Annotated in this window: 102 protein-coding genes and 15 tRNA genes (2 of these 117 only partly in view); 56 read left to right on the forward strand and 61 right to left on the reverse strand. The window is 44.8% G+C overall.

The features are described 5' to 3' along the window. The 3 genes in view from EP13_RS06860 to bioD are tightly spaced (each overlapping or abutting the next) and all read left to right on the forward strand, a layout consistent with a single transcriptional unit that may run on beyond the window. Window positions 1–85, forward strand: the 3' portion of a protein-coding gene (locus EP13_RS06860; RefSeq protein WP_044056654.1) for an aminotransferase class I/II-fold pyridoxal phosphate-dependent enzyme. The gene continues 1,145 nt to the left of window position 1, outside the view; 85 of the gene's 1,230 nt are visible here — the last part of the coding sequence; its start codon lies off the left edge, out of view; the stop codon is at window positions 83–85. Further along, the gene (locus tag EP13_RS06865) at window positions 82–927 is read left to right on the forward strand and encodes a methyltransferase domain-containing protein (protein WP_052364315.1); all 846 of its coding nucleotides are present in this window, start codon (window positions 82–84) and stop codon (window positions 925–927) included. The genes EP13_RS06860 and EP13_RS06865 overlap by 4 nt, the downstream gene beginning before the upstream one ends. Then, on the forward strand, window positions 924–1,595 hold the full coding sequence (bioD, locus tag EP13_RS06870; RefSeq protein WP_044056655.1) for a dethiobiotin synthase: 672 nt from the start codon (window positions 924–926) through the stop codon (window positions 1,593–1,595). Before EP13_RS06865 ends, bioD begins: the two co-directional genes overlap by 4 nt. On the opposite strand, the gene pepE is transcribed toward bioD, so the two are convergent. Beyond that, on the reverse strand, window positions 1,566–2,288 hold the full coding sequence (pepE, locus tag EP13_RS06875) for a dipeptidase PepE (RefSeq protein ID WP_044056656.1): 723 nt from the start codon (window positions 2,286–2,288) through the stop codon (window positions 1,566–1,568). The genes bioD and pepE overlap by 30 nt on opposite strands. Before the next feature lie 94 nt (window positions 2,289–2,382). On the opposite strand from pepE, the gene EP13_RS06880 reads away from it, so the two are divergent. Both EP13_RS06880 and EP13_RS06885 read left to right on the forward strand, forming a co-directional pair. Further along, window positions 2,383–2,853, forward strand: coding sequence for a low molecular weight protein-tyrosine-phosphatase (locus EP13_RS06880; protein ID WP_044056657.1), 471 nt, complete (start codon window positions 2,383–2,385; stop codon window positions 2,851–2,853). Between the two features lie 110 nt (window positions 2,854–2,963). After that, entirely contained in the window at window positions 2,964–4,307 is a 1,344-nt protein-coding gene (locus tag EP13_RS06885; RefSeq protein ID WP_044056658.1) for a class II 3-deoxy-7-phosphoheptulonate synthase, read from the forward strand. Between the two features lie 49 nt (window positions 4,308–4,356). On the opposite strand, the gene EP13_RS06890 is transcribed toward EP13_RS06885, so the two are convergent. Beyond that, window positions 4,357–7,566: a M1 family aminopeptidase gene (locus EP13_RS06890; RefSeq protein WP_044056659.1), complete on the reverse strand. Its 3,210-nt coding sequence runs from the start codon at window positions 7,564–7,566 to the stop codon at window positions 4,357–4,359. Continuing rightward, entirely contained in the window at window positions 7,566–8,414 is an 849-nt protein-coding gene (locus EP13_RS06895) for an ABC transporter ATP-binding protein (protein WP_044058810.1), read from the reverse strand. Before EP13_RS06895 ends, EP13_RS06890 begins: the two co-directional genes overlap by 1 nt. Before the next feature lie 218 nt (window positions 8,415–8,632). Here EP13_RS06895 and EP13_RS06900 point away from each other — a divergent pair, with 218 nt between their 5' ends. Together EP13_RS06900 and EP13_RS06905 are read left to right on the forward strand one after the other, a co-directional pair. Next, the gene (locus tag EP13_RS06900; RefSeq protein WP_052364316.1) at window positions 8,633–10,249 is read left to right on the forward strand and encodes a sensor histidine kinase; all 1,617 of its coding nucleotides are present in this window, start codon (window positions 8,633–8,635) and stop codon (window positions 10,247–10,249) included. After that, window positions 10,243–10,923, forward strand: a complete 681-nt coding sequence (locus tag EP13_RS06905; protein ID WP_044056660.1) for a LytR/AlgR family response regulator transcription factor — start codon at window positions 10,243–10,245, stop codon at window positions 10,921–10,923. Before EP13_RS06900 ends, EP13_RS06905 begins: the two co-directional genes overlap by 7 nt. Window positions 10,924–10,996: 73 nt before the next feature. On the opposite strand, the gene EP13_RS06910 is transcribed toward EP13_RS06905, so the two are convergent. Beyond that, window positions 10,997–11,212, reverse strand: a complete 216-nt coding sequence (locus EP13_RS06910) for a DUF3820 family protein (RefSeq protein ID WP_044056661.1) — start codon at window positions 11,210–11,212, stop codon at window positions 10,997–10,999. Between the two features lie 50 nt (window positions 11,213–11,262). After that, window positions 11,263–13,062 (reverse strand): ABCB family ABC transporter ATP-binding protein/permease, encoded by a 1,800-nt coding sequence (locus EP13_RS06915; protein WP_044056662.1) that lies wholly within the window; start codon window positions 13,060–13,062, stop codon window positions 11,263–11,265. Window positions 13,063–13,397: 335 nt separating this feature from the next. Between EP13_RS06915 and moaA the strand changes: the two genes are divergently transcribed. Continuing rightward, on the forward strand, window positions 13,398–14,366 hold the full coding sequence (gene moaA / locus EP13_RS06920; RefSeq protein WP_044056663.1) for a GTP 3',8-cyclase MoaA: 969 nt from the start codon (window positions 13,398–13,400) through the stop codon (window positions 14,364–14,366). A gap of 119 nt (window positions 14,367–14,485) precedes the next feature. Continuing rightward, complete coding sequence (locus EP13_RS06925) at window positions 14,486–15,013, forward strand: GNAT family N-acetyltransferase (protein ID WP_044056664.1); 528 nt, start codon at window positions 14,486–14,488, stop codon at window positions 15,011–15,013. Here the strand turns inward: EP13_RS06925 and EP13_RS06930 are convergent. The 4 genes from EP13_RS06930 to EP13_RS06945 all read right to left on the reverse strand — a co-directional run bounded on the left by EP13_RS06930 (window position 15,001) and on the right by EP13_RS06945 (window position 17,142). Then, window positions 15,001–16,623, reverse strand: a complete 1,623-nt coding sequence (locus EP13_RS06930) for a response regulator (RefSeq protein WP_044056665.1) — start codon at window positions 16,621–16,623, stop codon at window positions 15,001–15,003. The genes EP13_RS06925 and EP13_RS06930 overlap by 13 nt on opposite strands. 219 nt (window positions 16,624–16,842) lie before the next feature. Next, window positions 16,843–16,918: transfer RNA gene (locus EP13_RS06935), tRNA-Val, on the reverse strand. A 32-nt stretch (window positions 16,919–16,950) separates the two neighbouring features. After that, window positions 16,951–17,026 (reverse strand) — tRNA-Val (locus EP13_RS06940). 40 nt (window positions 17,027–17,066) lie between these two features. Then, window positions 17,067–17,142, reverse strand: a tRNA-Val gene (locus EP13_RS06945). A gap of 402 nt (window positions 17,143–17,544) precedes the next feature. On the opposite strand from EP13_RS06945, the gene gltX reads away from it, so the two are divergent. The 11 genes from gltX to EP13_RS06995 all read left to right on the forward strand — a co-directional run bounded on the left by gltX (window position 17,545) and on the right by EP13_RS06995 (window position 25,558). Further along, window positions 17,545–18,954, forward strand: coding sequence for a glutamate--tRNA ligase (gene gltX / locus EP13_RS06950; protein ID WP_044056666.1), 1,410 nt, complete (start codon window positions 17,545–17,547; stop codon window positions 18,952–18,954). Between the two features lie 85 nt (window positions 18,955–19,039). After that, a tRNA-Ala gene (locus EP13_RS06955) sits at window positions 19,040–19,115 on the forward strand. A gap of 144 nt (window positions 19,116–19,259) precedes the next feature. Further along, window positions 19,260–19,335, forward strand: a tRNA-Glu gene (locus EP13_RS06960). A 155-nt stretch (window positions 19,336–19,490) separates the two neighbouring features. Continuing rightward, a tRNA-Glu gene (locus tag EP13_RS06965) sits at window positions 19,491–19,566 on the forward strand. 155 nt (window positions 19,567–19,721) lie between these two features. After that, window positions 19,722–19,797: transfer RNA gene (locus EP13_RS06970), tRNA-Glu, on the forward strand. A 316-nt stretch (window positions 19,798–20,113) separates the two neighbouring features. Continuing rightward, window positions 20,114–21,019, forward strand: a complete 906-nt coding sequence (locus tag EP13_RS06975) for a M14 family metallopeptidase (protein ID WP_044056667.1) — start codon at window positions 20,114–20,116, stop codon at window positions 21,017–21,019. A 59-nt stretch (window positions 21,020–21,078) separates the two neighbouring features. Beyond that, a complete protein-coding gene (locus EP13_RS06980) occupies window positions 21,079–21,291 on the forward strand; it encodes a hypothetical protein (protein WP_044056668.1) in 213 nt (70 codons plus the stop codon). A gap of 3 nt (window positions 21,292–21,294) precedes the next feature. Next, window positions 21,295–21,471 (forward strand): DUF1289 domain-containing protein, encoded by a 177-nt coding sequence (locus EP13_RS19065; RefSeq protein WP_081869465.1) that lies wholly within the window; start codon window positions 21,295–21,297, stop codon window positions 21,469–21,471. Window positions 21,472–21,802: 331 nt separating this feature from the next. Further along, complete coding sequence (gene dusC, locus EP13_RS06985) at window positions 21,803–22,747, forward strand: tRNA dihydrouridine(16) synthase DusC (protein ID WP_044056669.1); 945 nt, start codon at window positions 21,803–21,805, stop codon at window positions 22,745–22,747. 103 nt (window positions 22,748–22,850) lie between these two features. Beyond that, the gene (locus tag EP13_RS06990) at window positions 22,851–24,287 is read left to right on the forward strand and encodes an amidohydrolase (RefSeq protein ID WP_044058812.1); all 1,437 of its coding nucleotides are present in this window, start codon (window positions 22,851–22,853) and stop codon (window positions 24,285–24,287) included. Next, a complete protein-coding gene (locus EP13_RS06995; protein ID WP_044056670.1) occupies window positions 24,284–25,558 on the forward strand; it encodes an amidohydrolase family protein in 1,275 nt (424 codons plus the stop codon). The genes EP13_RS06990 and EP13_RS06995 overlap by 4 nt, the downstream gene beginning before the upstream one ends. 293 nt (window positions 25,559–25,851) lie before the next feature. Here EP13_RS06995 and EP13_RS07000 read toward each other — a convergent pair whose 3' ends face one another. The 3 genes from EP13_RS07000 to EP13_RS07010 form a co-directional block, all read right to left on the reverse strand. Then, window positions 25,852–26,835: a hypothetical protein gene (locus EP13_RS07000; RefSeq protein WP_044056671.1), complete on the reverse strand. Its 984-nt coding sequence runs from the start codon at window positions 26,833–26,835 to the stop codon at window positions 25,852–25,854. Between the two features lie 76 nt (window positions 26,836–26,911). After that, on the reverse strand, window positions 26,912–27,097 hold the full coding sequence (locus EP13_RS07005; protein WP_044056672.1) for a hypothetical protein: 186 nt from the start codon (window positions 27,095–27,097) through the stop codon (window positions 26,912–26,914). Between the two features lie 67 nt (window positions 27,098–27,164). Then, window positions 27,165–27,812 carry an arylesterase gene (locus EP13_RS07010; protein ID WP_044056673.1) on the reverse strand — a complete coding sequence of 216 codons (648 nt, stop codon included), beginning with the start codon at window positions 27,810–27,812 and terminating at the stop codon, window positions 27,165–27,167. 15 nt (window positions 27,813–27,827) lie between these two features. Between EP13_RS07010 and EP13_RS07015 the strand changes: the two genes are divergently transcribed. Both EP13_RS07015 and EP13_RS07020 read left to right on the forward strand, forming a co-directional pair. Next, window positions 27,828–28,526: an ABC transporter ATP-binding protein gene (locus EP13_RS07015; RefSeq protein ID WP_044056674.1), complete on the forward strand. Its 699-nt coding sequence runs from the start codon at window positions 27,828–27,830 to the stop codon at window positions 28,524–28,526. After that, the gene (locus EP13_RS07020) at window positions 28,527–31,049 is read left to right on the forward strand and encodes an ABC transporter permease (RefSeq protein WP_044056675.1); all 2,523 of its coding nucleotides are present in this window, start codon (window positions 28,527–28,529) and stop codon (window positions 31,047–31,049) included. Window positions 31,050–31,246: 197 nt separating this feature from the next. Here the strand turns inward: EP13_RS07020 and EP13_RS07025 are convergent, their stop codons facing one another. Continuing rightward, the gene (locus EP13_RS07025; RefSeq protein ID WP_044056676.1) at window positions 31,247–32,161 is read right to left on the reverse strand and encodes a TIGR01777 family oxidoreductase; all 915 of its coding nucleotides are present in this window, start codon (window positions 32,159–32,161) and stop codon (window positions 31,247–31,249) included. Between the two features lie 23 nt (window positions 32,162–32,184). Beyond that, the gene (gene folX / locus EP13_RS07030) at window positions 32,185–32,553 is read right to left on the reverse strand and encodes a dihydroneopterin triphosphate 2'-epimerase (protein ID WP_044056677.1); all 369 of its coding nucleotides are present in this window, start codon (window positions 32,551–32,553) and stop codon (window positions 32,185–32,187) included. A 73-nt stretch (window positions 32,554–32,626) separates the two neighbouring features. Here folX and EP13_RS07035 point away from each other — a divergent pair, with 73 nt between their 5' ends. Continuing rightward, window positions 32,627–33,670, forward strand: coding sequence for an AI-2E family transporter (locus EP13_RS07035; protein WP_044056678.1), 1,044 nt, complete (start codon window positions 32,627–32,629; stop codon window positions 33,668–33,670). Here EP13_RS07035 and EP13_RS07040 read toward each other — a convergent pair. From EP13_RS07040 to EP13_RS07050, 3 genes are read right to left on the reverse strand one after another with little or no spacing between them, the layout of a single operon-like run. Then, the gene (locus tag EP13_RS07040; RefSeq protein WP_044056679.1) at window positions 33,667–34,995 is read right to left on the reverse strand and encodes an ATP-binding protein; all 1,329 of its coding nucleotides are present in this window, start codon (window positions 34,993–34,995) and stop codon (window positions 33,667–33,669) included. The genes EP13_RS07035 and EP13_RS07040 overlap by 4 nt on opposite strands. Continuing rightward, window positions 34,992–35,666, reverse strand: coding sequence for a response regulator transcription factor (locus EP13_RS07045; RefSeq protein WP_044056680.1), 675 nt, complete (start codon window positions 35,664–35,666; stop codon window positions 34,992–34,994). Before EP13_RS07045 ends, EP13_RS07040 begins: the two co-directional genes overlap by 4 nt. Continuing rightward, window positions 35,666–35,944 (reverse strand): PepSY domain-containing protein, encoded by a 279-nt coding sequence (locus tag EP13_RS07050; protein ID WP_044056681.1) that lies wholly within the window; start codon window positions 35,942–35,944, stop codon window positions 35,666–35,668. The genes EP13_RS07045 and EP13_RS07050 overlap by 1 nt, the downstream gene beginning before the upstream one ends. 554 nt (window positions 35,945–36,498) lie before the next feature. Between EP13_RS07050 and EP13_RS07055 the strand changes: the two genes are divergently transcribed. Beyond that, complete coding sequence (locus EP13_RS07055) at window positions 36,499–36,963, forward strand: pyridoxamine 5'-phosphate oxidase family protein (RefSeq protein ID WP_044056682.1); 465 nt, start codon at window positions 36,499–36,501, stop codon at window positions 36,961–36,963. Between the two features lie 110 nt (window positions 36,964–37,073). On the opposite strand, the gene EP13_RS07060 is transcribed toward EP13_RS07055, so the two are convergent. From EP13_RS07060 to EP13_RS07090, 7 genes are read right to left on the reverse strand one after another with little or no spacing between them, the layout of a single operon-like run. Beyond that, complete coding sequence (locus tag EP13_RS07060) at window positions 37,074–37,373, reverse strand: YciI family protein (protein WP_044056683.1); 300 nt, start codon at window positions 37,371–37,373, stop codon at window positions 37,074–37,076. A 4-nt stretch (window positions 37,374–37,377) separates the two neighbouring features. Next, on the reverse strand, window positions 37,378–38,187 hold the full coding sequence (gene trpA / locus EP13_RS07065; protein ID WP_044056684.1) for a tryptophan synthase subunit alpha: 810 nt from the start codon (window positions 38,185–38,187) through the stop codon (window positions 37,378–37,380). Beyond that, complete coding sequence (gene trpB, locus EP13_RS07070; protein WP_044056685.1) at window positions 38,187–39,368, reverse strand: tryptophan synthase subunit beta; 1,182 nt, start codon at window positions 39,366–39,368, stop codon at window positions 38,187–38,189. Before trpB ends, trpA begins: the two co-directional genes overlap by 1 nt. 21 nt (window positions 39,369–39,389) lie before the next feature. After that, complete coding sequence (trpCF, locus tag EP13_RS07075; RefSeq protein WP_044056686.1) at window positions 39,390–40,787, reverse strand: bifunctional indole-3-glycerol-phosphate synthase TrpC/phosphoribosylanthranilate isomerase TrpF; 1,398 nt, start codon at window positions 40,785–40,787, stop codon at window positions 39,390–39,392. After that, window positions 40,780–41,811, reverse strand: a complete 1,032-nt coding sequence (trpD, locus tag EP13_RS07080) for an anthranilate phosphoribosyltransferase (RefSeq protein WP_044056687.1) — start codon at window positions 41,809–41,811, stop codon at window positions 40,780–40,782. Before trpD ends, trpCF begins: the two co-directional genes overlap by 8 nt. 4 nt (window positions 41,812–41,815) lie before the next feature. Continuing rightward, window positions 41,816–42,433 (reverse strand): aminodeoxychorismate/anthranilate synthase component II, encoded by a 618-nt coding sequence (locus EP13_RS07085; protein WP_044056688.1) that lies wholly within the window; start codon window positions 42,431–42,433, stop codon window positions 41,816–41,818. Next, entirely contained in the window at window positions 42,430–44,034 is a 1,605-nt protein-coding gene (locus EP13_RS07090) for an anthranilate synthase component 1 (protein ID WP_044056689.1), read from the reverse strand. Before EP13_RS07090 ends, EP13_RS07085 begins: the two co-directional genes overlap by 4 nt. A gap of 300 nt (window positions 44,035–44,334) precedes the next feature. Between EP13_RS07090 and EP13_RS07095 the strand changes: the two genes are divergently transcribed. The 6 genes from EP13_RS07095 to dkgB all read left to right on the forward strand — a co-directional run bounded on the left by EP13_RS07095 (window position 44,335) and on the right by dkgB (window position 49,267). Then, the gene (locus EP13_RS07095; protein ID WP_044056690.1) at window positions 44,335–45,204 is read left to right on the forward strand and encodes a PHP domain-containing protein; all 870 of its coding nucleotides are present in this window, start codon (window positions 44,335–44,337) and stop codon (window positions 45,202–45,204) included. Window positions 45,205–45,218: 14 nt separating this feature from the next. Continuing rightward, complete coding sequence (locus tag EP13_RS07100) at window positions 45,219–45,839, forward strand: L-threonylcarbamoyladenylate synthase (protein ID WP_044056691.1); 621 nt, start codon at window positions 45,219–45,221, stop codon at window positions 45,837–45,839. A gap of 56 nt (window positions 45,840–45,895) precedes the next feature. Further along, window positions 45,896–46,732, forward strand: a complete 837-nt coding sequence (locus EP13_RS07105; RefSeq protein WP_044056692.1) for a segregation and condensation protein A — start codon at window positions 45,896–45,898, stop codon at window positions 46,730–46,732. Further along, complete coding sequence (gene scpB, locus EP13_RS07110; RefSeq protein ID WP_044056693.1) at window positions 46,719–47,315, forward strand: SMC-Scp complex subunit ScpB; 597 nt, start codon at window positions 46,719–46,721, stop codon at window positions 47,313–47,315. The genes EP13_RS07105 and scpB overlap by 14 nt, the downstream gene beginning before the upstream one ends. A 42-nt stretch (window positions 47,316–47,357) precedes the next feature. Continuing rightward, entirely contained in the window at window positions 47,358–48,260 is a 903-nt protein-coding gene (gene rluB / locus EP13_RS07115) for a 23S rRNA pseudouridine(2605) synthase RluB (protein ID WP_044056694.1), read from the forward strand. A 203-nt stretch (window positions 48,261–48,463) separates the two neighbouring features. Further along, complete coding sequence (dkgB, locus tag EP13_RS07120) at window positions 48,464–49,267, forward strand: 2,5-didehydrogluconate reductase DkgB (protein WP_044056695.1); 804 nt, start codon at window positions 48,464–48,466, stop codon at window positions 49,265–49,267. Between the two features lie 67 nt (window positions 49,268–49,334). On the opposite strand, the gene EP13_RS07125 is transcribed toward dkgB, so the two are convergent. Continuing rightward, the gene (locus EP13_RS07125) at window positions 49,335–49,901 is read right to left on the reverse strand and encodes a sugar O-acetyltransferase (RefSeq protein ID WP_044056696.1); all 567 of its coding nucleotides are present in this window, start codon (window positions 49,899–49,901) and stop codon (window positions 49,335–49,337) included. Window positions 49,902–49,934: 33 nt separating this feature from the next. Beyond that, a complete protein-coding gene (locus EP13_RS07130; protein WP_044056697.1) occupies window positions 49,935–50,603 on the reverse strand; it encodes a DUF4097 family beta strand repeat-containing protein in 669 nt (222 codons plus the stop codon). 558 nt (window positions 50,604–51,161) lie between these two features. Here EP13_RS07130 and EP13_RS07135 point away from each other — a divergent pair. Both EP13_RS07135 and EP13_RS07140 read left to right on the forward strand, forming a co-directional pair. After that, window positions 51,162–51,638, forward strand: a complete 477-nt coding sequence (locus EP13_RS07135; protein ID WP_044056698.1) for an arsenate reductase family protein — start codon at window positions 51,162–51,164, stop codon at window positions 51,636–51,638. Window positions 51,639–51,664: 26 nt separating this feature from the next. Beyond that, window positions 51,665–52,951 carry a DUF445 domain-containing protein gene (locus EP13_RS07140; RefSeq protein WP_044056699.1) on the forward strand — a complete coding sequence of 429 codons (1,287 nt, stop codon included), beginning with the start codon at window positions 51,665–51,667 and terminating at the stop codon, window positions 52,949–52,951. On the opposite strand, the gene tmpT is transcribed toward EP13_RS07140, so the two are convergent. From tmpT to EP13_RS07190, 10 genes are all read right to left on the reverse strand, one after another. Beyond that, the gene (gene tmpT / locus EP13_RS07145; RefSeq protein WP_044056700.1) at window positions 52,919–53,584 is read right to left on the reverse strand and encodes a thiopurine S-methyltransferase; all 666 of its coding nucleotides are present in this window, start codon (window positions 53,582–53,584) and stop codon (window positions 52,919–52,921) included. The two genes, EP13_RS07140 and tmpT, sit on opposite strands and share 33 nt — an antisense overlap. A gap of 76 nt (window positions 53,585–53,660) precedes the next feature. Beyond that, complete coding sequence (locus EP13_RS07150; protein ID WP_044056701.1) at window positions 53,661–54,017, reverse strand: outer membrane protein assembly factor BamE; 357 nt, start codon at window positions 54,015–54,017, stop codon at window positions 53,661–53,663. Window positions 54,018–54,141: 124 nt separating this feature from the next. After that, window positions 54,142–55,827, reverse strand: coding sequence for a DNA repair protein RecN (gene recN, locus EP13_RS07155; RefSeq protein WP_044056702.1), 1,686 nt, complete (start codon window positions 55,825–55,827; stop codon window positions 54,142–54,144). Between the two features lie 208 nt (window positions 55,828–56,035). Beyond that, the gene (locus EP13_RS07160) at window positions 56,036–56,686 is read right to left on the reverse strand and encodes a hypothetical protein (RefSeq protein WP_044056703.1); all 651 of its coding nucleotides are present in this window, start codon (window positions 56,684–56,686) and stop codon (window positions 56,036–56,038) included. 200 nt (window positions 56,687–56,886) lie between these two features. Beyond that, window positions 56,887–57,396, reverse strand: a complete 510-nt coding sequence (dps, locus tag EP13_RS07165) for a DNA starvation/stationary phase protection protein Dps (RefSeq protein ID WP_044056704.1) — start codon at window positions 57,394–57,396, stop codon at window positions 56,887–56,889. A gap of 354 nt (window positions 57,397–57,750) precedes the next feature. Further along, the gene (gene nadK / locus EP13_RS07170) at window positions 57,751–58,626 is read right to left on the reverse strand and encodes an NAD(+) kinase (protein WP_044056705.1); all 876 of its coding nucleotides are present in this window, start codon (window positions 58,624–58,626) and stop codon (window positions 57,751–57,753) included. A gap of 67 nt (window positions 58,627–58,693) precedes the next feature. Beyond that, complete coding sequence (locus tag EP13_RS07175; RefSeq protein WP_044056706.1) at window positions 58,694–59,485, reverse strand: 3-hydroxybutyrate dehydrogenase; 792 nt, start codon at window positions 59,483–59,485, stop codon at window positions 58,694–58,696. Continuing rightward, window positions 59,478–60,548, reverse strand: a complete 1,071-nt coding sequence (locus EP13_RS07180; protein WP_081869466.1) for an extracellular catalytic domain type 2 short-chain-length polyhydroxyalkanoate depolymerase — start codon at window positions 60,546–60,548, stop codon at window positions 59,478–59,480. Before EP13_RS07180 ends, EP13_RS07175 begins: the two co-directional genes overlap by 8 nt. A gap of 14 nt (window positions 60,549–60,562) precedes the next feature. Next, on the reverse strand, window positions 60,563–61,732 hold the full coding sequence (locus EP13_RS07185) for an E22 family MetX-like putative esterase (protein ID WP_231497954.1): 1,170 nt from the start codon (window positions 61,730–61,732) through the stop codon (window positions 60,563–60,565). A gap of 114 nt (window positions 61,733–61,846) precedes the next feature. After that, a complete protein-coding gene (locus EP13_RS07190; protein ID WP_044056707.1) occupies window positions 61,847–63,142 on the reverse strand; it encodes a GntP family permease in 1,296 nt (431 codons plus the stop codon). A 275-nt stretch (window positions 63,143–63,417) separates the two neighbouring features. Here EP13_RS07190 and EP13_RS07195 point away from each other — a divergent pair, with 275 nt between their 5' ends. From EP13_RS07195 to EP13_RS07205, 3 genes are all read left to right on the forward strand, one after another. Then, window positions 63,418–65,736, forward strand: coding sequence for a TonB-dependent receptor (locus EP13_RS07195; RefSeq protein ID WP_044056708.1), 2,319 nt, complete (start codon window positions 63,418–63,420; stop codon window positions 65,734–65,736). Between the two features lie 150 nt (window positions 65,737–65,886). After that, window positions 65,887–66,525 (forward strand): response regulator transcription factor, encoded by a 639-nt coding sequence (locus EP13_RS07200; RefSeq protein ID WP_044058815.1) that lies wholly within the window; start codon window positions 65,887–65,889, stop codon window positions 66,523–66,525. A 168-nt stretch (window positions 66,526–66,693) separates the two neighbouring features. Then, window positions 66,694–67,596, forward strand: coding sequence for an aspartyl protease family protein (locus tag EP13_RS07205; RefSeq protein ID WP_044056709.1), 903 nt, complete (start codon window positions 66,694–66,696; stop codon window positions 67,594–67,596). Between the two features lie 6 nt (window positions 67,597–67,602). On the opposite strand, the gene EP13_RS07210 is transcribed toward EP13_RS07205, so the two are convergent. Then, complete coding sequence (locus tag EP13_RS07210) at window positions 67,603–71,067, reverse strand: PAS domain-containing hybrid sensor histidine kinase/response regulator (protein ID WP_044056710.1); 3,465 nt, start codon at window positions 71,065–71,067, stop codon at window positions 67,603–67,605. A gap of 275 nt (window positions 71,068–71,342) precedes the next feature. On the opposite strand from EP13_RS07210, the gene grpE reads away from it, so the two are divergent. The 5 genes from grpE to EP13_RS07235 all read left to right on the forward strand — a co-directional run bounded on the left by grpE (window position 71,343) and on the right by EP13_RS07235 (window position 78,990). Next, entirely contained in the window at window positions 71,343–71,972 is a 630-nt protein-coding gene (gene grpE, locus EP13_RS07215) for a nucleotide exchange factor GrpE (protein WP_044056711.1), read from the forward strand. A 119-nt stretch (window positions 71,973–72,091) separates the two neighbouring features. Next, window positions 72,092–74,020: a molecular chaperone DnaK gene (dnaK, locus tag EP13_RS07220; protein ID WP_044056712.1), complete on the forward strand. Its 1,929-nt coding sequence runs from the start codon at window positions 72,092–72,094 to the stop codon at window positions 74,018–74,020. A gap of 203 nt (window positions 74,021–74,223) precedes the next feature. Then, entirely contained in the window at window positions 74,224–75,357 is a 1,134-nt protein-coding gene (gene dnaJ / locus EP13_RS07225) for a molecular chaperone DnaJ (RefSeq protein ID WP_044056713.1), read from the forward strand. Window positions 75,358–75,510: 153 nt separating this feature from the next. Further along, window positions 75,511–75,996: a c-type cytochrome gene (locus tag EP13_RS07230; RefSeq protein ID WP_044058816.1), complete on the forward strand. Its 486-nt coding sequence runs from the start codon at window positions 75,511–75,513 to the stop codon at window positions 75,994–75,996. Between the two features lie 348 nt (window positions 75,997–76,344). Continuing rightward, window positions 76,345–78,990, forward strand: a complete 2,646-nt coding sequence (locus EP13_RS07235; protein WP_044056714.1) for a GGDEF domain-containing phosphodiesterase — start codon at window positions 76,345–76,347, stop codon at window positions 78,988–78,990. Between the two features lie 36 nt (window positions 78,991–79,026). Here the strand turns inward: EP13_RS07235 and EP13_RS07240 are convergent, their stop codons facing one another. Then, complete coding sequence (locus EP13_RS07240) at window positions 79,027–79,707, reverse strand: cytochrome b/b6 domain-containing protein (protein ID WP_044056715.1); 681 nt, start codon at window positions 79,705–79,707, stop codon at window positions 79,027–79,029. A gap of 207 nt (window positions 79,708–79,914) precedes the next feature. Between EP13_RS07240 and dapB the strand changes: the two genes are divergently transcribed. The 6 genes from dapB (at window position 79,915) to EP13_RS07270 (ending at window position 88,980) form a co-directional block, all read left to right on the forward strand. Continuing rightward, on the forward strand, window positions 79,915–80,727 hold the full coding sequence (gene dapB, locus EP13_RS07245; protein WP_044056716.1) for a 4-hydroxy-tetrahydrodipicolinate reductase: 813 nt from the start codon (window positions 79,915–79,917) through the stop codon (window positions 80,725–80,727). A gap of 354 nt (window positions 80,728–81,081) precedes the next feature. Further along, window positions 81,082–82,212: a glutamine-hydrolyzing carbamoyl-phosphate synthase small subunit gene (gene carA / locus EP13_RS07250; RefSeq protein WP_044056717.1), complete on the forward strand. Its 1,131-nt coding sequence runs from the start codon at window positions 81,082–81,084 to the stop codon at window positions 82,210–82,212. A 13-nt stretch (window positions 82,213–82,225) separates the two neighbouring features. Further along, a complete protein-coding gene (carB, locus tag EP13_RS07255; protein WP_044056718.1) occupies window positions 82,226–85,447 on the forward strand; it encodes a carbamoyl-phosphate synthase large subunit in 3,222 nt (1,073 codons plus the stop codon). Between the two features lie 117 nt (window positions 85,448–85,564). Next, window positions 85,565–86,041, forward strand: a complete 477-nt coding sequence (gene greA, locus EP13_RS07260) for a transcription elongation factor GreA (RefSeq protein WP_044056719.1) — start codon at window positions 85,565–85,567, stop codon at window positions 86,039–86,041. A 309-nt stretch (window positions 86,042–86,350) separates the two neighbouring features. Further along, window positions 86,351–88,339: a methyl-accepting chemotaxis protein gene (locus EP13_RS19070; protein WP_081869468.1), complete on the forward strand. Its 1,989-nt coding sequence runs from the start codon at window positions 86,351–86,353 to the stop codon at window positions 88,337–88,339. Between the two features lie 98 nt (window positions 88,340–88,437). Further along, a complete protein-coding gene (locus EP13_RS07270) occupies window positions 88,438–88,980 on the forward strand; it encodes an NUDIX hydrolase (RefSeq protein ID WP_044056720.1) in 543 nt (180 codons plus the stop codon). A 66-nt stretch (window positions 88,981–89,046) separates the two neighbouring features. On the opposite strand, the gene EP13_RS07275 is transcribed toward EP13_RS07270, so the two are convergent. Next, window positions 89,047–89,493 carry an Hsp20 family protein gene (locus EP13_RS07275; RefSeq protein WP_044056721.1) on the reverse strand — a complete coding sequence of 149 codons (447 nt, stop codon included), beginning with the start codon at window positions 89,491–89,493 and terminating at the stop codon, window positions 89,047–89,049. A 348-nt stretch (window positions 89,494–89,841) separates the two neighbouring features. Between EP13_RS07275 and EP13_RS07280 the strand changes: the two genes are divergently transcribed. Together EP13_RS07280 and pta are read left to right on the forward strand one after the other, a co-directional pair. Further along, window positions 89,842–91,023 (forward strand): acetate kinase, encoded by a 1,182-nt coding sequence (locus EP13_RS07280; RefSeq protein ID WP_044056722.1) that lies wholly within the window; start codon window positions 89,842–89,844, stop codon window positions 91,021–91,023. A gap of 16 nt (window positions 91,024–91,039) precedes the next feature. After that, window positions 91,040–93,178: a phosphate acetyltransferase gene (gene pta, locus EP13_RS07285; RefSeq protein ID WP_044056723.1), complete on the forward strand. Its 2,139-nt coding sequence runs from the start codon at window positions 91,040–91,042 to the stop codon at window positions 93,176–93,178. Between the two features lie 105 nt (window positions 93,179–93,283). Here the strand turns inward: pta and lnt are convergent, their stop codons facing one another. From lnt to EP13_RS07300, 3 genes are all read right to left on the reverse strand, one after another. Further along, the gene (gene lnt, locus EP13_RS07290) at window positions 93,284–94,708 is read right to left on the reverse strand and encodes an apolipoprotein N-acyltransferase (protein WP_156026740.1); all 1,425 of its coding nucleotides are present in this window, start codon (window positions 94,706–94,708) and stop codon (window positions 93,284–93,286) included. Window positions 94,709–94,800: 92 nt separating this feature from the next. Continuing rightward, window positions 94,801–95,658, reverse strand: coding sequence for an HlyC/CorC family transporter (locus tag EP13_RS07295; protein WP_044056725.1), 858 nt, complete (start codon window positions 95,656–95,658; stop codon window positions 94,801–94,803). Window positions 95,659–95,871: 213 nt separating this feature from the next. After that, window positions 95,872–97,326, reverse strand: coding sequence for an undecaprenyl-phosphate glucose phosphotransferase (locus tag EP13_RS07300; protein WP_156026741.1), 1,455 nt, complete (start codon window positions 97,324–97,326; stop codon window positions 95,872–95,874). A gap of 262 nt (window positions 97,327–97,588) precedes the next feature. On the opposite strand from EP13_RS07300, the gene EP13_RS07305 reads away from it, so the two are divergent. Then, window positions 97,589–98,605, forward strand: coding sequence for an NAD-dependent epimerase (locus tag EP13_RS07305; protein ID WP_044058819.1), 1,017 nt, complete (start codon window positions 97,589–97,591; stop codon window positions 98,603–98,605). A 25-nt stretch (window positions 98,606–98,630) separates the two neighbouring features. On the opposite strand, the gene EP13_RS07310 is transcribed toward EP13_RS07305, so the two are convergent. The 4 genes from EP13_RS07310 to miaB are packed head-to-tail and all read right to left on the reverse strand — an operon-like array spanning window position 98,631 to window position 102,092. Then, window positions 98,631–99,050, reverse strand: coding sequence for a hypothetical protein (locus EP13_RS07310; RefSeq protein ID WP_044056726.1), 420 nt, complete (start codon window positions 99,048–99,050; stop codon window positions 98,631–98,633). Window positions 99,051–99,088: 38 nt separating this feature from the next. Further along, the gene (gene ybeY, locus EP13_RS07315) at window positions 99,089–99,562 is read right to left on the reverse strand and encodes an rRNA maturation RNase YbeY (protein ID WP_044056727.1); all 474 of its coding nucleotides are present in this window, start codon (window positions 99,560–99,562) and stop codon (window positions 99,089–99,091) included. Beyond that, window positions 99,559–100,629, reverse strand: coding sequence for a PhoH family protein (locus EP13_RS07320; RefSeq protein WP_044056728.1), 1,071 nt, complete (start codon window positions 100,627–100,629; stop codon window positions 99,559–99,561). Before EP13_RS07320 ends, ybeY begins: the two co-directional genes overlap by 4 nt. 29 nt (window positions 100,630–100,658) lie before the next feature. Beyond that, window positions 100,659–102,092 (reverse strand): tRNA (N6-isopentenyl adenosine(37)-C2)-methylthiotransferase MiaB, encoded by a 1,434-nt coding sequence (gene miaB, locus EP13_RS07325; RefSeq protein ID WP_044056729.1) that lies wholly within the window; start codon window positions 102,090–102,092, stop codon window positions 100,659–100,661. 297 nt (window positions 102,093–102,389) lie between these two features. Between miaB and EP13_RS07330 the strand changes: the two genes are divergently transcribed. After that, window positions 102,390–103,583, forward strand: coding sequence for an FAD-dependent monooxygenase (locus EP13_RS07330; protein ID WP_044056730.1), 1,194 nt, complete (start codon window positions 102,390–102,392; stop codon window positions 103,581–103,583). Next, window positions 103,583–103,759, forward strand: coding sequence for a hypothetical protein (locus EP13_RS19300; protein WP_172655506.1), 177 nt, complete (start codon window positions 103,583–103,585; stop codon window positions 103,757–103,759). The genes EP13_RS07330 and EP13_RS19300 overlap by 1 nt, the downstream gene beginning before the upstream one ends. 90 nt (window positions 103,760–103,849) lie before the next feature. On the opposite strand, the gene EP13_RS07335 is transcribed toward EP13_RS19300, so the two are convergent. Continuing rightward, window positions 103,850–104,443 (reverse strand): TetR/AcrR family transcriptional regulator, encoded by a 594-nt coding sequence (locus EP13_RS07335; RefSeq protein ID WP_044056731.1) that lies wholly within the window; start codon window positions 104,441–104,443, stop codon window positions 103,850–103,852. A gap of 155 nt (window positions 104,444–104,598) precedes the next feature. Between EP13_RS07335 and EP13_RS07340 the strand changes: the two genes are divergently transcribed. Next, window positions 104,599–105,150, forward strand: coding sequence for a carboxymuconolactone decarboxylase family protein (locus EP13_RS07340; protein ID WP_044056732.1), 552 nt, complete (start codon window positions 104,599–104,601; stop codon window positions 105,148–105,150). A gap of 194 nt (window positions 105,151–105,344) precedes the next feature. After that, a complete protein-coding gene (locus EP13_RS07345; protein WP_044056733.1) occupies window positions 105,345–105,548 on the forward strand; it encodes a hypothetical protein in 204 nt (67 codons plus the stop codon). A 250-nt stretch (window positions 105,549–105,798) separates the two neighbouring features. Here EP13_RS07345 and EP13_RS07350 read toward each other — a convergent pair whose 3' ends face one another. Further along, a complete protein-coding gene (locus EP13_RS07350) occupies window positions 105,799–106,356 on the reverse strand; it encodes an acyl-CoA thioesterase (RefSeq protein WP_044056734.1) in 558 nt (185 codons plus the stop codon). A gap of 85 nt (window positions 106,357–106,441) precedes the next feature. On the opposite strand from EP13_RS07350, the gene EP13_RS07355 reads away from it, so the two are divergent. Beyond that, window positions 106,442–107,062, forward strand: a complete 621-nt coding sequence (locus EP13_RS07355) for a flavin reductase family protein (RefSeq protein ID WP_081869469.1) — start codon at window positions 106,442–106,444, stop codon at window positions 107,060–107,062. A 109-nt stretch (window positions 107,063–107,171) separates the two neighbouring features. Here the strand turns inward: EP13_RS07355 and EP13_RS07360 are convergent, their stop codons facing one another. The 10 genes from EP13_RS07360 to EP13_RS07405 form a co-directional block, all read right to left on the reverse strand. Next, window positions 107,172–108,578, reverse strand: a complete 1,407-nt coding sequence (locus EP13_RS07360; RefSeq protein ID WP_044056736.1) for an alanine/glycine:cation symporter family protein — start codon at window positions 108,576–108,578, stop codon at window positions 107,172–107,174. Window positions 108,579–108,886: 308 nt separating this feature from the next. Next, window positions 108,887–108,962 (reverse strand) — tRNA-Gln (locus EP13_RS07365). Between the two features lie 2 nt (window positions 108,963–108,964). Continuing rightward, window positions 108,965–109,049, reverse strand: a tRNA-Leu gene (locus EP13_RS07370). A gap of 33 nt (window positions 109,050–109,082) precedes the next feature. Beyond that, window positions 109,083–109,159: transfer RNA gene (locus EP13_RS07375), tRNA-Met, on the reverse strand. Window positions 109,160–109,211: 52 nt separating this feature from the next. Then, window positions 109,212–109,287: transfer RNA gene (locus EP13_RS07380), tRNA-Gln, on the reverse strand. Window positions 109,288–109,289: 2 nt separating this feature from the next. Then, window positions 109,290–109,374: transfer RNA gene (locus EP13_RS07385), tRNA-Leu, on the reverse strand. Between the two features lie 26 nt (window positions 109,375–109,400). Beyond that, window positions 109,401–109,476 (reverse strand) — tRNA-Gln (locus EP13_RS07390). Between the two features lie 4 nt (window positions 109,477–109,480). Next, a tRNA-Leu gene (locus EP13_RS07395) sits at window positions 109,481–109,565 on the reverse strand. A gap of 36 nt (window positions 109,566–109,601) precedes the next feature. Next, window positions 109,602–109,678, reverse strand: a tRNA-Met gene (locus EP13_RS07400). 173 nt (window positions 109,679–109,851) lie between these two features. Then, complete coding sequence (locus tag EP13_RS07405) at window positions 109,852–110,787, reverse strand: peptidylprolyl isomerase (RefSeq protein WP_052364318.1); 936 nt, start codon at window positions 110,785–110,787, stop codon at window positions 109,852–109,854. Window positions 110,788–111,204: 417 nt separating this feature from the next. Here EP13_RS07405 and EP13_RS07410 point away from each other — a divergent pair, with 417 nt between their 5' ends. Both EP13_RS07410 and EP13_RS07415 read left to right on the forward strand, forming a co-directional pair. After that, window positions 111,205–112,002 (forward strand): choice-of-anchor E domain-containing protein, encoded by a 798-nt coding sequence (locus tag EP13_RS07410; protein WP_044056737.1) that lies wholly within the window; start codon window positions 111,205–111,207, stop codon window positions 112,000–112,002. A gap of 379 nt (window positions 112,003–112,381) precedes the next feature. Beyond that, window positions 112,382–113,149 (forward strand): choice-of-anchor E domain-containing protein, encoded by a 768-nt coding sequence (locus tag EP13_RS07415; RefSeq protein ID WP_044056738.1) that lies wholly within the window; start codon window positions 112,382–112,384, stop codon window positions 113,147–113,149. Window positions 113,150–113,268: 119 nt separating this feature from the next. Here the strand turns inward: EP13_RS07415 and ychF are convergent, their stop codons facing one another. The 3 genes in view from ychF to EP13_RS07430 are tightly spaced (at most 38 nt apart) and all read right to left on the reverse strand, a layout consistent with a single transcriptional unit that may run on beyond the window. Further along, window positions 113,269–114,360, reverse strand: coding sequence for a redox-regulated ATPase YchF (gene ychF / locus EP13_RS07420; RefSeq protein ID WP_044056739.1), 1,092 nt, complete (start codon window positions 114,358–114,360; stop codon window positions 113,269–113,271). Window positions 114,361–114,398: 38 nt separating this feature from the next. Further along, on the reverse strand, window positions 114,399–114,980 hold the full coding sequence (gene pth, locus EP13_RS07425; protein ID WP_044056740.1) for an aminoacyl-tRNA hydrolase: 582 nt from the start codon (window positions 114,978–114,980) through the stop codon (window positions 114,399–114,401). A gap of 5 nt (window positions 114,981–114,985) precedes the next feature. Continuing rightward, window positions 114,986–115,343, reverse strand: the 3' portion of a protein-coding gene (locus EP13_RS07430; RefSeq protein WP_044056741.1) for a 50S ribosomal protein L25/general stress protein Ctc. 275 nt of this gene lie beyond the right edge of the window; the window shows 358 of its 633 coding nt (coding positions 276–633); the start codon falls outside the window, past its right edge — the gene reads right to left on this strand; its stop codon occupies window positions 114,986–114,988.

Below are 115,343 nucleotides of genomic sequence, written 5' to 3' on the forward strand. Positions count from 1 at the left end.
AATTACCTTAAGTGCGACGCATAACAAACAAGATATTGATGTGCTTATAGATGCCCTTTCGTTAGCTATCGAGGACAGGTCATGAACCTAATACCGCCACAACCGGTCGCGATTTCTAACGATAAAATCGGCACTGAACCCACAACCAAAACACCATCCGCTCATACCTACACGATAGCGGATAAGTTTAGTCGCGCAGCGACTCAGTATGACAAAAAAGCCAATATCCAGCAGTGTATCGCAACCGCCGCGCTTAACAATTTGCCGGCAAGTATTGCGCACAAGGTTTTAGACGTAGGCTGTGGCACTGGGCGTCACACTCAGTCGCTGTTTGAAAAGGGGGCAGAGGTGACGGGTGTAGATATTGCTGAAGGTATGTTGGCGTTTGCCCGTCAATCCTACCCCCATCTGCATTTCGCCCAAGGCTCTGCGGAACAACTTCCTGTGCTTTCTAGTACCTTCGACTGGGTGTTTTCTTCTATGGCGCTTCAGTGGTGCCCTGCGCCAGAGCAAGTTGCACAAGAGTTTTATCGGGTGTTGAATAAAGGCGGGCAAGCAGAGCTAGCAATCATGCTGGACGGTTCGTTTGCCGAACTCCATAAAGCAAGAGCACTGGCTCGCCTGCATCCCGTCAATATTGCTATGCCCTCAGCGGCCCAGTGGCTCACTGCATTTTTGCACGCGGGATTTCGGGTAAGCCGTTTAATAACAAAAGTTTATGTGGATAAGCACAAGGGCATTATGCCGTTATTAGGGTCGATTAAACATGTGGGGGCGGGCGGCACAGCTAGCCCAGCACAATCGTTGACCAAGCGAGATATTACAAAATTAGATCTTGCGTATCGAAACTTACCGCACGAAGAACAGCAAGAGAATGCCCTTCATCTGTCTTACCATGTCAGTCATTTTAGGTTAGAAAAGTTATGAAGCAGTATTTTGTCACCGGAACCGATACCGAAGTAGGAAAAACCTACGTAACCTGCCAGCTACTGCGCGCTACCCAAGCAATAAGCAAAAGCAGTGTCGGTTACAAGCCTATTGCAGCGGGTTGTGACAAGGTAAACGGTGAGTGGGTAAATGAAGACGCTTTAGCGATACAGCAGGCTAGCAGCCTTAAGTTACCTCTATCTATTATTAACCCCATCTCCCTTGTACCGCCTATTGCCCCTCATATTGCTGCGGCAGAAGCCGGCGTGAGTTTAAGCGAACACACAATTAGCCAAGGTTTGTCGCAACTTCAACAATACAAACCTGACGTACTTTTGATGGAAGGCGCTGGCGGCTGGCGACTTCCTCTAAGTGAAAGCACCTATTTACCGGACGTTGTGGCTAAACTAAATATGGAAGTGATTTTAGTGGTAGGCATGAAACTAGGGTGTCTCAATCATGCTCTTTTAACGGCGGAGGCCATTACCCATGATGGATTTAATATAAAAGGATGGGTTGCCAACGATATTACCGGCGAGATGCCAAGGTATAAAGAAAACCTGGCTACATTAAAGCATGCGCTACCCGCGCCCTTGTTACTCGAGGTGCCTTATCAGGTAGCGCCAAATAGCCAAGAATTAATCAGCGCGGTTCAACAACTCTGTTAAATCTTGTTCCGGTTGAACAGGCGTTTTATTGTTGCCCTGAAAGATAAACCCGCTTTTTTCTCCAACCAGGGTGAGGGTGCTGCCTGATAACAGCAGCGCTGAACCCTCTCGAATACCCACCACAGGTATCTCTGGGTTTAATGTGGTGAATTCCGCCAGTCGCTGATCCCGCGTTTCACCGTTATGCCCAGGCGGGTGATAATCTGTGTAGTGGGGGTTAATTTGAAACGGCACCACTTCTAATGCGTCAAAACTTGGCGGCTCAATAATTGGCATATCATTGGTCGTACGAATACTTTGACCACAAATATTTGAGCCAGCGCTCCAGCCCACGTAGGGCACGCCATTACAAATCGCGTGCTTCAGCGGTACCATCAAGGCAAAGCGGTACAAAGAATGTAAGAGATGAAAGGTATTCCCACCGCCCACAACAATCGCGTGTCCATTTTCTGACGCATTGTGAATGGCGGCCACAGGATCGTCAAAGGTGTGTAAACCCACCACATTGCATTCAGGCAATGCAGAAGCCACAGCGTCTACATAGCTGTCGTAGCTTTGAGTTACCGCGGCATAAGGAATAAACACAAGGTCGCGAATGTCTCCCAAGTGTGCAAGAATACGCGCCTTGGCGTGCGTGAGGTAGGCTTCGTCGCCTTCACGCGAACTACTTAACATGAGTACATGTGCGGTCATATAAGCTCCACATTTTTCAGGACGGCATATCATACGCGAACTTTTATATAAAGTTTAGTCATGGGGCGGCCACACCATTAAAAGGATGTCATTAATGAGCGATAAAATAGCAGTCTTGTTTGTCTGTTTGGGGAACATTTGTCGTTCGCCTACTGCAGAAGCGGTATTTAAGAAAAAAGCCCACGATGCAGGCCTTGATTTGATCATAGATTCTGCTGGCACACATGGCTACCACATTGGTAGCCCGCCTGATAAGCGTTCACAATCGGCAGGCACAGACCGAGGGTACAGCTTTAGCGGCTTGAAGTGCCGCCGAGTCGATGACGACGACTTTGAAAAGTTTGATTACATTTTGGCTATGGATAATAGCAATTTGAAAAACCTGCATGGGATGTCGCCAAGTGAGCATCACCATAAAATTCATCTATTTCTTAGTTTCTGCGATAGCACTGAAGAAGAAGTGCCCGATCCCTATTATGGGGGGAAAGGGGGCTTCGAATTGGTGTTGGATTTGATTGAACACGCCTCAGATGGCTTAATTTCTCATATAAAGGCGCAAAGTTAAGATAACTTTCTATAATTTCAAGTTGAGGTTTTTATTGCAGCCACCATTTTATGGTAAAATGACCCTCTAAAGTGAATAAACACCTTTGCCCTAATATCAGGAGAAACTCATTGAGCAATTGGCAAGTAGATAGCTGGAGACAAAAGCCCATTCTTCAGCAACCTGAATACGATGATAAAGCGCGGTTGAAAGAAGTAGAACACACGCTTAGTACCTACCCGCCATTGGTTTTTGCTGCTGAAGCGCGAGAACTAAGACGCCAACTAGGTGAAGTAAGCTTAGGTAAAGGGTTCTTGTTACAAGGTGGCGATTGCGCTGAGTCGTTCGATGAGTTCAATGCGCCTAAAATTCGCGATACCTTTAAAGTTATCCTGCAAATGGCCATTGTTCTAACGTTCGCAGGACGTTGCCCTGTGACAAAAGTTGCACGTATGGCTGGCCAATATGCGAAGCCTCGTTCGTCAGATTTTGAAACAGTGAATGGGGTAACATTACCGAGCTATCGCGGTGATATTATTAATAACTTTGAGTTTACTGAAGCGGCAAGAAGACCTGATCCAGATAGGCTTTTAGAAGCTTACCATCGAAGCGCTTCTACCCTGAATTTATTACGTGCTTTTGCTCAAGGCGGTTTGGCTGACTTACATGAAGTTAATCGGTGGAATATGGCGTTCGTGGAGAATAACCCACTAAAAGAACGCTACCACGACATGGCTATGCGTATTCAAGACTCGTTAGAGTTTATGGATGTCATTGGGATAAATTCGCAAACCAGTAGCACACTTCATGAAACGTCATTGTTTACGTCTCATGAAGCCTTATTGCTCAACTATGAGCAGGCGTTGACACGTGTAGATACCCTAACAGGTAAGCCTTACGATTGTTCTGCTCACATGGTATGGATTGGTGAGCGTACACGTCAGTTAGATCACGCTCACGTAGAGTTCTTCCGTGGCATACATAACCCTATTGGCGTCAAAGTGGGGCCAAGTATGCAAGAAGATGAACTTATTCGCCTGATTGACGCGTTGAACCCGAATAATGACCCTGGCCGGTTAACCCTTATTACCCGTATGGGCGCAGACAACCTTGCTGACAACTTACCTCGTCTATTACGTAAGGTGAAATCAGAAGGCCGTCATGTGGTATGGAGTTCTGACCCTATGCACGGCAATACGTTTAGTGCCTCTAGCGGTTATAAAACCCGTAACTTCGATGCTATCTTGAAAGAAATAAAGCAATTCTTCCAAGCCCATAGCGATGAAGGTACACATGCGGGCGGAATTCATTTAGAAATGACAGGCCAGCACGTTACAGAATGTACGGGTGGTGCTTACGAAATTGGCGACGAAGATTTAGCCCAAGCGTATAAAACCCAGTGCGATCCGCGTTTAAATGCGGATCAGGTATTGGAAATGGCGTTCCTCGTTGCAGACCATTTACGCCATGCATAAGCCGGTTTAGTGGTCTAACGTATAAAGCTGCGTAAAACGCAGCTTTTTTTTAGCTTTCTTCCAGAAACAGCTGCTGAATACGCTTGTGATGAACCCTATCGGTGCGTGCTAAAAGCAGACGAACAAAGTCGATGGCAGCCACAGGTTTTCCTGTGCTTTTTTGCCGTTCAAATAACGCGCGAATGGTATCCGTAATGGGTTTGTCGCCAACGAGTTGTCTAAGCTCTGCAAATACCAGCGTAGCTCGAGAATAAACATCTGCTGTCTCAGTCCCATTGATGAAAGCCACAGGTGGCGCGGTATTGCCTTGTTGGTAATGGGCATAACGGCGCGCTTCATACTCAACTAGCTTATTCATTGTGCCCCGCGGCTCAAGCATGACTAATTCAATGTATTTGGCTAATGACTCGACTAAGAACGCATAATCTGCGGGTAACCCAAAGCCAATCTGATGACCAAACCATTGGTGAGCCACTTCATGAACTGCTCTTCTGTAGCGCTGATCAAAACCATCTTCCATGGGGGTAGTTCGCATCGCGAGCAAATGATCGAAGATAAGTACCTGAGGCAGCGCATAACCACTTGGACCTAAGTCAGGTGCAAATACGAAAGTAAGCTGGGCATAAGGGTAGGGCGCTATGTGCTGTTCAAACCAAGCCAAAGTTTGGGTGGCGGCGCGCAGATGAACATCTTTTGCCTCCTCATTATCCGCGCCAATCAGGTTTACCTCGACGCTCTTGTCTGCAAGGACAGCCGGCTCGTGAGCGTGGGTAAATTCGGTGGCTATCCACGCTGGAATGGCTCTTATTGGTTCGCGAGTCGCATAAAGCGTAGTCATGGTGTGCTCGTCGCCGTCTTGCTCAGTCCATTGCTTACGCTTTTCGCCAGGAGCAAGAGTGAAATAGCCGACTGGAGCAGTGAGTTGAGACGTTACCATTACGCTTTGCGCTTCTGCGCTGATCTCTGCGTTAGAGGCCGTCAAGGCACTCGCAATGGGATATTGCAAAGCCGGTAGCCCTGCCTCTTCACGAAGTGAACTATCCGTCAATGTGAAATAGCGATTAAAGCCAATGCTGGGAATAAGGGGTACACCACGTAAATAGCTAAAAGGCTTGCGGATAACGTGGTGAGTGGGTGACGTCCACAAGTTTTTATTCGCCACCTGTAAAGCAACATTCAGCTGTTTTGATTGTCCGGGGAGCAATGGGTTAACAAGGTCAAATTCACGTTGCTGTGTATAAACGTCGTAATGGTTTAGGGTTGCCCCTTCAACATCGATGTTCTCTGGTGTGAAATCCGGATGAGCACCCACCAATATTTTATCGATACGGCTGTTACTATGGTTGGTTAAGGTAAGAGAAAGTGCAATATCAGCGATGCCGCGTAGGGGGTAAAATCGCACATTCGCCTGAATATGGGTGACCACGGGTTGCGCCTTGTCTTTCCAGTGAAGGTAACGTTTTTCATAGGCCGCTTTTACGTGGTGGCGCTCACTGGGCATCATTAATGCGCGCTCGTCTTTTAGAGCGCTATGCAATATAAAAGTGCCGCTAAAAAGCATCGCGCAAACAGCCACCTTTAATGGGAAGTGACCGCGGCTAAACAAATGCGTATAACCGGTGCCCCTATGGCTTTTTCGTATGGCAAGAAACAGCAGTAAGGTGGTAAGTAAAGCCCAGTAGCTGAAAAAAGGTAAAAAGGCAGACTGACTCATTTGAAAGCCAACGGGAAGTTTGGCTACTTGAAGAGGCGTGCCTGCAATATCCCATAACGGGTGTGGTATTCCCACCATGCTCATAATGGGTGAAAACTTTATGACAATCATTAACCCACAAATAAGCCCGCCAATGAGAGGGTTTGGTGAAAGATGATGCACAACAAGACAGAGCAAGCCGAATAACAATAGGGGTAAACCGGTTAACAATAGGGTTTCAGCGTATGTCTCGTAAGACAGGGGGCTGTTGCACCATAATTGCGCCGTCATAGTCGCTATGGCGGTTACGCCTAAAAAAACTCCCCACATTAAGGTAAGCGAAAAACACTGTGCGGTGATTAAATGACGACTTCCGGCTGGCGTTGCTGCGACCAGCTCTACCATGTGATATCGCTTATCTTTCCAGCATAGTATCCATGCCCAAATACTCATGAGAATGAAACCGACAAACGGCATAAGATTCCATACCACCCTCGCCAGAGCATCCATACTGGTGATGGTTTTTAGCTGAGAAAAAGGCTCGGCATAACCTATACCTGACAGCACTTCAGAAAATACCATACAGGCATAAATGACATACACCAGGGTAAGCGTCGTGGACAAGGTTAATGAGCGCAAAGTTTGCGGGAAAAGCGCTAAACCGATGTCGCGGCGAGAGAATAAGTGACGTAACACTGAATTTTTTCTGACGAACCCAGATAAAAAAGTGACTGTCCAATTTAGGCGTTTAACGGTTTTGGGCTTGAGTAAAACACGTGTTGGATTACGTGATTGAGCATCAAAGGCACTTCTGACGATGTAAAAAATACCAGCAGCAACTGCCAGCCACAACCCTCTATTTAAAAGGATTTTAAACGTCAGCGACCAGTCAGTATTTTGTTCTAATTGCTGGTACACGGCCGTGAATCCGTAGGGGTCTAGCCACGACATGAGCGCATACCATTGAGGAGAAAGTACACGACTTCCCGCTAAAAGTGGCGACCCATTAATCGATGCTAGCATGACATAACCCGCCCACATGGCACACATGACAACATAGCTCGGTAAGGCGTTATTGAAATAGCGGGCACAGGCGAGCGCCAATGCAGTGAATAACACTAAAATGGGGCAATATAAAAAAAGGGTACTTTTAAGGGCACTTTGCAATAAGCTAGAGCTTTGTGAGGCGGAGGGAGAAATCATTAAAATTTGCCCGACAATACAAAGAAGTGTTAGCAGGCAAAGTAGGGAGAAAAAAGCCCCTCCACGTAATATAAACTGTTGTTTTGCAGAGGTTGGTGTGACGGCTATCAGTGGGTGCATGTGAGAAAGGGTATCGCGCTGCAACAATGCCGGCGTTAACAGCCCCACAATAATTGGCAAGGTAAGCATCATTGCTGCATTGTTTAGCAGGACTAACCGCTTAGTTAACACGTCGCCGTCAACCGATAACCCTTGTGCTAACAAAATGCCAAAGCCAGCATAAATAATAAAGCTTAACCAAACGCTGGGGTGACGGAGATAAAGACGCCATTCGTTTATCCATCCTGAAAAAAATAGAAGCATTAGTATTGCTCCTTATTTAATTCGTAGAAGTATCTGTCCTCTAGGGTGGCGTCTCGGCTTATTGCCTCGCTGCAAGGGGCCTCGTGATGATAAACACGCCATACGTCTTTCCCGAAATGATAGCTCTCAGACACCAGCATTCCACAAGGTGGTTGCAAAGAGGATTCCCAAATTTTTCCTTGTAGAGGCGCAATCAAATTGGGGATTTCGCCGCTATCGACTATTTCACCATGCATGATAATAGCAGCGTGACCACACAGGTTTTCGATATCTTCCACAATGTGAGTAGACAGTAACACAAGTGTTTGCTTGCTGATTTTTACCAGTAAACTATGTAAACGCTGACGTTCAAGCGGGTCGAGACCTGCCGTTGGCTCGTCCAGAATAATTAATTTCGGGTTACCTAACAGTGCCTGTGCAATACCGAAGCGTTGACGCATGCCGCCTGAGAATTGAGTTACCGCTTTATTCGCGACTGCGGTTAAATTTGTTAATGATAGTAGTGAAGATATTTGCGCATCTACTTTATTTTTATCCACCTTTTTTAGCGAGGCTATGTGTTTTAAAAGTTGTCGGCAACTAAGGTGTGGGTATACACCGAAGGATTGAGGTAAGTAACCTAATTGGGATCTTAGGGCATTGGGGTGGGCAACAATATCGATGCCATCGAATAACACCGTGCCTGAGTCGGGTGGCTGTAAGCAGGCTAGGGTTCGCATAAGTGTGGATTTTCCTGCACCATTTGGACCAAGCAGCCCTACCATACCTGTAGGGAATGTGAGGGTAATGTTCTTTAGTGCATGTGTGCCGTCTGTATAGGTTTTATTGAGATTTTTTACAGTAAGCATGTGAGCCTTCATCAGTAAAGGTGAATGATATGTTTGCACTATAAATACAAAATAGCGTTGTGAAACTACAGCGTGACTAAAGGGTATGATGGCGTGACGAGAGGCCAAATAAGGGGGCTTTTTTACTTTCATCAGTAAAAAGCGTATTTTCATCACTTTCTGTGTGCAAATATCTGTTTTTGTTGACAGTCTAGAAGCGAAAAATGAAAGAGAGTGACATGACTATTGCCCTAAAAATGGATAGAGGTTTACTGGCCAGTTTGCTGCCATTAGTTGCCGCTATATTGCTGGCGGCTAATTTATCCTTTGTTAACGAGCAGGCGCAGCATGGCTCACGTTTTATTGTATTGCATTTAAAAGCAATACTTCTATCAGTGCCTTACTTAACGTCAGTGGGGTTGTTGTCATGTTTGCATCGTCCCTGGGGCGCGCTGGTATGGTTTAGCGTATGCCTGCTTTATTCATTGTTTCTCTTTTCAGCGAATCTTCCCAGCGAATTACTTTTGCCTTTTTCCGCGCAGCCACCACAACCAACTGCCGCTGTTATAGCCCCCTCAGCCGACAGCCTCACCAAATTGGACAGTCATACCAAATTGGACAGTCAAATCGTTTGGTTTTTTATAGTGGGCGCCTTACTTGGAGGGCTACATCATTTTCATAAAACACCGTCGAGCGGCAATGTAAAATCGGCATTGTGGGTTCAACGTGTGTTTTCACTCGATGCAATGGTTGCGGCCACGCTTTTTATTTGGGTAATTGGTTGCACCGGCATATTTTTGTATACCCCCGATCCTATGAACAACCAGCCGCTGGCAATGAAAGTAGATCTCAATCAAGTGGTGGGTGAATTTGATCGCTTTGTGGCGTACTTTTTTCAGTTTTTGTGGCTGGCCGCAATACTTTTTTTTATATACTGGGTTAACCGATACTGGTTAATCCGTAGGGTATTATCTTCACAAGGCTTAATCCCTTATGCAGCCACTGCTCTTGTATTTATTCTGCTAGCTACACCCGTGTTGAGTGCAAGTGCACTGCTGTTGCCATTAAATACGCAGTCGTCGTTGACATTACTTCCCTCTGAAAACAGCAATGCGTTTGATTTGGATAATTTCCGTTTTATGTTTGCTTTTTTAGCGGTCACTATGCCCGTTATTTTGGCGTTCGAGCGTAAGTCGTTTGATGCAACACTCGCCCGTGTAGAAAAGGATAAAGTTCGTACTGAATTGCAATTGTTACAGCAACAGATTAACCCGCATTTTCTCTTTAACACGCTAAATAACCTGTATGCACTAACATTAGAAAAGTCGGATAGGGCACCAACAAGCATAGAGCATCTATCTAATTTATTGCGTTATACGGTGTATAAAGGCCAGCAAGAGTGGGTCGCGTTAGAGGATGAACTGGCGTATGTAAATGATTATTTAGCCCTGCAAGGCCTAAGATATCAAAGCGATTGCGAAATTAATGTAAGCTGGCCTACCTGCAATAAAGGGTATCAAATACCCCCTCTTTTATTGATAGTATTGCTGGAAAATGCGTTCAAACATGGCATAGAAAAAGCGGAAAAGCCGAGTGTATTAAATGTGTCGATACGTATTGATGAGTGCGGTGTGCTTCACTTCTCATGCCAAAGCCCATACCTTGCTGAAGGCGCACTGTCTCAACCTGAACACGCCATTTGGTCTGGTTCTCAACAAGCGAGTCAGACAGGTTTGGGGTTAACGAATGTTGCCCGAAGGCTTTCACTGTTGCCAGGTGAACATAATACCCTCGATAATGACGTCATAGAGGGTACCTGGGTAGCGAGTTTAACGTTGGATTTACAGCCATGCTAAAAGCACTGATTGTTGACGATGAACCCTTAGCACACACCGTATTGTTGCATCACTTAAAGCAACATCCGGATATCGCTATAGTGGGGCGGTGTTTTAGTGCTACAGAAACACTGCAGCACTTGGCAAAACACCATGTGGATCTTCTTTTTCTTGATATTAATATGCCGGCGCTAAGCGGCATTGATATGCTTAAAGTCATCGCTCATCCGCCGCAAGTGATTATTGTGAGCGCGTATTCAGAATTTGCCATTGACGGATTTGAACTCGACGTTGCAGATTATTTGCTGAAACCTGTGAACAGCCAACGGCTGTCAAAAGCATTAGATAAAGTTCGAGAACGATGTCAAGTGCACAACCATGCCTCAAAAATACAAGTAAAAGTAGGACGTGAGATACACAGGTTAGACATCGACAGTATTGTGTATCTTGAAGCGTATGGAAACTACGTAAAAGTGTGGACAACACAAACCATGTTGCTGGCAAATAGTACGTTGAAACAACTTCTTGAAGGTTTGCCTAAGGTCGATTTTTTACAAATACACAAATCCTATGTGGTTAATAAAAAGACACTGATGTGTCTGAATACCGACACTGTCACCCTCAGTGGGGGCGTAAATTTAAAGGTGGGGAAATCTTTCAAGCTAGCGTTAAAAAGGCACTTTAGCACATTGTGACGGCATGGATTCCTGATGCCGTTGTTATGTTTCAGGCTAGACTACGTCAGCTCACTTCCATGATTTCGCTGGCTTAGTCATCATCGAGTAGGGGCTCAACAACCGATTCCAAACCGTTGAGTTTTATTTCATACATCAATGCCAATTGTTCGCCTAGCTTGCCTTTAGGAAAGCCTTGTTTGTGAAACCATACAAGGTAAGGTTCGGGTAAATGGAAAAGGCGACGCCCTGCATATTTACCAAAGGGCATAATCTGATTGACGGTGGCTTTTATCAGTTCGGGATCCATAACCTGTGCTTTTTTATAACGATTTATTGGCCGAGAAAGGCGCCTAAATATTAGCGCTTTCGAGTTGACTGCTGCGTGTGCCATAGTTTGGCATATACACCTTGCTTTTGCAGTAGTTGGCTATGTGTGCCTTGTTCGGTAATCATACCTTTGTTCATCACCAGTATATTGTCAGCATCAATAATTGTAGAGAGCCGGTGGGCAATCACTAAACTGGTATGGCCTTTTGCGGCATCCCGTAGCGCAGCTAAAATGGCCTGCTCAGATTCGCTATCTAATGACGATGTGGCTTCATCAAATATCATAATGGGCGCGCCTTTTAGCAGTGCTCTTGCAATTGCTACGCGCTGTTTTTCTCCCCCGGATAACTTAAGGCCACGTTCACCCACTTTTGTGTTTATGCCATCAGGAAGTTGAGCAATGAAGTGGTTTAAATGGGCAAGTGATGCTGCATGCATAATTTCTTCGTCAGTGGCGTTAGGGTTTCCATAGGCGATGTTGTCTTTCAATGTGGTGTTAAAGAGAACGGTGTCTTGGGGCACAATAGCAATATGACTTCGCAAACTGTTTTGGGTGACTTGGCTTATATCCTGACCATTCACGCATACGGTGCCCCTCGTGGGTTCATAAAAGCGAAAAAGTAGCTTCATGATGGTGGACTTGCCTGCGCCACTTTCGCCGACAATGGCCACCTTCTTGCCCGCTTCAACCTGAAAGGTAATGCCATTTAAAATAGGCCGCGCGTCATGATAACTAAAATGTACATTCTCAAATTGGACAGTCGCATTTTCAACACCGCCTTTTAATGTGAGCGCCAGTGAATCAGGTTTATCAGAAATGGCCGGGCGCTGAGCGAGTAGTGAAAATAAATTATCAATGTTAGCCAGTGAACCCCTTATTTCTCGGTATACAAAGCCTAAAAAATTAAGCGGCATAAAAATTTGCATGGTGAAGGCGTTAATGAGCACAAAATCACCAATCGTCATATCGCCGTTCATTACGCCGAATGCGGCATTGGCCATCATTGCTGTCATGGCAGTGGCAATAATACTGGCTTGGCCTGCATTAAGAGCGAAGAGAGATAATCGATTTTTGCGCCTTGCCACTTCCCATTGGGCTAAATCGTTGTCGTATCGGTTCGCCTCAAAGGCTTCATTGTTGAAATATTTAACTGTTTCGAAATTAAGTAGGCTGTCGACTGCACGGGAATTAGTGGTGGAATCGGCTTCGTTCATTTGCTGAACAAATCGAGTGCGCCAGTCGGTGGCTTTCATTGAGAACGCCACATAGCAAATTACACTGGAAATGATGATAAACGCAAATGACCAACCAAATTGAAACAGAAGCAAGCCTACCACAAGCCCAATTTCGAGCAGGGTAGGCACAATGTTAAACACCATAAACCGCATTAAGAAACTAATGCCTGATGTGCCTCGCTCAATGTCTCTTGATAAACCGCCGGTACGCCTGTCGAGATGAAAACCCAAATCGAGGTTATGTAGATGTTTAAATACGTTTAGGCCAATGCGACGCATAGCTCGCTCGGTGACTCTACCAAACAAGGTATCTCTCACTTCCCCTAACAGCACATTGAGTAACCTCAAGGTGCCGTACGCCACAATAAGGCTGATGGGTACTGCCAGGGCAAGGGTGGTTAAATCGCCATTTAAGCTGTCTACCGTGTACTTCAACACATAAGGTAACCCAATGCTGGCGAGTTTTGCGGCCACCAGGCAAAGCAGGGCAAGTACAACTCGCCGTTTAAACTCCAATAAATAAGGGCGCAGTTGTTTCAGCACATGCCACTTTACCGGGGCATTATCGTACACTGTGTTATGGCGTCTTGGCATGAATTGAAATGACTCTTTGTTAAACGGCAAGTAGAAGCGTTAATGTTAACAGGATAGAACCCATTAAGCTGTTACGCCGTAATGAGATAATGCGTTTAAAATATACATAATTTTCGTATGTACAGGCGTAAAGAGGGCTCAGTGCCCCGAACCCCTTAATTAACAAGCGTGTCATGTCCGTACTTGAAAGCCTGGTGGAGAGTTAAAAATAGAAAGAGAACAATTCATTCTTAAATATACATTGCAGATCATTTCAATCTGATGCGCGCACAAGTACACTACAGGGTGTGCGTGAATGAAAACAGACGCGCATAACGCTGAGTGTAGGAGAAAATTTGTTAGAAGATAGCTTTGGAAGACAATTTCATTATTTACGTTTGTCGATAACGGAAGCGTGTAATTTCCGGTGTCAGTATTGTCTGCCTGATGGCTATCAAGGCCCTTCTAGTGATAGCTTTTTATCCGTAAATGAAATTCAAACCTTATTATCTGCCTTTGCGCAGTTAGGCACGTCTAAAGTGCGAATTACCGGTGGAGAGCCTACCCTTCGTCGTGACTTTTTAGATGTATTGCATTTAACGGCGCAAACTCCGGGTATTGAACGTATCGCCATGACAACCCATGGTGCACGAATGTCTGCTCATGCCAAACAGTGGAAAGACGCTGGCTTACATCAAGTTAATGTGAGCATAGACAGCTTAGATCCTCGTCAATTCGCTGCTATTACAGGGCAAGATAAATTAAAAGAGGTACTCGCAGGGCTTGATGCAGCTGCAAATGCGGGCCTTGATGTCAAAGTTAATACGGTATTGCTGAACGACTTCTCTGACGCTCGCCTTCACCGTTTTTTGGCATGGTTAAAAGAGATGCCAGTGACCCTTAGGTTCATAGAGTTAATGGAGACGGGGGACCTTCCACAGTTTTTCAATCAGCAGCATCAAAGTGGCGGGCCCATTAAGCAAACGCTGCTAGCACAAGGTTGGCAACCCATAGTAAAACGAAAAGACGCCGGGCCAGCGCAAGAGTTTTTTCATCCTGATTACGCGGGAAAGATAGGTCTTATCATGCCTTACAGTAAAGATTTCTGTAAAAGCTGTAATCGACTTAGGGTTGCAGCAAATGGCAAACTGCATTTGTGTCTATTCAGTGAGCATGGCATTGATATGCGCCATCTGTTGGCAGATGGCGACGTGGCAGGCCTTAAGCAATTTCTCATAGAATGTTTAGGTCAGAAGCACGAAACCCATTATCTACATGATGGTAATACAGGTGCAACCACGCACCTTGCTATGTTAGGGGGCTAACGGGCTAAAGACGCAACAAAAATAAAGGTTAGGCGCTAACCTTAAATGGCGATCTATAAGGCGTTCGCCACGCCGACAAAAACAACAATAAAAGCTAAATTTGCGATAAAAGGAAGTATATGCATATAGGAAATAGTGCGCGGTTATCTTATCACTACGTTACCGAAAAGGATGTTGAGTTCTTGTGGGAGCTTGACCAAGACGAAGCGGTTATGCGCTACATCAATGGTGGTAAACCTTCCAGCAGAGAAGATATACGCCATATTTTTATACCCCGGGTTCAAGCTTTCTCTAACCCAGCGCTAGGTTGGGGATTATGGCGAGTAGAAGTCACAGAATCTCGGGATAGTATTGGCTGGATTTTAGTTCGTCCGTTTGGCTTTTTCACCCACTCACCAGAAACAGATAATATTGAATTAGGCTGGCGTTTTAAGCGTTCGAGTTGGGGGCAGGGTTTTGCGACAGAAGCCGCGAAAACAGTGAAAGACAGTTTATATTTAACTGGCATCGATAAATTTTCCGCCATTGCTAACCCAGCGAACAAAGCGTCAATCAAAGTTATGAAAAATTTAGGTATGACGTTTAGCCACGAACTAGAATATAAAGACAACCTGTTCCACGAAAACGTCGTGGTTTACGCAACCTGATTAAGGACGGTTTTCATATTGTTATAGCGCTGTGTTTGCTCTTCTGTTAATTCTGAACTTTCAATCGTTGTGCGACAGCGCTTAACCAAACTGACCACTTTGTTTATTCGTGGCTGACCTTGCTTTGCGCGCATCGTTATTGCCTGCAATAAATTTAAGGCGATGGCCGGATTTTTAGGCATCACTTGGTAGGCTTGTAAAAAGGTATTGAATGACTTGGCTAAATCGCCTTGTTGATAATGCAGCACGGCGGCATTGTTCAGGCTTTTGGGGCTTAAGGGTATAGACGCCTTCTCACGTTTTTCTTGTTTTATATAGAATGAAACAAGATTAGGCTCGTCACTGTCACTTAGCTTTTGTTCTAATACTTCAAGTATCTTTAGGGCATTTCCTTGCAGCCCCACTTCGTGAAAGGCTTTTGCTGAATCGATAAGGGCTTCCGTGGGCTTGTCTTCCCAATGCCTGAAATCTAAGGATTCCATCATCGTTTTGGCTTTTTCACTGTCATTTTGTAAATAGCAAATTCTGGCATTAATAACATGAACTTGTTGCGCCACATCTTCTTTGGGGTAGGCGGTTTTCAATTCTCGCAAATAGTCGTTGGTTTGCTGAACAATATGAGAAACCTCTGAAGGGGATGACGTCATGGCAAAATCTACCCCCGCACGGGCAGCAGTTAAATAGTGCTCTGCGCACTCATGAATGGATTGCTTAGCGTAACGGACAATTTTCCTCGCACTATCAAATTGCTCTTGATAATCATGAGTAATACGAGAAAGTTCCATAGCGGTTTGATGCCGTTTTACGTTTCTTGGCGAAACCTCTCGAGCAATATTGATACACTCAAGGGCATCATCAAATGCTTCCTCTCGAATTTTTAATTCTGCAAGTAAATCATAGGAGGCAAGGTTGCTTTCTAAGTTTAGCGCTAGGCTTAATATAGCCCGCTCGGCGTCCTCAAACTCTTTTAAGTTGACCAAGGATTTACAGAGCCCGTATTTTGCCCAGGCAAATTCTTGTACATTAATGATGCCTTGGAAAAATGACTTTGCTTCATCATATCGCTTGCTCAAAAGTAATAGATCGCCTTTTACCTTTAGCGCTAAAGGAAAATACTCAGCATATTTAGGTTCTAAAATAAATGCTTCTACGGCCATCAGAGCACCCTCTAGGTTACCTTCATCCATATACTGATAGATAGGGTTCAATACCATTTTGCGCGCAATAACTTTTGATAGCCGTTTTTCAAGCTGGTTTACTGAAAAAGGTTTCGCAAGAAACTCATCGGGCTGTAGTTCTACAATGGCATGTACTGCTTCTGGGCTGGTGTCAGCGCTTGTGAAAATAAACCCAGTGGTGAGGGGAACTAGGTGCTGCGCTTTTAGGGTTTCGAACAGGCAATAACCGCCATGATCTTCGCGTAAGTCGTAGGCACAAATTACAGCGTCATAATGTTGCTGACTTAACGCATTGAGTGCTTGCGTAGGCTTAACAACATAATCCACATGCTCAAACCCAAGCTCATCAAGGGCATATTTCATATGGCTTTTCGCTAAAGCTTGGTCTTCAGCAACTAGTACCCGTGCTCGTTTCGCAATGTTCGGTTTCATAACCTTTCCGTAGTGGAAAATAGAGCGTATTCGATATAATAAGTTTAGTCGCAGAAGCCGAGCGTTACCAAAAACGATGACATTAAATAGGCGTTCTGAGCGAATAAAGGTATTTTGACTGTCCAATTTGTTTATTGAACACGACTGTGGCTCGCAACAAAGTTGTTGAAACAGTGATTGGCGTTTAACGTTTTAAGGAATTTTAATAATACAGAAGAATGGTGGACGCTACTGGGCTTGAACCAGTGACCCTCGCCTTGTAAGGGCGATGCTCTCCCAACTGAGCTAAGCGTCCATAAAAGAATTCTACTTGAAAACTGTATGAAATGGTGGACGCTACTGGGCTTGAACCAGTGACCCTCGCCTTGTAAGGGCGATGCTCTCCCAACTGAGCTAAGCGTCCATAAAATTTTCAAGTCAAACAAGAATCCGCTCTAGAAGAGTGGTGGACGCTACTGGGCTTGAACCAGTGACCCTCGCCTTGTAAGGGCGATGCTCTCCCAACTGAGCTAAGCGTCCATCTTGTTTGTTTACTTGCCTGGGCAAGTGGGGCGGTATTATAGAGTTGCTTCCGATAGTGTCAACAATAAAATTAAAGAAAAATTACCGTATGCATGAAAAATAATCATTTTGTTGCCATTTTGATTAAATTGATGAAAAGAGCATCATTTTTAGTAACGGTTAAAGCTATAAGGGGCTTTTCTTTTTGCGCGGCAGTAAACTAGGACTCCAATTTATGGCCCGAATATAGGTGTTTGTTAAAGCATCTGGTGGCTCATAAGCGATGTTACTTTCCAAAGATATCAGAATGCCAGTGGCGGAATAATTAGTTGCAACAAGTCAATGATGTGGCTTTTGTCGCAACCGTTACGCTGGTAGAATGCGCCACACTTAGACTTAAATTAAAGATAGAGAGTGATCATGTCGGTTGTAACACGATTTGCACCAAGCCCAACGGGCTATCTACATGTAGGCGGCGCACGTACCGCACTATATTCTTGGCTTTACGCAAAAAGCAAAGGTGGTGAATTTGTTTTGCGTATAGAAGATACAGATATAGAGCGTTCTACAGAAGAAGCAAAACAAGCCATTTTAGATGGCATGTTGTGGCTAGGGTTAACGTGGGACACAGGCCCTATTTATCAGACGGACCGATTCGACCGTTATAAAGAACTCATTCAAACATTGCTTGATGAAGGTAAAGCGTACAAGTGCTTCATGAGCGCAGAAGAATTAGATGCCATTCGTGAAGGGCAAAAAGAGCGTGGCGAGAAGCCCCGCTACCCAGGTACATGGCGCGATAGAACGGATCACCCAGAAGGGCAGCCTTTTGTCATTCGCTTCAAAAACCCGTTAGACGGTAAAGTGGTTATCAACGACCATGTACGTGGCAAAATTGAAATCAGCAATACTGAACTAGACGACTTGATCATTCAACGTACAGATGGCACGCCTACCTATAATTTCTGTGTGGTTGTTGATGATTGGGATATGGGCATTACTCATGTGGTACGTGGTGAAGATCACATCAACAATACCCCGCGCCAAATTAATATTCTTGAAGCATTAGGTGCTCCTGTACCAGAGTATGCTCACGTTTCAATGATTTTGGGTGACGATGGTAAAAAGCTGTCGAAACGTCATGGTGCTGTCAGTGTTATGCAATATCGTGATGACGGTTTTTTACCTCAAGCCGTACTTAATTACCTTGTGCGACTAGGTTGGTCACATGGCGATCAAGAAGTGTTTACGCTTGATGAGATGATTGAGCACTTTAGTTTGGATGGCATAGGGCAATCAGCATCAGCCTTTAATACAGAAAAACTGATTTGGCTAAACCAGCACTATATAAAGACATTGCCAGCGAGTGAAGTGGCAGCACATGCGAAATGGCATTTTGAAACGTTAAATGTAGATTTAACCGCAGGGCCAGCGCTTGAGTCTGTCATTGCTATTCAAGCGGACAGGGTGAAGACATTAAAAGAGCTTGCAGAGATTTCTACCTACTTTTATCAAGATTACGAAGCGTTTGATGCGAACGCGGCGAAAAAGCACCTTCGACCTGTGGCACGGGGTCCGTTAGAGCGCGTTAAAGATAAACTAATGGCGCTGGAAGAATGGAACCCTGAAAGTATCCAGTCGGCGATAAATGCAACCGCTGAAGAACTTGAAGTGGGTATGGGAAAAGTAGGCATGCCGCTACGTGTAGCTGCTACGGGTGGAGGTAACTCGCCTTCTTTAGATGTTACCCTTAATTTGCTTTCAAAAGAGAAAGTTGGCGAGAGAATCGACAAAGCGCTTACTTTTATAGCAAACAGAGAAAATTCATAAAAAAACCGTTGACATGACAGGGGCGGATGCCTAGAATGCGCCCCGCTGTCACGGAACAGTCACACAAAACTGACTGAGACATGATGGGGCCATAGCTCAGCTGGGAGAGCGCCTGCATGGCATGCAGGAGGTCGGCGGTTCGATCCCGCCTGGCTCCACCAATTTTTAAATTGGAGCAAATTTAGGCTGGAGTTGCTAACACAACTTCTGACTGAAAATTTAGTAAGAAAAAGAGCAATTAATTTGTTTGCTTAATCCAACTTTCTAAATACCTCGAATGCAATGTGTTCGAAGAACTATTTTCAGTCCCCTTCGTCTAGAGGCCTAGGACACCGCCCTTTCACGGCGGTAACAGGGGTTCGAATCCCCTAGGGGACGCCATATTTATCGCGTCACAGTCGATTAATACTGTGAAATAGGCTGAAGTTAACGTGTTAGCTTCGGACGGAAATTTCAGTAAAGAGAGTGATTCGTGTTAACGAATTAAGCTAGCTTTACAGAAGTTCAGTGAAGTTTTGCTTCACAGTCAAGTTTCTGTCCCCTTCGTCTAGAGGCCTAGGACACCGCCCTTTCACGGCGGTAACAGGGGTTCGAATCCCCTAGGGGACGCCATATTTATCGCGTCACAGTCGATTAATACTGTGAAATAGGCTGAAGTTAACGTATTAGCTTCGGACGGAAATTTCAGTAAAGATAGTGGTTCGTGTGAACGAACTAACCTAGCTTTACAGAAGTTCAGTGAGGTTTTGCTTCACAGTCAAGTTTCTGTCCCCTTCGTCTAGAGGCCTAGGACACCGCCCTTTCACGGCGGTAACAGGGGTTCGAATCCCCTAGGGGACGCCATATAAAAAAACCAGCCTTTCGGCTGGTTTTTTTTCGTCTTGCTATCATCAAGTTCATTGGTGAGCCACTTACACTTTTCGACTGTCCAATTTCTGTCTTTTTCAAATAAAGTCAAAAAAAGTGACTGTCCAACAAATAAAGTGACTGTCCAAAAACTAGTTTCAAAAAGCTAGTTTAAATCCAATGTAGTGATAATTAGACTGTCCAATTTAGCGTCCGCAGATATAATTTGTGCCATTGTGCTTTCAATTCATCAATGTAAAAACACATCTGTGTGTACGCCTGCTATCATGCAGTCAACTATTAAGAGGTTTCTATGCAAAATTACGCTATCGGTACTCCTGGAAAGCCATGGGGAACCAAAGAAAAAGAGTTATGGCTAGCAGCACAGGTTGTACAACGTAGTTATCATGATGAAGTGGTGCAACAACTTATGGGGATTGTCCCGACAGGGTTTAAGGTGGTGCAATATGGTTCGCTGCCATACGATGAAGAGCGCTATCCTTTGTACGCAATAGTACCTGAGTGCTTCGACAGCGCTAAGCCCTCAGCGCTGGTTACTGGAGGCGTGCACGGGTACGAAACAAGTGGTGTACAAGGAGCGCTTAAATTTATCAGAAATAACCTTTTGAACTATGCAAAAGATATAAACCTAGTTGTGGTTCCTTGTGTGAGCCCTTGGGGGTATGAAACCATTAATAGATGGAATCCTTTGGCTATTGATCCTAATCGTTCCTTTTACACAGACTCCCCAGCGTCCGAATCATCACAATTAATGGCGTTTATTGCTTCACTAGAACAGACCTTTACGCTTCATATCGATTTACATGAAACAACCGATACGGATAATTCAGAATTTAGGCCAGCGCTGGCAGCGCGCGATGGAACGACGCATGATAATTGGAACATACCAGATGGTTTCTATACCGTTGCCAATACGACAAACCCCCAACTCGATTTTCAAAAAGCGGTGATAGATGCTGTAAAAGTCGTCACACATATCGCCCCAGCAGATAGTGATGGCAAGATAATTGGTGCGCAAGTCGTTAGTGAAGGCGTGATTTGTTACGACAAGAAATCGCTTTATTTATGCGGAGGTATGACTGACGCAATGTACGTTACCACTACCGAAGTTTATCCAGATAGCAAGCAGGCGACCCCTGAGAACTGTAACGACGCGCAAGTGGCGGCGGTTTGTGCTTCACTAAACTTCATAAAATAGACGCTTGAACGTTTAGACGTCTAGATGTATATTTAGCCTCCAGTAATAGGAGGCTTTTTGTGTTTACATTTTCTGCTGTGATTTATGATGGGAATAAACAATCTTTAGTTCGTTATGACGGTAATGACGAAGAGGCGTTTGAGCGTTACCTCAATGAAAAGTATGGGTGCTATGTATGCCTCTGGTCGAATAAAGAGCTTAGCGAACGAGCGTTGACTACAATAAAATCCTCTGTTGCACTTAATGAGGCAGCAAAAATTAAGAGTGAGTAAACGGTGCATATACCTTCTCCATGCATTGCACAATGCAAATTAAACGATGATAACGTGTGTATGGGGTGTCATCGAACGATGGAAGAAATCGCTAACTGGGCGGGGCTTTCGTCAAAAGACAAAGCCAATGTGTTAGCACGCCTTCATGCAAATACACAGTTAGAGTCCGACAATCAATAGCCTTGATACAGGAGAGCGATTTACCCCATCTCTCTACATAAACTTACGTCACACTCAAGTTACCTCATTTAAACTTTCCCAAAACAGATTGAAACAGATTGGACAGTCAAAACAAGTTGGACAGTCAAAACAGATTGGACAGTCACTTTTAGGTTGGCAAAGCAAGTTGGACAGTCACTTTTAGGTTGGCGGATAAAGCAGACAACGAAGCTTCTCACACTGCGACGTGAAAACTTTCTTTTAAGTTCGTGATATTCATGGTCACCCACATGCCATTTTGATACACTCTCGCGCCGAAATTTTGACCTTACTACTAGCGAATTAGCACACAATGAAAATTATGTTAGCGCCGATGGAAGGCGTAGTTGATCATCTAATGCGAGATATGCTCACCCGAGTAGGTGGGTATGATCAATGTGTAACTGAATTCGTGAGGGTTGTGGATCAAAAACTGCCTAAGAAAACATTTTATCGCCTGTGCCCTGAATTGCATCATGGTGGAAAAACACCCTCGGGTGTTCCCGTTCGTGTGCAACTGTTAGGGCAGCACCCGCAGTGGCTGGCTGAAAACGCGGAAACTGCCATAGAGTTGGGCTCTCCTGGTGTAGATTTAAACTTTGGGTGCCCTGCTAAAACGGTAAACAAAAGCAAGGGTGGGGCGGTTTTACTTAAAGAAACTCAAGCGCTTTACGATATTGTTAAAGCTGTTCGAGATGCGGTTCCTTCCCATATACCAGTGTCGGCTAAAATTCGATTGGGTTTCGAGGATAAGAGCTTAGCCGTAGATAATGCAATGGCTATTACAGAGGCAGGTGCTTCTGAGCTTGTCGTCCACGCGCGAACCAAAACGGAAGGGTATAAGCCCCCCGCTTATTGGGAGTGGATAGCAAAAATAAAGCAGCACACTTCTATTCCTCTCGTGGCAAACGGCGAAATATGGAGTGCTTCTGATGCTAAACGATGCCAAGACGAATCTCATTGTACGAATTTAATGGTCGGACGAGGGGCCTTGGCATTACCCAATTTAGCTTTGTGTATTAAAAACAATGAAGCGCCCATGGCATGGAAAGATCTGGCCTCACTGCTTATCCAGTATTCCGGTTACGAAATATTTGGAGATAAAGGCAAATACTATCCTAACCGGTTAAAGCAGTGGTGTGGATACCTAAAAAGGCAATATCCTGAAGCCGAATTATTATTTAACGATATTCGCAGGCTCACGCAATCACAAGATATTGTAAAGGTTTTATCAGAGCACGCCGGTATAGCGCTGTAACTGTATCAGTAACTAAACTTGTTTATTTCCCTATATTTAGCATAATCGTTTTCAACGCTAATTTATTTTGCGTTATTAAAAATAACTAAATATGTCTGGGGAAATCATGAACGTCCAACCAAGTAAGCTATTTCTAGCTGCTGCTTGCATGTGTACGATTGCGTTGTTGGGGTGTAATGACGCGCAAAACAAAGAGCAAAAGCCGAAAGATAAAGTCACTATAAATGAAAATCCATATCCGAGTACGTACACGCCTATTGAAGGCAAACCAACGTTAATCACAAATGTCACCATACTTGATGGAATAGGCAATAAAATTGATAAGGGCGCGGTTCTATTTTCTGATGGGAAGATTGTAGGCTTGAGTACAACGCCACTTGGTGAGTCGCTACCTGCACCTGATAATGTGATGGTGATTGATGGAGAAGGGAAGTGGGTAACGCCTGGGATCATCGACAACCATAGCCATTTAGGTGTTTATCCTTCTCCTTCGACAAAGTCTCATTCTGATGGCAATGAAATGACCAGCCCTGTTACCGCGCAAGTATGGGCTGAACATTCAGTGTGGCCACAAGATCCGGGGTTTACTCGCGCGCTAGCGGGAGGGGTAACGACGCTTCAAATTCTTCCAGGTAGTGCAAACTTAGTCGGTGGTCGTTCAGTTGTGTTAAAAAATGTACCAAACCGAACCATGCAATCTATGAAATTCCCAGACGCCCCGTATGGCATGAAAATGGCCTGTGGCGAAAACCCCAAACGTGTTTATGGTCAAAAAGGCGGCCCTATGACCAGAATGGGGAACGTAGCTGGGTATCGTCAAGCATGGGCAGATGCACAGGATTATATACGTAAGTGGGAGCGTTACGAGCGTGATTTCGATGCAGGGAAATCCCCCACGCCACCGAAACGAGACCTAAAGCTAGAAACACTCGCAGGGGTATTAAAAGGTGATATTCTCGTACACATGCATTGCTATCGTGCCGACGAAATGACAGTGATGATGGATGTCATGAAAGAGTTCAATTATAAAATTGGAACATTCCATCACGCCGTGGAAGCCTACAAAATTGCTGATACCCTAAAAGAAAACCAAGTTTGCTCAGCCATGTGGGCCGATTGGTGGGGGTTCAAAATGGAAGCTTACGATGGAATTCGAGAAAATATTCCAGCTGTGCATGCCGCCGGAGCATGCGCCATTGTTCACTCTGACAGTGATTTGGGTATACAAAGGTTGAATCAAGAAGCCGCAAAAGCGTGGTCTGATGGCAAACGAGCCGGGCTAAATATCTCTAAGGAAGAAGCGTGGATATGGTTAGCCGCCAATCCTGCTAAATCATTAGGAATTTTTGATCAAACAGGCTCTTTAGAAGCGGGTAAGCAAGCGGACATCGTTCTCTGGAGTGGGGACCCGTTTTCTACCTATACCAAAGCAGAACGTGTGTTTATTGATGGCGGTTTAGCATACGCTTTAGACGCTCAGCAAGATTGGCCTGTAAGCGATTTTGAAATTGGACAAGTAGGTGAAGGAGACAGCAAATGAAGCGTTTAATTGTAATAGCATTAGCGATGCTATCCATTCATTCTACCTATGCAGAAAAACTCGCATTAGTTGGGGCTAAAATTCATACCATGAGTGAACAGGGAGTGATTGAAAAAGGCAGTGTTCTTGTCAGTGATGGAAATATTGTTTCTGTCATTGAGGGAACAGAAGTTCCTTCAGAATATCGGGTGGTGGATGTTTCTGGAAAAGTTATTTCCCCAGGGTTCATTGGCGCGTTGACGTCGTTAGGGCTCGTTGAGGTTTCCTCTTCATCTGGCGTGGTAGATGCGAGTATCGAAACATCGCCTATTACTAAAACAGGTGCGGCACTCGACGTCAGTTATGGTATTAATCCAGACTCGTCACTATTTGAGATCACACGATTAGAAGGCATGACAGCTGCGGCAACCGGTATGATGGGGGGGCATTTCCTGTTTAACGGACAGGGTGCTGTCATTTCTCTAGACGGTGATGAGCCTGTAATAAAGTCACAAGCTTTTATTTCAGTTGACGTGGGCGGTCAAGGAGCAGAAGTGGCAGGAGGCTCCCGCGCTTCTTTATGGGTAATGTTAGAAAAAGTTATCAACGAAGCGGCGAGTACCAAAAGTAATGTGACATCAACCACGCCATGGTTTGGACTTAGTTCTCGTGAAGATTTACCGGTGATTAAACAGGTTATAGCCGGTGATATTCCACTGTTTATGAAAGCAGACCGTGCTGCTGACATACGCCAGGTTATTGCGTTTAAGAAGCGACACCCAAGCATTAATCTCGTGTTGGTTCATGGAGTAGAAGCTTGGCGTGAAGCAAAGGCGCTTGCAGAAGCGAAAATCCCCGTCATCATTGACCCAGAGTACAATCTACCTGGCGGTTTTGACCAAATGGGTGCAACGTTGGCAAACGCGGCTCGATTAGAACAAGCCGGCGTTGAAGTTGCTATCGGTATGGATACCCATAATATTAGGTTAGCAGCGCAACATGCAGGAAATGCAGTTGCCAATGGCCTTTCTTATGAGGCAGGTCTTGCTAGCCTTACACGGGTTCCAGCTAAAATTCTCGGGTTGGACAGTCAAATAGGTGTACTTGCAAAGGACGCTCGTGCAGATATCGTCGTTTGGAGTGGCGACCCTTTAGAAGTAACGGAAGCGGCTGAAATGGTGATTATCAACGGACAATTTGTGGACATGGAGTCTCGTCAAACAAAATTAAGAGACAGATATCTTTCTCTTATGCAAAGTGACGCTAAAAAGCCTTCCTACTACTATCGATAACTCAGATTGGACAGTCTAATTCAGTAATGACTGTCCAACTAGGAAGCCTAAGGTAAGTGTTTGTAAAAAGGGACAGTCAAACTTTGTTTTGACTGTCCCTTTTTGTTCCTCTTTTTCATCATTCCTATTTCGAATTCAACAAAAAAGCGATCGGCAATTGGAAGACAGAATATTGAAGGGCTAGAAGTAAGCTGATTTAGCGAGGGTGATCAACGGTAGTAGGTGTAAGGGCTATTGAAAATAGCCCTTTTTAGAGAGTAGCGAGGTGTTTAGCTGTTCGACGTGATTCAAGCTCACATCAAATACCGTGTTGCATTGGTAACATTGGGCGTTCTCCCGTACTGGCACTGCTCAGCGAAGTCTACAATAGCAATGGGCGTCCCGATCGGGCCTGAAAACGTGTCTTCCAACTGGCAAGAAATCGTTAACCAGGCCGGCGCCTCCAACTCTAGCCTATCTAATATAGGTTGTAGTGAGGAGCTAATTGTTCCTTTCTTGTCATTTCTTACGTACCTGCCGGTTTCATCAACCAAACTTAAATAGCTATCTAGCGTGATAGGCAGTGCAGAGCGACCTCGTTTATCAATGCAGCCTGAAAAAGGCTTTAAAAATAAGGGCGATTTTCTTGCTCGACGAGCATTGATGCGGTACTTCACGCTGGTGAAGTCTGATTCTTCAGGCGTGGGCGCAAGATTGGCGCGAACAGGGTTTAAATCTGTATATGCCATTGCTGCTATTAGCGCTTTCTCATTCAAAAGCGCCTGAGACCTAAATCTTCGTTCCCAAAAGTAACCTTTGCAGTCGTCTTCTTTATTCGCTTTGCGTGCAATGTACTCGTTTAAAAGACGCATAAACCAGCTGACAGAGCACAATCGGCGGCGATATTCTTCAGCATACTCTAGCAAAATTTTTTCTTCTGCTTCGCTAAATGCTTGATCGTCAATATCATCTAAGTAGCGTTGGACCAATGGAGGGCATTTATAAAAGTTTCGCCATCTATTGAATACTTCTCTCACACTCCAATCTTTGACCCGTTCTCGATTAACGAAAAGGACAACGTGGGTATGATTGTGCATGACTGCATATGCACATAGTTCTATTGAAAATGAGCTGGAAAGCAAATGAAGTCGGTCTTCAATCCACTTTCTTCTATGCTCAAAGTTTCTACCAGTTTCATTATCACAACCACACAAGTATGACTGCCTAACACAACGAGTAGTGCAGTGATAGTATGGGGTGACGTCTACATTAACTTGCTTATACCGAGGTAAGGGCATATCCGTATCTCCAATGCGAATTAAAGATGATTATGCGCCCTTCTTCGGAAGATACTACTGTGCTTCAGTACGGTTTTTATACATAAGTGTCGATTGTTGAACCCACACGAGAATCAGATGAAGGGGCTGAGGCACTTGCTTCAGACGTTGTACGCACCTCTTGTGAAGGCTCCTGTCGGCGTTCTATAGGCTGTCGTGGATCTTGAGTGGTGTTTTGAACCACTGTAGACACGGGTGTCGCGTTGGTAGATGAAACGTCCATAAACCCTCCTCGATGATTGTTACTAAGTTAAATCAAAATCGTCGGTAAGTTTAGCACATAATTCGGGTTAATTATCGAACAGCGGCATTAATTGTCTATGCATAAACTCAGCGATCAAAGCCTGTGCTTCTGCATTTGGATGAATGCCGTCTCGCTGCATCAACGACGTGTCGAGCGCAATATTTTGCAAGAAAAAGGGAATAACCGGCACATTAAGTTCTTCACCAACCCTGTCAAAACTCTCACCAAACATGTTGGTATAGCGTTTGCCGTAATTTGTAGGTATTTGCATATCTTGCAAAAACACCTTGGCGTCAGCGGATTGTGCTATTTTCACGAGCGCAACCAAATTACTTCTAATTTTTTTTACGTTGTGCCCTTGTAGGCCATCGTTCCCCCCGAGTTCAATAAGTACATGGGAGGGCTGGTGTTGGGTTAACAACCTGGGTAGTCTCGCTAATCCGCCATCCGTCGTTTCACCACTTACCGCAGCATTTACAATATCAATCGGAATGTTCTCGTCTCGCCACGTATTTTGTAACAAACTTACCCAACCTTCTTCTTGCCTTAAACCATAGGCAGCCGATAGGCTATCGCCAAGTATCAGTAATTTCGCGTTAGGCTCTTTTTCATCACTATCATGTTGATCTGACTGAGCAAATGTGGGTATTAAAAGTAAAAAGACGAACGCAATGTTGCGCAAACTATAAAACACGAATTGATGACCTCTATGATTAAAACATCTAAAGTAACGAAAGTAGTCTCTACGAGTGAGGGTGAACTTCAGATCCTTAGCCCAATTTCCTTTGAAGTCAAGGCAGGTGAGTCTATTGCAATAATTGGTGCGTCAGGATCAGGAAAATCTACGCTTTTAGGATTGCTTGCCGGCTTGGATGAGTCAACGAATGGAGAAATTTGGTTGAACGGGGCGCCCCTCCACACTATGGGTGAAGAGGAAAGAGCTGTATTTAGAGGGCAGCATGTTGGCTTTATTTTTCAAAGTTTTATGCTGGTACAGAGTTTAACCGCACTTGAAAACGTCATGCTCCCCGCAGAAATAGCGGGCTTGTCTAATGCTAAGCAACGGGCAATGGATATCTTAAGCGACGTAGGATTAAGTCATAGAGCGCACCATTTTCCAAATCAGTTATCCGGAGGAGAGCAACAGCGAGTGGCAATCGCTAGGGCGTTTATCACTTCGCCAAAAATCTTATTTGCTGATGAACCTACTGGTAACCTGGATGCAAAAAACAGTGAAAAAGTTGAAGGCTTGCTGTTCAAAATGAATAGGGAAAAGGGCACGACGCTTGTGTTAGTAACCCATGACAATAATTTGGCAGCGAAATGTGATCGTCAGTTAACCATGACAGCCGGTGAGCTATCTGAGACCAGGCAATCCACTCACCCCGTAGACCGTGAGGTAGTCTAAATGAAGACAACCTCAAGCCTAGCATGGCGCCTTTTTCGTCATGAAGCTCGCCGTGGCGAACTGACTATAATTTTACTCGCTATTATTTTGTCTGTGGGGGCAGTGCTTTCGCTGTCCCTTTTTAGCGAGCGTTTACAAAGCGCCTTAACCTCGCGTTCAGCTGAATTTATTGCTGCTGACGCTCAACTGCGATCTGATAAACCCATTGATGAGGCTTGGTTGAAAGAAGCCCAGACACTTGGTTTAGATACCGCCCAGCAAGTGACGGCGCGTTCTATGGTGTTTTATGACGACGAAATGTTATTGGCCGACTTAAGAGCGGTTAACGAAGCATATCCGCTTAAAGGTAACGTAAACGTTGCTGAGCAGGCATTTGGGGCTAAAAAAATTGCGGATCAATTACCGCAAGCAGGGCAAGCGTGGATCCAATCACGACTATTTCAGTCGCTAGGCATTCAGCTTGGCGATGAGATAGAAATTGGAGATGGAGTATTCACAGTAACCAAAGTACTAGTCGATATTCCCGATGCGGGCTTCAGTGTATTTAATACAGATCCAATTGTGTTAATTAGACTGTCCGATTTAGCAAGTACAGCCATAACTGGGCCGGGAAGTAGAGCGCGATATGTTAGCTACTTTAAAGGCGATGGAGATGCACTGAGCGCCTTTTACGATTGGCTGCAGCCTCAGTTGCAAGATGATTTACACAGTTGGCGGACGGTAGCCGATGATGAATCGGCAATTGGTCGCTCAGTTGCGCGTGCAGGGCGGTATTTTTTGCTGGCTAGCCTGCTGGCCATTGTGCTTGCCGCTGTTTCCATTGCCGTTGCCGCGCAAAGATACAGTCAGCGACATTTCGACCCTGTCGCCATCATGAAAACACTGGGCGCAACAAAACAAACTATCCGCACCATTTATTTACTACAAGTTATTTTTATAACCTTATTAGGCATTGCAATTGGGCTTATCATCGGTTTTATCGGGCAACAAGCCGTAGTGTGGATGCTTGCAGATCAGGTAGATGTCGCTATTGGGATTTGGCATTGGAAACCGGTTATCATTGCAGTAATAACAGGAGCTACCTGCGCGTTACTGTTCTCTCTCTATCCACTAATGCAGCTTTTTGCTATTCCTCCTTTGCGTGTACTTCGGCGGGATATGGCGTCAAATTTACGGTCGCGCAGTATTCAGTTTTTAGCGTCCGGATCGGCTGTGTTTCTACTCATGCTTCTCTATAGTCAGGATTTTACGATAAGTTTAATTCTGTTTTCGTCGGGCGTCGCCCTGGTGGCAGGGTTGCTCATCGCTACCTATAGCTTAATTGCGCTAGGAAGAAAGTTAGGAGCAGGTAAAATGGGCGCCTGGCAACTAGCATGGGCTAGAATTAAACGCAGAGCCATGGATAACAGCGTACAGTTAATCAGTTTTTCAATAACAATCATGTTGCTCTTAGTCGTTCTCGTTATGCGCAATGATATGGTTTCTCAGTGGCGCGCTCAGCTTCCCCAAGGCACACCGAACTACTTTCTAATTAACATCACCGACACGCAGAAAGATAAGTTGGACAGTCACTTTTCTGAAAATGGCGTAAATATTGAAGAATTTTATCCCGTAATAAGAGGGCGGTTCGTTTCGGTAAACGATGAAAGGGTGAATACCGAGGTGACCAAAGAGGACAATGCTGATAATGAACGGCGTAGAGGGTTAGGAAGGGAAGCCAACCTTACTTGGAGTAATACTCTGCAAAAAGAAAATATCATAGTGGAGGGGCAATGGCATGGAGATACCTCAGTTGAGTCAGACACCACGGTCTTCCCCGTTTCCGTAGAAGAGGATGTGGCTGAACGCCTTGATATTAAACTGGGTGATAAATTAACCTTCAACGTGGGCAGTGAAATTGTTGAAACTGAAGTAACCAGTTTACGCAAGGTTGATTGGCAAACAATGCAGCCTAATTTCTTTTTCGTCATTCACCCGGCGGCTATGAAAGCGTTTAGCCCCACCTACATTACGAGCTTCCATTTGCCTACGTCGGAAAAGGCTAAATTGACGGCGCTTTTACAACCTTTCCCATCGCTTACAATGTTTGATGTAGATGCGCGTATAAATCAACTAAGAGACATTGTCGATCAGGTCTCTGTTGCGGTTGAGTTCATTCTTGTTCTTGTTTTATTTGCAGGATCACTGGTTTTGATAGCGCAAGTGCAAGCAAGTATGGATGAGCGAAAGCAGGAAATAGCAATCCTTAGAACCTTAGGCGCAAAAGGAAGCCTGATACGGAAAAGCGTGATTTTCGAGTTTGTTATTATTGGCATTGTCGCAGGCTTTATGGCTGCACTTGCCAACGAATTAAGTTTGTTCCTACTACAAACCTTAGTATTTCAAATGCCAGCAAGCTTACATATGGAATATTGGGTTATTGCGCCATTTGTAGGAGCGTTTGTAGTAGGAACGTTAGGGGCACTTGGTTGCTGGCGACTACTTACTTTAAACACTGCTGCGCTGCTGCGAAAAATGGTTTAGGTATTGGTAAAAAAATTGAAAACAAAATTGGACAGTCACATATACTTTGACTGTCCAATTTCATTTTTCTACTCTCACTTTGCCAATAATGGTTTTTTATCGAACGAATATGACTGTCCAACATGTCGTTTTATAAATTTTACGTGGCCAAGTTGGACAGTCAAAAAGCGTCCAATACCGACGATAAAAGTACCGGTTCATTCTGTGCGGTAGATGTTCGAAAGCGCGTCGTTCAGGGTAGGGTAGTCAAATGTGAATCCCGCGGCAGTTAATTTGGCGGGAATAACGTTTTGACCATTTAGGATCATGGTTGAGCTTTCGCCCATGGCGATTTTCATAACTATAGAGGGCACAGTAAATAGGCAAGGCCGTGATAGGTTACCTGCCAAGGTATGGGAGAAATGCGAATTGGTCACAGGTTCAGGGGCGGTCATATTAAAGGCACCTCGACAATTATCATTGTCTAGCAGAAACCTAATTGCCTTCACCATATCGTCAATATGGATCCAAGAAAGAAACTGTTTGCCATGCCCCAGTTTACCGCCTACCCCTAATTTGAATGGTAGTGCCATTTTAGCTAGCGCTCCGCCATTTTTAGCAAGCACAACTCCCGTTCTTAACGTACAAACTCGGGTGTTGTGGCCGTCTACAGTATTGGCTATCGCTTCCCATTTTGCACAAAGTTCATGTGTAAACTCGCTATGTGGGGGTGTTTCTTCAGTGACCGCTTGGCTTCCTTTATCACCGTAAACGCCAATGGCTGAGCCAGATAAAAATACCCGTGGTGGTGAAGACGCGCTATTGATTTTAGCAACCAGCTGCGCAGTGGTGTCCCACCGGCTATTGCAAATACGTTTCTTTTGGCTGGTGGTCCATCGTTTGTCAGCAATAGGCTCACCAGCTAAATTTATTATCGCATGAAAGCAAGCCATGTCGTCTATAGCATCAATACTATCGATAAACGATACTGGAGAATTTTGACTTAAACTATCAAGTGTCTCTTTAGCTTTAGTGATATCTCGTGTTACTACGGTCAGCCTATGCTCACCTGAGAGGCTTTTTACAAGGGCTTTGCCAATAAGGCCTGTTCCACCGGTAATCAAAATATTCATAGCACGTTGCGCCTATTTAAGAGTTAACCTGTTTTGTTACACGATAAGGTGAGAGAAACGGAGTCTGAAAATCGTAATGCATGTGGTTTATCTACTTCTACTTGAGCGTAACGTACAGATGAATGTTCTGCTGCAATACTTAACACATCGGCGGTGAGTTTTTCGAGAAGAGAAAAGCGATTATCTTCCACTAATTTTATTATCGCTTTCGTGATGGTTTTATAGTTAAGTGCATCGCTCATATTGTCGGTGTTGGTCGCTTTCTCTGCGTCGTAATCTATCTTAACGTTAACAACAACATCCTGTTTGTTTTTAATCTCGTCTTCGTTTATTCCAATGTAAGTACGTAATCTCAAGTTTTTGATTTTTATGGTTGCTAGATTGAAGGTCATAGTTTTCTCTGTTTGTAGTTATTTATAACTCGTTGTAAAGTGGTCGAGTTTTTCTTTAGGAATGTAGCATAAAATGTCCATGGAACTGAGATCGCCGTTTGCAAAAGCGTTATTAGTGTTAGCTTGCCTTGTTGTTTTAATGGCAGGCATTAAAGCTGCCAGCACTATTATGGTGCCGTTTTTTCTTTCTATTTTTATTGCTATTGCATGTAGCCCTATTATCCATTGGACAAGCCGCTTTAGGGTACCAAAGTGGTTATCGATAACATTAGTAATACTCTTAATTGTGGTTTTTGGATTCTTACTCGCCGGTTTAGTTGGACAGTCGCTAACCGAGTTTAGAGAGAATTTACCGCAATATCGTACGCAACTCGATTCTGAGTTTTCTTGGATAGTAGAAAAATTAGCGCAATATAATATTCACATTAATAGAGAGCTGATTGCATCCCATCTAGACCCAGCCACTGCAATGTCGGTAGCTACAAATTTTATCAGTGGTATGGGAGGCGTGCTTTCCAACCTCTTCCTTATTCTATTAACAGTGATTTTTATGCTTTTTGAAGCAGACAGCATTCCTCGACGTTTGCACATCGCTCTTGCCGACCCAGATATGAAACTACAGCATATCGACAGGTTTATACGCTCTGTGAATAGCTACTTGGCTATCAAGACAGTGGTTAGCTTAGGGACAGGGCTTATTATCGGCATTACGTTGTATGCAATGAATATTGATCACTTTATGCTGTGGGCTGTTCTTGCGTTCATGCTTAACTTTATTCCTAACATCGGTTCTATTATTGCCGCACTACCAGCGGTACTTATTGCTTTTGTGCAATACGGCTTGGCGTCTGCTGGTTTCGTAGCATTAGCGTTTGTGCTGGTTAATACCATCATGGGCAATATGGTAGAGCCTCGTCTCATGGGAAGAGGTATGGGCTTGTCTACCTTAGTGGTATTTCTTTCCTTAATCTTTTGGGGATGGTTGCTGGGCACGGTGGGAATGTTGCTTTCGGTACCGCTTACCATGGTGGTAAAAATTGCACTGGAGTCGCGAGATGAAACAAAATGGCTAGCGGTTTTACTTTCTAGCGAAGGCGAGAAAACTACGCCTGCTTAGTGAATAGGAAACTTCATTATAATTCTAGCTCCACCTAGTGGCGCATCATCAATAATGAGTTTTCCTTCGTAAGCGGATATTAAATCGTTAACTAACGCCATCCCTATACCTTGACCTTCTGTATAGGTATCAAGGCGTGCCCCGCGCTCCAACAATGTTTGCTTTTGTTCCGGCGCTATCCCTGGGCCATCATCATCTACGGTGATAGAAAGCCAGTTTTCATCGCGAGCGACAGTCACCAAAATACTGTTTTTCGCAGCTTTACACCCGTTATCGATAAGGTTGCCACACATCTCGAGCAAATCAGTTTCATCCCCTCTAAACCGTGATTGTTCTTCAATATCTAGCGTAATCGATATTTGCTTGTCTCTGTGTACTTTATCCATTGCATTGGCCACTTTTTGCAGTACAGGTTCAATGAGAATCGATGTTTGCCAACCCGTGGCGCCAGCCCCCGCGCGCTTTAATTGTCGCTGAATAATACGGTCGATTTGCCCTAGTGATTCACTCGCTTCCTCTGGCAGGCGAGGGGTACCTAAAGCTACCGCTAACGGAGTTTTTAAGCTGTGAGCTAAATCGCCTAAGCTATTTTTGTACTTTACCCGTTGCGCGGCTTCAGAATGTAATAATTCGTTGATGCTGGCTTTTAGCGAAGTGAATTCCTTAGGATAACGGTTATTTAGCTTCTGCTGCTTGCCTTGCGATGTCAGTGATATTTCATCAATAAGGGATCGTACCGGGCTCAAAATGAGGTTGATACCTATCACAATAAAAACAAGAAGGACTAAGGCCAACATTGCTAACCACTGCCATACAGTGGACATGAAGGTGCCACGCTCTTCTGAGAAGTGTGATTTGTCATTGAAAATATAGAAATGAACAGGCTCAAAATCAGCGCTAGAGGCGAATTCAGCGGTGAAAGCATACGCAAAGTAGTCACCTTGAGTATCGAAATGCGTAGAATAATGCTCGACAAAAGCCTCATTCCCAACTTGGGTGATTAAATCGGGAGGCGATAGGGTATATTCCAACGCGGATGCCGACTGCCAAATTACTTGATCACGGAATACGATAAGCCCAAGATATCCTGAACCTGGTAGGTTCAGTTGCTCTTCGTATAAAATTTCCGGCATGTAGGGTACATCGCCATCTAACTCGAAAGCCGAAAGTAAACCCAAATTCATGAGCCTTAGCTCACTCATTTTCGCTTGGGTTAAGCTATCGGTATAGGCTTCGTCGAGGACAAATACGCTGACAGGGGTAAAAATAGCGAGGATACTGACGGCAAAAAGAAGGCTACGAAGCTTAAGAGAAAGTTGCCTCATAGGTTTCTATTAATCCGATAACCTCGCCCCCGTAAGGTGTCTATGGGCTTTAACACACCTGAAGGATCTATTTTTTTGCGTAGGCGACCTATGAAAACTTCAATTACATTGCTATCTAAATCAAAGTCTTGATCGTAGATGTGTTCTGTCAGTTCCGTTTTCGACACCACCTTCTGCGGGTTAAGCATTAGATATTCCATGACTTTGTATTCATAGGCGGTTAAATCTAGCGGCGCATCGTCTACTCTAATTTCTTCTGCCACAGTGTCTAGCGCAACAGGCCCAAACTGAACAACGGGGTTTGCTTGGCCAGATGCCCGGCGAATTAGGGCTTTAGTCCTGGCCAGTAGCTCTTCATTATGAAAAGGTTTGGTGAGGTAATCGTCGGCGCCAGCATCGAGGCCTTCTACTTTCTCTTGCCATCTATCTCTTGCTGTAAGAATAAGCACTGGGCAGGATACATCTGCCTGTCTGGCCTTTCGAATTACATCAAACCCGTCTAATTTTGGAAGGCCGATGTCAATAATGGCCAAATCGTAAGGGAATTCGTTAAGTTGATAGAGGGCGTGTTCACCGTTATCTGCTAAATCTACGCTATATCCATTTTGTTGGAGTAATGTGTCGAGTTGCGTCAACAAGCGACTGTCGTCTTCGGCAATTAGAATTCTCATTAGTGTTCGCTACTTCCTTTTTGAGAGTCTTTTACTCTACCTGAGCGTTTATCTACATCTACGGACACAACGCGCCCAGATTTTTTTAACATTTTTACACGGTAATTTCTTGAGGTTTGATCAACCCTTAACACACGGCCTTTTTCAACTTGCTTTGCACGTTCTACCGCTTGGCTCTTACTCAGGTCTTTTTCCTTTTCTTGAGCCGCAGCTGTACCTACCGACAATACGCCAGCAACCACTAGTAAAATAGCCTTTGATTTAAGCAATTTGAACATAAAACCTCTCAAAACCCATGTCACTGCTTACTTACCCTAACCATATTAATGATACCAGCTGAATGAACGCTGAATCTTGTATGCTTAGTCTACTCTCAGCCTAATGAAGTGTATATAAAACAGAGCCTCGCACAACTAAACTTTACAACAATAATCATTTAATTGACGAGGGTAGATTAATCGAAATAGAGAAAGTTGTTTAAAACCTGTCCAATCTCAGGCGATACCCGCCAAACTTTATGACTGTCCAATTTAAGTCGTTGCGTCACAAGCTTGGCCTCACCGTGAAAAATTTTCTGGGCGTAGGGAAAATAGGCGCGTTGGGTTGAGGGAGTCGCTTTTAGACAGCGTACTTTTGACTGTCCAATCTGTTTCAATCCGCTTCTTTGACTGTCCAATCCGCATACAAATTAGCTGTTATCCACATTTTTAATGGTTTTGGGGCTTTTTCTCATGGTGTTACAGCAGTTGGCTTAGGCTATGCATTCGTTAGGTATAGGTGGAGCAAAGCGAGTGACTTGCTTAACATTTAGTTGATTTAGAAAGGAGTAGGTATGACGACGGACATGAAAAAAGAAATGTGGGAAGCCATGGCGAGCAGTCCTAATGTTATGGTGAGCTTAGTGGGTAAATATCAGCATGCAGAGCCAATGCGAGCACAACTTGATAAGCACGCTAACGGTGAATTTTGGTTCTATACCAGAAAAGATAACCGTATCGCTGAAGGCGGGGAGGCCATGGTTCATTTTTCTTCCAAAGGCCATGACGTCTTCGCTTGCATTCGCGGCGTATTGGTGAGGGAATTACGACCTGAAATTATTGATAAGTATTGGTCTAACCCGGTTGAAGCTTGGTACGACGAAGGCAAAAATGACCCTAATCTGCGTATGCTAAGGTTTGAGTTAGTAGACGCTGAAATATGGCATGCAGATCCGAGTTTGAAGGGCATGTTTAAAATGATGACGGGGAAAACATTGAATGGCGACGAAATGGGCGAGCACGACAAAGTTTCGCTATAAGTCACAGCAATGAATCTGAATGACGTGTTACAAATGTAGCGGTGATGAAAGTACCGAAAGTGTAAAAGCAGGCAGGTGCAAGGATAATACTTGCACCTGTTTAATCGCTGCTAAGGTAAAACTTTTTTGTAAGGCTTAACCACAACACTCTCATATACGCCAGCGGCAACATATGGGTCGTCATTAGCCCAAGACTGGGCGTCTTCCAAGCTTCCAAATTCGGCTACAACAAGCGACCCGGTAAACCCAGCAGGGCCGGGATCTGGGCTATCTATGGCAGGAAAAGGGCCAGCCAGTATTAAACGGCCTTCATTTTTTAATTGATGCAATCGCTCTAGGTGCGCCGGACGAGCTTGAAGTCGTTTATCCAAGCTGCCTTCAACATCAGTAGCACATATCATGTACAACATTTAATTACCCTTTTACTGTTGCCGCTTTCATAGCTTGAACAAAGCTACCCAGACTCGCTAACATTGCGTCCGTATCGTCCAAATTCGCGGCGATGATATTAACCGTAGCAGAACCCGAAATAGCCCCTGCAGCGCCAGCTTCAATTGCAGATTTTACTTGCTCTGGGGTTGAGATGCCAAACCCTAGAAGTGCCGGAGCTGCATTGTGTTTATTCAGCCGCTCAATAAGTTCTGACGCTGGAATATTGGCTGCGGTTTCGGCACCTGTAACGCCAGCTCTTCCCAATAAATAGGTATAACCTTTTGAAAACTCGCCTATCTTTTCCATTGTTTCTTCAGTTGCGTTGGGCGGCGCAATCAGAATTTGTGATATTTCATTCGCCGTTGCTGCGTTCTGGAAAGGTGCGGCCTCTCGGATTGGAACATCGGCAATTAAAATGGAGTCTACGCCGGCTTGGTGGGCCTTCTCGTAAAAGCCATCAATCCCTTGTGCCATAACAAGGTTGCTATATAGCAATAAACCCATCGGGATCGAAGGGTATTTAGCACGCACGCGGCCAAGTAATGCGAAACAATCTGCGACAGTCACTTTATGGCTGAGTGCTCGAATACTGGCGGCCTGTATGGTGGGGCCATCCGCGATAGGATCTGAATAGGGAATACCTAATTCTAGCGCATCTGCTCCAGCCTCAATTAGCTGGCAAATGATGGCTTCGGACGTTGCTAGGTCGGGGTCGCCAATCATAACGAAAGGAACGAAGGCACCTTCATTTTTGTCGTTAAGGCGCGCAAACATTTCTGAATATCTATCCATTATACTTCATCCCCAAGTATATTGATTACATGTGCTAAATCTTTGTCGCCGCGACCAGAAAGGTTGACAACGATAAGGGTTTCTTCTTCGGCTTCATCTGCCATATTAAGAGCATGAGCAAGTGCATGAGACGACTCAAGCGCAGGAATAATTCCTTCTTTACGCGCGAGCAGTTTAAACGCATTGAGGGCTTCTTCATCGGTAGCCGCAACATATTCTGCGCGACCTATTTCTGAAAGATAGGCATGCTGCGGGCCTACCGCTGGGTAGTCTAGCCCGGCTGACACCGAGTAACTTTCTTCAATCTGGCCTTCTTTATCTTGCATGATAAAGGTATAGGCGCCATGCAATATCCCTTTGGTACCTGTCACTATAGTGGCGCCATGTTCTTTTGTGTGAATGCCTTTTCCTGCAGGCTCTACACCCACTAAGCGCACTGAAGGCTCGTCGATGAAATCTGCAAACATGCCTATGGCATTAGAGCCACCACCCACGCAAGCCACAACCGCATCAGGAAGGCGTCCCTCTTTCTCTAGTATTTGTGCACGGGTTTCTTCACCAATCATACGGTGATACTCTCGAACAATAGTAGGAAAAGGGTGAGGTCCAGCAGCGGTGCCCAATAGGTAATGGGCTTTATCATAGTTGGCTGACCAATCTCTCATTGCTTCGTTAACGGCATCTTTCAGTGTGCCTGAGCCCGCGTTTACGGGAATAACTTCGGCACCCATTAAACGCATGCGAAATACATTTGGCGCTTGACGCTCCACGTCTTTCGCGCCCATATATATACGTGCTTTTAAACCTAACAATGCGCAAGCCAGAGCCGTAGCCACACCATGTTGGCCCGCCCCCGTCTCTGCAATTACCTCAGTTTTGCCCATGCGTTTTGTTAATAAGGCTTGCCCAAGTACCTGATTAGTTTTATGAGCACCACCGTGTAGTAAGTCTTCACGCTTTAAATAGAGCTTTACTTTGGGGTTGCTGACGAGGTTTCTGGTCAGTGTCATGGCCGTTGGGCGGCCAGCATAGTCTTTTAGTAACGCAAGAAACTCTTCGTTAAAACTCGGGTCTTCTTTGGCGTCTAAAAACGCTTTTTCTAGCTGATCGAGTGCAGGAATAAGCAATTCGGGCACATACATGCCGCCGAATTCGCCAAATTTGGTATCAAGTTGATTCATGGAATGTCCTGTATTTCGTCTTTAATAGCGGCGACAAATTGTAAAAAGTGCTGCAAGCTTGTCAGCGCACTTTTCGCCTGGGGCGGTTTCTACCCCTGAATTTACATCTAGCATGCCGCAACCTGTTGAAATGGCGTCGGCAACGTTGTCCGGATTAATACCTCCGGCAATAATTAGCTTTTCTTTCTTGTCGATGTTTTGAAGTAACGACCAATCAAACTGTTTGCCCGTGCCGCCCTTGCTATTTCCCACTTGGCAATCAAGTAATATGCGTTCTACGTGGTTGTCATTCAACAAGGTGTAAACGTTATTCGGGATGTTGTCGGATACCCCAACGGCTTGCCAAATAGTGCAGTGGGAAGGCAGTTTGCTGTTAAGTTGTTCACGGTAGTTCGCATCCTCGCTACCATGCAACTGAACCGCGCGTAGCGACAATTGTGTGGCAGTTGCAACCACCTCATCTATGGGTTTATCGACGAACACACCCACATAGTGGCCAGGCACCTCATTGACTATGGCGAGTGCCGTTTCTGGCGTTACGTAGCGAGGAGATTTTTCTGCAAAGATAAGCCCCCCATAGCTCGCCCCGGCGGCAAACGCGTTGTTAGCGTACTCAGGTGTGGTTAACCCACACACTTTCACACCGCCATACACTAGGCCTTTAACGGCGACATTCAGGTCTTTTTCAGCCATGAGTGCACTGCCCACCAAGAAACCCTGGCATAAGGGTGATAAACGCAATACATCTTGGTGGGTATAAATGCCTGACTCTGAAATAACCACATAATCATGAGTGGCGCTTTCTAGCAGCGGAACTAAGCGTTCGGTGGTGGCCAAATCAGTAGAAAGGTCGCGTAGGTTACGATTGTTAATGCCAATTATTTTGGCTTCCAGCGCGATGGCGCGAGCCATTTCCTCTTCATTACTCACTTCAGTTAGAATATCTAAGGAAAGGGTGTCTGCTACGGCGGCGAGAGATTGATATTCTTCGTCACTCAAAACGCTCAGCATGAGCAGCACAGCATCTGCATTGTAATAACGTGCAAGATATACCTGATAGGTGTCTACAAAGAAATCTTTATTCAAAACCGGCTGCGTGACACGGGCAGTGACATATTCAAGGTATTCGAATTTACCTTGGAAATATTTCTCATCAGTCAGCACTGAGATACCTGCCGCATATGGGCTATAGGCTTCAAGGATTTCATCTAAATCGAAATGCTCTCGAATAAGCCCCTTTGAAGGTGAGGCTTTTTTACATTCGAAGATGTACCCTGCGTTGGGTTGGCTAAGCGCTGCAAACAAGCTTTTTTGAGAAGGCACGAGTTCATCTTTAAATGAAGAGAGTGGAAACGCGCGTTTTCTTTCTTCTATTTCATGGCGCTTATCGACAACAATTTTTTCTAGCACATTAGGCATTTGTGCTAACCTCCTGACTAATTTTAGCAACCTGGGATAACACATTCAGCGGGCGTCCTGCGTGCATGGCTTCCATGGCCATTTCAGCGCCGTCTTTAAACGTGTTGGCGTGTCCCGTAACCTTAAGTAATGCCCCACAGTTCATTGCAATAGCGGCGCGGTGAGCTTCTTCACCTTCACCGGCAAGGGCAGCCTCAATGTATTTTCTGTTTTCTTCTGGTTCTCCCCCTTCAATGGCCACAAGGGGAAAGGATGGTAGCCCAAAGTCTTCTGCGGTAACGGTAAGCTTACGAATATCACCGTGCTCAAGATCGAAAATAGTAGATTCACCGTGCAAGGCTAACTCGTCTAAACCATCACCATGTACAATCATGGCGCGATGTTGGCCTAGCAGCATAAGGGTTTTTGCGTAAGGTTCAAGCAGTTCCGGTGAGTAAACCCCGAATACACCATGGGTTGGGCGGGCAGGGTTTGCCAATGGACCCAATATGTTAAATAAGGTTCGGGTCTTCAGCGCAGCTCTGACGGGGGCTGCATGGCGCATGCCTGCATGATAAACCGGCGCAAATAGAAATGTGAAATTTGCTTCATCTAAGCATTTTCTAGACGTTTCTGGGGAAATGTCGAGTGCTAAGCCAAACTGTTTAAAGAGATCTGCCGAGCCCGATTTACTCGACACACTTCTATTGCCGTGTTTAGCTACTTTTACACCACAAGAAGCGGCGACGACGCCAGCCGCACTGGAAATATTAATCGTGTTATGGCCGTCTCCACCGGTACCGACAATATCAGCAAAGTCGTATTCTGGCGTAGGGAAGGGCAATGCATTCGCTACCATGGCACTGGCGGCACCCGCAATTTCACCCGGCGATTCACCTTTCATTTTTAAGGCAGTAAGCACTGCTGCAATCATAGATTCACTTTGTTCACCATGCATAATACTGTTGAATAGCGAGTAAGCTTCTGTTTGCGACAGCGATGTTTTTGCTATTAAAGCGTCTAATAGAGTTGTTGCGTTTACCATATGCTTATTCCTGCAACGTTAAATAGTCGATGCTTTGCTTAAGCAACATACTACCTTGCGCGGTTAAAATAGATTCAGGGTGAAATTGAAAGCCAAGCATGCCGTCGGCTTTATTTATCACAGCCATAATAGTCTGCGAACCGTCTTCATCTTCACACGTGGCACAAGCCTCCAGTGCGTCAGGTAGGGTGTGAGCTACCAAAGAGTGATAACGGGCAACGTGTAAGGGGTGTGGCAACTTATTGAACATGGCTGTTTGCGTATGAGAAATGGCCGATGATTTACCATGCATAACATAGCTGGCACGCCCAACTTTTCCACCATAGTATTCCACAATGGCCTGATGGCCTAAACATATGCCAATGACCGGGAAAACGCCAGCCACTTGTTTCAGCAATGCTGGCATGCAACCTGCGTCGCTAGGTGCGCCAGGGCCGGGAGATAGCATTAATAATACGGGGCCTTTGGCTGCCTGCTCTTGCATTTTTGCAAAAATAACCTCTGCGGATACGGTGTTTCTATAAACACTAATCGCCAAGTCTAAGGTACGTAGTTCATCCACTAAGTTGTAGGTAAATGAGTCTACGTTATCAAGTAAGAATAAGGTGGTTTGCGCTTTCATGCTTGTTTCTCCATGGCCAGTGCTGATTGCACCGCACTTATCACCGCCTGGGCTTTTGCGCGAGTTTCGTCCGCTTCGGCTTGCGCTACAGAGTCGTAAACTACGCCAGCGCCAGCTTGAATATAAGCGGTGTTATTTTTGACAAACGCAGAACGTATCACAATGCAGGTATCCATATCGCCTTGGCCGTTGATATAGCCTACCGCGCCACCATAACTGCCTCGTCGCTTTTTCTCAGTCTCACGAATTAGGGTGGCAGCACTTACTTTTGGCGCGCCCACCAGGGTTCCCATGTTCATACAGGCTTGATAGGCGTGTAAGGCGTCTAAATCGTCTCTAAGCTGGCCGACTACCCGTGACACTAAATGCATAACGTGAGAGTAGCGGTCTACTTTTAGTAAATCTTTTACGTAGCGCGTGCCCGGACGGCTGACTTTCGCCACATCATTACGGGCAAGATCCACCAACATAATGTGTTCTGCTTTTTCTTTTTCATCTTCCCGTAAGTTTAACTCTATACGACTGTCCAAATCGTGATTTATGCTGCCGTCTTCCCGCTTACCGCGAGGACGTGTACCCGCAATAGGGTAAATCTCAACTTGGTTAGATTCACTGTCGTACTTTAATGCTGACTCGGGTGACGCGCCAAAAATAGAAAAAGCCTCATCCTGCATATAAAACATGTAAGGGCTTGGATTTTGCACTTTAAGTTGGGCGTATGCGAGAAGAGGAGACGGACAAGGAAGTGAAAAGGTACGTGAAGGAACCACTTGGAAGATATCGCCAGCCAAAATGTGCTGTTTTAAGGCGTGTACATCGTGACAAAATTCAGCGTCTGTTTTGTCTACTGAAACGTCGCAGGCGTCTGGCGCATTGGCGTTTTTGTTAACGAATGACGGCGTGGCTGGCATGGTATGCAGTTGCTGGTGCAAGGACTCTAGTCGTTGTGATACCGCAAAATACTGTCGAGCCACATCTTCGCCACTAAACACACTGCCAATGAGGTGGGTTTCACGAGTTTGATGGTCAACGGTTATCAGGGTTTCAGCTAAGTAAAACACAAAGTCAGGACAATCGTTTTCACCTTCACCAACCGCAGGTAAGTTTTCGAAACCGGCTAACATGTCATACGCAAACACCCCCCCTAAAAACAAAGCATGAGGGTGTTGTCTGATAGGTGTGATGCCGTTAATTACAACTCGCAGCGTATCCATTACGCTTGCTGCTTTTAGTCGGCTATCTTCGTCTAAGGATGCATCAGCGCTTTCACACAATAAGGTTAGCGTTGCGTCATCATTTTCGATACAGGTTAGCCCTTGAGGCAAATGCTGACTAAATAGTGGAAGCACAGATGCTCCGTTGTGGCTCAATGCGCTTACCATTACTCGGTTGCCATGGCACTCCATTCGTAATGCCGCGTCAACCATCAGCAAACTTTGCAAGTTGTCTTTCGACTCAATTTCAGCTGACTCAAGCAATAACGCATTTGGCCGCTCTGCACACAGATGTGAAAACGCGGCAAGCGGGTCATCAATATAGTGACCAACCTGCTCAATCGTCTCCACTTTTCCTGGGACAGTTCCCAGTTCCGCTAAACTCATTTTTGCCACTCTCCAACTGCAAAAGAATAAAAAAAAGGCCCGTTAAAACGGGCCTTTTGTGTTTTTTTTACGCACCAAAGCGCACACCACCCGTTAATCGAGGGAGTGCCACCACCAAGTTGCAAGCTTAATTGCTGTTGTGATTGTCATTTGATGCATGAATAATCTCGTGTTTATGTCGAACTTTTTCAAACTTCGATAGGCATCGAGTTTGTTAATCCGTATACTCTACTATATAGAAGAAAACAATTTGGCCTTTGTGTCAACCCATTATTTGCATAAAAGTTTGAAAGTAGACCCTTGAAAATAGATTTACACAGTCATACAAAATATTCAGACGGACACCTTACCCCTAAAGAATTAGTGCTTAGGGCGCATACCATGCAGGTGGACGTTCTTGCCATAACCGATCATGATACGGTGGGGGGATTAGAAGAAGCACACCTTACCCAGGCATCACAGAAACGGCCCCTGCACATTGTGGATGGTGTTGAAATATCAACCAATTGGCATGGTTTTGATATCCATATTGTTGGTTTAAACGTAGATCGAAAACACAGTGCCTTTTTAGCCAATTTAGCCGGCCAAGCTCAAGTGCGACAAGACCGCGCCGAGCGCATTGCAGAAAAACTCAGCAAATGTGGGTTTGAAGGTGTACTTGAACGTGCGCAATCCCTCGCTGGCGTGGGGCAGGTAACCCGTGCGCATTTTGCCAGAGTGCTGGTGAATAATTATGGTGTTGCATCTATGGAGGCGGCGTTTAAAAAGTATCTGGGTAAAGGGAAGCGCGCCGCGGTTAAGGCCGATTGGCCGTCTATTGAAAGTGCAATTGCTTGGATACATCAAGCAGGTGGGCAAGCCATTTTAGCGCATCCAGCTCATTATGATATGACAGCTAAATGGCTGCGCAGATTGGTCGATTTGTTTGCTACCGCAGGGGGGGACGGCATTGAAACCGCGTTTCCAGGTATAAACAAAAGTAAACAAGAACTTATTAATGAACTCGCCAAAAGCCATGGTTTGTTAGCATCGGCAGGGTCTGATTTTCATTTTCCTTCGCGTTGGACAGAACTTGGCAAAAATTTAGGCATTAATAGCGCACTTACTCCGGTTTGGCACGATTGGCCCTATGTATCTGGGGCCGTAAATCAAAGCACGCCCCTCGCGTAAAGGAGAGCATTAGTATGAGCCAGTTTTTTTATATTCATCCAGAAAATCCACAACAAAGATTACTAAATCAAGCCTGCGAATTGATTCGAGCAGGTGCGGTGGTGGTATATCCAACGGATTCGGGCTATGCCATTGGTTGCCAAATGGAAGACAAGCGGGCTTTAGAGCAGCTTTGCCGAATTCGACAAATTGACAAAGATCATAATTTCACCCTGATGTGTCGAGATATGTCTGAGCTTTCTATTTACGCAAAAGTGGATAACACCGCGTTTAGGCAAATCAAAAACAATACACCGGGGTCGTACACCTTTGTGTTGAAAGCCACCCGTGAAGTCCCTAAACGATTACAAAACCCTAAGCGTAAAACCATTGGATTACGTGTGCCAGACAACGCCATAGCGTTAGCATTGCTTGAAACCTTAGGCGAGCCATTAATGTCTACATCGCTAATTTTACCTGGCAATGAAATGGCTGAGTCAGACCCTGATGTTATACGTGATAATCTTGAAAAGCAGGTGGGCGTTATTATTCACGGCGGATACCTTGGTGAGCAACCAACCACGGTGGTAGACCTATCCGACGATGTACCTGTCATTTTGCGTCGAGGTACTGGAGATACAACCCCATTTGAGTAATCGATGGTGGTTTCAAATACGCTTCATTATGAAGGCATTAACGTGAGGATGAACAGGTGAGCGAAGTAACTACCACTGACGATGCAGTGTCTACCCCTGTTCAGCAACCGCTCCCTTTGGCTTTTATCAATGGCGAAGCCTTAATTGAAAAGCCCGAAGATTTGTTTATTCCTCCCGATGCCCTAGAGGTTATTCTAGATACCTTTGAAGGGCCATTAGACTTACTTTTGTATCTTATTCGGAAGCAAAAATTCGATATAACAAGTTTGCCCGTGGCTGTTGTAACCAAGCAGTACATGGAATATGTCGATGCCATGATGGCGTTAAAGCTTGAGCTCGCCGCTGAATATTTGTTAATGGCGGCAATACTGGCTGAGATAAAATCCCGATTGTTGCTCCCAAAACGAGAAAGTGACAGTGACGAGGAAGAAGACCCACGGGCAGAATTGATTCGCCGTTTAAAAGAATATGAGGTGGTGAAGCAGGCCGCGGAAGATTTAGATGAGCAACCCCGACTAGAGCGGGATATTTTTCTTACACAGGTTGATCTTGATGAGGGGATTGCCCCTGTGAGGGTGGATCCAGAGGTAAGTCTTGCCGAGATCGTCTTGGCATTTAGCGCGGCACTAAAAAGAGCCGCGGCGTTTGAACATCACACTATTGAGAAAGAAGCACTGAGCACGCGAGAGCGAATGTCTATGATTTTGAGCATGGTAAATCGAGACGCATTTACGCCCTTAGACACGTTATTCAGTACTGATGAAGGGAAGGCCGGCGTAGTGGTTTCTTTCCTCGCTATTTTAGAGTTAGTAAAAGAACAACTAATAATTTGTATTCAGGCAGGTCCTTATGCGCGAATTCATGTAAAATTAGGCACGAATGAAAAAGATTAATACCACGCAACTTAAACAATTGGTGGAAGCTGCTATTTTTGTGGCCGATAAACCAATAACAAAACAAGAGCTTAAAGAAACTGTTTTAGCTGGATTTTCCGTAGCTGATAGAACCTTAAGCAAAGTTTTGAACGAGCTTAAGCTCGACTATCAGCCTCGTGGCGTACAACTTGTAGAAGTTAGTAGTGGTTTTCGTTTTCAATCGTTAGATGCGCTTAGCCCCTGGTTAAGCAATTTATGGCAAGAAAACGCGCCGCGTTATTCTCGCGCCATGTTGGAAACATTGGCACTTATCGCCTATCGTCAACCTATTACTCGTGGAGAAATTGAGCAAGTAAGAGGGGTAGCGGTAAGTAGCAATATTATGAAAACACTCACAGAACGAGAATGGGTAACCATTGTTGGGCATAAAGAAGTACCAGGGAGACCTGCGTTATATGCCACAACAAAAACCTTTTTAGATTACTTTTCGTTGACGTCACTTTCTGAACTTCCTAGTGCAGAAGCGTTTGAAACGTTAGCTGATAATTTAGATACCCACTCGTCGCTTAAGGTGTTAAATGAGGCACCGTCTGAAAGCTAGACCGTGCGACCGTAAACAAGCAAACAAAGAGTGAAATAACCCATGACTGAAAAGTTGCAAAAAGTGCTGGCCAACCAAGGGCTAGGCTCGCGACGAGAAATGGAACGTTGGATTGAACAAGGCAGAGTATCTGTAAACGGTACGCTTGCTACATTGGGCGACAGAGTCGACGGGTCTGCGCAAATTCGTGTAGATGGCCACCTTTTATCACGACAAACCGAACAGCCAGTATGCCGTGTGCTTATGTACAATAAGCCAGAAGGTGAACTGTGTAGTCGTCATGACCCCGACGGCAGAGATACTGTCTTCGATCGCCTGCCCGCGATTAGATTGGGGCGTTGGATCACCGTAGGGCGGTTGGATATGAACACCAGTGGTTTGTTACTTTTCACCAATGACGGTGAATTGGCAAACCGTTTAATGCACCCGAAATGCGAAGTTGAACGAGAATACGCTGTACGCGTATTTGGCGACGTCACTAACCAAACCCTTACGACGTTGCAAAAAGGCGTTCAGCTGGAAGATGGCGAAGCTAAGTTTTTGTCTATTACAGGTAAAGTGGCCCCTGTAGGGGCGGAAGACGAAAGCATGAATCGCTGGTTTAACGTTACCTTGAAAGAAGGGCGTAATCGCGAAGTCAGACGTCTTTGGGAATCCCAAGGTGTGCAAGTTAGCCGCTTGATAAGGGTAAAGTACGGGCCTCTAGCGTTACAAAAACGTTTACCTCAAGGGGCGTGGGTTGAACTTGGGCTAGAGGACGTCAATGCTTTAAGAGGCATTGTGCAATTACCGGAAGAAACCCAGTCTATGATTAATGTCCGTCAAAATAAATTAGACCATGTTCGCTTAAGCCGTATGCGCCGCTCTGTTAAAAAGCACAAAGTGCGTAAAGAGCAAAAAGAGCAAGGTGTGAAAAAGCGGGTGGGGCGTAACACCAAACGTTAATTATCCACATTTTTTGGCGGTTTATTGTAAATGATAAACTGCCAAATAGTCTCCTAAGTCATTAATCATCTCGCCTTACCATTCTATAAGACCTTAAAACGCCTTCCCGCGCCTACATCTATGATTACTTCGGGCGATCTCCACCTAGGCTTCATTCGTAGCAAACGCAAGATACGAATATTTTCAGCGACAAGGAGAGATTTATGAAAGACATGCCACAGTTAGGAATGGGAACCTTTCGTTTAGAAGGGGATGAGGCGACTTCAGCGGTAACCTCGGCACTTAAGGTTGGATTTCGTCATGTTGATACTGCGCAATTCTATGATAACGAAGAGAACGTTGGAGACGCCATCAAAACAAGTGGTCTAGCCCGCTCTGAACTTTTCGTAACCACAAAGGTGTGGCACGAAAACTTAGGCAAAAATGCGTTTATTCCAAGTGTTCACGAAAGCTTGGCAAAGCTAAAGTTAGAGTATGTTGATTTACTTTTGATCCATTGGCCTTACCCTGGTGATGACTTAACCATGGAAGACTATTTGGGAAGCTTAAAAGAAGTAAAACAGCTTGGCTTAGCCCGCCATATTGGGGTATCTAACTTTACCATAGGCCAATTAGAGCAGGCTGAACGCATTCTAGGTGAAGGTGAAATTTACACTAACCAAATAGAATTACACCCGTTTATGCAAAATAGACAGGTAGTAGAAGCCTGTAGAGAGAAAGGTATAGGGGTAACGGCCTATATGCCGTTTGCCGTTGGTAAAGTCATGAAAGATGAAACCCTTAAAGCGATAGCGCTGGATCATGATGCTAGTCCAGCTCAAATTGTTTTAGCATGGATGGAAAAGCGAAAAATCTCTGCCATTCCTTCGTCTACTAGTGAATCTCATTTGGCACAAAATGTAGATTATAGCCGTGTGGTTTTAACCGCGGATGATTTAAAGCGTATTGACGATTTGGATAATGGCGATCGCATTGTTAACCCTGATTTTGCGCCCAACTGGGATTAAGGGCTTGTCACCCTTAGCCATGCTTTATTAAAACTTAAGCCGCGCCTTTACGTTAAAGGCGCGGTGTTTAAGAGGCGTCAGGATCAATCGTTTTGATGATTCGAGCAGGGTTGCCGCCAATAACTAGGTTACTACCAAAACTTTTCGTTACTACAGCACCAGATGCCACAACCACGTTGTTTCCAAGTGTCACACCAGGGTTGATCACTGCCATGCCGCCTATCCAACAGTTATCGCCAATAGTGATGGGTTTAGCAAACTCGACGCCGGTCGCACGCTGAGTGGGGTTAATGGGATGAGTAGCGGTATAGAGCCCGACTTGGGGGGCAAGCATGCAGTTGTCACCAATAGTGACGGGTGCAGCATCAAGAATGACACAGTTAAAATTGGCGTAAAAGCTCTCGCCAACAAAGATGTTTTCACCATAGTCGCACTTAAACGTAGATTCAATATAAAGACGCTTGCCTGTACCACCAAACAACTTTTTAAGCAGTTGGGTACGGGTTTTATGTTCACTTTGGCAGGTGCGATTTAATACATCGAGTTGTTGGCGACAGGCAACCCTCATCATTGTGAGGGTTTTATCTGAGGGGAAATACATTTCCCCCGAAAGCATTTTTTCTAATTCAGTCATAACTTACGATAACGGTGAAAATAGCCACTGACCTTACTGTTCAACATGGTAACTTTCAACTACTTTCTGGTGATGCGCTGGATTTTCAAAAACCAAGGAGACAGGACGGTTTAATATAATACTGCCATGAATCTTAACGGTTTTATCTATCGTTAATGTTGGTTTGTCATCGGAATCGAACCATTTAGAATCTGGTTTTTTATAGGTGATATCACCGAAGATAACACTCATATCTGAAAGATTAACATCGCCATTTAAGGTTTCAATATCTTCTTTCACCGTTACGCCAACTAAATTTATATCGCCGTTTACAGAAGTAATGCTGTTTTCTATCTGGCTGTTTTTGTGAAGGTTTATGTCACCGTTGACAGTGGCTATTCCTGCGCGCACTTGCAGGTGGTCGCCTGCGTTAATATCACCATTCACAATATCGATTGCGCGTAGATTCACGTGCTGTTCGATATCGAGATCCCCGTTGACGATGCTGACCTGCTCTGCGTGAGCGTGATGGTCTAAAGACACGTTACCGTTAACCGATGAAATTTCACCTGCATGCTCGTGTTCCTCCACATGAATATTGCCAAAGAGGCTGCTTAAGCCGTCTCCATTATTGGCTTTGGCGTCACCAACTTGAATGATACAGCCGGTTAAAAAAGTAGAAGAAATGAGCACTGCGGCCAGTAAGGTACGGTGATGAGACATGATTATTCCTATTTTGTTATTTGTTCACTGAAAAGCACATGATGAGGTATGGCTCCTCGCACAGATGCTAAAACCAAGATGGATATTAGCCAAAGCTGTAAAAAAGTAACCACAAGTTGTGCCAAGTTATATAGTTCATATTATTCAATGTGTTACTGATATTTTTCCTCTTGTGAGAAATGCGGATTAGTCAGGATGATTACGGAGTGGTCATTTTGACTAACTTATTGAGTTTTCAAATAACTCTCCTGTAGCCGTCTCCAGTACAAAAAGACAGATTGGACAGTCATAAGATAAATTGGACAGTCAAAACAGAAGAAGGACAGATTGGACAGTCAAACGGAATTGGACAGTCAAAACTGAAGAAGGACAGATTGGACAGTCAAACGGGATTGGACAGTCAAACGGGATTGGACAGTCAAAACTGAAGAAGAAAAAATGGGTCAGTCAAAAACACATATTGGACAGTCGCATGGGGTACTATTTGATGATTGTCCATATTTTGGTAACAGAGGTAGGATATTGTTATAGCGAATAATTTACGTAAAGGAGATAAGGGTGATTACCATTTACCATAACCCAGAGTGCGGCACTTCTCGCAATGTACTTCAAATAATAAGAGATGCAGGGTACAGCCCGCAGGTTATTGAATATGTAAAAGAAGGTTGGGATGGGGATCAACTCGATTATTTGCTAAGCGCGGCGAAGATAACACCAAGGCAGGCGCTTCGAACCACAAAATCGCCTGCAGGCGCTCTAGGGCTTTTAGATGAATCAGTGACGGATGATGTTCTCTTTGAAGCTATGTTAGCTCACCCCATTTTGGTGAATAGGCCTATGGTTTGCATATCAGTTGATGAATATGAGGTTGAGGCGACGAGAGTGCCAAAACGGCCGTCTCAAGAAGTGGTTGCCTTGTGCAGGCCTAGTGATGCTATTTTGGATATTTTACCTCTATGGCCAACGGGCCCTTACCAAAAAGAAGATGGTACGCTAATTATCGATACGTCAGGGCAGCGAGTTTTACACAAATAAATGAGTAGGTAGGTTAGGAGATCACAGTGCATCAAAAGCAAGTTCAGTTGCGAAAAGCAAAGCAGTTAGCATTGTGGTGTTTAGTGGTAGCCGGGAGTATTTTTGTCGGCACTATTCTGATACCGAAGTTTTTCCCAGAGCTCGCCAGTGCTTGGTGGCTTGGGTTGATAAAAATGGCCAGCGAAGCTGCATTGGTTGGTGGGCTAGCCGATTGGTTCGCGGTCACCGCCTTATTTAAGCCTATTCCTGCTAGATACCCCATTCCCCATACCAATATTGTGGCCAATAATAAGCGAGCAATCGCTGATAACTTATCCCTTTTTGTTAAGGATAAATTTTTTCACGCCACGGCAATTGAGAAGCTGATTAAAGAAAGTGATCCTGCGAAAGGCGCAGGGAGGTGGCTATCTAACGTAAATAACAGTACACGATTAAGTCGCTTCTTGTGTGATGCATTAAGCGGAATATTGCGGGTGATTGACGACAAGCCGGTAAAAGCCTTTATCGCAAAAACGGCACATAAAGGGTTAAAGCAAATCGACTTACGGCAACTCATGGTCACTTCTTTAAATTCGGTAACAAAAGAGCGGCAGCATCAGGTTGTGCTCGATAAGGTTCTTGGCAAACTTGCCAGTTTAATGTCGCAGTCTAGTACGCAAGAGTATATTGCTGAAACCTTAGTGGCATGGCTAAAGACAGAATATAGCCGGGTGGAAAAAATTCTTCCCTCAAGTTGGTTAAGTGAAAAGGGAGCACTTATCGCTGTTAAGGCCGTTTCCAGCATCCTTGACGATATCTATCATGACGCAGAGCACCCAATTCGACACGCTTTTGATGAACAGGTGCATGAATTTCTTTATGAACTTCAGCACAGCCCTTTAATGGAGGAAAAGGTTAACAGGTACAAAGCGCAATTGGTTAACGACCCCGCCCTAAACGGTTATATTCACAAAAGTTGGCAACGTTTTCACGCTTGGCTTCTGGCATCTTTAGAAGCACGTGAGGGGCTGGTAGAAACCAAGGTTTCTCGCTGGCTTCAAGAGTTGGGTATTAGCCTTACTGAAAACAGTGATTTATCACAGGCATTTAATACCCATATCGGCGAGGCGGCAAAATACATGGCACCAGAATTAGCTGACTTCTTAACCCGGCATATTAGAGATACCATCAACAGTTGGGATGAAAGAGAAATGGCCGAGCAAGTTGAACTTAATATCGGGCGAGATCTGCAAAAAGTGCGTATTAATGGCACCCTAGTGGGTGGTTTAATCGGTGCTATATTATTTGCGGTCGAGCGTCTTATTGGGAGTTAACGTGAAAACCAAGTTGTTGGCATTAACTTTACCTTTCAACCCGCCCTCTAGATTAGAGTGCTCTATACATTCAACCTTGTAGTGTTCACGATACAAAGCGGTAACGGTGTCTTCACTTACGCTAAACGGCGGCCCAGGCATGGCATTTTGGTCATATTCAAATGACACTATAAGTTGAGGAGCACATTGGGTGAGTGCCACTATATGTTGAGTATATTGTGCTCTTAAGGCCTCTGGTAGTGCCACTAAGGCAGCCCTATCGTAAACCGCAGATATTGGACCTATGTCGTTTTTCGTTAACGTGAAAATGTCACCCACAAAAACGGTTAACGTATCTTTCTGATAAACTTTGCCATGTGCAAATTCCCGAATGATTGGGATAACGCCCAATTCCTCAAATAGTTGCTGTATAGCAATTTCGCTTAACTCAGCGCCTATCACCTGGCACTGTTGAGATAGTAACCATGCAATGTCTCTTGTTTTACCACAAAGCGGTACAAAAATGCGTGGGGGCAGGGCAGGTGATGTATTCAATATCACATCGGCATATTTAACCAAAAATGGGTTACCTGTGGGTTCATGAAAGCCAATCTCATTATTTTGCCACTTACTGTGCCAGAAATTGTGTTCCATAGAATAACCTCACTGTGATGTAGTAAAACGGTAGAGCACAAAAAAGGCAGTTAAGTTAACTGCCTCATCGTTTATGTTAGTTGTCTAGAGGGACGTTAAATTCTTCAGATAGTTCAAAGTCACCTTCTACGGTATCTACTTTGTTATCGACGAAATTAATGGTCATTTGTTTTTGAAAATCTTCCCCACGCTTTCTCATACCTCTTTTCATGTCATACACATAATACCAAGTGTCATCATCAAAAGAGTCTTTAACCACCGGGTTTCCCAGTACATATTTGACTTGCTCTTTCGTCATGCCTACGCGTAGTTTTTTAACGTCCCGCTCATCAAGGAAGTTCCCTTGAGGGACATCAATGCGATAGATCCAGTTCGTACAAGCGGTAGAGGTTAGGGTAATGCCAAGTATTACTAAAAGATGTTGCAACTTCATGCGTTTTTAAGTCCAGTATTGCCTTTGTTAGTGCCTAAAGGTTTATAAAAATCTAAAACCTAAGCTATTTTATTGCAAGCGCGAAGGCATGCTACATTGACAACTATGACCAATCAACTGCATTTTAGTTCGATGATGCGCTTTTAAGTAGCTCTTTTGCGTTCGCTAAGGCTGATTTGGTGACTTTGTCACCAGCCAATAGGCGAGCCAGTTCGTCTATCCTGTCTTGCTTTGTAAGGGCTAGCATTTGAGTTTCTGTACTTTCACCATCGGTTAACTTGGTGACGAAAAGCTGATTGTGCGCTTGTGCTGCAACTTGAGGTAAATGTGTCACACACATGACCTGGTGAGCCTTTCCTAAGCGTCTTAATAAACCACCTACAATAGACGCCGTGGGGCCGCTAATACCGGTATCCACTTCATCGAAAATCATCGTCGGCGTCGCATGGTTATCACTTGCTATAACCTGAATTGCCAAACCAATGCGTGACAGTTCGCCTCCTGAGACCACTTTTTCTAATTTGTCTGTTTCCTGGCCAGGGTTGGTAGACACGTTAAATTGCACAGTATCGAGGCCATAACTCACCGGTTTTTTCAGTTCATCGTATTCAACGCCGATATTCACTTTTGCATGGGGCATATTCATTTGTTGAATTTGTGCTTCAATTGCACTGGCTAACTTCGATGCAGCTATAGACCGGCTTTCTGAGAGCTTTTTGGTGGCCAGGAGATAAGCGCTGTGGCTTTGCTCAACCTCTAATTCCAGCGTACCTAGCAAAGTCTCTTGTTCACCCAGCGCAGTAAACTCACTGACTAGGGATTGGTGATGAGAAAACAACGCCTCAGGCATGACAGCGTGTTTACGCGCAAGCTCCATGGCTTTTGCGTACCTAGCTTCAACCTGCTGAAGGCGTAAGGGATCAATTTCCAATTGATCGCAATAACTTCTTAATTCACTGGCGGCTTCTTCAATTTGAATTGAAGCATCGTTTAACATGGATATGATAGGCGTTAAGGTTGCATCGTGCGCTTCTAATTCGCCTAACCTTTCAATACTATTTTGAATGACTGAAAGGGCATTCCCTTCGTCACTTTCATACAAGTTGTACACACTGGTTTGAGCTTGTTCGAGTAAACTTTGGCCGTTGCTTAATCGCTTATGCTCTATTTCAAGCTCTTCAAACTCTCCTTGCTCTAAGGCAAATTCATCCAGCTCTTTGACTTGGTAAGTTAATAACTGCAGGCGATCCTCCCTTTGCTGTGCCTGCGCTTTAAGCGTTGTCAGGGTGTTTTGCTTTTGTTTCCACTGAGAAAATGTACTTTTTACTTCACTAAGCAAGGAGGAGTGCGACGCAAAACTATCCACTAATTGACGTTGATAATCTTCCTTAAGCAGCTGTAAATGGGTATTTTGGCCGTGAATAGCCAACAAAGATTGACCCAAGCCTTTAAGCTGTTGAAGCGAGGCAGGCACCCCGTTGATAAAGGCTTTAGAGCGCCCTTCTTTTGAAATAATACGTCGAATAAAGCAGCTGTTTTCATCTTCGTCAGAAGTGAGTTCATGCTCGTTAAGGAAATGTTTTGCTTTATGGTTATCGGTTAGCGAAAAATGGGCAATAATTTCTGCTTTTGCTGCCCCTTTGCGCACCGCATTAGCGTCGGCTCTTTCACCCAGACATAAGCTTAAGGCATCAATAGCAATTGATTTACCTGCACCGGTTTCACCTGTGATGGCGGTTAAGCCATTCTCTAGTTGTACAGATAACTGTTTGACAACGGCAAAATTTGAAATAGAAAGATGCGCTAACATAACCACACTCGCAAACGTTGAACATGATGATATATACAGTACGTGTAAATATATACAGTATTTCGCCAATGTAAAGTAAAAAGCGTTAGGCTGTGATAGCAAGTTAAAGCGATTATTTAATGAGCGCTTTTAAGATCAATGAGTTAGTTAATTGCTATGTAATAACAATAGAGAAAAAATTTTGCACAAAGGGGGAGTGATTGACGTTTCACTGCGGCTCTCTTTTCATTATTTCCATTTGAATAAGCAGCCCGCCTCGTGTCACAACACTTGCGCCATTAAGCACCAGTAATGGCCAAGCTATACTTATCGGCATTGTTAGTGCAAAGGCCAGCGTTGTCAGGTCTTTAATTAATATACTGCGAAATAGATGGCTAGATAAAGTTCCTACAGTATTAGCTCGCCGTAACGTTAACCATTGATGCAGGGTACCTTGAACAAGAATCGCTGTAACAACAAGCATCAAGCCATTTGCGCCAAGTTGTGCAATACCTTCATAGGGTCGAAAAAGCATAGAAACTAAGCCTAGCGTTAATGCGCATAGGGCAGTTATAAATACCCATTTTACAGTGCGGTTATGCCTGTCTTGCCATATTCTAAAAAGAATAAGCAAAATTAAGATTAAGGCGCCGAGTCGGGTCCATACCAAGTAGTGATTAAAGGGGCTAATCGCGATGCCGAATATAAAGTTAGCGTAAAATGCGAAAAAACTAGAGGCAAATTGGTTAGTCGATAGGCTCGCCGTTGCCTTTCCTATTTCTCTTTTTTTTCGTTCTATCACTAGCCATTGATGCGCAAGCCCATACCAAGTTAGTAAAAATGCACAGGCACTTAGCGTTCCAAGAAGGTGATATAACATACAGTGAGAATCATCTAACTAAAATGTAGAAAGGTGGGGGAATGATGACGGAAAATAAAGATAATTGCTATCTTAAGCGGTGAAGAATAGTGCGGTTTAGCACCGTTTGTCTCCGCTAAATATTCGTGATTGGAATACGTAATAGAAAGCGGAAACCATAGGTTTCCGCTTCCAAACGACGTTGCTTTTTCGTCTTTTGATTATTGACTCAATTCGCCGCTGCCAGACTCAATGTGCGCGCGAACAAACCACTGAAATTGCTCTAAATCAGCCAGTTGACCCGTCACCATATCTTCAGAAACGGGGTCAATGTCGCCAAGACGCTCAATGGCAGTTCTATGATCACCATTAACGCCCTCATAAACTTTATCCAGCGCTTTTAAGTGATCGAGTACTAATCCCTTGCCTAGACTGTAATCTTCCCAACTTCGACCTTCTACGATAGCCTTAGGTGTGCCCTTAGGCACCCCGCCTAGGGTGGCTATGCGCTCTGCAATGGTATCTGTCATTCCTCTAACAGCGTCTACTTGAGGGTCTAGCATTTCGTGGACGCCGATAAAATTAGGGCCCACTACATTCCAGTGAATGTGTTTTAAGGTAAGTTGAAGATCAAGCAGCGCCACTAGGCGCTTCTCAAGAACCTCGATAGTTTTTGATGCGGTTTCGTTGTCCATACCTGGGGCAGTAAATTTAATTTCACTGTTACTCATAACATCTCCTATATATCGATTATTGTTCCACACAAAACCGCTATTTCGTCCAGCGTCGCGATCTATTATTTCGCGAGCAGGCCTGTGCTAATGAAAGCGACCTTGCCGACGACAGACGCAGGTAACGTTCACAATTTTGTGTGTAAGAATCTTACTTAGCAGGGTGCAACCCATATGCCGACTAACTTAAAAAAAGGGTAAGTTACCGATATGAAAGGGAAATTGGTGATGTATAAAAAAATCTTTAGATTTCAATGTGATAGATTTTGAGAAAAAGGTACGGAGTTTTGTAATGGGGCGTGTAATAAATGCAGAGTCACCCGTCTGGAACTTAGGCGGGAGACTCAGTGTGCTTTAATAAAGTTTACTTCCCCATCCCAGTTTTTTACGTAGAACGTTGAAATAGCTGTAACCCTTTGGATGGACTAAGTGCAATTTGTCTGCGCCCTTATTAATGCGAATTTCGTCGCCGGGGAGAACGGGCAGTACAATATGGCTGTCGCAACTTACCTGAAGGGAGTCACTATTCACTTTCGACACTTTCATTGAAACTTGGCTATCAGCGTCTACCACAATGGGGCGACTGCTAAGCGTATGCGGAAACATAGGAACTAAGGTTAGCGCGTCGAGCTTTGGCATAATGATAGGGCCGCCAGCCGACAATGAATAGGCGGTTGAACCCGTGGGCGTGGCAACAATGAGGCCGTCGCTTCGTTGACTAAACACAAATTGATCATCAATGTAAATTTCAAATTCCATCATGTGCGCAACTTTGCCATGATGCAGCACCACTTCATTCACTGCCGCGTTATTACTTTTCAGCTTTTCATGGCGATAAACGCCGACTTCTAAAAGAAACCGTTCTTCAACCACGCATTGTCCGGCAAAGATTAAGTCGAGTTGCTGACTTATTTCATCTGGATGTATATCGGTCAAAAAGCCAAGATTGCCACGATTTACACCTACAACATGTATGTCGAAGCGGGCTAATACGCGGGCAGCACCTAGCATGCTGCCATCGCCGCCCACCACCACGGCTAAGTCGGCCTCTTTGCCAATCGTGACGAGGTTACAGCTTTGTAGGTTATCTGTGTCTAGCTCTTTAGCTATACTTTCTTCCACCAGCAATTTACAGCCTTTTTCAAGTAGATAATCGGCGAGTATATTTAGGCTATCGTGGGTAGCCGCGTGTTGAGGTTTTCCAATTAGAGCAACGGTTTGATAGGGCATACAGTGCTAATGTCCTTCATTTCCAATGGATTGGACATTAGCACAGGTGTTTAACAAAAGAAACGCATTACCGCGCCGTCCAGCCCCCATCCAGTGCTATTGCTTGCGCAGTAATATTACGCGCACTGTCTGACATTAAAAATAAAGCGGTATCAGCCAATTCATCAATTTCAACAAATTGTTTTTTGGGCATAGGTTCTAACATGATTTTATTAATCACGTCGTCTTCTGTTAGGTTATTTTCTTTTGCCTGCGCCGCGATTTGTTGCTCCACCAATGGGGTTTTTACGTAGGCAGGGCAGAGGGTGTTAATGGTGATGTTGCTGTTTCCGGTTTCGAGCGCGAGGGTTTTCGCGAAGCCGAGCAGCCCGTGTTTGGCCGACACATAGGCAGACTTATAGGGTGACGCCACAAGAGAGTGAATAGAGCCAATATTGATTATGCGGCCAAAGTTGTTTTCACGCATGGCGGGTAAAAATGTTTGAGTCAATAAGGCGGGGCCCACCAGCATAATATTGATAAGTTGCTGCCATTTATGGGCTGGAAAGTCTTCTAATTTAGCAACGTGTTGAATGCCTGCATTGTTAATAAGCACATCGACATGCAGCTCGCCTAATTTATCGGGTAAGGCGGAAACGCGTTGGGCGTCGCATACATCTACCGCAACGGCACGTATGTTGGCGCTACAGTCAACACCTTGTTGCTCACACTCGTTAATTAGCCGCGATACCGCCTCTTGTGCTGCGTGCTCGTTAATATCGGCGATAACAACATAATGGCCGTTCAACACCATGGACTTCGCGATGCCATAGCCAATACCGCTAGCGCCACCGGTGACGAAAACTGTGCGTTTATTCATTTGGGGTCTCCTTCATTTGGGCGCCTTCTGCCTCAAAATGACGTGCGCTTCCCCCTTCGTGATTTAGCGACTTCAGCATCTGGGTTACCGCTTTAATTTGTTCGCCATCACGGTTAGCGTAATCTGATGAGGTGTAGCCCCACCAGTCCCAACATCCTTGGGGGTTTAGCGGCATAAATAACGACTTTTTCGTCTGCGGGTACAATACAACAATGTTATTATCATCCGCCCAAGTATTGATTCCCGTTTGAGTCACATAGGCATTGCCCACCGCATCGGCGTATTGGTTGCAGCCATGAAAACTAATATGTGCTCGACAAGGCTCCCCACTAGCACAATTTTCCGGCACATAAACGAAAGCCTCTTTGGCTAATGTGCTGGCGTGTCCTCCAGAAGACGCGTGTTGATCAATGGTGTAAAGTGCGCCCGAAAGCTGATCGTCTGGCGAATTGAGATCGCCCACCAAATGAGAAAGCATCGCGCCCGCAGCGTCATAATTGCACTTTCCAATATAAGGTGCCTTTGATGTTTGGCAATCGCCTCCGTTTTTTTGCGTAGGGAATAGGTGCGCGGTAGGCTTATCATTCACGTATTTTATGTTGTTTTCGTCTACCCACGCTTGGTATTGTTCGTAGAGGCGATCACTCACTTTGCGAATAACGCGAGTGTCTTTGGTTCCATGGTAGAGCCAAACTTTCGCGGCATGAAGGTTTTCTAGTGGCGCAATTTTTCCCTGTTCTTCGTACGTTTTAGCGTGTTTATTTAGCGCAACGATATCAATGGGCGACGCTAGTTTGTCAACACACTTCGCCAGCGCTTGGGTAATATCACCTTGAGCACAATAATAGGGGCCTGCTGCCAGTACGCCCACGCCAGTCACCCAATCACTGTGGGCCAGGTGAAACTGTGTCGCCATATACCCGCCAGAAGAAAGTCCTGACACAGTGACGTTTGTCATATCAAGAGAAAGTGGAGGCGGCACCGTGTTGTCTTGTGCCACACTTGAAGGTGTCATCGTCCACAATGCAATAAGAGAAGTTAAAAGTGGTGCGTTTACTTTCATGACTATTCCTTTCTTTATTCGCTTTCTAAGAAAGCACGTATGCGTTCGGCTTGAGCATGAATACCGGTCACGCCCTCTAAATGGCCTAAATCCCCGTGTAACTCATCAATAAACGTATCTTTATTCATGTCTTTTAACGCGCTGTATGCGGATGTTGATAAATAGGGCATCAATAAAAGATCTGATGAAGACGGAATGAAGAGGGTTTTTGCCGTGATTTGTTCCATACCTGAAGTCAGGGTCTCCCGATGGCCCGCCACAAACAATTGGCAGGCTCTTACTAAATACAAAAGGTGATTGGCATCCATCTTTGCACTACGAGCGCGCGCGCGGGATGCCAGCCAAGAAACAATAGAGTGCGATTGGTTAATGTTTTCAAGAGGCGCTCTTTCGGTATTGTGAAACCCGAGTTGAGCACCTTGAGCATTGAAAAATTCAGGGGTTAAGGCATTTTGTGTAATCAGCATAAGCGACGCGGTTAAACCATCAGTGGGGCCGTTATCCCTCGTGTAATCCCCCTTGTTCCACTTGCTATCCAGTTTTATGGGAGTAGCCCAGTGAGCGAGATTTGCGGTTGTCCAAGCGTCGCTTTCTCCAGCGCCAATGACAGAAATCATTCGTGGTACCCAATCGGGGTAAGCGCTAGCCCAATCAATGGCCTGCATCGACCCCATCGATGGGCCAATAACAGCGTGAAGCTTTTTAATACCTAAACTTTCTAGCAATGCCTTTTGAACATTAACAAAATCGCGAATAGTCACGACGGGAAAGCTCAATCCATAGACTTTGCCCGTGCGAGGGTTTATCGATGCTGGCCCCGTGGTTATTACATTGTCATCGTAGGCGTTTAAGTTAACGAGTGAATCAACACTGACAACAAAATACTTTTTGGTATCAATGGCCTTATGAGGACCAATGATGCTGTCCCAATAACCGGCAGAGGCATCGCTTGGCGTGTATTTTCCCGCAGCATGTGATGACCCTGAAAAGTAATGGGTTATTAATATAACATTATCTTTGTTCTCATTAAGGTTGCCATACGCCTCCCATCCAACGTTTATTTCGTCAATAACCTTGCCACCGAAGGTGGAGAAGTTAGCCATAGTGAACACGTGCTTTTTAACGAGAAGTGGGGCGGTGTTTTGGGTGTTACCTAACTGCTTAGCGAAAAGGCTGGGTGGCATTGCTATTAGCATAAAAAGGCAAACGCATTGGGTGAAAAACGACCAAGCTAACCTCTTGTTATGGGGGCTCGGTGTGCAATCTGTGCGTTGTTTAATCGACATAGCTATACCTCCTTAAAGTATGCTGAATAATACAATGGCCATACCCAGCCCAATGAGCGGCACCACCACGGTCAGTGCCCCTACCGCCCAGTAGGCGGCTTGATGGGTTTCATGACAAATGGCGCGAATGGTGGTTACCACATAGCCATTGTGGGGAAGAGAATCCAGTGCGCCCGATGATATTGAGACAATGCGATGCAGTTGTTCAGGCTCTACGCCCTGGTCGAGATAATGAGGGGCAACCAAGGGCAGTGCGATGGCTTGTCCGCCCGATGCACTGCCTGTTAACCCGGCAATAACGCTAACGGCAATGGCGGCGCCAATAAGCTCGTTGCCAGGAATTTGTGTCATAAGAGATACGGTTTGTTGGAAGGCATCTGTATTTTTAGCGATGGCGCCAAACCCCACCACTGCCGCCGTGTTACCGATGGCGATTAGCGCGCCAGTGGTTCCCGTATTAACAGCCATCGATAGGCTATGAAAGTGGGAATAGTTTATGGCCAATAAACACAGTACACCGCCGCCCAAGGCCAATATTAACGCTAATTGTGCCAATGATTCATGAAATAAGAAAGATATCACCAGCACCACCACAAGCGGTATTATACCCGTGAGCGGATGAGGCAGAGCGCGCGCTGTCAGCTCGGGGTCGGTGTCACGTGCGGTAAACTGTTCACCATTGTCGACCGCTTTGCGAATCATTTTGGCTAGCCACCAATATCCGAAACATGCCATAAATACTGCGACAACAAGGCTGACCTCCCACGCCGCAAAAGGCGAGGTACCTAAGTATTTGATGGGGATCCAATTTTGGATTTCGGGCGACCCGGCCGATGTCATGGTAAAGGTAACAGAGCCAAAAGCCATTGCGGCGGGTATAAAGCGCCGAGGTAAATTGGCGTCTTTAAATAAGCTTACCGCCATAGGGTATACCGAAAACGCGACCACGAATACACTCACGCCACCATAGGTTAAAATGGCGCATGCCAATACCACTGCCAGCACGGCACGCTGAAACCCAATTTTTGAAATTATCCACCGTGAAACCGATTCAGCTGCCCCCGTGTCTTCCATAAACTTGCCGAAAAGCGCACCGAGCAAGAACATAAAAAACCAAGATGCAATAAAGCCTGAGAATCCGTTCATATAAGTTTCGACAAAGTTAACCTCACCGCTAAACACCGAAATATTATTGGTGATGGCAACCACTAGCGCACAAAGTGGCGCAGCAATGAATAAATTCATCCCGCGAATGGTTAATACAATAAGCAACAGCAGCCCGCCTACCAGGCCAATCATACTTAACATAATTATTTTCCTTTAAGAATCTGTGACCGCAGATAATCCGGAACAGTTAAGTTGATGGGGTTGTATGTAAATGCTTAGCAAGCCAATGACTTTTCTAAACGAATGAAAATTAAACATATGTATTTAACTTAAGCACTGAGTGTGGCGTGACTTTATATAAATTCCCATAGTACGATGGTACTACATACTGTTAACAAATATTTAACTAAAGTGGTTTTGACCGTAGGCAGAACATCCGGCAGTGAAAACAACGTAAAACAAAAAAGGACTCACTCATGTCATTAACCACACACAGCAACCGTACAGCGCGGTTACCTAATACTTCTCTCACTTTATGTGCCATGGCAGTGGCCACAGGACTATGGATTTCACCTGTGCAGGCACAACAAGCAGATGAGGAAACCACGCAAGAAACCAGCAAGCTAGAGCGCATAGAGGTTACCGCGCGTAAAACCGTGGAGTCGCTACAAGAAACCCCCGTGGCTATCACGTCAATTGGTGCTGCGGAACTGGGAGAAAAAGGCATTAGCGTACTCACCGAAGTACAGCAGTTTTCGCCAAATACAACCTTGCAGACAAGCCGGGGTACCAACTCTACTCTTACTGCATTTATTCGAGGTTTAGGGCAGCAAGACCCACTTTGGGGTTACGAACCGGGGGTTGGAATTTATGTAGATGATGTCTATATCGCACGGCCTCAAGGGGCGGTACTGGACTTACTCGATGTGCAGCGAATAGAAGTATTGCGTGGTCCCCAAGGAACACTTTATGGGAAAAATACCATTGGTGGCGCAGTGAAATACGTCACCCAGGAAATGACGGGTGAAATGCAAATGAACCTTGAGGCTACGCTTGGTAGCTACAGTCAGCGAGATGTAAAGCTAACGGGTCAGTTTCCGCTAATCGAAGATACCGTGTATCTGGGCGTGGGGTATGCAAATTTAAATCGTGATGGGTTTGGCGAATATTTAATCAGTGCACTGCCCAATCAGGATAAAGAAAACTACAATAAAGATTTGTGGGCCGCGCGGGTAACGTTAGAAATTCATCCAAGCGATCAGCTCTTCTTTAGGTTTGGCTGGGATAAAACCGAAGACACCTCAAACGCAAAAGGGGGTTACCGACTGCTACCTAGCCTGTTAACCGATGCGCCTGTACCCGACTCAAAATACGACTCCTACACCAGCTTGCCAACGTGGAATAAAGTTGAGTTGGAAGGGTACAATTGGTTGGCGCGGTACCAAGTGTCTGACAATTTAGAGCTTAAATACATAGGTTCACACCGAGAAAGTTACTCTCCAACTAACATCGATTTTGATAACACCCCCTTACCTATATTTGACGTGCCAGCTGAATATGACGACAGCAACGATACCCATGAAATTCAGGCGAACTATATCGGGGATCAACTCAGTCTTGTTTCAGGCCTCTATTTCTATGACGGCGAAAGCTGCGGTAACTTTGATGCTATTTTAGGGGTGTTAGGCGTGTCATTAGGGGCAACGGGGTTAACCCGCGAAGTCTCCGGTTGCAACAACTCAACAAGTTGGGCCGCCTATACGCAGCTAAATTATGATGTTACCGATAAACTGTCGCTATCCGTTGGCGCTAGATTCACTGACGAAGAAAAAACCGCTACCGTGTATAACGGGCTGGTTTTCGCCAATGTGTATCCTTATTCTGATTGGGTTGACGGCTATGTGCGCCCGGATGGCGAGTTAGTGCCTCAAGTACTCGGGGCAGACGCCAATGGTGACGATGTGCTTGATGCCCCTGCGGTTGAAAGTTGGTCTCGGTTTACGCCTCGCGTCGGCGTGGAATACCAATTTGACGACAATATGATGTTTTTTGCCAGTTATTCTCAAGGGTTTAAGTCAGGTACTTTCAACCCCCGGGCAACCACCAATGAACCTGGTGTAGAACCCGAAGTGGTAGACAGCATAGAAGTGGGCATGAAAAGCGATCTGACTGACGCGCTTCGCCTGAATGTTACTTTGTTTTCGTACGACCATAAAGACAGACAGTACATAGGGGTAGAAGGGGATTTGACCGACCCGACAGCGCTAGATCAGCGCTTGAGAAATGCAGCTGAAACGGCGGCAAAAGGGGCCGAGTTGGAGTTAACCTGGGTAGCCACAGACAACCTTCAATTTGATGTGGCTTACGGCTACATTGATTTTGAAATCAAGGAAAACAACGCGATTCCCCCCTTAATTGGTTTAGCCAGTACCCCTGAAAATACCTTTAATTTGAATGCAAATTACCTGCTGGAGACCAGCTTTGGTGATATTACATTTAATGCAAATTATTACTACCGCGACGACTACCTTATTTTTGAAACAAGCGATCTTATACAGCAAGATGCCTACGGCATGGTTAATTTGAGTGCCCGTTGGGAAAGTGTTAGTGGAAATTGGTATGGCGGGCTCCACGTTAAAAACCTTACTGACGAAGAATATCTGGTTGGCGGCTACGACTTTGTCACCCGAGATGAAGACGGAAACTACGGCCCGGGTTTAGGTGGTGATACCACGCTGATAGGTTACTACGGCGACCCTCGAACCGTTCATCTTACGGTAGGTTATCGCTTTTAATCTAGAGTAAGTAGGCATTAGCGCAGCGCGCATTCTTATGAAAACAGGTTTCTGTTCAGTAAAATGCGCGTTTGCCTAATTTCTGTTTATCCATCTTGGTAAGACCATGGTATTATTATATTAACAAATTAGTTACAAATGGGTGGCTACATGTCAGTTAACATGCTTATTGCCGACGATCATCCGCTTTTTCGAGCCGCTATGTGCCATGCCTTAGGGACCTTACCGGATATTCAATTGCTAGAAGCGTCGAGTTACCCAGAAACGCTCCAACGTTTACATGCCCATCCCGATGTGGAAATGGTGTTTCTTGATTTGACCATGCCGGGCACTGAGGGGCTTAATGGCTTAGTGGAAATTCAAGCTCAATTCCCTGATGTGTTAGTGGTGATCATCACCGCACAAGAGTCGCCCACTATCGTTGAGAAGGCCATCGCCCTTGGCGCTAGTGGCTTTGTCCCAAAGTCGGCGTCGGTAGATTGTATTATTGATGCTGTGGAAACGGTATTGGAAGGGAATACGTGGGTACCCACTGCGGCCTTACTGGATAATGAAACACAAACGCACTTTTGCAATGAATTTTCCAGTAAATTGAAACTGCTTACGCCTCATCAACTTAAGGTGCTTCAGATGGTGGCAGACGGCCTGCTTAACAAGCAAATTGCCTATGAACTTGCTATTTCAGAGTCTACGGTAAAGCAGCATGTATCAGCGGTATTAAAGAAGTTGGGTGTCATCAATCGGACTAAGGCGGGCATTGCATTTAAAAATGCCATGCTAACGAATTAGGGGTAAGTAGCTCACCATTATAACGATGTAGTGTAAATTTAAGTGACCCGATGCTGACATTTCCTCTTTTAATTTTACACTAGGTGACTCGACCCAGGCTAATAAGCTGTGCTAACGTTATTGTTTTCGAACGAAATTTGTACATTGTTAGGTTAAACAAGGAACGTTATGAAGCTAGCTACCTTTGTATTGTCTTTTTTTCTCACTTCTGTTTTTTACTCTTTCGCTAACGCTGCTGTATCTCAGTGGACCGATTTTACTCTCGACAATGGTCACGTGTTCTTTCCGGTAAACATAGAAGGGATCCCCACCCGTGTAATGTTGGACTCAGGGGCGCAAATTAACAGTATAAATAAAGCGTTTATAGGTAAACATCAACTTGAATTGAACAGAGGAAGCAAAGTCAACGTTAAAGGGGTTTACGATGTTGAAACTAGAAACGCGTACAACAATGTGGCAGTGGAAATCTTTGGGTTGCCTATTGAGTTAGACGGTTTAGTTGAAGGGAATTTAGGTCATCATTCAAATGGTATGCTTTTGGGGGCCGGCTTTTTTTCCAACTTTATTGTGCAGTTAGATTATCCCAATAAAAAAATGCGGTTACTCACTCGTGATGTAGTTGATATGCGAGAAATGGCCAATGTGAAAGCCGTCACCCAGAAAGGTAGCGGTATGCCGATTGCCCAAATCGAAATTAATGGTAAGCCAATGTGGTTACGCGTAGATACGGGAAATGCAGGCTCGGTGTTAATCGATCGCAGTTCGGCATCCAAGGCGGGCTTACTAGAAAATGTAGAGGGAGCAAATGCGTCTTTCGGCGCGAATAGTATGGGCGTAAACGAATACGCAACAGCTGAAACCGTGCGGTTCGGCCCCTATCAAATTAGTGATGTGCAAATACGCTTTCCCGCAAAAGGTCAAAAAACCCATTTGGAGAGCCAGTTCGAGCAAACGGGCAGCCGTATTGGCGGAAAACGCGTTGTCGGCCTCATTGGCTACGATCTTCTGAAAGATTTTATCGTGACCTTAGATTACAAGAGAGGCAAGTTGCATGTTGCTGTGCCGCAGTAACCTCATTTAATACTGTTTTAGGGTGCGTTTGAGTGCTAATGGTTTTACCGGCTTGGGTAAGTAGGCGAACCCTTTTTGCGCGCTCTCTTCTCGTATTTCTATGCTTCTGTTCGCCGTGATCAGTAACTTAAATGAAAAGGTAATATTGAGGCGCTCCAGCGTCTCAGCCACTTCAAATCCAGTTTCACCGAAGTTTAAATGGTAGTCGGCAATTAACACGTCGTAATCCCGTGCGGTTAAACGGCTTGCGTCACCTTTGTCTTTTAGCCAATGTACCTGTGCTCCCCAATCACTAAGTAAATGTGTCATTGCTAACGCGACTTGCTCGTCATTTTCAACCAACACTATGCGTTTGTTGTAAAGGAAATTTTGGCCTTTATCTAGGCTGCTAGGTGTTTGGGAGAGCGAGGTTGTTTCATTGGAGGTGACAACGTGTTTATGTTCGCTTTCATTATTGCTCACCCTTTCTACACACACGCTAAAACAACTACCTCGGTTAAGCTCAGACGTGATGTCCACACTGTGGTCTAGTAATCGGCATACTTTATCGACAATGGTTAAACCTAAGCCTATACCTTCATTGGTTTTGCTATTGTCTAGCTGATGGAATTCACCGAAGATGTCCTGTTGATGATGCGGTGCTATGCCCATTCCAGTATCGTATACACTGACTTTAACAGTAGGGGAATCGCCTTGTAAGTATGACTGACGTCCCCGCCGTACACCCACCAGAATTTTACCTTCCTGAGTATAGCGCACAGCGTTAGACACTAAGTTTTGAATGACTCTGCGTAACAAATTTTTGTCAGAATACACCCAGACATGCGTTTTAATATAATTCAGTGTGATTCCTTTTTGGCTAGCAATAACCCCAAATTCTTGCTGCAGAGAAGAAAGAATATCATCAAGAGGGAAGGTGGTTTTCTGGGGTTTTAAAATGCCAGATTCCAGCTTGGTCATATCTAATAACATGGAGAGGAGCGTTTGTGCATTGTTCAGAGAATTCACTACGCCTTCGGATAAGCTAGCTAATTCACTCCCCTCGGTCTTTTTGTTTAGCATCGCGGCAAACAAGCTGGCTGCATTGAAAGGCTGCATTAGGTCATGCCCCGCTGCCGCTAAAAATTTGGTTTTACTTTCATTTGCATTCACCGCGTCTTGTTTTGCCGTTTCCAGCTCTAAGGTGCGTTGCACCACTCTGGCTTCCAAATCACTTTTTGCCCCTTCCAGGGCTTTCTGAATAGAAATGTACTCAGTAATGTCGCTAAAAGTGGTTACATAGCCGCCTCCAGGAAGTGGAGCGCCATTAATTTCAATCACTTTGCCGTCGGGTTGCTTTCGCACATACTTATGGCGACTGCCATTGAGCATATAACCGACACGTTTCTCTATCTCAGCTTGAGCACTACTATTACTTTCTTCTAACGATATTTCTGCTGGTTTTAACGTGGTTGTAGGCTGATGAAGTGCGCCGAATAGCCCTCGTTTTGCATTAAAGTTGAGAATGTCAGTAATGGGCATGCCCACCTTTAAAAAGTGCTTAGGGTAGTTGAACAACTGCACGTATCTATCATTCCACGCTAATAGCCTAAGCTTTTCGTCCAGCACGCTAATACCCTGCTCAATATTCTGAACCGAAGACTGAAGCACCTCATGGTTAAACTGAAATGACTGGGACGCTTCTTCTACCCAGTCCACTAAATCGGGCAGGGTATCACCGCCGGTGTCCGCAATTGCGCCAAGTAAAATACGCGCGCTAGGCGCGCCAACTTGGGCGGCCAGTAGCTTTTCAACACGATTTACCAAAGCATGACTAGCGTAGCCGTTAGCGAAGGCTTGATGTAAATCTACCGACAGTTGCTGAGTCAGTTTTTGATGAGACGACTTATCTAGCACACGCTGGCTGAGAGTAATGAGGTCTCGGACTTTCACAGAGAGAAACGGCGGGATTGATTGCGATTCTTTTTGTCCTTTCCCACTGCTTTTGTTTCGTTGAGAGAGTAAAGCAATAATGATGAACGTGGTGCAATTAACTAACAAGGAGAAAACGAAACCTGAGCCAAGTTCAGCATCACTTGGTGGTGGGTTAAAATAGTAGCTCGACAGTAAGCTAGGATATAAAAGAAAATAACACCAACACCCTAGACCGCTCAATAATGCGCAAATCGCCGCCCATTTCGTACTCTTTTTCCAATAAAGACCAAACATGAGAACTGGCATGCATTGCGCCAGCAACGCTATGGCAATTACACCACTTTTAACAAGGGGCGCGGCTTGGCTTATGTTCAAGTGATACCAAAGCGCCACAGACAATACCACTAATACGGTCAAACGTCGGATCGCCAAAATTTTCGTGGGCTGCATGGTATGATTGGGCGTGCGTTTAAGTCTGACCTTTAGCCATAGGGGCGTCACCAAGTTATTCGCTATCATAATCCCCAACGCCAGTGTCGCCACAATAACCATACTGGTGGTTGCAGATAAACCGCCGATAAAGGCGAACGCCGATAAATAAAGGTTATTGCTGTAAAGTGGCAGAGCAATAACATACGTGTCCGACGCCATGGTAGTGGGGAGCAACATTTTTCCAGCCAGTGCAATAGGCAGTAAAAACACCGTCATGCCCAGTAAGTAAAGGGGAAACAGCCAACGAGCTGTACGAAGTTCACCCTCCCCATTTTGTTCGATAAAATTCATTTGAAATTGACGCGGCAGCACGAACATTGAGCACACGCCGAGCAAGACGTGAGTTAAATACACCCAAGGGGCACGATCGGCATATAGCACCTCGTTTGCCGCCTGATCGCGTGATGCATGCGCGACTAAATCTAATACCCCATCGAATAAATAGAAGCAGGCAAAAATACCTATGGCACACAGTGCGCAAAGTTTGATAATGGATTCAAAAGCAATGGTTAGCAGCAATCCAGGGTGTTTGTCGGTGAGGTTTAGTGAGCGAGTGCCGAATATTATTGCGAAAAGGGTCATTAACGCTGCCACGTATATACTTACCTTTGGCCCACTGTTTTGTGTGTCTGCCGTGATCAAATTTATCGACTTAGTAATAGCATCAAGTTGAAGGGCAATATAAGGAATGACACCAATAAAGCATAACACTGTGATTAGCGCCGCAATTAAGTGGGAATGGCGATATTTCATGGCAATTAAATCTGCCAAAGAGCTAATATTATGTTGCTGGCATAAGCGACTGATGTTGAGGAGTACGGGAAAGGCAAAGGCCATAGTCAGGACAATACCTAAATAAGTGGGGATAATGGCCCAGCCGTATTCAGCGGCTTGTGATGTGGTGCCAAAGAATGCCCAGGAAGTACAGTGCACACCCAACCCTAAACTGTACAAAATAGGATGTTGCTGATTGTCGCGTAGGTATTTATCGCCCCAAAAGGCAAGGGCAAATAGCGCCACAAGATACAAGCTAACTAAAATACCTACAGTCCAGATACTGAGCATGTAATATCCATATCAAAAGAACGATAAAAAGCAAATTCGTTGGCTACAAGGCGGCGAAAATACACTTAACTTTTTATTTACATTTAGTGGCATCGTACCGCTCATTTTCATTTCATTCCATCTAATTGCCATTTTTTTCCCCTTCATCCACAAAAATTATGTGGATACCCTTGAACACCCTAAAACTAGCCCCATAAATAACCGCAACAGATATACAGCCAATGACGAAGCGTCATTGCGCATTGCCCAAATTAAGAAAAACGTTGGAGGTAGGCATGAGCGAAAATCGCGACGTGCAGGCAGAACAAGAGAGTGCAGCAGACGAAACCGTGCAGGCAACGGAAGATGCACAGGTTGAAGTTGAAGTGGCAGAGGGTGAGCAAGCGCCGCTGGATGAAAATGCACAGCGCATTTACGAGTTGGAAACAGCACTATCTGAAGCGCAAGCCACCATTAAAGAGCAGCAAGAAGGTGTACTTCGTGCACGTGCCGATGCTGAAAATGCGCGCCGCCGTGCAGATGGTGAAGTAGAAAAAGCGCGTAAGTTTGCGCTAGAACGCTTTGCTGGCGAATTACTTCCGGTCATCGACAACCTCGAACGTGCAATTGAAATGACCGACAGTGAAGACGAAGCGGTTAAGCCGTTACTAGAAGGTGTGGAAATGACCCACAAAACTTTCTTAAGCACTATTGAGAAATTTGGATTAAGCCTTATTGATCCACAGGGTGAAACCTTTAACCCTGACCTGCATCAGGCAATGTCTATGCAAGAAAGTGCAGATCACGCGCCAAACACAGTGATGGCCGTCATGCAAAAAGGTTATCAAATTAATGGCCGTTTGTTGCGCCCAGCCATGGTAATGGTATCTCGCGCACCAAGTGGTGGTGTCGACACCCAAGCCTAATTAGGTAAAGCGGGTAAAACGATACAAAATTGTCAGTTTTTTTACTGGCAACTATTGAAAAGAACGGGGAATAACCCCACTAAAAGTACAGAATTAAGAAACTTTTTCGGAGACACAAAATGGGTAGAATCATTGGTATCGATTTAGGTACAACGAATTCATGTGTCGCAGTTCTAGACGGCGACAAACCTCGCGTAATTGAAAACGCGGAAGGCGATCGTACAACGCCTTCAATTATTGCATATACAAACGACGGTGAAACATTAGTAGGTCAGTCTGCAAAGCGTCAAGCAGTTACTAACCCTGAAAACACATTATTCGCAATCAAGCGTTTAATTGGTCGTCGTTTCCAAGACAAAGAAGTACAACGCGACATCGACATCATGCCTTTCAAAATTGTAGGGGCTGACAACGGTGATGCATGGGTAGAAGCGAAAGGCGAGAAAATGGCGCCACCGCAAATTTCTGCCGAAGTACTTAAGAAAATGAAGAAAACCGCTGAAGACTACCTTGGCGAAGAAGTGACTGGCGCAGTTATCACTGTTCCTGCTTACTTTAACGATTCTCAGCGTCAAGCAACGAAAGACGCGGGTCGTATCGCAGGTCTTGAAGTTAAGCGTATCATCAACGAGCCGACTGCAGCTGCTCTTGCCTACGGCATGGACAAAAAGCAAGGCGATAACGTTGTAGCGGTATACGACTTAGGTGGTGGTACCTTCGATATCTCTATCATCGAAATTGATGAAGTAGACGGTGAACACACCTTTGAAGTACTGGCGACTAACGGTGATACTCACCTTGGTGGTGAAGATTTCGATAACCGTGTTATCAACTACCTTGTTGAAGAATTCAAGAAAGACCAAGGCATCGACCTTCGTAAAGATCCGCTTGCTATGCAGCGTCTTAAAGAAGCCGGTGAAAAAGCGAAAATTGAACTTTCTTCTTCACAACAGACAGAAGTTAACCTGCCTTACATCACGGCCGATGCAACAGGTCCTAAGCACTTAGCGATTAAGCTAACGCGTGCAAAACTTGAGTCTTTGGTTGAAGACTTAGTGAAAAACTCGCTTAACCCACTTAAGCAAGCGCTAGCTGATTCAGACCTATCTGTAGGCGACATCAACGACATCATCCTTGTGGGTGGTCAAACACGTATGCCGCTAGTACAGAAGTATGTCACTGAATTCTTTGGCAAAGAGCCACGTAAAGACGTTAACCCTGATGAAGCGGTCGCCGTAGGTGCAGCTATTCAAGGTGGTGTACTTTCTGGTGACGTTAAAGACGTACTACTGCTAGACGTTACGCCTCTGTCTCTAGGTATCGAGACAATGGGTGGTGTAATGACTGCGCTTATCGAGAAAAACACGACGATTCCAACGAAGAAGTCGCAAACATTCTCTACAGCGGAAGACAACCAGTCTGCGGTAACCGTACACGTACTACAAGGCGAGCGTAAGCAGTCAAGCGGCAACAAGTCTCTTGGTCAGTTTAACCTTGAAGGTATTCGTCCAGCAGCACGCGGTGTTCCGCAAATCGAAGTCACCTTCGACCTAGATGCTGATGGTATTCTACATGTGTCTGCAAAAGATAAAGACACAGGTAAAGAGCAGAAGATCACTATTAAAGCGTCTTCAGGCTTAAGCGATGAAGAAGTTGAAAAAATGGTCGCCGACGCCGAAGCGAACAAGGAAGCGGATGCGAAGTTTGAAGAGCTAATTCAAGCACGTAACCAAGCTGACGGCATGATCCACGCTACACGTAAGCAGCTTGAAGAAGTTGGCGATGCACTAAGTGCAGAAGATAAAGCGCCAATTGAAGAAGCCCTTACTGCGCTAGAAACAGCGTCTAAAGGCGAAGACAAAGCAGAAATCGAAGCGAAAACGCAAGAACTTATTCAAGCGTCTAGCAAGTTGATGGAAGCGGCGCAAGCACAACAAGGTGCTGCCGCTGGTGGTGCAGAAGGTGCCGAGCAGCAAGCTTCTGGTCAAGCGAACGATGACGTTGTTGACGCTGAGTTTGAAGAAGTGAAAGACGACGATAAAAAGTAAGCTGTTGCGATACGCCCGCTGACACAGAGCTGGTGGGCTGATTTAGCAGTTGAGGCGCAGCAGGAATTTCTTGTTGCGCCTTTGTTGTGTTAGTGTCGAGGGAAGCATGAATGCAATCCTTGTAAGGACTCACAACTCACAGATGTAGATTCGAGAGTGCCAATTATAGGGGCTGTCGACAAAAAGTAGGATAAGTAAACGATATGTCGAAACGTGACTACTACGAAGTACTAGGGGTAGATAAAAGCGCTGGTGAACGCGAAATTAAAAAGGCGTACAAAAAACTAGCGATGAAATACCACCCTGACCGTACACAGGGCGATAAAGGGCTGGAAGACAAATTCAAAGAAATCCAAGAAGCCTACGAAATACTATCAGACTCGCAAAAACGTGCGGCGTACGACCAATATGGTCACGCAGGCGTCGATCCTAATCGTGGTGGCGCAGGCTTCGGTGGTGGTGCCGATTTCGGAGATATTTTCGGCGATGTATTTGGCGATATTTTTGGTGGCGGCGGTCGCGGTGGCCGACAATCTCGTGCGCGACAAGGGTCAGACCTTCGTTATAACCTAGAGCTTTCTCTAGAAGAAGCCGTTCGCGGTAAGAGCGTTGATATCCGTGTACCCACATTAGTTGAGTGTGACGTGTGCGATGGCTCGGGTGCGAAGAAAGGCTCTTCACCAAAAACATGCCCAACCTGTCATGGTAACGGCCAAGTACAAATGCGCCAAGGTTTCTTTGCGGTGCAACAAACCTGCCCTACGTGTTCTGGCAAAGGTAAGATTATTGAAGATCCTTGCAACAGCTGTCATGGGCATGGTCGTAAAGAAAAAACCAAAACCCTTAACGTTAAAATCCCCGCAGGTGTTGATACAGGCGATAGAATTCGTTTGTCGGGCGAAGGGGAAGCTGGAGAAAATGGGGCACCGGCAGGTGACTTGTACGTACAAGTGCATGTGCGCGAACATGATATTTTCCAACGCGATGGCAATAACTTGTATTGCGAAGTGCCGTTAGGTTTTACCACAGCTGCACTGGGTGGCGAATTAGAAGTCCCCACTTTAGATGGCAAAGTTAAATTGAAGATAAGCCCAGAAACCCAAACTGGACGTATGTTCCGGTTACGTGGTAAGGGCGTAAAATCAGTTCGCAGTGGAGCCATTGGCGACCTAATGTGTAAGGTCGTGGTAGAAACCCCGGTTAATCTATCTTCACGGCAAAAAGAATTGCTACAGGAACTGGAAGAGTCCATGGGTAAAGCTTCAAGCAAGCACAGCCCAAAGGCACAAGGTTTCTTTGATGGCGTCAAAAAGTTCTTCGACGACCTCACTAATTAAAATTGCCAGCCAATTTTATATAAAGCCCTCATTTTGAGGGCTTTTTTATTCCTTTAATCTTTGTTTATCTTAACTTTAGCGTAATAAACCTTGCCAATATTATGGCGATTGTTCAGGATAGAGATGACCGTTTTAATTTTTACAGGAATAGGCATGAACACAGTAAAGAAATCATTGGCTGTATTTTTATCTTTAGGGGCTTTAGCGTCATCGGCAGCAGTGGCAGCTGAAGTGACAGAAGCATCATCGGCTAAGCATGCTAAGGCGGCCACACAGTATCGCCAAGCAATATTCCAGCTTGTAAAGAGCAACATGGGGCCACTTGGTGGCATGGCGAAAGGCGCATTGCCTTATGACGAAAGTGTGATGAAAACCAATGCGGTTCGCTTAGAGCAACTCGCTGATATGATGACAGACTACTTGTCGGTAGATACACGTAGTTTCGACGTTGAAACCGGTGCAAAAGATGCCATTTGGGAAAACTTCTCAGACGTTGCAAGTAAAGCCGATGCATTGAAAACCGCATCACTGGGGTTGCAGGCTGCCGTTGAAACCGGCGATGAAAGTGCCTACCGTGCGGCAATTGGCAAAATTGGTGCAAGCTGTAAATCTTGTCACGACGATTATAAGAAAGACTAAGCTTTATCAATGAGGAGTATAGCCTTACGTACTCCTCACGTATCCCTCTTTTATCCCGTCTTTTATCCCCTGTGGACAATATTTCTAAAATCGTAGCGTTTTGATATTGATACAATTTAGAAACTTCTTGCGAATAAAACGCATTTCTGCTGGAAAAGTGTACAAAAATTCTCTATTGTTGGCGAAATAATGTTCATTTGAATCGTTTGTCTGTGTTCCTAATCTGACTTTCTCAAAGTCCCAAACGATCTTTTTATTTTCGCTTTATTTTTGTCATGCGGTTCATCATGGAAGCCCGTTAGCGGTGGATTATCGTATACCAGAAGAGAAGAGGTGGAGTGGCTCCTTATGCAGTTTAACGATGGAATGTTTGCTTATGTGAGAAACAGTACACATTCCGACCTAATAGAGCACCTTAACGAAGGCAGAGTTAACAGCGGTGCCAGTTGTGTCATCTTCGTGTCTCAGCACCATAAAGAAAATAAAGTCAGTGTGGTATGTTGTGATAGTAAGAACACCGTATCAGAAGAAACGGTAATCAGTTTACCAAAGCATGCACACGTGCTTTTGTCTTTAACTACACTCAGTGCGCCGATAAGTGCGAATGAGTTTAGTCTGCCAGCCACACTTGGTGACTACAGCGCCCATTACGTCGTCATGGGGGCAGTATGCGATATTCACGGCAACCGCATTGGTGCGCTACTGCTGATTCATCCCAATTTATCGTTAACTAATGAGCAGCAAAGCTTCGCTGATATCACACGTCAGAAAATTGAGCTGCGTTTGCAATATCAATTACTTCAGCACCCTTTCACCGATAAACTCCAAGAGAAAGTTGCTTTACTGAATGAAATTGGCCGAATTTCCCATACCGGCGGTTGGGAGTTTGATGTTGCGCAACGTGAAATAACCTGGACCCACGAAACTTACTGCCTGTTTGGTATGACGCCAGGTAGACAAGTCACGTTAGATCGAGCACTAGGCAACTTTACAGAAAAGAGCCGTAAGCATATTAGGGCGGCTATCCTTGAAGTACTTAGAAAAGGCAACGCATTTACGCTGGAGGCCGAGTTTATCAATGGGGAAGGGCATAAAAGATGGTTGAAAATGACCGGCAAGGCTCAGTGTATCGCGAGTAAAAAGCGCCCCAAGGTGTATCGCATTTTTGGTTCTGCACAAGATATCACCGAAACCAAGCGCCTGTCTGACACGCAACACAATTACACCCAATACCTCTCTACCATCCTGAATAACTTAGGGCACGCACTGCTTACCCTCGATGAAGAAGGAACGGTAATAACGGCCAACAATTTGGTTAGGCAGGTATTTGGTTACGACCCTGACGAAATGATAGGGCAAGAGATATTTATTCTCATGGATAAAAATGAAAGTGGTCAGCTAAGCAGTTATGCCAAAGGATATAGTCAGCAACAGTCGGCGGCAAAAGAAATTAAGGATGTTAGAGATTTTCTCGCCCAAAGCAGCTGTATGAAGGGCGAAAGCATGGCAAAAGCACTGGTCATGAAACGAAAAAATGGCGGCAACTTTTGTGCAGATGTTATTTTTTCAACATTTTTCCTTGATAATCAAAGGCGCACTGTGGCCTTGTGCCGTGATATGACGGAACAAAATTTCCAGTTAGAACAGCTTAAAGATGCCGCCTATCTGGATAGAGTGACCAAGTTACCCAACTTACACGCGTTCGATACTACGCTAAAGCGTACTATTAGAGAATGCAAAGCTACCCTAGGCTACTTGTTTTGTTTGCGAATTAATATTGTTAATTTAGATCAGTACCGACAAGCCTTTGGTGGAGCTACCACCGATTACATTACTCGTATTATTGCGGCTAGATTAGAGCGTAGTTTTTCCGGCACATACACGGTTTACAGCGAAAGCAGAGACAGTTACCTAGTGATGTACGAGGCGCCATTGCAGGACGGAGAAAATGGCGCCAGCGCGCTAATTAACGAAGTAGAGTGGAAATTGGTTAACGATGTGTTTGGTCATATTACCTTGCACAATAGCCCTCACTATCTGCAAGCTAACGTGAATACCTGTTGGCTGGAAGGAAAAAATCTATGTTTTGAAAAAGTGAAACATATGATTTTTCAAACGCCTCCTGAAGGCAGCTTACAAAACACCCACGAGAGAGTGCGGTTATACCAAGGCTCTACGGCGCGCTATGAACGCTATCAATATATCAAGCAATCCTTACTTCGCTCGGTAGAGAACAAAGAGCTTTTCATCGTGTTACAGCCTCAATACGGTGATGCGGGAAATATCATTGGTGCTGAAGCGTTGTTACGTTGGCAACATCCACAGTTAGGGCTTATCAGCCCTGGTGAGTTTATTCCCATTGCTGAAGAAAGTGACATTATTGTCGAAATTGGCCAATGGGTGATGAATGAAACCTGCAAGTTGCTATGCGATTGCCAAGAGGTGGGTATTCAAACACGATTAGCGATTAATGTTAGCGCTAAACACATTGCCCGTGCTGATTTTAGTGAAAGTTTGTTGTCCATTGTCGACCGTTGGAAAGTTCCCCCTGGCAGTATTACCTTAGAATTAACTGAGGGTACGCTTATTCACAGCTTTGGATTAGTAAGAAAGCGAATTAGAGAACTCGCCCTGAAAGGCTTCGTTTTTTCTATCGACGATTTTGGTCGTGGTAATTCCAATTTAAGCTATTTGAAAGAGTTACCCATTAAAGAGTTAAAAGTGGATCGTCATTTTATAGATGAAGTGAACCTTGACGGCAGTAAAAGCCTCCTGATAAACAGTATTTGTGACATGGCGAAAATATTCGACCTGCGAGCCGTTGCTGAAGGCATTGAGAATACTCACCAACTTAGGTACGCAAAAGATTGTGGTTGTACGGGCTTTCAAGGCTACTTCCTCGATAAACCAATGCGTGTACACGTTTGGCGTGAAAAGCTACTTTCTGAAAAAGCCCACACTGGCGACACTGCGTCGGCAGAAAGTCCGCATTAGACAGCCCGAATAGCGGGCTGTTAATGCAGCCGACTGTTAAAAGTACTCTTCTATTTCTGGTTCAGGGGGGAGCACGTCAATTGCATAGTAAAGCGCAGCTGCACTTAATACAGCAACAATAAGCGCTAAAACCAATTTAGACGATTTTATGGCTGGTGAATGTGTGTCTTTTTTACCATGCAGCATGGCAGGTACGAGTTTTTGCTTCTTGTAAACGGCATAAAAAAGGATAGCCGCTATATGCAACGCAATGACCCATATTAAGATATCAAAAGCCAGGTGATGTAACGTGTTCATGACATCTAGCGTGCTGTCGTCGGCCATTGCCCGATACGGGCCATCTAAAAATATGTCGTCAGTCATAAATAGCCCACTTATCGCTTGAATAATTAATAGGGTAAGCATGACAATGACAAACCACCCCCCTAGAGGGTTATGGCCTGCCACACTTGGGCTATTTTTATCAAAGAGCGTACGTAAATACGCTATGACCTGTTTTGGACCGGTAACAAACTGAGAAAAGCGCGCATATTCAGGGCCAATAATTCCCCAGATTATGCGAAACACAAGTAAGCCCAGTGTGAAGTAGCCAATATAAAAGTGCCATTGAGTCGCATTATCCATCCATTCAGCGGTCGCATATTGTGCCACAATACTGAGCACTAATAGCCAGTGAAATAAACGGGTAGGGATGTCCCAAATGAGTTGTCTTTGCATGGCAGTCAATCCAATTAAAAAGAGTTAAAGCGCTTTTTTCTATGCTAGCGCAAATGACGACTGAAAGACGAGAGAACCAGTAAATATTTACGCCAAAGCCCCCGTTTAAAAGTTTATTTGCGATTTTTCGCTGTTCGCATTGCAATAGTGCAAGCATTTGGCAAAATGCCACCTAGGTATAGCTATTGAAATGAAAAGTTTAACGAGATGAAGGTAGGGTTGTTTGGCGCCAATGGGCGCATGGGAAGAGTGCTAATTGATGCACTGGATCAAAATGAAAACACCGTGTTGAGTGTGGCTACGGTGCGCGATGATTCACCTTGGGTTGGTATGAATGTAGGAGAACTCGCAGGTATTGGTAAAAAAGACGTGAATTGCAGTGCTATCTCATCGTTATCTGAAAATGATGCGGATGTGATGATTGACTTTACGTTACCGGTAACGCTGGAAAGCAACCTGAAGTGGTGCGTAGACACCAAAACCCCCGTTGTTATTGGTACCACAGGGTTGAGTGAAACACAGCTTGGTCTATTAGATGCTGCAGCTCAGCATATTCCTATTGTGTTTGCCGCTAATTATAGCGTGGGCGTTAACCTGATGCTTTCGCTTGTCCGTCAAGCAGCAAGCGTGCTCGGACATTCCGCTGACATTGAAATTACCGAGGCGCATCATCGCTTTAAACAAGACGCCCCTTCAGGCACCGCCATGGCAATAGGTGAAGCGATTGCCGATGAATTAGGGCGTGATTTAAAAACCTGTGCTGTGTATGGTCGCGAAGGTAAAGAACCGGAGCGAGATCAGGGCACCATTGGTTTTGCCACTGTACGCGCCGGCGATATTGTAGGTGAGCATACTGCGTTATTCGCGGATATTGGCGAACGACTCGAAATTACCCATAAAGCGTCTAGCCGCTTAACCTTCGCTAAAGGAGCGGTGCATGCTGCTCAATGGTTGCACGGCAAGACGCCTGGCCTATACTCCATGGTAGACGTGCTCAATTTAAAATTAAACGTATCCTAAAAGGGCGACGTTTAATCGTAAATTGGAAGGGAATAGAGAAACCTTCGAGGCTCTAAATAGTGCTAAATTTGTACGATAAGCTGTATTTTCGAAGCTTCTGAGCAAAATTGCTGATATAAGCGTTATTTTGCATGTTTAACGCAAATAAATTAGACATTTTCGATGAGTCATGTATACTCGCCGGAATTTGCCAGAATTTCGTATTTTGAAGCCAAGAAATTGGCTGAAGAGTGCGGTTTTATTAGCTGCAAAGATCGTAAAACGGGATGTATTGTTTTCATTACCTCCCGTTTTTTGTGGGGTTTGTGCAAATAAGTGCGCAAACACATAGTTATCCTTAATCTGGAGGTTGACTTGGCTAATTCTGCCCTTTTGGTGTTAGAGGATGGTTCTGTCTTTAAAGGTACGGCGATTGGTGCGCAAGGCACGGCCGTTGGTGAAGTTGTTTTTAATACTTCAATGACCGGCTATCAAGAAATCATCACCGACCCATCCTACGCTGAACAAATCATCACCCTTACATATCCTCACATTGGCAACACTGGTACTAACGAAGAAGACGTTGAAGCAGATAAAATCTGGTCGAAAGGTCTTATCATTCGTGACTTACCTCTTGTTGCGAGTAACTTTAGACAACAGCAGACACTGTCTGAATACCTTAAAGAAAAAGGTGTTGTGGGAATCGCTGATATTGATACCCGCCGCTTAACGCGTATTTTACGTGACAAGGGTGCGCAAAACGGCTGTATTATTTGCACCGACGAGCTAGACGAAGCCAAAGCATTAGAACAAGCAAAAGCCTACCCGGGCCTCAAAGGCATGGACTTGGCAAAAGTTGTTAGTATTTCTGAGTCAAAAACCTGGACTGAGGGCAGTTGGAAACTTGGCGAAGGCTACGTCACTCCTGCAGAAGCCAAATACCATGTGGTCGCCTACGACTACGGTGTGAAAAGCAATATACTTCGCATGTTAGCCGACAGAGGGTGTAAAATTACCCTAGTGCCAGCACAAACGCCCGCTGAAGACGTGCTTGCCATGAATCCAGATGGTGTTTTCCTTTCAAATGGTCCAGGCGACCCAGAGCCATGTGACTATGCTATCACAGCGATTAAAACCATCGTAGAAACAGGTACGCCAGTCTTTGGTATCTGTTTAGGGCATCAGTTACTCGCTTTAGCGAGTGGTGCAACCACAGTGAAGATGAAGTTTGGTCATCACGGTGCAAACCACCCAGTTAAAGACCTTAAGCGTAATGTAGTTATGATCACCAGCCAAAACCACGGTTTTGCTGTAGACGAATCTAGCTTGCCAGATAACCTAGAAGTAACTCACATTTCGTTGTTCGACAAGTCGTTGCAAGGTATACATCGCACCGACAAGCCTGCGTTTAGTTTTCAGGGCCACCCTGAAGCCAGTCCAGGTCCTCATGAAGCGGCGCCATTATTCGACCACTTCATTGAACTTATTGAACAACACAAGCAGTAGGAATTAGCCCGCTATGCCAAAACGTACCGACATAAAAAGTATTCTTATCATTGGTGCTGGCCCTATTGTTATCGGCCAGGCTTGTGAATTCGATTATTCAGGCGCTCAAGCGTGTAAAGCCCTTCGAGAGGAAGGCTACCGTGTTATTTTGGTTAACTCTAACCCAGCAACCATTATGACTGACCCTGAAATGGCAGATGCAACTTACATCGAGCCAATTCATTGGGAAGTGGTACGCAAAATTATTGAGAAGGAGCGTCCAGACGCTATTCTTCCCACCATGGGCGGACAAACTGCACTTAACTGTGCCCTTGACCTAGACAAACATGGTGTACTTGACGAATTTGGTTGTGAGCTTATCGGTGCAACGGCAGATGCTATCGACAAAGCGGAAAACCGAGAGCGATTCGACCAGGCAATGAAAAACATTGGCCTTGAGTGTCCGCGAGCAGAGATTGCTCATAGCATGGACGAAGCGCATGATGTCCTTAGCCGCATTGGTTTTCCTTGTATCATTCGCCCATCGTTTACCATGGGTGGCACCGGCGGCGGTATCGCGTACAACATCGAAGAATTTAACGAAATTTGTACTCGAGGTTTAGATCTTTCACCTACTAACGAACTTCTTATTGATGAATCGTTGTTGGGTTGGAAAGAGTATGAAATGGAAGTGGTTCGCGACAGAGCCGATAACTGCATCATTGTGTGTACCATTGAAAACTTCGACCCTATGGGAGTGCATACTGGCGATTCGATCACAGTGGCACCAGCACAAACCCTGACCGACAAAGAATTTCAAATTATGCGTAATGCGGCGATGGCTGTACTACGTGAAATTGGTGTTGAAACCGGGGGCTCTAACGTACAGTTTGGTGTAGATCCTAAAACTGGCCGTATGGTTATCATTGAAATGAACCCTCGGGTGTCTCGTTCATCTGCACTGGCTTCAAAAGCAACCGGTTTCCCAATTGCTAAAGTCGCAGCCAAACTAGCTATTGGCTATACCCTTGATGAACTTGCTAATGACATTACAGGTGGCCTAACGCCGGCGTCTTTTGAACCGTCGATAGACTATGTTGTAACGAAAATTCCACGCTTTAACTTCGAGAAGTTTGCGGGCGCTAACGACCGCCTAACCACTCAGATGAAGTCGGTGGGCGAAGTGATGGCCATTGGTCGTAACCAGCAAGAATCACTACAAAAAGCGCTTCGTGGCTTGGAAGTTGGTGCAAACGGGCTAAATTCCATGGTGGATTTAGACGACCCGGAAGCCCGTAACAAGGTGATTTACGAACTGCGTGAGCCAGGTGCTGAGCGCATTTGGTATATTGGCGATGCATTTCGTATGGGCATGAGTGTTGAGGAGGTGTTTAACCTCACGAATATTGACCCTTGGTACCTGGTTCAGTTAGAAGACTTAGTCTTGCTAGAGAAAAAGGTTGCTGAAACGGGCTTGGCAGGTATTGATGAAACCTTTATGCGTCAGCTTAAGCGTAAGGGCTTTTCTGATTCTCGCTTAGCTGAGTTGACCAAAGTTGCGGAAAATGATGTACGTGAAACCCGCCGAGGTTTTGGTATTTCACCGGTTTATAAGCGTGTGGATACCTGTGCGGCAGAGTTTTCTACCAGTACCGCTTACATGTATTCAACCTACGATGAAGAATGTGAAGCTGCGCCTACGGACAAAGACAAAATTATGGTTTTGGGCGGCGGTCCAAACCGTATTGGTCAAGGTATCGAGTTCGATTACTGCTGTGTGCACGCAGCGCTGTCTATGCGTGAGGACGGTTATGAAACAATCATGGTTAACTGTAACCCTGAAACGGTTTCTACCGACTATGACACCTCTGATCGCTTGTACTTCGAGCCAGTTACCCTTGAAGATGTCCTTGAGATTGTTGAAAAGGAAAAGCCGAAGGGCGTCATCGTGCAGTATGGTGGCCAAACCCCACTAAAACTCGCCCGTGCGTTAGAAGCCGCCGGCGTACCCATTATGGGCACATCTCCAGAGGCCATTGACCGCGCGGAAGACCGTGAGCGCTTCCAGCAAATGGTGAACAAGCTTAATCTTAAGCAGCCTGCGAATGCGACAGTTACCAACGTCGAGCAAGCCCTAGCCATGGCTGAAGAGATTGGATTCCCTCTGGTTGTGCGCCCAAGTTACGTTCTTGGTGGTCGCGCAATGGAAATTGTTTACGACATTAAAGACCTTAAGCGTTACCTGAATGAAGCGGTGAAAGTGTCTAATGACGCCCCTGTTTTGTTAGACCGTTTCTTGGATGACGCAATTGAAGTTGATATCGATGCCATCTGCGACGGCAAAGAGGTGGTGATTGGCGGTATCATGGAACACATTGAACAAGCAGGTGTTCACTCAGGTGACTCGGCATGCTCATTACCACCACATTCACTGTCTAAAGATATTCAAGATGTTATGCGCGAGCAAGTACGTGCCATGGCACTCGAACTTGGGGTGGTGGGTTTGATGAATACCCAGTTTGCGATTAAAGACGGCGAAGTCTACCTCATCGAGGTAAACCCGCGTGCAGCGCGTACTGTGCCTTTCGTATCGAAAGCGACAGGTGTTCCACTCGCCAAAGTTGCAGCACGTGCCATGGCTGGTGTGACACTGGCTGAACAGGGTGTTACTGAAGAAATTATCCCTCCTTTCTACTCGGTAAAAGAAGTTGTACTTCCTTTTGCTAAGTTCCAAGGTGTCGATCCACTATTGGGCCCAGAGATGCGCTCTACAGGTGAAGTAATGGGCGTGGGTGATACTTTCGAGGAAGCGTATGCGAAAGCTAACTTAGGTGCAGGCGCACCGTTACCCAAGGCAGGAAAGGCTCTCATCTCTGTACGTGATACAGACAAGAGTAAAATCCTTGGTTTGGCGAAGGCGCTAACCGAAGCTGGCTTTAGTATTGAAGCTACCCGCGGAACGGCAGCGACACTTCATGAAGCCGGCATTGAAAGCACGGTAGTGAATAAGCTGTCTGAAGGCCGCCCAAACATTGTTGATGCTATCAAAAATGGTGAATATGCCTATTTGATTAACACCACAGAAGGTCGACAAGCCATTACGGATTCTGTCTATATTCGTCGCGAAGCACTTGTGAATAAGGTGACTTATACCACTACAATGAATGCGGCATTTGCCACTATTCGTGCGAAATCTGCCGATGACCGTAATAAAGTCGCGTCTGTACAAGAGCTTCACGCAAGACTCGAACACTAATGACATAACAAGGGATACGCGGTATCCTATTTATATGACATTTATGTGAATGAATAAAAGTGCGCCAGAAGGCGCACTTTTCTGTTTAAAATTAACTAGCTAGACGAGACTGTATTCATGAGTCAGTATCCAATGACAGCGCGTGGCGCTCAAATGCTGCGTGACGAACTAAATGAGCTTAAAACTAAAACACGCCCACGGATTATCGAGGCTATTGCCGAAGCCCGTGAGCATGGCGATTTAAAAGAAAATGCTGAGTATCACGCTGCGCGTGAACAACAAAGCTTTTGTGAAGGTCGTATCCAAGATATCGAAGGAAAGCTTTCTAACGCCCAAATTATCGATGTCACAAAAATGGAAAATACAGGTAAAGTCATTTTTGGTACTACCGTAACCATTTTAAATGTAGATACTGATGAAGAAACGACGTATCGCATTGTGGGTGATGACGAAGCAGATATTAAAAATAACCTTATTTCGGTTAACTCTCCTATCGCTCGAGGTTTAATAGGTAAAGAACTTGATGACATGGTGACTATTCAAACGCCCGCTGGCACTGTTGAAGTCGAAATCATAGAAGTTGAATACGTCTGACAAACCGTATGCCAGTGGCTCAGGCCACTGGTTTCACTCAGTCTTCTCGGCACCCCTTGTGCCCGTCATAGCTTCATTTCTCATTCATTGTTAAGTCCCTCTTTATCTCCAAAAATATCTGTGCAACGCCCTGCAATGTCGACAAACCTTAAACTAATTGATAGATGTGAAATACACCGATAATAGGCTACTTTTTGATAGTGTATGTGTTATTTAGCAATAACCTGATGCGTTTCCCGTATTGCCAACATGGTGTTGATTAAATGACATAACCCGTTACCCCTATCTACAAAGAGGCTGTCATTCGTTATGGCGTTGAAAAAACTTTCGGTGTTACAGCTTACCATTTTAGGTACAGCCTGCTTGTTCATATCAATTATGTTCCTCGCTTACAAAGACATAAGCGCCTCTAGAGACGTTTTATCTTCTGCTAATCGAGACATTAAACTAGTGACAATTATTACGGCTGTAGAGCGAGTGGCTCATCATCATGCTGTTGAACGGGGATTAACGGCAGGTTTTTTAGGTAATCCAAGTGACGCATCTAGAAACAAAGTGATAAGTCAGAGAAAGAAAGCCGACGCAGCGGTTGAAAAAGTCAACAGCATAATGGACTCAGACTGGTCGGAGTCACCGTCGATTAGCGTCATTCTTTCACCGGTATTGGCGCTATTAAACGAAAAGGCTGAAGTGAGAAAGCAAGTAGACGAGGCGAATGGGAAGCACGCCTTTACCTATTACAGTAACCTGAATAAACGCGCGTTAAATGCCACCAACGCACTGACCATGCTAGTCAATGCCCCGGATGCTAAACGGGCATTGTCGCAAGCCTTGCTATTTGCACAAGCCAAAGAAAAAATGGGGCAGCGTCGAGGCAAAGTGAACGCCGTATTAGCCGCAAGACGTATCTCTAATCCGGTTAGCCAGCAGATAGCGGCTTATACGAACGAAACCCAGTACATAGAAGAAAAACTGCTGCTGAATTTAGACGGCGACCCATTAATGAGGTTTAAGGCGTTGATGAACAGTGGCACAAGCCAACAAATTACACAAATAGTCAACGATGTCACCTCCGATAACCCTGACTTCTCTACACTGCCCACGAATACAGAGTGGTTCGCCATGGCCACAGAGCAAATCGGTGGAATTGCAGGCCTGCTAAGTGAGCGGTTTGATTACGTGGTCAATAATGTTAACGCGAAAGCAAACCGCGCGAACACAAACCTAGTGGTAACATTCGTAGCCATTGTGCTACTCACGCTTTTTATTTTTGTCATATATCGCACTTTGCACGGCATCATTACGCAACAGTTAAATAAGTTGGTGGCAAACCTAGATAAAATAGCCAAGGAGGGTGATCTCACCATCGATTTATCAATGAGCACCAAGAACGAACTGGGTGAAATATCTCGTTCAGTTAATGCCACCATTCTCGCATTGCGAGATCTTGTCCGTGGGTTAGGCCAATCCATTTTGACGAGTACGCGACTCTCTAATCAATTAGAAGACTCCAGTGGCGAAATGCTCGAAGATGCTGGGAAAACCCAACAGCTTACGGCAAATATTGCTTCAGCCATTGAGCAAGTCGCGGCAACCAGTCGAGAAATTGCTAAAGCAGCGGTAGATACGTTAAGTGCCAGTAAGCAGTTAGACGGATTAGCTGAACAGTCGCTAATGGCGAATGACAAAATTCGTCATAGTATGGAAGTATTATCTAATGATATTAAAGGTGTACAACAAAATGCCGCCGACATGGAGCAGCAAGTGACAGAAATTGGTTCTATTCTGGATACCATTAACTCGCTTTCCGATCAGACTAATTTATTGGCGCTAAACGCAGCTATTGAAGCAGCCCGTGCAGGTGAGCATGGCAGAGGTTTTGCTGTGGTTGCCGATGAAGTAAGGAAGCTTGCGCAAAGTAGTCGTGCTTCCTCTGATAAAATCTCTAGTTTGCTGTCTAATTTAAAAGATGCCAGTGTGATAGTCGTTGCTGATATCAATAAAAACGTGGCCTCTATCACCAATTCTATGGAAGTGACCAACGAAGGGCGCTCCACCGCGGAAAAAGTAAAGGAAGCTGCCACCAATGTAGAAGGTATGGCTAACACGATGTCATCTTCCGCAGAACAACAATCTGCAACCACTTTAGAGATAGCACAAGATGTGGTAAATGTTGAAGAAGCGGCCCGACATGAAGTCAACATTGCCACACATTTATCTGAATTATCTGGCGAAATGAAGGAGAATAACCTTCTGCTTCAACGCACAATAGACGGATTTAAAGTGGACAACGAATAGGGGCAACGTGTTATTAACTGAATTATGTTGCCTTTACGCATTGTTTATACGGTTTTGCGTCTTTACACTGGTCTTATTTAAACGTGAAGAGTAAAGCAATGAAAAAGGACATTGAAACATTAGCGTCTCGCACCGTTTACAAGAATAAATGGCTAACCGTTAGAGAAGATAAAATAGTCAGAGAGAGCGGCAAAGAAGGCATTTACGGCGTGGTGGAAAAGCCTGATTTTGCCATTATCTTACCGGTACACAAGGATACCATTTATCTTGTTGAACAATATCGCTATACCATAGGCTCTCGCCAACTCGAATTACCTCAAGGGGCTTGGGAAGACAACCCAAAAGCCGATCCCTGTGAATTAGCGAAAGGTGAGCTTAAGGAAGAAACGGGAATGCTTGCCGATGAAATGATCTATGTGGGGTTTCAATATCTCGCCTATGGTTTTTGTAATCAGGGCTACCATATTTATTTGGCAAAAGGTCTGACCCAAGGTAAGCAATCGCTAGATGTTGAAGAGGAAGATTTAAAAATCGTACCCATGCCTCTACAAAAATTTCATGAAAAAGTGGTCGGCGGTGAAATAAAAGATGCGTCAACCTGCAACGCTTATGGGCTAGCGAAGCTGAAAGGTTTACTCTAATCAATCGGGAAAGATAAAAAACGGCGCCATAAGGCGCCGTCAAAAACCAGGGAACATGAAGATCAATTAGTTGTTTTCAAGCAACCTTGAACCAATTTCAATTTGTCTTGGTTTCTTCGCTTCTGGAATGACACGCTCCATATCGATGTGTAATAAGCCATTTTCCATGTCGGCCGCAAGTACTTTTACATGGTCGCCCAACTGGAACTTACGTTCGAAGTTACGCTCTGAAATACCTTTATGTAAAAACTTACGTTCAGTGGCTTCCTTATCTTCAGTGGCCTTTTTACCCGTAATCGTTAACGTATTTTCCTGAACTTCTATGGTGACATCCTCTTTGCTGAAACCAGCAACGGCCATAGTGACACGATATTTATCATCGTCTAGAAGTTCGATGTTATACGGAGGGTAAGTGCTTTGTTTTTCAGCACGAGACGCAGCATCAATTAATGAAGCTAGGTGGTCTGAACCAATAAATGAACGGTAAAGTGGAGATAGATCGATAGTACGCATAGTCATATCCTCAATATAAAGCAATATGTTTAAAAAAATTGTGCCCCGATACTTCGGCGGCATTTCTGTCGACCTGACCTTTCAGCGCCGACAATTCATATATAGGGTGAGGAAATGGCTTTTCAAGAAAAAATAGCAAAAAAAAATTAAAATTTTTTTGTCATCGTTATTTTTCGTTCAGTGAAAGGAGTAATTATTAACCCGGTTGTTGAGAATTACTTTCATTTAAGATGTTGTTTTCATGATATTTAAGCTACAATTAAAACTATTGTTTACTAAGTGAAAATGCCCAAAATTGTTACACTTATCCGTGTTTGTATTGTTAACTTCATACCTTAAAGTGATCGAATGAAAAGAGACGTCGTTGTTTTAAATTGTGGGAGCTCATCGGTTAAATTTGCCATCATAGATGCAGATACCGGTGAAGCAGGATTATCAGGGATAGCGGAAAGTTTAGGAAATAGCGATGCTAGTCTCACTTTCAAACATAATGGCAGTAAAAATAAAGTGCAATTGTCGCCTAATGCCGGCCATACGGAAGCACTGAATGCGATTCAAACGGTGATTACCGATACTGGGGTCGCGCCCATTGCAGTTGGACATCGCGTCGTTCACGGTGGTGAGCGTTTCAAGCAAGCCGCATTGGTGGACGACAGTGTACTCGCTGACGTTGAAAAGTACGCCAGTATGGCACCTTTGCATAATATGGCGAATTTAAAAGGTATTACAACGGCGCAAGAAGCCTACCCAGATTTGCCTCATGTGGTGGTTTTTGATACCTCCTTTTTTCAAAAGATGCCTGAAAAGGCGTATCTTTATGCGCTTCCGAAAGCGTTGTATCGCGATCACGGCATTCGACGCTATGGCTTCCACGGCACCAGTCACAAGTTTATTTTAGACAGTACGGCTGCGCTGCTAGATAAACCAGTGGCACAAACCAGTATTATTAGTGCTCATTTGGGTAATGGTTGCAGTGTGACAGCCATAGAGCAGGGGATTGCCGTTGATACCAGCCTTGGTTTTACTCCGTTAGAAGGGCTCATTATGGGGACCCGAAGCGGTGATTTAGACCCAAGCCTACCCGGAACCCTGCAAAATAAACTGGGCAAAACGGCAGATGAAATTAATGATTTGCTGAACAAGTCGTCGGGTTTGTTAGGCATTTCGGAGTTAAGCAACGATTGTCGAACATTAGAAGATGCTGCACTTGAAGGGCATGAGGGGGCGAAATTAGCCATTGAAATGTTCTGTTATAGGCTAGCCAAATATATTAGCGGGTACATGATTGCGGTGCCATCACTAGACGCCATCGTATTTACTGGCGGCATTGGGGAAAACTCGTCCCTTATTCGTGAGACCACTATGGGTTATTTTTCTCATTTAGGTGTAGATATTGATACCGACAGAAATCTACAGGCGCGGTTTGGTAAAGGCGGCGATATCGCGTCTGATTCATCCAATAAGCGTGTTTTTGTCGTACCCACTAACGAAGAGTGGGTGATTGCTGCTGAAGCCGCAACCTTCGCCTAATTTACCAGGAGTTTATATGTCACGCAGAATTATGTTAATTCCAGTAGGTACCAGTGTGGGTCTTACTACGGTTAGCATGGGGTTAGTTCGCGCTTTAGAAGAACAAGCCATCAAGATAAATTTTTTCAAGCCACTAGCCCAACCACGAAGAGGTGATAATGGTGAAGAGCGCTCTACAACCATCATTAGTCACCACTGCAGTGTAAAGCCAATAAAGCCATTTGAATTAGGCTATGTGGAACAGATGATCAGTAGCGACAATACTGATGAATTGCTTGAAGAGATTATTGAGCGATTCGAACAGCATCAGCAAAGTGACGCGGTCACGGTGATTGAAGGGCTAGTGACCACTCGCCACCACCCTTATGCAGAGCGATTGAACTTAGAAATTAGTCGTGCGCTAGACGCCGATATCGTATTTGTGTGCGTACCAGGCAATGAAAACCCCGTGGATATTAACCATCGTCTTGAAATTGTGGTGGACACTTATGGCGGCCACAAAAGTAAGAAAGTGGTAGGCTGCATTTTCAATAAAGTGAATGCACCATTAGATGAGCATGGAAGGCTTCGCGCTGATATTGGTGCAATAGACGCGCCTGAGCACGATGAAGAAAGATGCGAAGCGCTTCGTTCATTGCCTATTTTCTCTAAAGGTTTAGCCTTTTTGGGCAGTGTTGATTGGAATGCTGATTTAGTGTCGCCTCGCGCAATTGATGTGGCGAAACACCTCGACGCTCAGTTAATAAACGAAGGGGATATTGCCTCTCGCCGTCTAAGCAGTGTGACGTTTTGTGCGAGAGAAATTCACAATATGACACATGCGCTTAAGCCCGGGGCGCTACTGGTACTGTCGGGAGATAGAAGCGATGTGTTCGTTTCTTGTTGCTTAGCGGCGCTCAATGGCACCAAATTAGGCGCACTATTGCTTACCGGCGGTTATAGTATTGATGAGAATATTCAAAAACTCTGTAACCAAGCTATGGAAACCGGGTTACCAGTGATGTCAGTGAATACTAATACCTGGCAAACTGCACAAGGCTTGCATGCGTTTAATCAAGAAGTCCCTGTTGATGATAGCTTACGTATCGAAAAAGTCATGGTGCACACCGCAGAAAGTTTAGACGCTAGCTGGGTTACCTCGCTAACAGAAAAAGTGTCTCGTCAGAAAAAGCTTTCTCCTTCTGCCTTTCGTTTTTATCTCACGAATCGTGCTCGACAAGTGAATAAGCGCATTGTTTTACCCGAGGGTAATGAACCAAGAACAGTGGTAGCTGCTGCGATATGTGCAAAGCGTGGTTTGGCACGGCCAGTACTTTTAGGTGAAGAAGCCGAAATTCAAAGGGTGGCAGCACAACAAGGTGTTTCCCTGAGTGAAGGGGTGGAAATTCTCTCACCTTCAGCTATTCGCGGGCAGTACGTGGAAGGCTTGGTCGCGCTAAGAGGTCACAAAGGCGTTACCGATGTGGTTGCTAATGAACTGCTGCAAGACAATGTCACCTTAGGCACAATGATGCTTCAACACGACGATGTCGATGGATTAGTCAGCGGTGCGGTCAACACCACTGCGAATACGATTCGCCCCGCTTTGCAGCTTATCAAAACCGCTGAAAATGCGTCGCTAGTGTCTTCAGTGTTTTTTATGTTATTACCAGACCAAGTTCTGGTTTACGGCGACTGCGCCATCAACCCCGATCCTAATGCACAGCAGTTGGCTGATATTGCAATACAATCTGCTACATCGGCAGAGATGTTCGGCATCGAGCCACGGGTGGCCATGATCAGTTACAGTACTGGCGACTCAGGTGCAGGCTCTGACGTAGAAAAGGTAAGAGAAGCCACTAAAATTGCACAGTCGCTACGCCCTGATTTACTTATTGACGGGCCGCTTCAGTATGACGCTGCTGCCATTGAAAGTGTGGGGCGCAGTAAAGCGCCAAATAGCCCCGTGGCGGGCAAGGCCAATGTGTTTGTATTCCCAGACCTAAATACGGGTAACACCACGTATAAGGCTGTTCAGCGAAGCTTTGATCTTGTTTGCATAGGGCCCATGCTACAAGGTATGAGAAAGCCGGTTAATGACCTAAGCCGTGGCGCTTTAGTTGATGATATCGTCTTTACCATTGCACTTACGGCTATTCAAGCGGCGGGCGCGTAATACAAAGAGAGTGCTCATTTGCATGGATAAAAGCGGAAATGACCCTGTCATTTCCGCTTTTTTGTTGCGTCATTACCTGTTCACCTTGCGAGTCAAACCGCTGAACTAGCTAAATAAACGTCTGTGCTTTTTGCTGGTGATGCTAACGATGAGCAATAGCGTTAATAATATCCCCATAGGGAGGTCGCCAAGTTGACGATAGGGAGTAAGCCCTTCGGTTGCCGTGACCGGTGCCGTTAGGCTACCCGCTTCAAATTGAGGTAAGCGGGCGGTAATTTGTCCTTTCGCATCAATAAACGCAGAAATACCGTTATTGGTAGCCCGTAAGACTGGCCGCCCGAACTCTAGGGCGCGCATACGGGCTATTTCTAAATGCTGAGCAGGGCCGTGAGAACGACCGAACCAGGCGTCATTACTGACAGTAATAATCATATCCGTATTGGCATAAAGGTTTGCTGCCACTTGGCGAGGAAAGGCAATTTCAAAGCAAATTGCAGGGGCTAAGTGAATGCCATTTGCCTCTAAATTTGCTTGTTGATACGCCCCTCTAGCAAACGAAGACATAGGTAAATCAAACAAGGGCGCAAGAGGGCGCAACCAGTCTTCAAAAGGAACAAATTCACCCACAGGTAACAGATGGTGTTTTGCAAAGCGATTATTATGAAAGTACTGGTAATCAGGAAGTGTCGCCGTAGGCGTGCGTTTACCCAAAACAATTAAATTGTTCCACGCTTCTTGGGTTTCCCAATTAAAGTTAACGATGCCTGTAATTAGCGCGGTATTTTCGTTAAATGCACGTTCATTAACCCTAGCCAAATAGGGCTGTGCCAGCGGCTCTAATTTTGGCACAGCGGCCTCTGGCCATATAATTAAATCGCTATTCCAAAGGGGCTCGGTAAGGTGTAAGTACTTATCCATGGTGGGTTGATCTTGCTCAGGCACCCAGCGTAAGGATTGTGGAATATTACCTTGTACCATGGCGACAGAGTAAGTCTGTTTTGGCGAAACCCAAGCATGCTGTAAAGCCAACCAGCCACTAACGTAAATGGCCAGTGATATTAATCCGCCATTGAGGGTTGCTCGCTTAAACCCATTACAAGCAAGAAGAGAAGCGGCAATAAGTAACAGGGCCGTCAACCCTGTTTCACCAATAATAGGCGCCCAACCCGATAAGGGGCTGTCAATTTGACTGTAGCCTAAGGACAGCCAAGGAAAACCAGTCAACAACCAACTACGCAACCATTCACTTAAACACCAGAAAAACGGGAGCGCTAATGGCCACAAGTTCACCGTGAAAAAGCGGGAAGTGAGGCTAAAGGCCAATGCAGGAAATAATGACAAGTAACCGCAAAGCAACGCCATGATAGCTAGCGACCCTACCAGCGGTAGGCCACCAAAATCGGCAATACTGACATGTACCCAACTAATTCCCGCACCAAACCAGCCCATGCCAAACACCCAGCCAGCTAAGAAAGCTCTGTGGCGAAGTTTGGCAATTTGGCGAATAGCCAAGGCCAATACGGGAATCATTAGGGGCCATATACTAAAAGGTGCAAACGCTAATGTAAGGCTTGCACCGCAAATGGCTAGCAACAAATACGCGAGTAATGTCTTCAGAAGAATTACTCCAAAGAAGGGACTGAGACTTTCAGTTGAATAAGACGACGCTTATCTGAGTTTGTCACTTTAAACTGAATATCGCCAATGGTGACTTCATCATTGGTTTCTGGCATATGGCCAAATGCCTTGAGCACAATACCACCAATAGTATCGGCTTCTTCTTCACTGAAGCTGGTTTCAAAGAAGGAGTTAAATTCGTCCACGGGCGTGAGCGCTTTCACCGAATAGGTCGATTTGTTCAACGGGCGAATATCATCGGTACCGCTTTCCTCGGTATCAAATTCATCTTCGATTTCACCTACGATAATCTCAAGAATATCTTCAATCGTCACTAAGCCTGACACACCGCCGTATTCATCGACCACAATGGCCATGTGATAGCGTTGTTGGCGGAATTCTTTCAAAAGCACATCAACACGCTTGCTTTCAGGCACAATAACCGCAGGGCGCAACACATCGCGCAAATTAAATTCCCGTTCAGCATTAAACGCATAGCTAAGCAAATCTTTCGCTAGCAAAATGCCTTCGATATGGTCTTTGTCTTCGCTAATAACAGGGAAACGTGAGTGGGCAGATTCCAACATCACGGGAAGAAAGGCTTCTACGTCTTGCTCGACATCAATAGTGGTCATTTGTGCCCGCGGGATCATAATATCGCGCACACGCATCTCGTTAACACCTATCACGCCTTCAATCATTTCCCGTGTTTGCGGGTCAATAATTTCGCTACGCTCGGCTTCAGAGATAACTTCCACCAGTTCTTCTTTACTTTTCGGCTCGCCAGAGATTGAAAGCTTGAGTTTATCTAACCAACTTTTGCCTGAGGAGCCGTTGGTAGAGTGAGGATTATCGTCGCTCATAGTGTCCAGTTTTTTATTAAATCAACGCCAACGTTAAATGTCTTACGACAGGTCGTCAATGCTTTATTGATTGAAAGTGTAAAAACATACATTAAGTGATTACTTTGTAGCAATAGTATGGGCAAATCGGCAAGAAAAAACGGTTAAATTCGAATAAAAAAGGAGAGCGGTAAATGCTCTCCTGATGTGAATGGTTGCACCTGAAAAAAGCGACTAATACGCGTTCTTGTTAATGAACCCATTGAACACTGTCATGAAAATAATTTTCAAATCTAACCATACAGACCAGCGATGAATATAATCAAGGTCGTATTCCACACGCTTCACCATTTTGTTTATGGTTTCCGTCTCACCGCGCAACCCATTAACTTGCGCCCAGCCGGTAATGCCGGGGCGTACTTTATGACGAAGCATATAGCCTTTAATCAGCTTACGATATTCTTCATTGTGCGCAACAGCATGGGGGCGGGGGCCCACAATTGACATTCTCCCCTGTAAGACATTAATAAACTGAGGCAGTTCGTCTAACGAAGTTCGACGTAAAAAAGCACCGAGTTTAGTAATTCTTGGGTCGTTCTTGGTGGCTTGCTTCACCACGGGGCCATTATCCTGTACCTTCATTGAGCGGAACTTATAAACAAGAATTTGCTTACCATCTAAACCATAACGTTTTTGTTTGAAAATGACGGGGCCGGGAGAGGTGAGCTTGACCGCTGCGGCAATACATAGCATAGGTAATGTCAGCATAAGCAAAATAATGCTACTGAGTACAATATCTTCAGCGCGCTTGAGAAGGTCGCTGGCCCCTTGAAACGGGGTATCGTAAACACTAAGCGCCTGCACTGAACCAATACTTTGCCATCGCGCGTTCATCAAATTATAAATAAAGAAGTTAGGGATAATATAAACGTTTGCGGTGGTGTCTGCGCACTTTTCTAAAATGTCGCGGATGCGATTTTCCGCACTCATAGGAAGGGCAATATAGATGTAGTCCACTTTATTCGCTCGCGCCATTTCAATGGCATCTTCAATACCACCAAGTACTTGGTTTTTGAACTTGTGTGGCAGCCTATCTTCGGCGCGATCATCAAACATGCCTTGAAAATTAATGCCCAGCTGTTCGTTATCAACAATTTGATGCGCTAAGCTATACCCAGTTTTGGTGGCGCCAATAACAATGGCTTGGCGGGTGTTCATGCCGCTTTTTCTAATTTTAAATAGGAAGTTTCGCATGACGAAACGCCAACTGAGTAATGCGCCGGCAGAGGTGACGAACCACGAAATCAAAACAGCATTGTTTAAGGTGTTAATACCCAATATAAAATACGCAGTCAGTGAGAGGATACAGGTGATACTCCAGCAGTAGCCTGTATTTTTCAGTATTTCAGTGGTGCTATATCCGCGCCAAGAGCGGTATAAGTCCATAGCTTCTGCAACTAGTTGAAATATAACTGCAAAAATGAGTAGGGCAACAATGCTATTGTCGGGGATAAAACTGACGAGATAAAGGTGGCAAACATAGAATATGCAAGTGATGATAACTAAGTCAACGAGTCTATAAGCAGTAGAGAAGCCGCTTTGGTTTCTTACTATAAAGCCCCCTTTTGACGATGTGTTTATTTTATCGGGGTCCATGTCGCTGTGCACTGCTAAAGCCTCTTTATCCATTTTTAAAACTCTCGACCAAATATTGTTCAGTAAAAAGCGTTTTTAAGGGTAGCCGAAATATAGTATGGAGTAGCATGATTTTTGTAAGAATTTATTTTTCATCGGCCATCATTGATTAAAGCATATTGTTGGCTAAGAGTCATTAAACGAATGAAACGACACTCGATACACTGAAAAGTGGGTGGAAAAATAAAAAGTTTTCTTGTATCTCATGGCGCAAAATTAGAACATACAAATATATTAAAATATGGATAAAGATAACATGAAGGTTTTGGTTACTGGCGCTGCTGGTTTTATTGGTGGAGCAACGTGTAAAGCGTTGTTAAGCGCAGGGCATACTGTAGTAGGTATTGACAATCTAAATGACTACTATGAAGTAGAGCTTAAAGAAGCGCGGCTTCAGGACATTAGTCAAAGTTCCCATGGCGATAAATTTTCATTTGTGAAGTTAGGGATTGAGGATAAAGAAGGCGTCGCAGCATTATTCAAAGACGAAAGGTTCGATAAAGTAGTGCATTTGGCAGCGCAAGCTGGTGTTCGTTATTCAATTGAAAACCCACATGCTTACGTAGATTCTAACTTAGTCGGTTTCGTTAATGTTCTTGAAGGCTGTCGACACGAGAATATAAAGCATCTCGTCTATTCTTCTTCTAGTTCGGTATATGGTGCGAACGAAACCATGCCATTTATAGAGTCTGACAATGTGGATCATCCCGTAAGTCTCTACGCCGCCACTAAAAAAGCGAATGAGCTAATGGCCCACTCTTATAGTCATTTATACGGGCTTCCTACGACTGGGTTAAGATTCTTTACAGTTTACGGCCCTTGGGGGCGCCCCGATATGGCTTTGTTTAAGTTTACAAAAGCAATATTAGCGGGTGATGAAATTCAAGTGTATAACTACGGCGATCATTATAGAGATTTCACCTATGTAGATGATATTGTCGATGGAGTCTTAAAGGCGCTTGACAATAACGCAGCTTCAGATGAGTCTTGGAGCGGGAAAACACCAAATCCTTCAACGAGTAAAGCGCCTTATCGAATCTATAACATTGGCGCCCACGAGCCCGTACATTTACTGAGTTTTATCGAAACCTTAGAAAATGCATTAGGTGTTAAAGCGAAAAAGAATTTACTTCCTATACAAGCTGGAGATGTACCTGCTACTTACGCAAATGTTGATGCTTTAAATAAAAATACAGGTTATATGCCCAAGGTATCTATTACGGAAGGCATAACAAATTTTGTAAACTGGTATAGAAGTTATTATAAAATTTAACGTTGTGGTGTTTGGTTTCTTGTATTTAGTTAAGAACGCTCTCTTTAAACCAACTCCACAGTCCAAGGCTCCAACCGTCAATAAGGTTAATGCCAAGCGCTGATTTTACTAAATAGAGAACGATCAGACCTACTAAAATGGATACCAGCAAAAAAACAGCAAAAAAAGCGGCATTCACTAACGTGGCAAACCTAACTTCAGCATCAGACAACGAACGTCGGTTTCTACCGGCTAAAACAACATAATAATAGCGCCATTTAAAGAACTTAATGGTGCCTCGAATATCAAGTTTATGTTTTCCCCATTCACGGGCACCAATAGCGTTTCTAATATGAGACAGCTGTTCTTCGTCAAATGAATCTGCCACTTTATCTGGCATTTTTTCCAGTAAACGACTTATAACGGGGTCATTTTTAATATCACGAGGGTGAATTGGCGTTGTCATCCATGGCCTTTCAGCTGAGCGGTAGTTAAAGTAATACGTTACTTAATTTGATAGGGGTCGTCTATCTTCAATGTGGCTAGAATTGAAATTTCTTTTGCTTCCATGGCCTCCGCTTCGCCATCTTCAATGTGATCAAAGCCAAGTAGATGTAAGATGCCATGAACAACCATGTGAGCGTAATGGTGCAAATGAGGTTTGTTTTGTTCTTCTGCTTCTCGCATTATCACAGGGGCACAGATAACAAGGTCACCCAGCAAATTCATTTCTATGCCTGGTGGCGCTTCAAAAGGAAAAGAAAGCACATTCGTGGGCTTATCTTTTCCTCTGTATTCATAGTTCAGAGACTGCGATTCCTCTTCATCGGTGAAACGAACCGTAATTTCATGTTCACCTAAACCCTGACATTCAAGTACTGCATTTGCCCATTGCTCTATTTGTGGCAAAGAAGGGATTGCACTGGCTATCCCTTCATCACCTTCAAACGCTTGTTGGTAGTCAATTATCGCAATCACTGCTTGTTTTCGCTACTGTCAGACGCTTTAGCTTCAGCATCCCGTTGTGCTTGCAGCGCTTCTTCTTTGCGTTGTTTTCTTATACGTTCCTGATCCGCTTCGTATTGCTCATAGGCCCTGACAATACGAGCGACCACTGGGTGGCGGACAACGTCTTCAGCGTTAAAAAAGTTAAATGATATATCATCAACTTGACTCAACACTTCAATGGCGTGGCGCAAACCAGACTTCACGCCGCGAGGTAAGTCTACTTGGGTGATATCGCCAGTAATCACGGCTTTTGAGTTAAAGCCAATACGGGTAAGGAACATTTTCATCTGTTCTACCGTGGTGTTTTGGCTTTCATCTAAAATAATAAAGGCGTCATTAAGTGTACGGCCTCGCATATAAGCTAATGGTGCAACTTCAATGACGTTGCGCTCCATGAGCTTTTCTACTTTTTCGAAACCAAGCATTTCGAATAGGGCGTCGTACAGTGGGCGTAAATAAGGATCTACTTTTTGCGACAAGTCACCTGGTAGAAAACCAAGCTTTTCACCCGCTTCAACGGCTGGGCGTGTCAGTAATATACGGCGAATTTCTTGACGTTCTAAGGCATCTACGGCTGCGGCAACGGCAAGGTAAGTTTTTCCTGTACCCGCCGGCCCAACACCAAAAGTAATGTCATGATTGACAATATTAGCCACGTATTGAGCTTGGTTGGGGTTTCGTGGCTTAATGACACCACGTTTGGTGCGAATATTAATTTCTTTGCCATAACCACCTTCAGCATCTTGCTCGATAACGCGAGACGCTTGAATAGCCAGGTGAACTTGTTCGGGCTCAAGCTCAGGAATACGCCCTTTAATGGGCTGAGTTTCCACATACAGTGATTTAAGTAACTCTGCAGCACTGCTCATTTGTTGTGGTTCACCTAGCACCTTGAAAGCATTGTTTCGGTAGGTGATTTCTACACCTAGCCTGCGTTCAATTTGCTTAATATTGTCATCAAATGGGCCGCACAAACTCGACAAACGCTTAGTATCTGCCGGTTCTAATTCAAATTCGTTACTTACCAATGTACTCAAACTACTGTATTCCTCACTTTTCTTTGTGGTTAGGCAGGGGTGAAAGTACCCACACCTAATTCATCAGGTTGCTCAGCGTTATGCTTTGCCATAATAGATTGGGGCGAAACCGCGACTCGCAAGCCCATTTCACTTTCTCTACGTATTACATCGCCGCGTAATGAGTTAGTGAAAACGTCGGTAATGTTAATATCAACAAACTCACCAATCATGTCCGGCGTGCCTTCAAAGTTTACCACTCTGTTGTTTTCAGTACGTCCTGAAAGCTCCATTGGGTTCTTTTTCGATGGCCCTTCTACTAACACCCGTTGTTCGGTGCCTACCATGTGGCGGGCAATTCTCAATGCTTGTTGAGTAATGCGCTGTTGTAAAAGGTGTAAGCGTTGTTTCTTCGTCTCTTCGCTAACATCGTCTACTGCGTCAGCGGCGGGGGTACCTGGACGAGCACTATAAATAAAGCTGAAGCTAAGGTCGTAATCAACGGCTTTAATTAAATCCATGGTTGCTTCAAAATCGGCATCCGTTTCACCTGGGAACCCAATAATAAAGTCGCTCGACATACTGATATTCGGGCGAATTTTACGAAGCTTACGGATTTTTGATTTATATTCTATGGCGGTGTGGCCACGCTTCATTAAGTTCAAGATACGATCTGAACCGCTTTGCACGGGAAGGTGCAGATGATCGACCAATTCAGGAATAGACGCGTAAGCTTCAATAATATCGTCGGTAAATTCAACGGGGTGCGATGTGGTATAACGGATCCTGTCGATACCGTCTATAGACGCAACAAGCTCTAAAAGTTCTGCAAAGGTGCATATTGTTCCATCAAAGTGTTCGCCTCTGAACGCATTAACGTTTTGACCTAACAGGTTAACTTCACGCACACCTTGACCCGCTAATTGGGCTATTTCTAAAAGTACATCGTCTACCGGGCGACTCACTTCTTCACCACGTGTGTAAGGCACTACGCAGAAAGTACAATATTTTGAGCAACCTTCCATAATGGAAACAAACGCAGTAGGGCCTTCTGCACGAGGCTCCGGTAAGCGATCGAATTTCTCAATTTCTGGAAAGCTAACATCAATAACCGATTTAGCGCCACCTTGTAACTCGTTAATCATTTCTGGCAAACGATGCAGAGTTTGAGGGCCGAATACTAAGTCCACGTAGGGAGCGCGTTGGCGAATAACATCGCCTTCTTGTGATGCCACACAGCCGCCCACGCCAATTAATAAATCGGGTTTGTCCTGTTTTAAATTTTTCCAACGGCCAAGTTGATGAAACACTTTCTCTTGCGCTTTTTCGCGGATAGAGCAAGTATTCAACAAGATCACGTCTGCCTCTTCCGGGGTTTCTGCAGGCGTGTACCCGTGGGTGGAATCGAGCAAGTCTGCCATTTTTTCCGAGTCATACTCGTTCATTTGGCAGCCCCAGGTTTTGATATACAGCTTTTTAGTCATAACAACTATTCTATAACCTGTTAAAGTTCCCGTAAGCTATTGCCCAGCCATTAAAAATGAACACGTTAGGTGTTGATACACAAAGCCGGTGCGCGCAGATTTGGGAAGATGTTCAAAATAGCCGCATATTTTACCTGTAATAGTCGCAATTTCCCAGCGTATTCATAGGATTCCTTGATAAATCCTTCAGCTGATGACATGACTAGGTTTTCATTTCCACAGCTTAAGCTTTTACGACATAATGCAAGCGTATGATTTAATACTAATTCGCACACCTAAACGGCAGCGGGAGACGATATGTACGATTTTTGTATAAACGGTGGTGGCATGGTGGGTGCCGCCCTGGCATTGGGGCTTGCGCAGCAGCGGTTCAAAGTTGCAGTTATCGAACCTACGCCGCCTCGAGAGTTTAATGCGGAAGATGGCCCAGACCTGCGGGTGTCTGCCATTAGTGCGTCATCGGTAAGTTTGTTGCGTAAACTCGGTGCCTGGCAATACATTGAATCCATGCGTTACAAAGCGTATACCGGGCTGAGTGTATGGGATGCACCACAGCATCGTACCGATTTCACTTCACAAAGTGTGGGCGAAAAGCAGCTTGGCTATTTTGTCGAAAACAGGCTCATCCAACTAGGTTGTCATAAAGCGCTAGAGGCATGTAGCCAAGTCGATATTTACAGTGGCCAGTCGGTAAAACATATCGAGCAAAGTGACAGCGGTGAAGAAAATAAACAGGTTTCGGTAGTGCTTTGTAATGGGGAGGGCGTGAGTGCAACCTGGTTAATTGGCGCAGATGGCGCGCACTCTCAAGTGAGGCAAGCCATGGGAATTGGTAGCTCGGGCTGGCAGTATCAACAACAGGCAATGGGCATTACCATTTTATTGGATAAACCTGTAAAGCCCATCACTTGGCAACAATTTACACCACAAGGCCCAAGAGCATTTTTGCCCATGTTTGGCAATTATGGTTCGTTGGTTTGGTACGATAATCCTGATGTGCTTGCGAATTTGTCCAAGCTTAATAATGGGCAGTTATCCTCAGAAATCATGAATGCGTTTCCTTTAGAACTCACCGCTGATGGAAATGGCTTCACTATTGTAGATAAAGCCGTATTTCCTTTGACTCGCGCCCATGCGAGTGAATATATAAGAGGGAATTGTGTGCTCATTGGTGATGCTGCACATACGATTAACCCGCTAGCGGGGCAGGGGGTGAACCTAGGTTTCAAAGACGTTGAGGCGTTATTGGCAGTATCAGCCCAATATACTGCGTTATCTTCCCATGACTTTCGTGCTGCGCTTAAAGCTAACTATGAAGCGCCTCGGCGACGTGACAATGCGTTAATGATGAGTGCCATGGATGGGTTTTATACCTTGTTTAGTAACGAACTTGCCCCCATTAAATGGTTTAGAAACCAACTTCTTTCGGTTGCTCAGCGTATTGAACCTGCAAAGAGAGAAGTGCTTAAATACGCGATAGGATTAAGATAATGGAAGTGCTAATTTTACTGGCGGTGTTGTTTGGCGCGCTAGCGTTAATCATTCCTTTAATCGAGCGCTCTAAATTGCGCATTAGTCACCAAGACGCTGCAAAATGGGCAAAGTGGATCTGGCCCCTTATGGGCATATTGCTCATTGCACAGCTATTACGGTTACTATTTTCTTAGCCGCTGATGGTGTGCAAAGAACCGTAGGCTATTCCTAACACGCTCAAGACACACCAGCAAGCTTCAGCACTTGGCGACGGCACATACAGACTAATGTGTGGTATTGGCCGGCCATTGGCCTTTAATATCTAACAACACTTTATCTATCATCGTTTGTATGGGCGCTTCTTCATCTTGCAATAGCGCAAAGGCGCGCATACCGACAAATTGATTTTGAAGCCAGTCAGCGGCAAGTGTAACAGGTGTAGATTCAGGTAACTCTTGCGCTTCAATGGCGGCGTTGACGACATCAATAAAGCAGCCTTTCACTTTTTCCATGCTATCAATCACCGCTTTTTTCGCGATATCGCCTATCACATCCAGTTCAGCGATAGATTTCACCAACAGACATTGACGCATGTATCGTTGTTCGTTGGGGCTAATTAAGGCATTTTCGAAGAAAGCGCGCAGCGCTGCGAGTGGAGAACTTTCATTCGCCACGGCCTTTAATTTTGCTTGGCTGTTTTCTGCATAGCGCTCTACAACAAGTTTGAATAACCCCTCTTTGCTTTGGAATCGCGCATAAATGCTGCCTGGGCGCATATCGAGAGCTTGTTGAATATCACGCATACCTGCCGCATGAAAGCCGCGTTTCCAAAAAAGGGTTGTGGCATTCTCGATGACTTTATCATGGTCATATTTCATAGCTGCATACCTTATACGTGAATAGTTTGAACATGTGTTCAATTATTACTTGAACGATCGTTCAAGTAAACCTATTATTGATCTCATAGCATTGAATTTGGGTAACGCTAAGTTGCGTTATGCCATATTTTTGTTCACATCAATAGGAGAGTGACATGAGCGATTTTACTATACATTCGAAAGAGTCAGCGCCAGAAGCAGCGAAGCCTTTACTTGATAATTCACAAGCAGCTTTCGGCATGATCCCGAACTTGCATGGGGTTATGGCTGAAGCGCCTACGTTACTTGAAGGTTACCAAGTACTTCATAAGTTAGCGCAAGAAACTTCATTTGATGCAGAAGAATTGACAGTTGTCTGGCAGGCAGTGAATGTCGAACATGGTTGTCACTATTGCGTACCTGCTCACACTGGTATTGCTAAAAGCATGAAAGTACGCGACGACTTAATTGAAGAGTTACGTAATGACGATACACTTTCGGATGCTAAGCTAAATACGCTGAAAGAAACTGTACTGGCGGTAACCCGCAACCGAGGTAACATTGATAGCGCCCAATTAGACGCTTTTTATAGCGCTGGTTATAAGCATCAGCAATTGCTAGAAATTATTTTAATTCTTGCGCAAAAAGTGATGAGTAACTACACCAATCACATTGCTGAGACACCGGTGGATGAACCATTCAAAAAGTTTGAATGGTCACCTAAATAATACCAAATGAAAAAACGGAAGCTTTGCTTCCGTTTTTTTTTCGCCTACATTTCCAGCGCTATCATGCCATACCCCGCATTCTTGCTCGTTTTATAAACCATCCCGTAAAAAGGGTAAATTCATCTTGAAATGTATATACATTAGATATACATTTTAAAGTGAATGGCGTTGTCTTGCCTAACATAGGATTCAAGATGTCTGAAAAAAACAATAAAAAGAAGAAAAAGAATAGTCAGATGATTATTCGCATTAACGATGAAGAGCGAGCAGAATTTATCGCGCTGTGTGAAGCGCTTGATACTTCAGCCGCTCGGGAAGTGAGGCGCTTCATTCGAGATTTCATTGCACTGAACGGTGAAGGACAGAGCGATGAAAATATTAAGCTAAAAAGTGAGTAGTCACTGTGTAGCAAACACAATAATAACGGAAGGAATAAAAATATGGCTAAGAAAAAAGAGCTAAAAAAAGAAATCAAAGCAACGAAAGCTAAAATTTCAAAGCAAGAAGGTAAGCTGAAAAAGTTAAAGAAGAAACTTAAAAAGGCGTAGTGCTCGCGCCACGTTTTTGGTATTCAGCTAAGCAGTGCGGCGGGGAATGGAATTGTTTTAAATAAAGCCTCGCCGCATTTTCTAACGCAATCCCCTTTACTCAGCTTTTTCGGTCGAAGGTAATCTTTCCTCTGTGTGTGTCGACCAAGGCAAAGTCTTCCTTGGGTATAAAGGCATCGTAGTCATGTTGTAGGCGCACCTGTGCTTCTTTTCTTATCTTAGCTCGACGGATGGCCGTCACAAAATGACGCATTTCGTTATGGGTAGCCAGTTCTAATTCGGGGACCTGAACCGGTGAGCCACTGTCGTCTTTCGCCACCATGGTAAAGAAGCTGTTATTGGTGTGTTTTACTTCGTTGGTTTTAATGTTTTCCGTCGTTACCTTAATGCCTACAACCAGGGAGGTGTTACCAACAAAATGTACCGTGGCATCCAAATGCAGCAAATCGCCTACTTCAACAGGTTGTAAAAACTCAACGCCATCCACCGTCACTGTAACGCAATAGGCGCCCGCGTGCTTACTTGCACAGGCGTATGCAACTTTATCCATAAGCGAGAGAATAACGCCGCCGTGAACCTTTCCACCGAAATTCGCAAATGAAGGTACCATCAACTCTGTGAGTCTTGTTCGTGAAAAAGCGACACTTCTTGCAGTCATATAAAACCTCGGGTTAGTTATTCTTGAAAAGCTATAGATATGTATTCATAGTTATTTACCCTACCATAAAATTTAAGGAATGGTTTTGTCGCAAAGTCACTTTTATCAACCTAATGAAGGACATGGTTTAGCCCATAACCCTTTTAATGCCATTATTGCCCCGCGGCCCATTGGTTGGATTTCCACAAAATCAAAAGCGGGAGTGCTTAATATTGCTCCTTATAGTTTTTTTAATGCATTAAATTATACGCCGCCCATTATTGGCTTTTCGTGTGTGGGTAGCAAAAAAGACTCGCTCATCAATGTGCAAGAAACCGGCGAGTTCTGCTGGAACCTTGTTTCTCAAGACCTGGTAGAGGCAATGAATGTAACCAGTAAACCGTTGGCGCCTAACGAAAGTGAATTTGAAGCGGCGGGTCTTGAAACGGTAGAAAGTCAAATAGTGAATGTCCCGCGTGTTAAGGCGAGTAAAGTCAGTATGGAATGCAAATTAACCGAAGTGGTTCAGCTAAAATCCTCGTCTGGCGATATGGTGAACAGTTGGTTTATTATGGGTGAGGTCGTGGGAGTGCATATTGATAAATCACTGATAGAAAACGGTGTTTACAGTACGCTAAAGAGTGCCCCTGTCAGTCGTGGGGGCGGGCAGGGCGACTACTACACCATTTCTCAAGAAAATTACTTTGAGCTGCTAAGACCAGAATAGCCATAGATGGGAAAGTGGATAGGGTTGGTTGAATTGTAGGTTAGAAAGAAAAAGGGCTAACAGTGTGTTAGCCCTTTTTCATAACTATGGCGTAAAAAGGCGACTCGTTTTAATCCCACACGCCGTCTTCAGACTTGCCTTGAATGTCACAGTCGCCAACGTTGTATTCTACCTTTTCACCACTGTCTTTTTTCTTAAAGTAATCTTTGCTTATTGACACTATGGTGGGTGTCATCCACACAATGGCGATGATGTTAATCACGGTCATTAAACCAAGTGCCATATCGGCCATGGCCCATACCTGAGGTAGAGCGGCTTGTGCGCCCCAATAAATCATTCCCAAGTAACCAATGGTATAAACGGCACGGCCAATTTTGTTATCTAGCTTAAACATATGCAAATTACTTTCGCCATAAGCATAGTTGGCAACCACAGAGGTAAAGGCAAATAAACTAATGGCAGCGGCAACAAAGTCAGTGCCACCTTCGCCTAAGTGGCTACTCATGGCATCTTGGGTGAGCCGAATGCCTTCCATTTGTTCGGAGCTTGAGCCACCAGCAAGAAGGATGATAAATGCAGTGGAAGTACATAAAATAAGGGTATCTAGAAATACCCCTAACATTTGGATGTATCCCTGGGAAACGGGGTGATTAGGGTTAGGTACTGCACTGGCTGCCGCGTGAGGTACTGAACCACTGCCAGCTTCATTTGAATATAAACCGCGCTGAATACCATTTTTAATGGCTGCACCTAATGCACCAGCTCCGGCTTCTTGAAGGCCAAATGCCGATGTAATGATGTCCATCAACATAGCAGGCAGTTCAGAAATATTAATAAAGGTGATAGCTAGCGCCACTAACACGTAGCTTATGCCCATAAAAGGCACCACAAACTCAGCAAAACGCGCTATACCTCGTAAGCCACCCACAACAATTAATGCAGCCAATGCAATAATGGCGATCCCCACGTACTCGCTAGGGAAAGCGTAGGCATTGTTAAGTGCATCAGTAATGGTGTTGGCTTGAACCGCGCTAAACACAAATCCGTAGCCGAAGAATAAGCAAAGAGAAAAGGCGACGGCTAACCAGGTTTTATTCAAGCCTTGCTTAATGTAATAAGCTGGGCCGCCACGAAATTCGCCATTTTCATCACGCACTTTATACAGTTGGCCTAATACACTTTCTGCAAAGCCCGTAGCCATGCCTAATAACGCTATCATCCACATCCAGAAGATTGCGCCTGAGCCGCCTAAAGAAATTGCGACAGCTACGCCAGCTAGATTACCCGTGCCTACACGTGCAGATAAACTTGTGCATAATGCCTGAAAGGAGCTTATTCCGTCTTTACTTGCTGTAGTACTGCCTTTGAGTAGGCTAAACATATGGCCAAAATGCCGCAGTTGTACACCGCCAAGTTTAACGGTAAACCAAATGCCACAAGCAAGTAGCATAATAATGAGAACTTGGCCGTCGCCCCATAAAATATTATTCACAAATGAAACGAATTCGTTTATCACGTACTGTCCTTTGTTATTGTTTTAATTCGGGCTGAAATTTCACTATAAAGCGCCAGTGGCAGCTAGAATAAGAGCATGCATGCTTTATTTAGCGTGTTAATAGGTGAAGCCCATCGTTGATTAAAGGTCAATACTAGCATGCCCCTTGGTGAAATGAAGCTAGAAAAGCCAGTTACTAAGTGAAGATTTATGCTTGGTTAACGAAAGTTTATGCAAATGCTAATAGTGTGTTTTATTTCACCTGTTTCTGCTGTGTTCAGCAAACGAAAGGCGAAAAAAAACCGCTCAAGGGAGCGGCTTTTAGAATATGGCTGGGGTAGCAGGACTCGAACCTACGAATGGCGGGATCAAAACCCGCTGCCTTACCAACTTGGCTATACCCCAATTGGTGCGGAAGGAGAGACTTGAACTCTCACGCCGTGAAGCACTGGAACCTAAATCCAGCGTGTCTACCAATTCCACCACTTCCGCGTAAACATACAAAACGATTGAAACTATAAAGAATGGTGGCTACGGCGAGATTCGAACTTGCGACCCCATCATTATGAGTGATGTGCTCTAACCAACTGAGCTACGTAGCCTTTCTTTCTAACTTCATTAAAAAACCGCTCAAGGGAGCGGCTTTTTAGAATATGGCTGGGGTAGCAGGACTCGAACCTACGAATGGCGGGATCAAAACCCGCTGCCTTACCAACTTGGCTATACCCCAAATGGTGCGGAAGGAGAGACTTGAACTCTCACGCCGTGAAGCACTGGAACCTAAATCCAGCGTGTCTACCAATTCCACCACTTCCGCATAGACACTAGCTGACTCAAAAAGAATGGCTGGGGTAGCAGGACTCGAACCTACGAATGGCGGGATCAAAACCCGCTGCCTTACCAACTTGGCTATACCCCAGTTGTGGTGCGGAAGGAGAGACTTGAACTCTCACGCCGTGAAGCACTGGAACCTAAATCCAGCGTGTCTACCAATTCCACCACTTCCGCGCAGCTAGACATTCCTAAAAGAGATATATGAGAAAGTGGTGGCTACGGCGAGATTCGAACTTGCGACCCCATCATTATGAGTGATGTGCTCTAACCAACTGAGCTACGTAGCCTTCTATTTTCTCTTCCCTCTCAGGAAGTGGCGCGTATTATGCGTATTCACCCTGCACCCGTCAACCCCTTTTTAACTAACTTTTTCTAACTGGTCAATATGTGTTCTTTACAAGCCAAACTATCAGCAAAATGCGGGTAAATTAGTCAAAATTGCGCTAATCACCCACACTGACTACCAAGGCGTCTGGGTCGCTTTCGTGGTGTAATAACAAACATCAATGGGTCTAGGGGCGTAAACTTTGTCATGAAAGAAAGGGCTCTCAAGGTTTTCCCCTAATTCTATGCGTTTTTTGTATTCACTGTGGGTGGGTAATTGTAGATAAAAAGGCGCCGCATTTTGCGTATCACTTGTTTTTACATCTTTTGCTGCACCTATATAGGTAGACACAATTTTGCTTTCTGCGGGGGGGGATTCAATAAAGCCGCTTTTGTCGTTGTCGCCCCGAGGCAGATTTTGTAATGCGGGCATGCCAGAGACGACTCTACCTACCACTGACATATTCCTGTCTAAATGACGCGGAGCTTGTCCAATTACAATATAAAACTCTGTGCTGCCGGTATCTTTTTCGTTGTCTCGGGCAAAAGCAACGGTACCCGGGCAGTGCAGAGCCCACATTTCTTGTCTTGATTTATCGATGCCTACAGGGAAGCCATGATAAAACCCGGTAGCAGGCGCAAAGGGATCATTGTTTTCAACTACCATTGCTGCTTCCTTCAAAGGAACAGTAAACTCTGCTTTTAAAAGACTGGTTTTGGGTGTGACTTCGTGAGTCTCGTTACTTCCGCCTTGCGCCACAAAGCCATCAACTACGCGGTAAAAATAACGGTCATCATAAAACCCTTCCTTTATAAGGTTTCTAAAACGTGCAACGTGCTGGGGGCCCAGATCGGGTTCAAGGGCAATGGTGACCGGGCCGTAGTGGGTTTGGAGGGTAACAAGATTGTCAGCCACAACTTTCTGCCAATGAGTATTTTCTACTGCATAACTGGGTATACAAGGAATAATGAGGGCCAGCAAGGCAACGAGAGCGGTAGTGAAGCTTCGTGCAGAACTATAAGGCATAGCTTTGAAGTTAACCATCAATGACATTAAGGGTTTAAGGTGCATAAGTATACTCTCTTATTGGTATAGTTTGTTCATACTAACGTAAATGAATGCGTCCCGCTTTTGGTATTTATTTTACAGTTAGACGTAAGTCGATAAGTCATTAAATAGGAATAGCAGATTTATTGTTCGAAGCTAGCCAAAGTCGGCGAGTGCCAAAAATATAGTTAAAGACGGATGATATTTAAGAAACCTTAGCGAGTAAGGCATTATCTGAGCGAATGGGGGTAAAGCCGGTTTTATGTATGTTTTCTGTCAGAATTATTTACAATTTGAAATTTATATCTGATAATTTCATTGTAAATCAGTGCTTTAAAAGTTGGCTCGCTTCCTGCTTTGTCTATGCTAGTTCTTGTTAGATTCAGCATAATTTAAAATAAATAAGCGCTACGGCGTTTATTAAATAACCGAGTCCCTAATATGAAAAAAAGTAACCTAATAAAACTGATTGCGCTGCCTGTGCTTTTAGCATGTGGATTTGCAAAGGCTGCGGTTGTAACCGAAACCGTTTCTGGTAGCGTTTCAGGTGGTCCTATTGGGTCTTCGGGATCGCTTTATGATACCTACGAAGATTTATCAATTCCTACATTCGATTCTTCTTTGGGTACATTGGTTAATGTATCCCTATCATTCTCCGGTACAACCTATGGTGAGATTGAACTGGATAATGACGACCCAGATAACGGTTCTAATACAGCGAAAGAGATCACAGCAGAACTCACGCTAAGATTTGGTTTATGGTCTTCCGAAACGGGTAATTCTAACGCTAACCAGAGCAATTTGCTAATGGGTTTGGCGTTAGGTTCGTACGACCCCTTTACAAATAATTTTACCGGTCCAACATATATTGAGATGGTGGACCCTGAAAGTTCAGTTACTATCGGTAATTTAGCTGACGGTGATAGTAGCGATGTGGCTGAAACTGCTTCGGATACGCTGAACATTGATAGTTCGACTACAGGCACTGCTTATACTCTTGGTGATTTTATTGGAAATGGTACAGACACTGTTTCTTTATTCTTCTCAACCTTAAGCCAAACAGTTGCAGATGCATCTGGTGCAGCCGGTGTAAGCTGGGATTATGAAGCAATTAGCTCATTAAATTACGTGTATACTTACGAGAACACTATCGTTTCAGCTTCTGGGCCAAATACCCTTGGCATTTTCTGCGGCGTATTGATATTTCTTGGAATGGTTAACCGTAAAAAAATCAGTTAATATTATAGCTTCTCACTATTTAGAGAAGTGACTTAGTATTATCAAAAAAAGAACTGGCCTTGATGGCCAGTTTTTTTATGCCTGCCACATAGCTATCCTCCAACTTTGATACTCTTTCGCTACTACATAATCAACTACAGCTCACGCACTATCATTTTGCTCACCATGTATTATTTGTAATGTTTATACAACGATTGAAATTATTTTAGGGTGTAGATCATTCTCTTGGTAGGGGGGCCATTTGATGGGAGGGGTTTTGTTTTAACTTACTGTTTTATAACTATTTTATCTATTTTTAGTAAGGTGGCTGTCGGCATAGGTCTTGCTGAATTAATACAGAGAAGGGACGTTTTCTTTGTAAAAAAGTGAGATAAAACATATGGATAAACGGTTAGGAATAGGTACGTTAGCATTAACGGGGTTTTTAGTGAGTGGAGCGCTTAATGCAGCCACAATTATTGGCAGTGGTTCCACGGATGCGCAAGTGGACTTCGTTGATTTTTATAACAGTAGTGGGGGGTTAGGTGAAGATGGCGTGCAAGACTTTGGCACACCAGGCGTAAACCCTAATTTTGACACTTTCTTTTTCGAACAATTCGACACTATGGGGGGAACCCGAGTACTAACCTCGGCTGTCCTTACCCTCGATGGCGAAATAATGGGGCAAGCGCAAGCAGAAAATGAAGATGGTCTGGCCCGTTCAGATATCGATTTTTCCGCATTGGTTGCCCTTACGTTAAGTTCACCATCAAATAACGCATTATTAACGGTAAACCCAAGCTTTTCGGATTCCTTTCTCGCAGAAACTTATGACGGCACCACTGACTTTTCTGGAACATCTGGTGTGACATACGCATTTTTTAGCGACACGGATGCCGCCTCTGAAACAGTGACTGACGAAGCTATACTCAGTGAGTTTATAGGTAATGGAACCGTGTCGTTGGGGTTAGACGCCACGTCAGTTCTAGAAGCGCTGTTTAGTGGTGGTGATGTGACTTCTGAGATTTTTGCAGACGCTACGGCACGCTCAACACTGGTATACAACTACGATGTGGTAGATGTATCCGCGCCTGGCACTTTCATTATGATGGGGTGTGCATTAGGTGTAGTAGGATTCAGTAATCGAAAGCGTGCTGAAAAAGCGTAGAATTCAATTCTCGCCCCTTCTTAACGAGAGCTGTATCTAAAGCACAAAAAAGCCGATACGCGAGTATCGGCTTTCTCTATTAGGTTTAGTTGGCGCTGCTCAGTTGCAAATCACATTGATTAAACGTTAAATCTAAAGTGAATGACATCGCCGTCTTTAACGATATAGTCTTTACCTTCTAATCGCCACTTGCCCGCATCTTTTGCACCTTGCTCACCGTTGAACTCGACGAAATGATCGTAGCTGACTATTTCAGCACGAATAAAGCCTTTCTCGAAGTCGGTATGAATTTTACCAGCGGCTTGTGGTGCTGTTGAACCTTCAGGGAAGGTCCACGCGCGTACTTCTTTTACGCCTGCAGTAAAGTAGGTTTGCAAGGTAAGCAGGTTGTAGCCCGCTCGAATAACGCGGTTCAGGCCTGGCTCTTCTAACCCCATATCTTGCATAAACTCGTCACGCTCTTCGTCATCGAGTTCTGCAATATCAGACTCAATTGAGGCGCAAACAGCAACCACAACGGCATTCTCTTTTGAAGCAATGTCTTTTACCATGTCTAGATAGGGGTTATTTTCAAACCCGTCTTCATCTACGTTGGCAATGTACATGGTTGGCTTAAGCGTCAGCATGTTCATGTAACTAATGGCAGCTAATTCTTCTTTGCTTAGCTCAACCGAGCGCAATAATTCGCCTTCATCCAAATGAGGCTTAATTTTCTCAAGCACTTTTAATTCGAATTTAGCGTCTGCGTCTCCGCCTTTGGCTTTCTTAGCCACACGGTGTAGTGCTTTTTCTGTTGTTTCTAAATCGGCTAATGCAAGTTCTGTGTTAATAACATCAATGTCGTCTTGCGGGCTGACTTTTCCAGAAACATGCACAATGTTTTCATCGTCAAAACAACGTACTACATGACCAATAGCATCTGTTTCACGAATGTTAGCAAGAAATTTATTTCCTAGGCCTTCACCTTTTGATGCGCCTTCGACTAATCCAGCAATATCAACGAATTCCATTGTGGTAGGAATAACACGCTGTGGATTAACGATTTCTGCAAGTTTATCTAAGCGAAGATCCGGAACAGGTACAACGCCTGTGTTTGGCTCAATAGTACAAAAAGGAAAGTTGGCCGCTTCAATACCTGCCTTTGTGAGTGCATTAAAGAGCGTTGATTTACCTACATTTGGTAGGCCAACAATACCGCATTTAAAACCCATGTGATGGACCCTTGTCTAGAAATAGTTAATCTGGCAATTTACGCTTTGTGCGAATGAAGCCGGTTTTGCGCTTGTTTTAAGTCTTCTTTTAACAGTAACTCAGTGCATCGAACCGCTTCATCAATGGCGCTTTCAATGGCTGTTTTTTCGTCCGCTGGCGGCTTGCCTAATACGTGGCCTGTAACCCGACTTTTATGTCCAGGGTGTCCAATGCCTATACGCAGACGCAAGAAGTTTTTATTGTTACCTAATTTAGCCACAATGTCTCTAACGCCATTTTGGCTAGAGCTACCGCCAATTTTGTATTTGGCTACCCCAGGAGGCAAATCAAGTTCATCAAATGCCACTAAAATTTGTTCTGGTTCTATTCGATAGAAGTTTGCTAGGGCGGCGACTGCTTGACCGCTTTTATTCATAAAGGTGGTGGGATAGAGCAAACGAATATCTTTACCCGCCATTGTTATGCGTGCAGTTTTACCGAAAAACTTTGATTCTGGTTTAAGTGGGGTATGGTAGGTGTCGGCTAGTTGGTTGAGAAACCACTCACCGGCATTGTGTCGGGTATTTTCATATTCGGGGCCTGGATTACCCAGGCCCACGATAAGACGAATATCAGACAAGCTGATTATTCCTCAGAAGCAGCTTCTTCGTCGCCTTCTTCTGTGTCAGCTGCTTTAGGCGCAGGCTTAACAGTCACTACTGCAAGGTCGTGAGTTTCGTCGTCTTTTGCAAGCTCAACAGAAGCTACACCAGCAGGTAGAGTCAGGTCTGAAAGGTGAAGGGTTTGACCCATTTCAACAGCAGCCATATCTACTTCGATGAACTCAGGAAGATCTTTAGGTAGACAAGTTACTTCGATTTCAGTTACGTGGTGCTCTGCAATACCGCCAGCTTTAACTGCTGCAGACTTCTCTTCGTTTACGAAGTGAAGAGGTACGTTAGTGTGAACGTCTTGACCAGCAACAACACGTTGGAAATCGATG

This window comes from Alteromonas australica (assembly GCF_000730385.1).
In the GTDB taxonomy this organism is placed as follows: Bacteria; Pseudomonadota; Gammaproteobacteria; order Enterobacterales; family Alteromonadaceae; genus Alteromonas; species Alteromonas australica.

Bases quoted from the DNA above. Each gene is read 5' to 3' on its own strand.
- EP13_RS06865 (WP_052364315.1), top strand. From the start codon at position 82: ATGAACCTAATACCGCCACAACCGGTCGCGATTTCTAACGATAAAATC.
- bioD (WP_044056655.1), top strand. From the start codon at position 924: ATGAAGCAGTATTTTGTCACCGGAACCGATACCGAAGTAGGAAAAACC.
- pepE (WP_044056656.1), bottom strand. From the start codon at position 2,288: ATGACCGCACATGTACTCATGTTAAGTAGTTCGCGTGAAGGCGACGAA.
- EP13_RS06880 (WP_044056657.1), top strand. From the start codon at position 2,383: ATGAGCGATAAAATAGCAGTCTTGTTTGTCTGTTTGGGGAACATTTGT.
- EP13_RS06890 (WP_044056659.1), bottom strand. From the start codon at position 7,566: ATGCTTCTATTTTTTTCAGGATGGATAAACGAATGGCGTCTTTATCTC.
- EP13_RS06895 (WP_044058810.1), bottom strand. From the start codon at position 8,414: ATGCTTACTGTAAAAAATCTCAATAAAACCTATACAGACGGCACACAT.
- EP13_RS06900 (WP_052364316.1), top strand. From the start codon at position 8,633: ATGACTATTGCCCTAAAAATGGATAGAGGTTTACTGGCCAGTTTGCTG.
- EP13_RS06905 (WP_044056660.1), top strand. From the start codon at position 10,243: ATGCTAAAAGCACTGATTGTTGACGATGAACCCTTAGCACACACCGTA.
- EP13_RS06910 (WP_044056661.1), bottom strand. From the start codon at position 11,212: ATGGATCCCGAACTGATAAAAGCCACCGTCAATCAGATTATGCCCTTT.
- EP13_RS06915 (WP_044056662.1), bottom strand. From the start codon at position 13,062: ATGCCAAGACGCCATAACACAGTGTACGATAATGCCCCGGTAAAGTGG.
- EP13_RS06925 (WP_044056664.1), top strand. From the start codon at position 14,486: ATGCATATAGGAAATAGTGCGCGGTTATCTTATCACTACGTTACCGAA.
- EP13_RS06930 (WP_044056665.1), bottom strand. From the start codon at position 16,623: ATGAAACCGAACATTGCGAAACGAGCACGGGTACTAGTTGCTGAAGAC.
- gltX (WP_044056666.1), top strand. From the start codon at position 17,545: ATGTCGGTTGTAACACGATTTGCACCAAGCCCAACGGGCTATCTACAT.
- EP13_RS06975 (WP_044056667.1), top strand. From the start codon at position 20,114: ATGCAAAATTACGCTATCGGTACTCCTGGAAAGCCATGGGGAACCAAA.
- dusC (WP_044056669.1), top strand. From the start codon at position 21,803: ATGAAAATTATGTTAGCGCCGATGGAAGGCGTAGTTGATCATCTAATG.
- EP13_RS06995 (WP_044056670.1), top strand. From the start codon at position 24,284: ATGAAGCGTTTAATTGTAATAGCATTAGCGATGCTATCCATTCATTCT.
- EP13_RS07000 (WP_044056671.1), bottom strand. From the start codon at position 26,835: ATGCCCTTACCTCGGTATAAGCAAGTTAATGTAGACGTCACCCCATAC.
- EP13_RS07005 (WP_044056672.1), bottom strand. From the start codon at position 27,097: ATGGACGTTTCATCTACCAACGCGACACCCGTGTCTACAGTGGTTCAA.
- EP13_RS07015 (WP_044056674.1), top strand. From the start codon at position 27,828: ATGATTAAAACATCTAAAGTAACGAAAGTAGTCTCTACGAGTGAGGGT.
- EP13_RS07020 (WP_044056675.1), top strand. From the start codon at position 28,527: ATGAAGACAACCTCAAGCCTAGCATGGCGCCTTTTTCGTCATGAAGCT.
- EP13_RS07025 (WP_044056676.1), bottom strand. From the start codon at position 32,161: ATGAATATTTTGATTACCGGTGGAACAGGCCTTATTGGCAAAGCCCTT.
- folX (WP_044056677.1), bottom strand. From the start codon at position 32,553: ATGACCTTCAATCTAGCAACCATAAAAATCAAAAACTTGAGATTACGT.
- EP13_RS07035 (WP_044056678.1), top strand. From the start codon at position 32,627: ATGTCCATGGAACTGAGATCGCCGTTTGCAAAAGCGTTATTAGTGTTA.
- EP13_RS07040 (WP_044056679.1), bottom strand. From the start codon at position 34,995: ATGAGGCAACTTTCTCTTAAGCTTCGTAGCCTTCTTTTTGCCGTCAGT.
- EP13_RS07045 (WP_044056680.1), bottom strand. From the start codon at position 35,666: ATGAGAATTCTAATTGCCGAAGACGACAGTCGCTTGTTGACGCAACTC.
- EP13_RS07050 (WP_044056681.1), bottom strand. From the start codon at position 35,944: ATGTTCAAATTGCTTAAATCAAAGGCTATTTTACTAGTGGTTGCTGGC.
- EP13_RS07055 (WP_044056682.1), top strand. From the start codon at position 36,499: ATGACGACGGACATGAAAAAAGAAATGTGGGAAGCCATGGCGAGCAGT.
- EP13_RS07060 (WP_044056683.1), bottom strand. From the start codon at position 37,373: ATGTTGTACATGATATGTGCTACTGATGTTGAAGGCAGCTTGGATAAA.
- trpA (WP_044056684.1), bottom strand. From the start codon at position 38,187: ATGGATAGATATTCAGAAATGTTTGCGCGCCTTAACGACAAAAATGAA.
- trpB (WP_044056685.1), bottom strand. From the start codon at position 39,368: ATGAATCAACTTGATACCAAATTTGGCGAATTCGGCGGCATGTATGTG.
- trpCF (WP_044056686.1), bottom strand. From the start codon at position 40,787: ATGCCTAATGTGCTAGAAAAAATTGTTGTCGATAAGCGCCATGAAATA.
- trpD (WP_044056687.1), bottom strand. From the start codon at position 41,811: ATGGTAAACGCAACAACTCTATTAGACGCTTTAATAGCAAAAACATCG.
- EP13_RS07085 (WP_044056688.1), bottom strand. From the start codon at position 42,433: ATGAAAGCGCAAACCACCTTATTCTTACTTGATAACGTAGACTCATTT.
- EP13_RS07090 (WP_044056689.1), bottom strand. From the start codon at position 44,034: ATGAGTTTAGCGGAACTGGGAACTGTCCCAGGAAAAGTGGAGACGATT.
- EP13_RS07100 (WP_044056691.1), top strand. From the start codon at position 45,219: ATGAGCCAGTTTTTTTATATTCATCCAGAAAATCCACAACAAAGATTA.
- scpB (WP_044056693.1), top strand. From the start codon at position 46,719: ATGAAAAAGATTAATACCACGCAACTTAAACAATTGGTGGAAGCTGCT.
- rluB (WP_044056694.1), top strand. From the start codon at position 47,358: ATGACTGAAAAGTTGCAAAAAGTGCTGGCCAACCAAGGGCTAGGCTCG.
- dkgB (WP_044056695.1), top strand. From the start codon at position 48,464: ATGAAAGACATGCCACAGTTAGGAATGGGAACCTTTCGTTTAGAAGGG.
- EP13_RS07125 (WP_044056696.1), bottom strand. From the start codon at position 49,901: ATGACTGAATTAGAAAAAATGCTTTCGGGGGAAATGTATTTCCCCTCA.
- EP13_RS07130 (WP_044056697.1), bottom strand. From the start codon at position 50,603: ATGTCTCATCACCGTACCTTACTGGCCGCAGTGCTCATTTCTTCTACT.
- tmpT (WP_044056700.1), bottom strand. From the start codon at position 53,584: ATGGAACACAATTTCTGGCACAGTAAGTGGCAAAATAATGAGATTGGC.
- EP13_RS07150 (WP_044056701.1), bottom strand. From the start codon at position 54,017: ATGAAGTTGCAACATCTTTTAGTAATACTTGGCATTACCCTAACCTCT.
- recN (WP_044056702.1), bottom strand. From the start codon at position 55,827: ATGTTAGCGCATCTTTCTATTTCAAATTTTGCCGTTGTCAAACAGTTA.
- EP13_RS07160 (WP_044056703.1), bottom strand. From the start codon at position 56,686: ATGTTATATCACCTTCTTGGAACGCTAAGTGCCTGTGCATTTTTACTA.
- dps (WP_044056704.1), bottom strand. From the start codon at position 57,396: ATGAGTAACAGTGAAATTAAATTTACTGCCCCAGGTATGGACAACGAA.
- nadK (WP_044056705.1), bottom strand. From the start codon at position 58,626: ATGCCCTATCAAACCGTTGCTCTAATTGGAAAACCTCAACACGCGGCT.
- EP13_RS07175 (WP_044056706.1), bottom strand. From the start codon at position 59,485: ATGAATAAACGCACAGTTTTCGTCACCGGTGGCGCTAGCGGTATTGGC.
- EP13_RS07180 (WP_081869466.1), bottom strand. From the start codon at position 60,548: ATGAAAGTAAACGCACCACTTTTAACTTCTCTTATTGCATTGTGGACG.
- EP13_RS07185 (WP_231497954.1), bottom strand. From the start codon at position 61,732: ATGCCACCCAGCCTTTTCGCTAAGCAGTTAGGTAACACCCAAAACACC.
- EP13_RS07190 (WP_044056707.1), bottom strand. From the start codon at position 63,142: ATGTTAAGTATGATTGGCCTGGTAGGCGGGCTGCTGTTGCTTATTGTA.
- EP13_RS07195 (WP_044056708.1), top strand. From the start codon at position 63,418: ATGTCATTAACCACACACAGCAACCGTACAGCGCGGTTACCTAATACT.
- EP13_RS07200 (WP_044058815.1), top strand. From the start codon at position 65,887: ATGTCAGTTAACATGCTTATTGCCGACGATCATCCGCTTTTTCGAGCC.
- EP13_RS07205 (WP_044056709.1), top strand. From the start codon at position 66,694: ATGAAGCTAGCTACCTTTGTATTGTCTTTTTTTCTCACTTCTGTTTTT.
- EP13_RS07210 (WP_044056710.1), bottom strand. From the start codon at position 71,067: ATGCTCAGTATCTGGACTGTAGGTATTTTAGTTAGCTTGTATCTTGTG.
- grpE (WP_044056711.1), top strand. From the start codon at position 71,343: ATGAGCGAAAATCGCGACGTGCAGGCAGAACAAGAGAGTGCAGCAGAC.
- dnaK (WP_044056712.1), top strand. From the start codon at position 72,092: ATGGGTAGAATCATTGGTATCGATTTAGGTACAACGAATTCATGTGTC.
- dnaJ (WP_044056713.1), top strand. From the start codon at position 74,224: ATGTCGAAACGTGACTACTACGAAGTACTAGGGGTAGATAAAAGCGCT.
- EP13_RS07230 (WP_044058816.1), top strand. From the start codon at position 75,511: ATGAACACAGTAAAGAAATCATTGGCTGTATTTTTATCTTTAGGGGCT.
- EP13_RS07235 (WP_044056714.1), top strand. From the start codon at position 76,345: ATGCAGTTTAACGATGGAATGTTTGCTTATGTGAGAAACAGTACACAT.
- EP13_RS07240 (WP_044056715.1), bottom strand. From the start codon at position 79,707: ATGCAAAGACAACTCATTTGGGACATCCCTACCCGTTTATTTCACTGG.
- dapB (WP_044056716.1), top strand. From the start codon at position 79,915: ATGAAGGTAGGGTTGTTTGGCGCCAATGGGCGCATGGGAAGAGTGCTA.
- carB (WP_044056718.1), top strand. From the start codon at position 82,226: ATGCCAAAACGTACCGACATAAAAAGTATTCTTATCATTGGTGCTGGC.
- greA (WP_044056719.1), top strand. From the start codon at position 85,565: ATGAGTCAGTATCCAATGACAGCGCGTGGCGCTCAAATGCTGCGTGAC.
- EP13_RS19070 (WP_081869468.1), top strand. From the start codon at position 86,351: ATGGCGTTGAAAAAACTTTCGGTGTTACAGCTTACCATTTTAGGTACA.
- EP13_RS07270 (WP_044056720.1), top strand. From the start codon at position 88,438: ATGAAAAAGGACATTGAAACATTAGCGTCTCGCACCGTTTACAAGAAT.
- EP13_RS07275 (WP_044056721.1), bottom strand. From the start codon at position 89,493: ATGCGTACTATCGATCTATCTCCACTTTACCGTTCATTTATTGGTTCA.
- EP13_RS07280 (WP_044056722.1), top strand. From the start codon at position 89,842: ATGAAAAGAGACGTCGTTGTTTTAAATTGTGGGAGCTCATCGGTTAAA.
- pta (WP_044056723.1), top strand. From the start codon at position 91,040: ATGTCACGCAGAATTATGTTAATTCCAGTAGGTACCAGTGTGGGTCTT.
- lnt (WP_156026740.1), bottom strand. From the start codon at position 94,708: ATGATTCCCGTATTGGCCTTGGCTATTCGCCAAATTGCCAAACTTCGC.
- EP13_RS07295 (WP_044056725.1), bottom strand. From the start codon at position 95,658: ATGAGCGACGATAATCCTCACTCTACCAACGGCTCCTCAGGCAAAAGT.
- EP13_RS07300 (WP_156026741.1), bottom strand. From the start codon at position 97,326: ATGGATAAAGAGGCTTTAGCAGTGCACAGCGACATGGACCCCGATAAA.
- EP13_RS07305 (WP_044058819.1), top strand. From the start codon at position 97,589: ATGAAGGTTTTGGTTACTGGCGCTGCTGGTTTTATTGGTGGAGCAACG.
- EP13_RS07310 (WP_044056726.1), bottom strand. From the start codon at position 99,050: ATGACAACGCCAATTCACCCTCGTGATATTAAAAATGACCCCGTTATA.
- miaB (WP_044056729.1), bottom strand. From the start codon at position 102,092: ATGACTAAAAAGCTGTATATCAAAACCTGGGGCTGCCAAATGAACGAG.
- EP13_RS07330 (WP_044056730.1), top strand. From the start codon at position 102,390: ATGTACGATTTTTGTATAAACGGTGGTGGCATGGTGGGTGCCGCCCTG.
- EP13_RS19300 (WP_172655506.1), top strand. From the start codon at position 103,583: ATGGAAGTGCTAATTTTACTGGCGGTGTTGTTTGGCGCGCTAGCGTTA.
- EP13_RS07335 (WP_044056731.1), bottom strand. From the start codon at position 104,443: ATGAAATATGACCATGATAAAGTCATCGAGAATGCCACAACCCTTTTT.
- EP13_RS07340 (WP_044056732.1), top strand. From the start codon at position 104,599: ATGAGCGATTTTACTATACATTCGAAAGAGTCAGCGCCAGAAGCAGCG.
- EP13_RS07345 (WP_044056733.1), top strand. From the start codon at position 105,345: ATGTCTGAAAAAAACAATAAAAAGAAGAAAAAGAATAGTCAGATGATT.
- EP13_RS07350 (WP_044056734.1), bottom strand. From the start codon at position 106,356: ATGACTGCAAGAAGTGTCGCTTTTTCACGAACAAGACTCACAGAGTTG.
- EP13_RS07405 (WP_052364318.1), bottom strand. From the start codon at position 110,787: ATGCACCTTAAACCCTTAATGTCATTGATGGTTAACTTCAAAGCTATG.
- EP13_RS07410 (WP_044056737.1), top strand. From the start codon at position 111,205: ATGAAAAAAAGTAACCTAATAAAACTGATTGCGCTGCCTGTGCTTTTA.
- EP13_RS07415 (WP_044056738.1), top strand. From the start codon at position 112,382: ATGGATAAACGGTTAGGAATAGGTACGTTAGCATTAACGGGGTTTTTA.
- ychF (WP_044056739.1), bottom strand. From the start codon at position 114,360: ATGGGTTTTAAATGCGGTATTGTTGGCCTACCAAATGTAGGTAAATCA.